This is a genomic window from Deltaproteobacteria bacterium (genome assembly GCA_016875395.1).
Classification (GTDB): Bacteria; Myxococcota_A; UBA9160; order UBA9160; family UBA6930; genus VGRF01.
Genome location: VGRF01000006.1, coordinates 1 through 111,694, shown reverse-complemented (window position 1 = coordinate 111,694; position 111,694 = coordinate 1). Strand labels below are relative to the sequence as shown.

The window sequence follows — 111,694 nt, the reverse complement described above, 5'->3', positions numbered from 1 at the left end:
CCTGATAACTCGGCTCTGCGGGCCGCAGGTGCCGCCCCGAAAACCGGCGATCGACGAGGCTCGGCCACGAGGTGTAGTCGGAGACGTACCCAGGCGGCTTCGGCGCGGAGGGGTTGTCGAGGTCGGTGGGCTTCCAGTTCTCGTGCGGCGCCACGTGTGACCACATGCTGAACGGGCGCGGACGTGGCGGCGTGGTCGTCGCGTAGTCGTTGATCACCCAGCGGCTGACCGTTCCGCCGAGGCCGAGCTTGTTCGCGGCCTTGAGTAGTCCGAGCTTCGACATCGCCTCTCCTCGCGTTTCACGAGGAAGTACTCCTTGCGCGGAGCCGGCGATGTGAAGTGCTTCACCGCGGAGCCGAACACGGGGCGTGCGTCTACTCCGCGGCGGGCGCCACCTTCTTCGCCCCGCTCTTCCTCGCCCACGGCTTCGCGCGCTTCGCCGCCGCCCCCTTGCGCGGGCTCGCGCTCTTTTTCTTCGCGCGCACGACGCGCGTGGTGCCCGGGTCGAAGCTCTTCGCGCCGCGCCGGGCCTTCGGCTTCGCGGCGAGCGTGTCGCCTGCAGCCGCCGCGTCCGTCGTAGCCTCCGCACCCGCGCCGGCTGCGCCCTTCGCGCGCCCGCGCTTCGGCTTCGCCGGCTTGGCGGGCTCAGCTGTTACGGCGTCCGCTCCGGCTTCCGCGCCCTCGCCTTCCGGCTTCGGCCCTTGCTTCCCGCGCGGCGGGAACTCGAAGCCGTGGCGGCCCGTGTCCTTCAGCACGAGCTGCGCGCTGAACGGGCGGCCGTGGCGCGAGGTGAAGTCGGTGAGCAGCTCGGTCTTGCCCTCGCGCAAGTACGTCAGCGCTTCGTCGCGCGTGATCTCGCGCTTGCACACCGTGCGCGGAAACACGAACAGCGCGTGGTCGGGCTTCTCGGGCTTCTCCGGCGGCGGCTGGCCCGCCTCGCGCGCGGCGCGCTTGGCGGCGCGGAAGGCGGCCTGCGCCTCGGCGTCGGCCACCCAGCTCGTGCACGCGAAGTGCGTGGGCGTCTCGATCACCTGACACTCTTCGCCGCCGAACGGGCACTTTGCGAGCGGCTCGGTGTTCACTTCGTACTCGGGCGTCTCGCTCGCGGCCTCTTCGTTCCAGCCCGCGGGCTGCACCTGCACGCGCCACTCGTCGTGATCGACCTCGAGGCTCGCGCGGTAGGTGCGGCCGCTGCGCGCAGTGAAGCCGTCGAGCACGCCCGTCTTGCCCTCGCGCAGCAGCGCGGCGATGGAGCGGCGATCGATGTAGCGACCTGACGTGTCCTTCCAGAAGCGCATCGTGCAGTCCGCCTGGCCCTCGGGCAGCGGATCGACGGGCTTGCAGCGGTAGAACCACGCCATCTCGATCACGGGCCGCCCGCACGACGGGCACGGCCCGAGCTCGGCTTCCTTCGCGTAGAGGTCTTCGTACTGGAAGCCCTTGGTGCGGTCGACGATCTCGCTCGTGTACTCGCGCATCTCGTCGAGGAAGTCCTTCGCGGTGCGGCGCCCGTGCTCCACCTCGCGCAGGTGCTGCTCGATCTCCCCCGTGAGGGCGGCGCTCGCAAGGCGCGTCTCGTCGATGCGGCGCAGCGTGTCGATCAGGCGAATGCCCTTCACGGTGGGCCGCAGGCTCTTGCCCTGGCGCAGCGCGTAGCCCTTGCCGATCAGGTTCTCGATGATCTCGGCGCGCGTCGCCGGCGTGCCGATGCCCTTCTCGTGCATCACCGCGGCGAGGTTCTCGTCGTCGAGATCCTGGCCCGCGTTCTCCATCAGCGAGAGCAGGCGGCCCTCGCTGATGCGCGCGGGCGGCTTCGTCTCTTCTTCCTGCGACAGCACTTCCTGCGTGCGCACCGAGACGTCGCTCGCTTCGTCGCGGCCGGGCGCGAGGCGCGGCAGCGCGCCCGAGCCCTCTTCCTCGTCGCCCGCCGGCAGCACCGCGCGCCAGCCCGGCTCCATCAGCGCGCGCGCACGCGTGCGGAAGCTCTCGCTCGCGAGCACCGTCGTGCGCTCCACGCGCTCCCACAGCGCCGGGCCGTGGAAGGCGCCGAGGAAGCGGCGCGCGACGAGGTCGTAGAGGCGGCGCGCGTCGCCGCGCATGTCGGCGCGCGGCAGCACGCCGGTGGGCACGATCGCGAAGTGGTCCGAGACGCCGGCGTCGTCGAACACGCGCTCGGTGTTGAGCAGGCCGTCCCGCAGCAAGCGCTGCGCGCCGGCGGCGTAGTCGGCGACGCCTTCACCGCGCGCGGCGGCGAGCTTCCCGAGCACCTCGTCGACCGTCGCGCGGTAGTCGTTCGGCAGGCAGCGCGAATCGGTGCGCGGGTAGGTGAGGACCTTGTACGCCTCGTAACAAGCCTGCGCGGCACCGAGCGTCCTGCGCGCGCTCCAGCCGAAGCGGCGGTTGCCCTCGCGCTGCAGGCTCGTGAGATCGAACAGCGGCGGCGCGCTCTCGCGCGAGGGCTTGCGCGTTTCGCCCGCGAGCGCCGTACCCGCGCGCGCGGCCGCCACGATCGCGTCGGCGCGCGCGCGATCGAAGATGCGGTCGTCTTTCTGCTCGCTGTCGTCGCCCTCGCGGAACGCAGGGTCGAACCACTGCGCGGTGTAGGTGTGATCCGCCGCCGCGAAGGTCGCCGTCACGCGCCAGAACGGGCGCGGTACGTGCGCGAGCACCTCGAACTCCTTGTCGACGAGCAGCGCGAGGGTCGGCGTCTGCACGCGGCCCGCCGACCACGCGCGCGTCTCCTTGCGGCTCTTCAGGCGCTTGGTGAGCGCGCGCGTCGCGTTCATGCCGATCAGCCAGTCCGAGTACGCGCGGCACTCGGCGGCCTGTGCGAGGCCCTCGAGCTGCTTGCCGGGCATCAGCTGCGCGAAGCCGCTGCGAATCGCATCCTGCGTCATCGACTGCAGCCAGAGCCGCTCGATCGGCTTGCGCGTCTCGAGGTAGCGCGCGATCTCGCGGAAGATCAGCTCGCCCTCGCGGCCGGCGTCGCAGGCGTTGATGAGGCGGTCCACGTCGTCGCGCTTCGCGAGCTTCTCGATCACGCGGATGCGGTCCGTCTGCCCCTTCTTCTTCTTGAGCTGGAACGTCTCGGGCAGGATCGGGAGCACGTCGAGCGTCCAGCGCTTGTACTTGTCGTCGATCTCTTCCGGCTCGAGCAGCTCGAACAAGTGCCCGACCGCGAAGGTCACGACGAAGCGATCGCTCTCCCAGTAGCCCTCGTGCTCGGTGAATCCGCCCAGCGCCGCCGTGATGTCGCGCGCGACGCTCGGCTTCTCCGTGATCACGAGTCCCTTGGCCACCGTTCCCCCCACCCGTCCGGCTTTCCGCCCCGCCCCCAGGGCTGGAGGCGGCTTCCTATCCTTAAGAGCCCGCCAGCAGGCGGCCCGATTTAGCCGTCGTGTTTTGGCGAGGCAAACCAAGCCCCCCGTTTCGGCCGCTCCGAGGCCCCTCCCGGTCGGGGCAAAACGGCCCGGACTTGAGCCGAAGTTGCCGGTCGAGTGCGTGCGGAAGCTCCCGGCGTTGCCGCGCGCCCTCCCCTGACAGACGCTGCGCGCCACTTCCGAGGAGCCGCCCGTGTCGAACGCCCAGCCCATCACCGGCCTCACGGCCGATCGCGTCGCGCCGCACGTGTTCGTGTGCGGCGACCCGGCGCGCGTCGAGAAGATCAGCGCGAGCTGGCGCGGCGTGCGCGAGACGTGCCGCGTCCGCGAGTACCGAGTTGTTACGGGGGAGCTCGATGGCGTGCCGCTGTGCGCGGCATCGACGGGCATCGGCGCGCCGAGCACGGCGGTGATCGTGGAGGAGCTGATCAAGCTCGGCGCTCACACGTTCATCCGCGTCGGCAACAGCGGCGGCCTCGCGCCCGATCTCGCGCTCGGCGATCTCGTGATCACGACGGGCGCCGTGCGCGACGACGGCACGAGCAAGGCGTACGTGATTCCCGAGTTCCCCGCGGTCGCCGACCACGCGACCGTGGGCGCGCTGCTGGCTGCGGCGAAGAAGCGCGGCGCACGGCATCGGGCTGGCGTCACCTGGTCGCTCGACGCGTTCTACATCCGCAACGCCACGCTCGCGGCGGGCGGCGGCATGAGCTCGATGAGCGTCGGCGGCTACTGGGCGCACGAGCACCGCCAGCGCATCGAGGACATGCGCGCGGCGGGCGTCGTGAACATGGAGATGGAGAGCGGCGTGCTGCTCACGCTCGCGACGCTGTTCGGCGTGCGCGCGGGCTGCATCTGCGTCGTGAGCGATCGCACGCCGTGGCCGGGGCCCGCGGAGATCGACCTCAACCGCAACATGGCGCAGTGCATCGAGGTGGCGACGGAGGCGATGTTGGCGGTGGCGCGGCGGTAGTTGTTACGGAGAGGCGACGGATCGCTTCGCTCCCGTCGCCGCGCTGGTTCGTGGGACCGGCTCCGCGCGGCGGGCGGGCCGCGGCGGCTCGTGCCTCCTCGGGGCCTTTGGGTGGAATCACTTCGGAGACGGGGCGCGCTTCGTCTGAAGGCGGGCGTTCTCTTGGGCCCCTCGTCCGGTCTTACCTCGCCGCCGCGGCCCGCCCGCCGCGCTCCGCCTGCTCGGCCTGCGTCTCCTGCGCGTTCGGTGCCGTGCTCGCGTGATCGAATGTGACGGAATTCGTGCGCGGGTCGGCGCGCCGTTGAGGCGCGCCTCCCGCGCTTCCCGGAGTCGGCGGCCCGTGAGCGTGCGGTCGTTAGCTTCGTGCGATGGAGATACGGACGGCGCGGTTGTTATTGCGGAGCTGGCGGCTCGGCGACGAAGAGGCGCTGGTGCGGAACATCAATCATCGCGCGGTGTGGCGGAACGTCGGCGACTCGATTCCGTTTCCGTACACGCGCGCGGCGGCGGACGCGTTTCTCGCGATGGCGCTGAAGGACGAGCGCTCCTGGCATCTCGCGATCGAGGCGAGCGGCGACGTGGTCGGCAGCATCGGGATGTATCGCTTCGACGGGCGGCAGCGGTACACGGGCACGATCGGGTACATGCTCGGGCCGCACGCCTGGGGGCGCGGCTACGCGAGCGAGGCGCTCGCGGCGCTGAGCGATGCCGCGTTCGCACAGACCGACGTCGCGCGGCTCGATGCGCACGTGTACGCGTGGAACCCGGCCTCCTGCCGCGTGCTCGAGAAGTGCGGCTTCGTGCGCGAGGGCGTGCTGCGCAAGTCCTCGTTCAAGGACGGCGAGCTCGTCGACGAATTCGTCTACGCGCGGCTGCGCGGCGCGTGAGCGAGCGCGCTCACAGCCCGTACTTCTTCAGCTTCGTCCAGAGCGTGCGCTCGCCGATCCCCAACAAGCGCGCCGCCTCGAGCTTGTTGTCGTGCGCAGCGGCGAGCGCGCGCAGGATCGCGCGGCGCTCGGTTTCGGAGACCACGGCGTCGAGCTCGAGCGTCGTGGGCTCGGCCTCGCTCGCGGCGCCAGACGGGCGCGGGAGCAGCTCGCGCACGAGCGCCTCGCCGAGCGCGCCGCGTTCCGCGAGAACGGCCGCGCGCTCCATCAGGTTGCGCAGCTCGCGCACGTTGCCGGGCCAGCGGTGCGCGCGCAGCGCGTCGGCTGCGGCGGGCTCGAGCGCGAGAGCGCCCTTGCCGAGCTCGCGCCCGAACTCGGCGAGGAAGCTCGCGGCGAGCGCGGGCACGTCGCTCGCGCGCTCGCGCAGTGGCGGCAGCTCGATGCGCAGCACGTTGAGGCGGTAGTAGAGGTCCTCGCGGAAGGCGCCCGACTTGATCGCGGCTTCGAGGTCGCGGTTGGTGCTGGAGACGACTCTCACGTCGACGCGCACGCGGCGGTTGCTGCCGACCGGCTCGACCACGCCCTCCTGCAGCGCGCGCAACAACTTCGCCTGCAGGCGCAGGTCCATGTCGCCGATCTCGTCCAGGAAGAGCGTGCCGCCGTCGGCCGCGGCGAACTTGCCCTCGCGATCCGCCGTGGCTCCCGTGAACGCGCCGCGCACGTGGCCGAACAGCTCGCTCTCGAGCAGCTCGCCCGGAATCGCGGCGCAGTTGAGCGGCACGAACAGCTTGTCCGCGCGCGGGCTGCGGCGATGAATCGCGCGCGCCACGAGCTCTTTGCCGGTGCCAGTTTCGCCGGTGATCAGCACCGCGCTCTTCGCGGGCGCGAACTTGTCGATGTGCTCGAACACGCGCTGCATCGCGGGCGCCGCGCCGAGCAGCTCTTCGAAGCCGGGCGCGCGCGCGGCCTGCTCGCGCAGGAAGCGGTGCTCGACGCGCGTGCGCGAGTGCTCGAGCGAGCGCTGGATAAAGAGCTCGAGCGCGTCGACGTCGAACGGCTTCGCCAGAAAATCGACGGCGCCGAGCTTCATCGCCTCGACGGCAGCTTCGACGTTGCCGTAGGCGGTGAGCACGATGACGGGCACCTGCGTGTCGAGCGTGCGCAGCCGGCGCATGAAGCCGAGGCCGTCGAGGCCAGGCATGCGCAGGTCGGTGAGCACCAGCGCCGCCGACTCTTCCGCGAGCGCAGCGAGCGCGCTCTCCGCCTCCTCGAACGCGGCCGAGGCGAGGCCGAGGCGCTCGACGAGAATCTGCAGCACGCGCCGCGTGCGGCGGTCGTCGTCGACGATGATCACGCGCTTCACGGCGTGGCCTCCGCGAGCGGGATCTCGACGCGTACGCGCGTCGCGCCCGGCGCCGAATCGAGCGCGATGCGCCCGCGGTGCTCGTGCACGACGCGCTTCACGAAGGTGAGGCCGAGTCCGACGCCGCCGGCGCGGCCCGTGACGAATGGCTGGAAGATGCGTTCGCGAATCGCGTCGGGAATGCCGGGACCGTCGTCGCGCACTTCGAAGCCTCCGTAACCCTCGCGCGCGGGCAGGATCGAGACTTCGATCGCGCCGCCTTCGCCGAGCGCTTGCACCGCGTTCACGAGCAGGTTCACCGCGGCCTGATGCAGCAGCTCCGGCGCGCGCGACGTGTGCTTCGTGAGCGGGCGCCTCGAACGCGAGCCTCACACCCTTCGCGCTCGCGGGCGCGCGCGCGAACTCCACCGCGCGCGCGAGAATCGGCGCGAGCGGGCCCGGCTCGAGCCGCAGCGTGCGGTCGGGCTTCAGCGTGAGCAGATCGTCCACCACGCCGCCGAGCCGGCCCACCTCGTCGCGAATCATCTGCGCGAGCTCGTGGGATTCTTCGCGCGCGTCCGCAGGCAGCGAGCGGTCCAGCAGCTGCACCGAGCTCTTGAGCACACCGAGCGAAGTGCGGATCTCGTGGGCGACACCCGCGGCGAGCTCGCCCACGAACGAGAACTTCTCGGCCTCGACGAGCTCGCTCTGCGCGCGCGTGAGATCGGCGGACATGCGGTTGAAGGAGTCCGCGAGCACGCCCAGCTCGTCGTCGCCGCGCACGAGCACGCTGTGCGCGCCTCCGCGCGCGAGGCCGCGGATCGCGCGCGTCAGCTCCGCGAGCGGCTGGGCGACGCGGCGCGATGCGAGCCAGGCGAGCGCGAGCGCGGCGAGCAGCAAGGCGCCGAGCGTCAGCGCCATGCGCCGCTGCAGACTCGTTACGGGCGCGAGCGCGTCTTCGCGCGACTGCATCACCACGATTCGCCACGGCGGGAGATCGCTCGCGAGCGCGGCGCGACCCGAGATCGTCTCGCTCTGCGCGAGCCAGCCCGGCGCCCCCGTGAGCTCCGCTGCGGCAGCAAGCTCGGCGCGCGCCGGCCCCGCGCGGTCCTGCATGCGCACGCCGCCGAGGACTTCTCCGCGCGCGTCGCACACGAGCACGTGCACTGCGATGCCCTGCTGCGCGAGATCGCGCTGCACCACGCGCGTCGCAGTTACCAGCGCGTCCCACGCGAACGCGCCCGCGAGCACGCCCAGCACCCGCGCCGGGTCGTCGGGATCGGGCAGCGGCGCAATCATCACGAGCTGCACACCCTCGGGTGCGCGCAGCGGCCCGAGCGTGCGCTCGCCGAGCGCGGCGTCGACGCCGAGCTCGCGCAGCCACGGCGGCGCCTCGCCGAGCGCGCGCGGCTCGCTCGCCGCGACGACGCGGCCGTGCGCGTCGAGGGCGTAGTAGCTGCGCGCTGCGCCCGCGCCCGCGCGCAAGGTCGCGAGCGCGAGCGAGACGCGTTTGTCGACGTCGCCGACGCGCAGGTCTCGCATCAAGTCCTGCCGCGCGAAGCTCGCGAGCGTCTGTCGCTCGCTGCGCAGGCGCGCCGCTAGCTGATCGGCCGTGTGCGCCGCCTCGCGCGCGAGGGCGCGGCCCACTTGCGCCTCGAGCGCGGCGCTGGCGTTGCGTGTCGCCAGCGCGCCGAGCAGAGTGCCGGGAATCACCACCAGGGCGAACGCGAACGCGAGCAGCTTGTTACGGAGCGGGAAGCGCGATACGGATTGCTCCGCTTCGCTCGGCTTCGCATCAGGCGGAAGCATCATGCCCGCACCCACGTCGGCGATCACGCGGCACGCTAGCAGCGGCGCAGGCGCGCTCCTGGCGAGCCTCGCGCTGGCGCTGCTCGCGGCGCTGCCCGCGCACGCTCAGGAGGCTGCGCCGGCAGCGGATGCGCAACAGCCGAGCCGCGCGCCCTATTCGTTCGCGCCGGTCGAGTACGAGCCCGCGCGCGGGCTGCGGTTCGGGAACAGCGGCCTCACGCTCGGGGCCTTCGGCACGTTCTAGATCGAACGCGAGGACGGCGAGCCCGCCGAGCTCGCGCTCGACGGCATCAACTTCCTCGTCGCCTACGAGCCGACGGACCGGCTGCGCTTCTTCGCCGAGCTCGAAGTGGGCGACTTGGCCAGCTGGGAGACGAGTGGCGGCGCCGTCGCTTCCGACCCGCGCGCGAATTTCGAGCGGCTCTGGGTGGAGTACGGACTCAGCGACGCGCTGAACGTGCGCTTCGGAAAGTTCCAGACGCCCGTGGGTCGCTGGAATCTTGCGCCGGCCGAGCCCTTCGTGTGGACGCCGACGCAGCCCGCGAGCGTCGAGCTCGGGCTCGACGAGCACTCGACGGGCGTCGCGATCTTCGGATCGTTCCATCCCGAAGACCGCGTCGTCAGCTATCAGGTCTTCGGCCAAGTCATCGACACCTTCGACGTCGAGAGCGACGAGAGCCCCGCCGAGCGCAGCGTCGGGGTGCGGCTCGAATACGGCGAGGCGCGCGGCGCCTGGTCGTTCGGCGGCGCCGTGCTCGCGAACGAGAAGAACGGCGCCTGGACGACGCAGGGCGCCCTCGACGCGAAGTGGCGCGCGACCGACCGCCTCGAGCTGACGAGCGAGCTGCACGTCTCGAGCGGCGACATCCCCGGCCGCGATTTCTGGGGCGTGTTCGTCGAGGCGGCGTATCCGCTCGATCGCGTCTCGCCGAAGCTCGCGCGCCTCTATCTCGTGGGACGCGCCGAGCACTACGACGCCGCCGACGGGCGCGCCGCGCAGATCTTCGACTTCGGCGTGAACTGGCTGCCGCGCGAGTGGCTGAACCTAAAGGCGGGGTATCGCGCCGTCACGCATGAGAACGCCGAGCTCGCGAGCGGGCTGCACGCGTCGTTCTCGGTGCTGTTCTGATGCGGCGCACGGCGTTCGCCCTCGCGTTCGCGCTCGCGCTCGCGCCGCGCGCAGCCGAGGCAGAGGAGATCGCGGTGATCGTGCATCGCGAGCGCGCGGTGAGCCTCGATGCGGACGAGCTCGCGCAGATCTACTTGAAGCAGCGCCGCTACTGGAAGGACGGCGCGCGCATCGTGCCGCTCAATCACGCCGCGAGCAGCCCGCTGCGCGAGGCCTTCACGCGCGCGGTGCTCGCGCTCACGCCGGCGCAGCTGAGCCGCTACTGGAGCCGCCAGTACTTCGAAGGCGTACAGCCGCCGGCCACGCTGGCGTCGGACGAGGCGGTGCTGCGCTTCGTTGCCAGCGAGAAGCGCGCGATCGGTTACGTGCACGCGAGCGCCGTGAACGCGAGCGTGCGCGTGGTGCTGAGGCTGCAAAGCGAGGCTCCTGCGCAGCGCTGAAGCGCGCGCCTTCGGGTGAAGCGCAGCAAGCGACGTACCGCACGTGGTGCCACGAGGTGGCGTTCCGCGCTCGCGCGCCTGCCGAGTCCGGCAGAGCCGCGCCGAAATCGGCAGAGCGTCTCGGCAACGCCGCCCGCGCAGCGCGCGATGGCCGCGTTCGGAGCGCGGCACCGCGCTTGCACCCCGCCGCGAGCGAACTTCAACGGGAGTCACTCATGTTGCGAGAGCGTTCGGGTCGGGCAGCACGTCGACTGAGTCTTGGAGTTGCCGTGATCGCGGCGGTCGCACTGGCCTTCGGCGCCGCACCGGCGGAAGCGGGCAAGAAGAAAAAGAGAGCGGCGCCGCCGCCGAGCGCGCGGAGTGCCTCGCGGACGCGCACGAGGCGCGCTCCGAGAAGGCGGAGGAGTGCAGCGCACAGCGCGGCGCGCGGCGTGCGCTGTGCGAGAAGATCGGTGAGGCGCCCTACGAGCCCGACATGGATCCCGCGCTGTTCCAGGATCCGCGAAGTCCCTCGCGGACGAATCCTTGGTTCCCGCTCGACGTCGGGAACCGCTGGGTGTTCGACGATGGCGACTCGCGCGTCGAGATCGAGGTGCTGGACGAAACGAAGCGCATCGCGGGGATCGACTGCGTCGTCGTGAACGACAGGGCGTTCGAAGAGGGCGTGCTGGTCGAGGACACGGACGACTGGTTCGGGCTGCGCACGGACGGCAGCGTCGAGTACTGCGGCGAGCTCGCGCGGGACTACGAGGTGTTCGAGGGCGACGACCCGGAACTGCCGCAGCTCGTCGAGATCGAGGGCTCGTTCAAGGCAGGAGTCGACGGCGCGAAGTCGGGCACGCTGATGATGGGAGCGCCCCGTGTCGGCGCGACGTATCGCCAAGAGTGGGCCGCGGGCTCGGCAGAAGACGTCGGCACGGTGCTCAGCACGACCTACCGCTACGGGCAGAACGCGATGCTCGACCAAGCCGTACCGCAGGCACTCGCGGAGCTGTTCTGCGCGAGTGGCGACTGCGTCGTGGTTGCGGACACGACGACACTCGAGCCAGCGGCCTACGAGCACAAGTTCTTCGCGCGCGGAGTCGGGCTCTTCCTCGAGACGAAGCCGCGCTCGGGGCGCTTCGTGCCGCTCGTCGCGTGCAGCCACGACGCGCGCTGCGCGCAGCTGCCGCTGCCGTAGCGGACACGCGCGCGGAAAGAAGCTCCGCTTGTGCGCGGTGCGCGGACGTCCCCTCCGCGCGCCGTGAGCCCGCCGCCTGCGTGGACGTGTCTCCGCGCAGGCGGCGCAGCCTCTACTTCACCAGCTCCACCGGCGCGGGCATCAGGTTCCACGTGAGCACCGCGTTCGGCGACGCGCTCGTGTAGATCGTCTCGCGCTGCGCCTTGCCGTTCGCCCACACGTAGCGGTTCAGCTGCTTCGCCTTGTCGTTCGCGACGTACAGCTCGTCCACGCCGTCGCCGTCGAGGTCGGTGAGCAGCGCGGCGTGCTCGAAGCCCTTCGAGTCCGCGTCGATGTGCTCCGTCGTCCAGGGCGCCTTTGCGTCCGCGCCGGGGCGCGCGAGCCAGAGGCCGGTGTCCTTCGCCGCGACGACCATCTCCTGCTTGCCGTCGCCATCGAGATCACCCGCGGTGAGGAAGCGGCACATCGGGTCGGCGAGAGTCACCACGACCGCGCCCGCGGTGGGATCGGTGCCGGCGTCGTAGCGCTTCACCTCGAGGTTCCCGCCCTCGGCGGCCTCGACCGAGACGTAGAGCTCGTCGCGGCCATCGCCGTCGACGTCGGCGACGAGAATCTCCTTCGCGTGGCGCATGCCGAGGTCGGCCACGACCGCTCGCCCCTCGCCCTTGCCCGGCACGAAGCGCACCACCTCACCGGGCTGCGGCGAGCCGTCGAGCTTGTTGGGCGCGCTCGGCGTGGCGTAGATCTCGCGCACGCCGTCGCCGTCGAGATCGCCGAGCTCGATCTCGTGCACGAAGGTGTCGGGCTTGCGGTCGAGCTCGGTCGCGGCCCAGCCGCCGCCTTCCTGCGCGCGCAGCACGGCGACGACGCCCTGGTCGTGCGTCGCGATCGCGAGCGCCTGCTTGCCATCGCCGAACAGGTCCGCGGCCTCGCCGTCGCGCATGCGGTCGAAGGTGCCGCCGAACTTCGCCTCCCAGAGCGTCTCGGCGGGCGCGAGCCCCGCGTCGCCCTTCTGCCAGCGCTTCACCGCGGCCTTCATCGCGCCGAGCGTGACCAGCGACGGCCCGTGGCCCGGCAGGTCCACGACCATCGCCTTGTGGAACACGTTGCTGTCGGGGTCGCTGACCGAGGCCGCGTTCCAGGCGCCGCCGCTGCGCGTCACGACCACGAGCTCGGATTGCGGGATGGGCTTGCCGTCGTCGCCGTTGCGGAACGTGCTGAGCGCGAGGAGCAGGCCGCGCGGGAGATCGGCGGGCGTCGCGGGCGCGGCTGCGGGGGCGGCGCTCGCTGCGGATTCCGCCGCGCCGGAAGCATCGGCGGGCGCAGCATCGTCACCGCCGCACGCGGCGAGAGCGAACGCAGCGGCAACGGGCACGAGCGAGAGGCGGAGTTGCATCGCGAGGGCTCCTCGGAAGTGTCGCGCGCAGCATCGGCGCGGCGCGGGCGCGGGGTTTAGCAGCGGCGCGCGCGGGCGAGCGAGCATTCCGGCCGGGCCAAAATGACCGCCCCGTACATTTCGGCCCGGCCAGAATGATCGGGGGCCGAGGCGGCCCGGCCGAAATTGCCCCGCGCAGCGCGCGCGCTCTGGTCCGCAGCGCGCGTGGGTGATACATCGCGCGCGTGACCGACCTCGCCCCGCCGCGCGGCACGCGCGACTTCTACCCCGACGACATGCGCCTGCGCGCGTGGCTGTTCGAGCGCTTTCGCAGCACCGCGCTCGCGTTCGGCTTCGAGGAGGTGGACGCGCCCGTCGTCGAGCACGCCGAGCTCTACCTGCGCAAGGCCGGCGAGGAGATCGTCGAGCAGCTCTACCACTTCCAGCTCCACGACCGGCACCTCGCGCTGCGCCCCGAGCTGACGCCCTCGCTCGCGCGCATGGTGATGGCGCGCCAGGGCGCGCTGCGGCTCCCGCTGCGCTGGTTCGCAATCCCACAGTGCTGGCGCTACGAGCGCCTGCAGCGCGGGCGCCGCCGCGAGCACTACCAGTGGAACATGGACGTCTGGGGCGAGGCCGACGTCACCGCCGAGGCCGAGCTGATCGCCGCGATCTTCCACGCGCTCGACGCGATGGGGCTCGCGGCGGGCGACGTGCGCATGCGCGTGAACCACCGCGCGCTGCTGGAGGAGAGCCTGCGCGCGGGCGTGCTGGCGAAGCGGCCCGACGCGTTCGCGCCGCTGTGCGTGATCGTGGACAAGCTCACGAAGATCGGGCGCGACGCCGTGATCGACCAGCTCACGGAGGCGAGCGGCGCGGTGCAGCTCGCGCGCGCCGAAGGCGAGGCGGTCGTGGCGCTGCTCGAAGCGCGCGGCCTCGACGACGCCGCGCGGCTCGCCGGCGCGGCGTCCCCCGCGCTCGCACAGCTGCGGCGCCTGTTCGAGCTGCTCGCGGCGTATGGCGTCGCGGATCGCGTCGCCTTCGACGCCTCGGTCGTGCGCGGGCTCGCGTACTACACGGGCGTCGTGTTCGAGGCCTTCGACACAGCGGGCGAGCTGCGCGCCGTATGCGGCGGCGGCCGCTACGACCGCCTCGTCGAGACGCTCGGCGGCAAGCCCCTGCCGGCGGTCGGCTTCGGCTTCGGCGACGCCGTGATCGCCGAGCTGCTCGCCGAGCGCGGCAAGCTGCCCACCCTGACCCGCGCGCTCGACGCGGTCGTGTTCCCGCTCGGCGACGACGAGCGGCCCGCGGCCGTGCGGCTCGCCCGCGCGCTGCGCGCCCAGGGGAAAACCGTCGAGCTCGTGCTCAGCAACCTGAAGCCGAAGCGGGTGTTCGCCGATGCGAACAAAGCCGGCGCGCGGCACGTTTATCTGATCGGGCCCGAAGAGCGCGCACGCGGTGTCGTGCGTGTGAAAGACTTGGCCACGGAAGAGCAGCGCGACGAAGCGCTGCAAGACGGGGGAATCACCTAACAAGATGCACGCCTGGACCATCCGCGACAGCCTCGAGCTCTACAACGTTCAGAACTGGGGACGCGGATTCTTCAGCGTCAACGACGCGGGCCAGCTCGAAGTGCGGCCGCGCGGCGAGACGGGCCCCGCGATCCCCCTTCCCGCGCTCGTCGAAGACCTGCGCCAGCGCGGTCTGCGCTCGCCGATGCTGCTGCGCTTCCCCGACATCCTGAACGCGCGCGTTAAGCGCATCGCCGACGCGTTCAGCTCGGCGAGTGCCGCCTACAGCTACAACGGCAAGTTCCGCGGCGTCTATCCGATCAAGGTGAACCAGCAGCGGCGCGTGGTGGAGGAGCTCGTCTCGTTCGGCGCCGAGTACGGCATCGGCCTCGAGGCGGGCAGCAAGCCCGAGCTGCTGATCGCGCTCGCGCTGCTCGACACTCCGAACGCGCTGATCATCTGCAACGGCTACAAGGACCGCGCCTACATCGAGACAGCCTTGTTGGCCCAGCGGCTCGGCCGCACGCCGGTGATCGTGATCGACCGCTTCCACGAGATCGAGCTCGTGGTGAAGGTGGCGAGCGAGCTCGGCATCAAGCCGCACATCGGCATCCGCGCGAAGCTGCAGTCCAAGGGCGCGGGCAAGTGGATCGACTCGACGGGCGACAAGTCGAAGTTCGGCCTCACCGCGAGCGAGATCGTCGATGCCGTGGAGCAGCTGCGCGCGAGCGACATGCTCGACTGCCTCGAGCTGCTGCACTTCCACATCGGCTCGCAGATCACCGCGATCCGCGCGCACAAGGACGCGCTGCGCGAAGCGACGCGCATCTTCGTGGGCCTGCACGAGCTCGGCGCGAAGCCGCGCATCCTCGACGTCGGCGGCGGCCTGGGCGTCGACTACGACGGCTCGCAGACCAACTTCCACAGCTCGAAGAACTACACCGTGCAGGAGTACGCGAACGACGTGCTCGCCTCGGTGCAAGAGGCCTGCGACGGCGCGGGCATCCCGCACCCCGACATCGTCACCGAGGCCGGGCGCTGGATGGTCGCGCACCACGCGCTGCTCGTGTTCGACGTGCTCGGGGCGAGCGAGGTGCGCATCGGCCGCAAGCCCGAGCCGATGAAGGACGACGACCCGAAGGTGCTGAAGGACCTGCACGAGGTCTGGTCGGGCGTGAACAAGAAGAACGTGCTCGAGTCGTTCCACGACGCGATGCAGATCAAGGAAGACGCCGCGACCCTGTTCAACGTGGGCCAGCTCGATCTGCGCGCGCGCGCGCGCGTCGAGCGCCTGTTCTGGGATTGCTGCGAGAAGATCCAGAAGATCGCGGCGGATCTGAAGGAAGTGCCGGAGGAGCTCGAGGAGCTCGAGAAGGGCCTGGCCGACACTTATTACGGTAACCTGTCCGTTTTCCAGAGCGCGCCCGACCACTGGGCGGTGAAGCAGCTCTTCCCGGTGATGCCGATCCAGCGCCTGCACGAGAAGCCGACGCGCCGCGCGATCATCGCGGACCTCACCTGCGACAGCGACGGCAAGATCGACCAGTTCATCGACCAGCACGACGTGAAGAACGTGCTCGAGCTGCACCCGCTCGACGGCCGCCGCTACTACATCGCGGTGTTCATGGTCGGCGCCTATCAGGAAATCCTCGGCGACCTCCACAACCTGTTCGGCGACACCGATGCCGTGCACGTCGTCGTCGACGACGAGAGCGGCGGCTACATGGTCGACCACGTCGTCGAGGGCGAGGACGTGAAGGACGTGCTCACCTACGTCGAGTACGACCAGGCCTCGCTCAACGAGAAGGTGCGAAAGCTCGCCGAAGACGCGCGCCGCCGCGGCGCGATCTCGCTCGAAGAAGCGACGCGCCTGCGCGCGCGATACAAGCAGGGGCTGTGGGAGTACACGTATCTGATTCAGGACGCGTGACTTCGCGAGCTCGAACCGAGCGATGACCCTCCACCGCATCCTCAGCTGGAACGTGAACGGCCTGCGCGCGTGCGACGCGAAAGGCTTTCGGCGCTGGCTCGATCGCAGCGACGCCGAGATCGTGGGCGTGCAGGAAGTGCGCGCGCAGCACGCCGACCTGCCGCAGCGGCTCGCGGCGCCGCGCGGCTGGCACACACACTTCGTCGCGGCCGAGCGCGCCGGCTACAGCGGAGTCGGCCTCTACGCGCGGCGCGCGCCGGAGGCGGTGCATACCTCACTCGAGCAGCGCGCCTTCGACGCCGAGGGCCGCGTGCAGCTCGCGCGCTTCGGGCGGCTCGTCGTCGCGAACGTCTACTTCCCCAACGGCAACGGGAAAGAGCGCGACAACTCGCGCGTGCCGTTCAAGCTGCGCTTCTACAAGCGCGTGTTCGAGCGGCTCGAGAAGCTGCGCGCGGACGGCGCGCACGTGCTCGCGATGGGCGACTTCAACACCACGCACACCGATCTCGATCTCGCGCGCCCGAAGGAGAACCGCAAGACGAGCGGCTGCCTTCCGAACGAGCGCCGCGAGCTCGCGCGCTGGCTCGCGGCCGGCTGGGTCGACACGTTCCGCGCGTTCGAGCCGGACGGCGGGCACTACTCGTGGTGGAGCCAGCGCTTCGGCGTGCGCGCAAAGAACATCGGCTGGCGCATCGACTACGTGCTCGCGTCGTCCGAAGCGATGCCGTTCGTGCGCGCCGCGTTCATCCAAGCGAGCGTGCGCGGCAGCGACCACGCGCCCGTCGGCGTGGACGTCGAGGGCGGGATCTTCGGCGCCTGAGTCAGACCTCGCGTTTCGGTCCGCCCCTCACTTCCGCGACGGGGCGTGTCTGCGCGCCGCCAGCTGCTCCGCGCGCTCCTCGGCGTCGACGACGGGCGTGTCCTGCGGCAGCACGCCGCGCAGCTCGGCGAGCTTCACGAGCCGCGCGCTCGGCGCGTACTCGGGGCCGAGGGGCGCCGGCACGCCCTGCCAGCGCATGAACAGGTAGCCGCGCGCGGTGCCTGCGGTGTCGAGCCAGTTCGGGACGCCCGGGTCGCGGCGCGAGATCACGAAGCGGAATCTGCCGTCGGCGTCGGCGCGGGCCTGCGCGTGGTTGAGGCTCACTTGATGGCGCGTCCAGTCGGGCGTGACGAACCAAGCGTCGCCGAGCTGGATTGCCTGATAAGTCGCGCTGCTGCGCGCGACCTCGATCACGAGCGCCTCGTCCTCGGCGAGATCGAAGCGGCCGTTCACGGAGTACTGCCCCGTGAGTCCATCGCGCGTCGCGCGCAGCTCCGTCACGCCGTTGACCGGCACGCTCGACTCCATGCGCTGCAGGAACGCGTCGAGCCACAGCGCCGCCGCGCCGTCGAGAAAGCGCGCAGCGCGCGCGAGCCGGCCCTGCGCTGGATCCTCCGCAGCGGGCGCCGGCTCGTCGAGGCGCTCGATGCGCAGCGTCGACGGCGACTCGGCCGCCCAATCGGCGAAGGTCATGCGCACGAGCATCGAGCTCGCGTCGGGCGCGAGTGCAAACCAGTGGCCCGCGCGCTGCTCGCCGCCGAGCCACAACTCGATCTCCTCGCCGGCCGCGACGCCGAGCTGCTGCACGTCGATCACGCCGCGACTCTGCCCGAGCGCCAGGACGCTCGGGTCGTCGAGCAGCTGAAGGATCAGCTGCGCGTGCGAGCCGCGCCTGCCCGTGATGCGATAGCTCCCTGCCGGATCGAGCAGCGTCGTTAGGTAGATGTTGTCGGGATTGAAGAGGCCGGGCCGCCCGCCGAGCGAGCCGCTGCCGTAGAAGACCGGCTCGAAGCGCAGCGCATCCTCGCCCGCGAGCGACCACGCCTGCTCGATCAGGCCCGCGAGATACGCGCTGGCCGCGCGCCTTCCTTCCGGCGACTGCGCCGGCGCGCTCGCCAGCAGCTTCGCCTCGGTGCGCGCGATCGCGTCGCGAAACGCCGCGCTCGGAAGCGCCTCCTCCGCGCCTGCGCTGGCCGAGATCGCAGCCGCCGCCAACACCGCTCGCATTCGCACGGGCGCCTCCTCGCAGTCCGAAGCGACTCTATGCTGCGCCCATGCCGCTCCGCATCGCGCTCCTCGCGCTCCTCGTCCTGCTCCACGCCGCGTGCACCGATGGCGCACCGCCGGCGCGCGCCGAGCTTCCGGGCGCGCCGACGAAGCCGCCGCTGCGTGGCTCGCTCGCGGACGCGCGGCGCGAAGTGCGCGCGCAGGTCGTGCGCGTTTCCGTGCGCGTCGCGGAGTCCTTCCCGCCGCAGGTCTTCGCCGACGTGACCTCCGCGCTTCCGAACGGCTGCGCGCAGTTCGCGCGCGCGGACGTGCGGCGCGAGGGCGCGACGATCTTCATCGACGTGTTCAACACCGAGCCCGCGCGCGACGACGTCGCCTGCACGATGATCTACGGCGAGAAGGAGACCGCGCTCGCGCTCGGCACGGACTTCGTCTCGGGCACGGCCTACACGGTGGACGCGAACGGCACGCGGGAAACGTTCGTCGCCCAATAGCAAGCGCGCGCGCGAGCGGCGTACCGTGCGCGCATGTCGCTCCCCCTCGCGTCCGAGCTCACGTACGGCTTCATCACCACCGCCGCGAACGTGGAGGAAGCGAAGCGGACCGCCGAGCGCGCGGAGTCGCAGGGCTGGGACTCGCTGTGGGTCGGCGATCACATCGCGTTCACGGTCCCGCTCTACGACCCGCTGATTCAGCTCGCGATGATCGGCGCGTTCTCGCAGAAGCTCCGGCTCGGCACTTCGGTCTACCTGCTGCCACTGCGCCACGCGGTTCCCGTCGCGAAGCAGGTCGCGACGCTCGACCGCATGATCGGAGGGCGCCTCGAATTCGGCGTCGGCGTGGGCGGCGAGTTCGCGAATGAATACAAAGCCTGCGGCGTGCCGCTGAACGAGCGCGGCGCGCGCCTCACGGAAGGCATCGAGCTGTTACGGAAGCTGTGGACGGGCGCGCCGGTCACGCACGACGGGCGCTTCTATCCCGTCGCGAACGTGCAGATGCTGCCGCCGCCCGCGCAGCGCGAGCTGCCGATTCACGCCGGCGGACGCAGTGACGGTGCGCTCGCGCGCATCGGCCGCCTCTGCGACGGCTGGATCTCGTACGTCGTGACGGCGGAGCAGTACCGCGCGGGGCTCGAGAAGATCGAAGCCGCCGCGCTCGCCGCGAAGCGCGAGCTGAAGCGCTTCCACACCGGCCACCTGCTCTTCACGCTCACCAAGAATTCGTACGAGGAAGCGCTCGACGGCGCCACCGAGCATCTGTCGCGCCGGTACGCGATGGACTTTCGCCGCGCGGCGCAGCGCTACGCGGCGCTCGGCAAGCCCGCCGATGTCGCAGCGCGCATCGCGGAGCTGCAGCGCGCGGGCGTGCGCAGCGTGATCGTGGACGTAGTCGGGCGCGCCGAGGAACGCGAGGAGCAGCTCGAGCGCTTCGCAAAGGAAGTGCGGCCCTTGCTAGGGAGAAATGCGTGAAGGCCTCGCTGTTCTACCTGCCCTCAGTCGGCAGCCGCGCCGAAATGGAAGCGGGCTGCTCGGGCCTGCGCCGCGACCTCTACGCGAAGATGCTGCGCGAGCTCTCGGAGCAAGCGCGGCTCGGCGATTGGCTCGGCTACGAGGGCATCTACTTCACCGAGCATCACTTCCACGTCGAAGGCGTGGAGATGTCGCAGAACCCCGTGCTGCTCGATCTCTTCATCGCGATGCAGACGCAGCGCATTCGCGTGGGGCAGCTCGGCATCGTGCTGCCCGCCGACAACCCGATCCGCGTCGCCGAAGACATCGCGATGCTCGACCACATGTCGGGCGGCCGCGCCTGCGCGGGCTTCGCGCGCGGCTACCAGCGGCGCTGGGTGGACGTGCTCGCGCAGCAGACCCACGGCATCCACGGCGCGCAGCCGCATCAGCACGATGCGATCGACGCCGCGAACCGCGAGGCGTTCGAGGAGAGCTTCGCGCTGATCAAGCGCGCGTGGACCGAGGACCTGATCAGTCATCAGGGCAAAACCTGGCGCGTGCCGCCGGGCGAAACGCCCTGGACGCTCGAGGCCACGCAGCGCTTCGGCGCCGGTGTTCGGGACGGCATCGTGCGCGAGGTCGGCGTCGTGCCGAAGCCGCTGCAGCGCCCGCATCCGCCGATCTTCCAGCCCTTCGCGTCTTCGGAGCGCAGCATCCGCTGGTGCGCGGAGCAAGGCATTACGGCGGTGTTGCCTCAGCTGCACCCCGTGCGAGAGCGCGCGCTGTTCGAGCTGTATGCGAGCGTGTCGGGCCGCGCGCCCGGCGACGGCATCGGCGTGCTGCGCGACGTCGTGATCGCCGACACGGACGAAGAGGCGCACGCGCTGTGGCGCGACTCCGGTGCGTTCGTGGGCGCCGCCTGGTTCGCGCCGTTCGGCTTCGACCAGGGCATGTCGCACCCGCAGAGCGGCGCCATGCCAGACATCATGGAAGACAGCCTCGTGCTCGTGGGCACGCCCGACACCGTGTCGCGCCAGCTCGAGCGCCTGCTGAAGCGCCTGCCCGCGAAGTGGCTGTTCGCGTGGACCTACAACGGCCTCATCCCGCACGAGAAGCTGAAGCGCTCGATCGAGCGCTTCGCGACCGAGGTGATGCCGCGCTTCGGCGGTCTCACTTGAGGAGACGCGCGTGAAGAAGCGGGCCGTCGTCGCGGGCGTGGGCGAGTCGACGTACTACGAGCGCGGTCGCGCGAGCGAGAGCGAGTTCCAGCTCGCGTGCATCGCGATCCGGAACGCGGTCGCGGACGCGGGGCTCGCGCTCGCGGACGTGGACGGCTTCGTCTCGTACATGGATCAGCGCAACGACCCGATGCGCCTCGCGCTGGCGCTCGGCTGCAAGCAGCTCACCTACACCGCGCAGCCGTGGGGCGGCGGCGGCAACGGCATGGCGAGCGCGGTGATGCTCGCGGACGCCGCGGTCTCGGGCGGCTTCGCGAAGCACGTCGTCGTGTTCCGCGCGCTCGCGCAGGGGCAGTTCGGCCGCTTCGGGCAAGCCGGCGGCGCGGGCTACGCACGCGGCAACTTCGCCTTCACCGCGACCTACGGCCTGCTCTCGCCCGCGCAGATCTGCGCGCTGCAGACGAGCGCGTTCATGGCGCGTCATGGCATCTCGCAGGAGGCGCTCTGCGACATCGCGCTGGCCTCGTACCACCACGCGCAGTCGAACCCGCGCGCGCTGCGCTACGGCAAGCCCCTAACAAGAGAGAAGTATCACGCCTCGCGCTGGATCGCGGAGCCGTTCCACCTCTACGACTGCTGCCCCGAGAACGACGGCGCCGCCGCGATCGTGGTGACGACGCCCGAGCGCGCGCGCGACTTGCGCAAGAAGCCCGTGCCGATCCTCGCCGCGTCGCAGGGCCTCGGCTTCCGCGACGGCGCGGGCGCGTTCAACGAGCACGTCTTCCCCACCGCGCACAAGCACGTCGTCGGCCGCGCGATCTGGGAGCAGTCGGGCGTCACGCCCGCCGATCTCGACGTGGTGCAGTTCTACGAGAACTTCACCGGGCCGGTGCTGATCGCGATGTGCGAGATGGGCCTCGCGCCTCCCGAGGGCATCGAGGAGTTCGTGTCGGGGGGACGCCTGCTCGCGCCGCACGGTGCGCTGCCGCTCAACACCAGCGGCGGCAACCTCGGCGAGGCCTACATCCACGGCTTCGAGTGCGTGGTCGAGGCCGTGCGCCAAGTCCGCGGCGAGAGCACCGCGCAAGTCCCGGATGTCGAGCTGTCACTCGCCGTCGCCGGCCCCGGCTTCGCGCCGGGCAGCGCCGTGCTGTTCAGCAATTAGGGCGAGGGGAGACGCGCGATGGCCCGCTACCTCGGCGAGAGCTGGATGCTGCCCGGCACCGACGCGCTCACGAAGCGCTTCTTCACGGCCGGCGCGCTCGTGTTCCAGCAGTGCGCGAAGTGCGCGCACGTGCAGCACCCGCCCACCGACGTGTGCGGCGCGTGCCAGTCGTTCGAGTTCACGGAGCGCGCGAGCGCCGGCCGCGGCCGCATCGAGAGCCTCACCGTCGCGCACTACGCGGTGCACCCCGCGCTGCACGACCGCGTCCCCTACGTGGTCGTGCTCGTCTCGGTCGACGACGTGCCCGGCGTGCGCGTGGTCGGCAACGTCGTGAACCGCGCGCCCGACGAAGTGGCCGTGGGTCAGCGCGTGCGCGTGTGCTTCGAGGAAGCGAAGGACCCGGAGAGCGGCGAGGTGCTGAGGATTCCGCAGTGGGAGGTGGTGGCGTAAGGCGCGGGACGTGCAACGGGGACGTACGTGCATCGCGCTTGCACACGTTGAGTTGCACGTACGTCCCCGTTGCACGCCTACGTACGTCGCCGTTGCACGCCTCACCGGGAGGCTGCGCGCCGAACCGACCACTCGGATGAACCGAGTTCTTGGGCGATCTCGCATGCGCTGAAACCTGCCCTCGTTGCGCGTTGCGCGATCTCCCGCCGCGCTGCGCGCGCTTCGACGCGCATCGACCGGCCGCGCACTTCGCGCGCTTCGAGGTTCGCTCGCGCGCACACTTCCGCCGCGATCGCCGCGAACTGCGCCGCGCGCTCGGGGCTCAGCGACGGATGCTTCGCGTCGTGCCGATTCTCCGGCGCCCAGGTCACGCCCTGGACGACGCGCCGGCGCAGCTCCCGGCGGGCACTGGGCACCGTGTCGCCGAACAGTGACAGCGTCGCTCCGACCGCGACGCCGTGATCCGCCGCATCCTCGCCCATCAACGCCGGATAGCTGGACCACACGTACTGCCGCAGCCCTGGCTCGTCCCTCACCACGCCGGCTTCGAGTGGGTTTCTCGCGCCGTACACGACCACGGTCGCGAGCTCGTCGTCGCCGTTCAGGGCGCGCGAGCCGTAGCGGTTCTGGAAGACGTGCCCGTCGCGCTCGTGCCGCTTGTTGAATTCGAGCGCGTAGCCGGTGAGCAGGCGGTGCATGAAGCGCCACATCGCGATCGGGCCGGTTTGCAGCGCGACGTGATAGTGGTTCGACATCAGCACGATGCCGAAGGCGCGCATGCGCTGCTCGACGAGGAGGCGCCTGAAGCGCCTCATGAAGCTGGCGCGATCGGTGTCGTCGATGAAGACGACCATGCGACCTGCGCCGCGCTGCCAGACATGGTGCGCGACGCCCTCGGCGTCGACGCGAGGTCCGCGGGGCATTGGTTCTTTCCGCGGGACCGCGGAGTGAGCGAGTAACGTATCGCGCTCGCGCGATTCTGGGAGGCCGCGACCCAGCGCGCGCGCTTCTGTGCACGTACGTCCCAGGTGCGCGTCTTGGTGCACGTACGTCCCAAGTGCGCGCTTCGGTGCACGTACGTCCCAGGTGCGCGGCCTACACCCGGCGCGCCGCGAGCATCCCCACCGCCATCGCCGCCACGAAGCCCAGCACGTGCACGTCGCCGCGTGCGAGGCTCGCCAGCGCGGGGCCGGGGCAGAGGCCGACGAGCGCCCAGCCGAGGCCGAACAGCGCAGCGCCGCCTAACAAGCGCGCGTCGAGGTCGCTGCGGGTGGGCAGCGCGAAGGCGTCGGCGTAGAGCGGCTTCGCGCGGCGGCGTGTCACCGCGTAGGCGGCGGCGTTCACGGCGAGCGCGCCGCCCATGACGAGCGCGAGGGTCGGGTCCCACGCACCGGCGAGGTCGAGGAACGAGAGCACCTTCGCGGGGTTGGTCATGCCCGCGAGGGCGAGGCCGGCGCCGAACACGAGACCGCTCGCGAGTGCGGCGAGGATCTGCGCCATCACGCGGCTCCGAGCACGTGGCGCAGCACGAAGGTCGCGGCGATCGCGCTCGCCATGAACGTCGCGGTCGCGGCGACGCTGCGCTTCGAGCCGCGCGCGATGCCGCACACGCCGTGGCCGCTCGTGCAGCCGTTGCCGAGCGCGGTGCCGAAGCCGACGAGCAGGCCGCCCGCGATCAACGTGGGCCAGCTCGCCGTGATCGCGAAACCGTGCACGTCGCTCGTGGCGCGCACGACGAGCGCTGCGCCGAGCGGGAGCCCGACGAGGAACGCGAGACGCCACGCGAAGTCGCCGCGCGTGGGCACGAGCGCGCGAGACAGGATGCCGCTGATGCCCGCCACCTTGCCGTCCGTCCATAACAACAGCGCAGAAGCGAGGCCGATCAGCGCGCCGCCGAGCAAGCCTTCGAGCGGAGTGAACGGCGTCGCTTCCATCAGATCCCAGCTCCATCTTCGTAGTCCGGCTCGCCGTGGCGCCCGCCGAGGCTGCGCGAGGCGCGGCCTGCGGCGATGCCGCCAGCGAGCATGATCACCGCGAACACGAGCTGCGGTCCGGTGCGCGGCAGCGCGGCGAGCGCGTCGCTCAGCCACACGTTCACTTCGCGCACGAGGATCAGCCCCGCCATCGCGAGCACGAAGCCGGCGAAGGCGCGGCGCAACTGCGCCGGGTTGATGCGCTTGGCGGCGGCGGAGCCTGCGAAGGAGCCGGCGATCGCCGCGACCGAAACGAACGCGACGAGCTGCCAAGGCACGCTGACGTGGCTCGCGTAGCCCGCGAAGCCCGCGATGCAGTTCATCACGATGATCGCGAGCGAGGTACCGACGGCGCGCTGCATCGGGAGACCGGCCCAGAGCGCGAGCGCAGGCACGATCAGGAAGCCGCCGCCGGCGCCGATCAGGCCGGTGAACGCGCCCACCGCGAGGCCCTGCAGCACGAGCCGCCGCGGCGAGCGCGTGACGGCGTTCTCGGGCGGCGCGCGCCGGCCGCGCCACATCGCGATGGCGGTGATGCCCATCATCACCGCGAACATCAACAACAACAGCGAACCGTCGAAGAGCTGCGAGACGCGGCCGCCGGCGTACGCACCCGTCATGCCCGCGGCGCCGAACAACGCCGCGGTGCGCGCGTCGACGTTGCCGGCGCGCCAGTGCTGCGCGGCGGCCGATGCGCTCGCCGCGCCCACCACGAGCAGCGACGACGCGATCGCGATCTTCGCGTCGAGCGCGAACACGTACGCCATCAGCGGCACGGTGAGGATCGAGCCGCCGCCGCCGAAGAAACCGAGCGAGACGCCGATCAGGATGCTCAGCGCGTAGCCGAGCGCCGCCACGCTAGAGCTGCGCGAGCGCCGCGCGGAACGCGGCGAGCGACAGGTCCGTGTCGGGCGGCGCGCCGGCAGCGCGCGCCTTCTGCTCGATCCAGTCGAGCACGCGCGCGGACTCGGCCTTCGTCCGCCCTTCGCCGGTGCTGCCGATCTCCGCCGTGAGGCTCGCGCGCACGGCGTCGGCCTTCTGCGCACTCACCTGCGCGAGCCACGCGATCGCGTTGTCGAGCAGCGCGGCGGCGTGCGCGTAGCGCGGCTTCTCGATCGCGAGGCCGGCGCGGTTCCACGCGATCATGCCGCCGGTGAGGTTCGTCGCGGGGCCGTAGCCGAGCCCTTCGAGCTGCTCGCACGCCCGCGCCGAACGCGCGCCGGAGCGGCACACCAGTAACAACTGCTTGCCCTTCGGAAGCTCGCGCGCGCGCAGCTCGAGCTCGGGCAGCGGGATCAGCACGGAGCCGGGCACGTGCCCGAGGGGCCCCGCGTACTCGTGAGCGCCGCGCACGTCCACGGCGAGGAACTCGCCGAGCCGCTGCTCGGCCTCGGCGGGACCGATTTCTTTCACCGGCATGATCCCTCCTACGCCGCCGGCCGCGGGTCGCGAATCAGCACCGTGCCCTGCGCGATCGCCGCGAGCCGGCCCTCGTTCTCGACGCGGATCTGCACGACCGCCGTCGCCTTCGTGAGCGACAGGATCTCCGCCGTCGCCGCCACCACGCCAGTTGTTACGGGCGCGAGCAGGTTCAGCTTGAACTCGGTGGTCGCCGCCCACTGGCCGCGCTTCATGTGCGGGTAACACACGCAGCCGAGCACGTGGTCGCACAGCGCCGAGATCACGCCGCCGTGCATGTTCTTGAACGGCGTCAGCAGCTCCGGCCGCACGTCGAGCTCCGCGCGCAGCACGCCGGGCGTGAACGAGGTGAAGCGCGCGCCGAGAAACGCGGGGAGCCCCGTCTGCTTTTCGTTCGCGGCGAGGAAGCCGGCCGCGACTTTCTGGTCGAACACTTCCGCGGCGCGCGGATCGGGCATCAGTTCGCCCTGCCCGTCTCGTCCGCCAGCGTCCCCGTCACGCCGCCGCACGCTTCGAGCTGCGCGCGCAGCGCGGCGACGCGGCGGCGGCGGCGTTCGCGCTTGCCGTCCGTGTCGCACAGGCGCTCCAGCACCTCGTCGGCCCAGGCGATGTGCTTGCGCGTCTTGCGCACCGCGTCCTCCAACAACTCGATCGTGGGCGCGTCGCTGATCTGATCCGTCTCGCGCATCGTGCGCTCGTAGACCGCGATCAGGTGCGGCTTCAGCACGTCGAACACGCCGGCGAGCTTCTCGATCGTCAGATCCGGCGTCTCGGGCTCGGCGAGCGCCTGGATGAACTTCGCGAAGCCGTCGTTCGCGGACTCGCTCGCTTCGGCAGCTTTGCGTCCGCAGCGCAGCTCGGGGAGGCGCTTGCCGAGCGCGTCGGCGGTCACGGCGCAATCCCAGGTGATCTTGCCGAGGCCCGTCTTCACCGGAACTTCGGGGATCGTCGCGATCCAGCCGCCGAGGAGCATCATCGTCCACTCTTCGGCGTAGCGGAAGTTGCGCACGCGCCGCGCGGTGGCTTCGACATCGTAGCGGCCCGAGAGCTCGCGCAGATCGGCGGGCACTTCGAACGCGCCGTAGGGCGCGAAGGTCGTGCGCTCGTTCGGGCCGAAGCCCGGGTACATGCGCTCGCTCACGACTGCGCTCCCGCGGCAGCCTTCTTCGCGTGGTGGCGCTCGCGCAGGATGCGCGCGGCCTCGCGCATCGTCTCGCGCGACGGGCCCTCACCGCACAGCTCGACGAGCTCGTTCAGCTCTTCCTCGGTGAAGCCCGCCTCGCGCCGATCCTCGAACGCGATGCGAATCGCGGCGTCGCTCCGCGCGCTGCGCGCACCGCCGAAGTTGAACTGCTTGTCGACCTGCTTGCGGAACTCGTTCGCGCGCTTCAATCGCTCGGGGTCGTTCTTGCAGAACTCGCGCACCCAATCGCTGCCGAAGCGCACGTGCGTGAGCTCGTCGGCGAGCACGTAGTCGACCGCCTGCTTCATCTTCTCGTCGCCGACTTCGTCCGCGTACTTGATGAGATCGCGGAACACGTCGCACGCGAGGCCTTCGAGGCCGCGGTTCACGCCCGCGACGCGCAGCGCCGGGTCGTCGGAGCACGCGCACTCGAACAGGAACGTGCTCTCCGGGAACATCCCCGGCTTCCCGCCCACGTGCTCGAGCAGCTTCTCGTAGATCTGCACGTGGCGCGCTTCGTCCCAGCACTGGCGCGCCATGTTCATCTTGAACTCCCACGGCGCGTCGGGGAAGTCCCAGAGCGAGCGGCCCGCGCCTTCGAGCGCCTGCAGCTCGCCCACGTAGATGCCGTGCATGCGCAGCTTCATGCGCGTCGGCGTCGCCGGATCGCCGGGACGGATCGCCTGCGTGTTGGTGAGGAGACCGAAGCCAGGGCCGTAGGCGTCGTAGAGCGGCTCGGCTGCGGTGCCGCGCGTCGATTGCTCGATCATCGGCGCGAACTTCTCGAAGACCTCGACGACCGCATTCACGTCGTCGGGCAGCTGCGCGATCAGCGTCGAGAGCGCCGTGGTCTGGCGCGTGAACCGGCTGTCGCGGGCGAGCTCTTCGTGCTGGATGAAGCGCTTCATGCGGGCCTCCGGAGCGGGTGTCGCAGCATAAGTCGCGCCACGCGGGCTCGCGACGGGGTTGCGCGCCACTGGCCCGCTGCGGTCCACTCGCGAGGACTCGGAGCCCGGATGCGCCACCTCGCCGCTTCCCTCGCACTCGCCCTAACAGCTGCCGCACCGACTCTCGCGCAAGAGACGCAGCTGCTCTGGGGCGACACGCACGTGCACAGCGCGTTTTCGGTGGACGCGTACACCGTGGGCAACCGCAGCGCGACGCCCGACGACGCGTACCGCTTCGCGAAGGGCCTGCCGATGGTGCACCCCTACCACCGCGCGCGCATTCAGCTCGAGCGTCCCCTCGACTTCCTCGTCGTCTCCGACCACGCCGAGCTGCTCGGCACGCTCTATCGCCTCAGCGCGGGCGATCCGCTGATCGCCGAGAGCGCGTCGGGCAAGGAAATCCTCGCGACGCTCCGCACGGGCGCGAATCTGTTTCAGAACCCCGTTGGCCAAGCGTTCCTCGCGGCGCTCAGTGGGAACGCGGCGCCACCGGCCGACCTCTCGACGCCCGAGTACCGGCGCTCGATCTGGCAGGAGACGACCGACATCACCGAGCGCCACAACCAGCCAGGCAAGTTCACCGCGTTCGTCGGCTGGGAGTGGACCTCGATGCCGGGCGGCAACAACCTGCACCGCATCGTGATGTCGACCGCGAGCGCCGCGCAGGCGCAGCAGTTCCAGCCCTTCAGCACGATCGACAGCAACAAGCCCGAGGAGCTGTGGAGCTGGCTCGATGCGACTTCGAAGCGCGTCGGCGCGGACTTCCTCTCGATCCCGCACAACTCGAACGTCTCGGACGGCCTCATGTTCGACGAAGTCGACAGCGAGGGGCGACCCCTAACAGCTGACTATGCGCGCACGCGCATGCGCTGGGAGCCGATCGTCGAGGCGACGCAGATCAAGGGCGACAGCGAGGCGCGCCGCGAGCTCTCGCCGACCGACGAGCTCGCGAGCTTCGAGGTGTTCGACTACCTGCTGAAGTCGGGCGCCGACGGCACGTTGATGGCGGCGCCGCCGCCGAAGCCGGGCTCCTACGTGCGCACCGCGCTGATGCGCGGGCTCGAAGTGGCGCAGCGCGCGGGCGTGAACCCGTATCAGTTTGGCGTGATCGGCTCGACCGACTCGCACACCGGCGCGTCCACGCCCGACGAAGACAACTTCGGCGGCAAGATGGCGTACGACTCGACGCCGGAGCATCGCTTCACGCAAACGCTGCTGCCGAACGTGCGCATGAGCGCGTCGGGGCTCGCGGCGGTGTGGGCCACCGAGAACACGCGCGACGCGATCTTTTCCGCGCTGCGCCGCAAGGAGGTGTACGCGACGAGCGGGCCGCGCATCGCGGTGCGCTTCTTCGGCGGCTTCGCGTTCCGCGCGGCGGATGCGCGCGCGAAGGACATCGCGCGCGTCGGCTACGTGAAGGGCGTGCCGATGGGCGGCGACCTGACGAGCGCGCCGAAGGGGCGCGCGCCGAGCTTCCTGGTGCACGCCGCGAAGGATCCGCTCGGCGGCAACCTCGACCGCGCGCAGATCGTGAAGGGCTGGCTCGACGCGGACGGGAAGGCGCGCGAGCGCGTGTTCGACGTCGCGTGGTCGGGCGACCGCGAGCCCGGCGCCGACGGGAAGCTGCCGCCCGTGGGAAACACGGTGGACGTCGCGACGGGGAGGTACGCGAACACGATCGGGGCAGCGCAGCTCGCCGCGGTCTGGACAGACGCCGAGTTCGATCCCGCGCAGCGCGCGTTCTACTACGTGCGCGTGCTGCAGATCCCGACGCCGCGCCACACGCTCTACGACTCGCTTGCACTGAAGAAAGAACACCCCGCGAGCCCACCTTCCGTGATCCAGGATCGCGCCTACACGAGCGCGATCTGGTACACGCCGGCGCAGTAACAACTCGTGGACGCGCGCGAACGCCTGCTTCCCCTTGCGCGCCGCGCGCTCGCGCACCTCGAGGCGGACACGACCGACCTCGCCCCCGCGACGATGCGGATGCCCGCGAGCGCCTACACCGACCGTGCGCGCTACGAGCGCGAGCTCGCGCGCGTGTGGCGGCGCGTGCCGCTCGCGCTCGCGCTGAGCGGCGAGCTCGCGGGCGCCGGCGCCTACAAGGCGCTGCGCGTCGCGGGCGTGCCGGTGCTGCTGACACGCGCGGAAGACGGCGCCGTGCGCGCATTCGTGAACGCGTGCCGGCATCGCGGCGCGCCGCTGCGCGAAGGCTGTGGGCGCGCCGCAAAGCACGCCTGCCCGTATCACGCCTGGGCCTACGACGCGCGCGGCACCCTCGTCGCGATGTACGGCGAGCACACCTTCGGCGCCTCGGATCGCAGCGCGCTGTCCCTGACAGCTCTGCCGTGCGCGGAGCGCGCGGGCCTCGTGTGGGTCGCTCTCACGCCTGGCGGCGCGTTCGACGTCGACGCGTGGCTCGGCTCGTTCGCCGCGCCGCTCGCGACGCTCGCGCTCGAGCGCTGGCACGTGTACTTGCAGCGCGAGATCGAAGGACCCGGCTGGAAGGTCGCGTGGGACGGCTACCTCGAGGGCTACCACCAGGGCACGCTGCATCCCCAGACGGTCGGCAAGAACACGCTCTCGAACTTGATGGTCACCGACACGTTCGGTCCGCATCAGCGCATCGTGTTCGGGCGCAAGAGCCTCGGTCAGCTGCGCGGCGTGCCCGAGCGCGAGTGGAACCCCGGCGAGCACATTCGCCTGATCCACTCCGCGTTCCCGAATCTCTCGATCAGCGGAATCCTCGGCGACCACGTGCTCGTGTCGCAGCTCTATCCCGCGAGCGAGCCGAATCGCAGCGTGACGGTGCAGACGATCCTCACCGAGCGCGCGCCCGAAACGCCGGAGCAGAAGCAAGCGGCCGAGGCGTTCGCGGCGCTCACGCTGCAAGCCGTGCGCGACGAGGACTACGCGATGGGCCTCGCGATCCAGCGCGGCGTCGACGGCGGCGCCGTGGACTCGTTCGTGTTCGGGCGCAACGAGCCCACGCTGCAGCACTACCACCGCTGGGTGGATAAGCTCAGCGAGGGCGACGTGTACGGAGAGAAGTGGTGAGCAGCAGGTTCGACGAGCTCGCATCGCCTGCGCTCAGAAGCGGCGAGATCGCGGCGGTCTCGGCGAAGTTCGCGGAGGGCTTCGCGCGCGTTCGCGACGTGACGGACCGCGACGGCGCGTGCCCGGCCTGGGCGAAGGCGCTGTACATTGCCGCAGCAGCCGCGGTGAAGAAGCAGCCCGAGGTGCTCGCGCGCGAGATCGCGCGCGCCAAGCAGCTCGGCCTCGCGCTGCGCGACGCCGAGGGCGCCGCGCTCGCCGTGATGATCTCGCGCGGTGAGAGCGCCTACGCGGCGTTCAGCGCCGCGGTCCGCGCTTGTTATGGCGCGGAGCCCCGCAGCGGCGCCCTCGAGCGGCCGGACTTCCCCGTCACGCGCGACTCCGCCCTCGCCTACTTCCAGGGCTACTTCGGCTTCGTGCCGAGCTACGTCACGCTGATGGCCGACGAGGCGCCGCGCGCGCTCGAGGGCTACGTGCTGATGCGCGAGTGGTCGCTCGCCGAGAACGTGCTCGCAGCCAAGCACGTCGAGCTGCTGCTCTGCTGCGTCAACGCGGCCGAGTTCTCCTCGCGCTTCGTGAACGTGCACGCGAACGGCGCGCGCCGCGCGGGCGCGAGCGAGGCCGAGATCGTCGAGGCCGTGCTGTGCGCGATCCCGATCGCGGGCGTCGCGTCGTGGCTGCCCGGCGCGGACGGGATTCTCGAGGGGCGCAAGCCGGCCTAATCGCTCGCAGACTCTTCGTAGCGCGGCGCGAACGCGAGCCAAGACGCGCCGAGCGCGAGCATCGCGGCGGCGACGAGCGCGATCGTCGCGCGAGGGCCGAGCACGCTTCCCAGTGCGCCGCCGAGCGCCGCGCCCGCGAGCGCCGCCCAGCCGCCGAAGAACGTGAAGGCGCCGTGCACGCGGCTCTGCACGTCCAGCGCAGCCGCTCGCTGGCGCGCGCTCAGCGCGTGGATCTCGAACACGGCGAGGCCCGCGTCGCCGAGTTGTTGGGCGAAGATGCACGCGGCGCCGATCCAGCTCGGCCCCGGCGCGAGCGCGAGCACCGCGGTCGCGAGCGCGCCGCCCGCGAGGCCGCAGCCCATCGTGCCGCGTGCGCCGAAGCGCGCGCCGAGCCACGCGGCCGCGAGGCTGCTCGCCAGCGCCGCGACCGAGCCGGCGGCGAAGAGCGTGCCGAGCGCGCCCGGCGAGAAGCCGAGCTGCTCGCGCACGAACAGGAAGTAGACGACCCCGAGCACCTCGCTCAGCAGCTCGACCGCCACGCTTACGAGCGCGAGCGCGCCGAGCCGCGCGTCGGCGCGAATCACGCGCAGCCCTCCGAGCGCGCGAGCGAGCCCGCGTTCGCGCGGCGGCTTCGCTTCGGCCTCGCGCTCGGGAATGCCCGCGAGCAGCGCGGCGGAGGCGAGATAGCTGACGGCGTCCACCACGAGCGCGAGCGGCGCGCTGAGCAGCTGCACGAGCCAGCCGCCGCCGCCGAACGCCAGCGCTTCCGCCGCGTTGCTCCCGGCCGCGATGCGCGCGTTCGCGGCGACGATCTGCTCGCGCGAGGCGAGCGCGGGCACGAACGAGGCGCGCGCGACGCCGAAGGCGTACGAGAGCGCGCCCGAGAGCGCCGCGAAGGCGAGCAGCGCCGGGATCGAGAGCGCGCCGAGCGCAGCCGCGAGCGGCACCGCGAGCAACAACATCGCGTGCGCGAGATCGGCGCCGATCATCACGCCGCGTTTCCGGCGCCGCTCGATCCACGCCGCGATCGCGATGCCGAACACGAGCCCGGGCACGAGGCGCGCGGCGCTGAGCGCCGACATGTCCCACGCGCTCGCGCCGAGCACATCGATCGCGACGAACGGCAGCGCGATGCGCGTCAGCATCGAGCCGAAGTTGGAGATCGTCGCCGCGGCGACGACGCGGGCGATCTCGCGCGGGCGCGCTTCGCTCACGCCTCAGACTTCGTTCCGCGCGAACGCGCGCGCCACAGGCGAGAGATCGCGCGCGCGATCCGCGATCGCGTTCAGCTTCGGCGCCTCGCTGCGCCACCACGCCGCGCCGGGACGCCAGAGGCGCAGCACCGGCAGGTAGAGATCGAGCGCGCTGAAGCGCTTGCCGAGGAACCACGGCGCGCTCGCGACCTCGCGCTCGAGGAAGCGCAGCAGCCGCTCGCGGTGCGCGTCGGTGCTCGCGCGCAGCCTGGACCCGGCCGCGTCGCCGACCCAGCGCGCGGGATCGTCGCCGTACGTGAACGTCGGGTAGAGCGCGGCCACGAAGAACGCGAGCCAGCGCAAGAACGCCGCGCGCTGCGGATCGCGCACCGGCGGAGCGAGCTTCGCGCGCGGCGCGCGCTCGGCGAGATGCAGCAGGATCGCGGCGCTCTCGGTCATCACGGCGCCGCTCGCGAGCACGAGCGTCGGCACTTGCCCTAATGGATTCAGCTTGGCGAGCCGCCGACTGCCGGGGCCGACGTCGTCCCACGCGATGTCCTCGATCTCGAGCGGAACGCGCGCGATCGCGTAGGCCGCTTCGATGATCAAGCCGCCCCCGCCATTCGCCGTGACGAGCAGGTCCCGCTTCGCGCCCTTGGCATCGCGCTTGCGACGCGCGCTCACGAAGCGCCGGCCTTCTGCGCGGCGATGCGCTCCCGCAGCGCGCGCCGCCGCGCGAGGCTCTCGGCGGGCCACGTCGCCTCGCTGTCGTAGTACTCGGGCACGGCGAGCGCGCCGGGCGGGAGCACGACCCACGGCTGTTTCGACGCGGTGAAGATGTGGATGTCGGGCGGCAGCGCGTCGGGAGCGTCGAGCGTGCCGACGCGAACGAACGCCACGGCGCGGCCCGCGCCGGCGTAATGACTCCAGAGCGCGAGGTGGCAGTTCGGGCAGCGCACGAACTCCTGGCCGAAGCCGCTGTCGGATGGCGTCATCACGTAGAGCGGCTGGCCCGCGCGCAGCTGCACGCGCTCCGTCTCGATCATCGCGTTGAGCGCGAACGCGGCGCCGCTCTCGCGCTGGCACCAGCGGCAGTGGCAGCAGTGCACGAACAGCGGCTTCGAGGTGAGCCGGTAGCGCACGTGCTTGCAGTCGCAGCCGCCTTCGAACGTGTCGCTCACGCTTCCCCTAACCCCTCACGGATTCGGGTCGACTCCGTACACGCGCGCGGCGTTGCCGTAGAAGATCTTGCGCTGGTCGGCTTCGCTCAGGCTGGCGACCGCCTCTTCGAGCTTCTTGCGCGGACCGGGGTAGAGACACGTCGGATGCGGGAAGTCCGTCTCGACCATCACGTTGTCGGTGCCGAGCCGCTTGGCGCAGGCCGCCAGATCGCGCTGCTCGAACCAGAACGAGGCGTAAATCTGCCGCCGGAAGTACTCGCTCGGGCGAAGTGCGAGGTCGACGCCGTTCTCGTCCACCTGATACTCGGCGGCCTCGATCGCGAATGGCAGCCAGCCCACACCGCTCTCGACGGAGACGAAGTTGAGCGAGGGGAAGCGATCGAGCAGTCCGCTGAAGATGAGGTTCACGATGCAGCGGGCGTTCGCGATGAACATGACCGTCGAGCCCGCGGCGAGCTGGCGCGGCATCTCGATGCCGGGCCAGACCGCCGTCGCGCTCACACCGCTCGAGCCGATGTGGAAGTTCACCGGGAGCCTGCGCTCCTGCGCGGTGGACCAGAGCGGATCCCACGCGCTGTCTGCGAGCGAAGGCATGCCCCAAGCTTCGGGCGCGTCCATCATCGTGAAGCCTGTTAGGCCGAGCTGCTCGTGGCAGCGCTCGAGCTCGCGCGCGGAGGCGCGCACGTCCCAGAACGGCAGCATCGCCTGCGGCAGAAGGCGCCCGCCGGACGCGCGCTGCACGTCGGCCACGCCGTCGTTGTAGGCGGTGATGCAGAAGTCTCGCAGCGCGGCGTCCTCGATGCGCATCAGCGCGGCGCCCGCGAAGCCGAGCACGTTCGGGTAGAGCACCTGCCGCGAGATGCCCAACTCCTGCATCACGCGCACGCGCGCAGCCGGGTCGCTCGCGGCCGCGATCATCTCGTCGAAGCGGTGTACCGAGAACGAGCCGATTGCCTTCGAGCCATCGGTGCGGATCACGCAGAAACCGGGCGGCGAGAGCGGCGTGTCGCGGCCCACGATCCACGTGTCGTTGCCTTCCGGCGTCTTCACCACGCGCGGCGCAACGTCGCGCAGCGCAGCCGGCGCACGCGACAGCCAAAGATCCGGCGGCTCCGTGTAGTGCGCGTCGACGTCGATCAGGGGGAAGTCGTGGATGCCCATACGTCTCTCCTCGCGCGCTTGCGCGCGGTCAGGGTTCTCCGATTTCTCTCAACACTTCGTCCGTGTGCTCTCCGAGCCGCGGCGCGCGGCGCGAGATGCGCCACTTGCCGCGCTGCATCGCGTACGGCGCGCCGGGGTAGCGGAAGCTCTTCCCCAGCTCGGGGTGATGCACCTCGACTTGGAAGCCGCGCGCCTTGAAGTGCGGGTCCTCGTAGGCCTCGTCGGGCGAGAAGATCGCGCCGACGGCTAATCCTGCGCGCTGTGCGCCGGTGAAGAACTCGTACGCGCTGACTCTCGAGGCGATGAAGTTCATCGCCTCGCGGCCCGCACCGAAGATCGCGGTGATCTCGGCGTCTTGGCCGATCTTGCTGAGATCGATCGAGTCGCGCTCCGCGCCCATCTTCAGGAACACCACCTCGGGCAGCTGCTCGTCGAACCCCAATGACTGGAGCCAGCGCACGAGGTTCGCGAACTCCGCGGGCTTCCTCGGTGGCATGCCGGTGTTCACGTAGCGGCCGTCGGCGCACTTCATCTGCGACGGCATCGTGATCGTCGGGCCCGCGTGGCGGCCGGTCTGCCGCTGCGCGGTTTGCTTCGCGACGAGCCAGCCGTAGGAGCCGACTTCCGTCGTCACGTTCGCCGCCGCGTGCAAGCTCACGTCGATGAACTGCCCCTCGCCCGAAACGGCGCGGTAGACGATCGCCGTGAGGATCGACAACACGCCGTAATGACAGCCCATCGCCCAGCCTTGGTTGCCGAGCCCGCGCACGGGCGGCAGCGAGTGGTCGTCGTAGCCGTTCATCCAGGCGGGGCCGCCCGCCGCGATCACGGTGAGATCCGTCGCGATCTCGTCCTTGCGCGGCCCGCTGCGGCCGAAGGGCGTGATCGCGCAGTGGATCAGGCGCGGATTCGCGGGCGCGAGGTCGGCGTAGTCGAGGCGCTGCGCCGCGAGCGCGCCTGGCGCTTCGGCTTCGAGCAGCACGTCGGCGCGCGCGACGAGCTCGCGCAGCGTGGCGCGGCCCGGCTCGGTTGTTAGGTCGAGCACGATGCCGCGCTTGCTCGTGTGGTGGTGCCACCAGTACAGGCTGCGGTCGTCGCCGGGCTCGTCCTCGTAGAACGGGCCGTAGCTGCGCGTGGCGTCTCCGCCCGGCGGCTCGACGAGGATCACGTCCGCGCCCATGTCCGCGAGCAGCTTGCCCGCCCAAGCGCACTTCTCGTTCGCGAGCTCGACGACGCGAACGCCGTGCAGAGCACCATGCTGTTCGGGGGCGCTCATACGACGCCCTCCGCGCGCAGCTTCGCCACGTCGTCCGCGCTCATGCCGAGCACGCGGTTCAGGACGAGCTCGGTGTGCTCGCCGAGGCACGGCGCGCCGTGCTCGATCTTCCAGTCGGTCTTCGAGAGGTGCACCGGCAGCCCGTCGACGCGCACGCGGCCCATCTTCGCATGCGTGCTCGTCGGCCAAAGGCCCCACGCGGCGGTGTTCGCGTCGTGGTCGATGCGCTCCTCGGGCTTCGCGACTGCAGCAGCAGCGATCCCCAATGCCTGAAGCTCGCGCGCGAGTGCGAACTTCGCGTGGGCGCGCGTCGCGGCGCCGACCGCGGCGTCGAGCGCGTCCTGTGCGGCGAGGCGAGCCGGCGCCGTTGCGAAGCGCGCGTCCGCGATGCCGAGCTTGGCGGCGAGCGCGCGCCACTCGGCGTCGCTGCGGCAAGCGATCGCGATCCACTCGTCCTCGCCCGCGGCGGGATAGATGCCGTGCGGAGCCCACGGCGCGTGCGCGCTGCGGTTCGCGTCCGGCCAGCCCTCGCGCCGGGAAGGGCGCCCGTTCACCGTCCAGTCGAGCACGGCGGTGCCTGTCAGGGAGAGGCCCGCGTCGGTGCACGACATGTCCACCCACTGCCCCTCGCCCGTGCGCTGCCGGTGCACGAGCGCGAGCAGGATCGCGAGGGCCATGTACATGCCGCCGGTGTGGTCCATGTAAGAGTAGCCCCAGCCGGCTGGCTCGCGGCCGGGCAAGCCTGATAAGTGCGTGAGGCCCGAGATCGCCTGCACGATCGGGCCCCACGTCTTCCAGTCCGAGTACGGGCCCACGTGCCCGAAGCCGCAGTTCGAGACGTAGATGATGTCGGGCTTCAGCTGCTTCAGGCGCTCGTAGCCGAAGCCCCAGCGCGCGAGCACGCCCTTCGCGAAGTTCTCGCTCACCACGTCCGAGCGCTTCACGATCTCGGCGAGGATCTCCCGCGCCTTCTCGGTGCGCAGGTTCAGCGTGATGCCGAGCTTCTCGACGTTGTGATTATTGAAGCCGCCGCCGAAGTCCGGCCCGCGTCGCTCGTCCACGAACGGCGGCATCGGCCGCAGGATGTCCCACAGCCCCATCGTGACGGGGTCTTCGATGCGGATCACCTCGGCGCCGAACGCCGCGAGCCATTTGGTCGCGCCGGCCCCGGCTAGTTGACCGGTGAAGTCACAGATCCGAAGGTGGGAGAGCGCTGCAGGCATGCGCCGAGGCTATCGCGCCGCTCGGCGCCCGCGCCTCACTCCACGCCGCCGAGCAGCGGCAGCACGACGTTCGGGATGAAGTCGATCGAGAAGTGCGCGGTCATGTTCGCCCACAGATTTCGCTTCCTCAGGAAGAACACGCTCATCACGAGGGCTGCCACGAACGCGATGAGGATTCCCGAGACGCCTTGCGGGTAGTGCAGCACGCCGAAGAGAACGGCGGGAAGGAGCCACCCCAGCGTCTTGCTGCGCGTGAGCAGCGATACGCGATCGATCGCCACCGCGCGGTACGTGAGCTCCTCGAGCGTGCCGGCGCGGAAGCACATCACCGCGAGCAGCCAGAGGGGGCGATCGTGGCTGTCGCCCTGAAGCGATGGAATGTCGAGGAGCGACAACACGAGGATCACCGCGGCGATCGAAGCGACTGCGGCGGCGATGATGCCGAGCGTCAGCAAGGGCGTGCCGCGCGGCGGCGGACCGAGGCCTAACGACTCCCAGCTCTTGCCTTCCTTCACGCGCACGATCCAGAGCATCAGCCCAGCGAGCGCGAACATCGCGAGCTCGGCGACGAGCGCGCCTTCGTTACCTCCCGGCCGGCCGAGCCAGCGGTTTCCGAGCGCGACGCCAGGCACGAGCACGAGCGCAAGAACGAGCGAGAGCCAGCTCCACGGAGTCATCGACCCATCTCCAATCGCGCGCGCCGCCGCCCCTACGGCCTCCGCCACGTCGGGTTCACATCCTTCTACACGGCGCAACAACGTCTCCGCTCATCGAACACCCAATCACGCGCCAGCGCACCGCCGGAACAACCTCGAAGTCGAACTCTCCGCCCAAGCACGTCGGCCGAGACCGCAAGCGAAGCGCGCAGCATCGGCGGAGTCCTCGACGCCGATGCGGAGTAAACGCGGAAAAAAGCGGCCGTCTCGATGCCCTGGACCTGTGCGATGGTCGCTCGCCTCAACCGCCCCAAGAGGTCCCACATGCCCGCCGGCCGCATCGCTGAGATCTGGCGTCACCCCGTGAAGTCGATGGAGGGCGAGCGCATCGAGCGCGCGCTGCTCGGGGAGAACGGGATTCCGGGAGATCGCGCGTGGGCCGTGCGCGACGAGGAGCGCGGCGGCATCCGCGGCGCGAAGAAGATCCCGCGCCTAATGACTTGCCGCGCACGCTACGCGAGCGAGCCGGCCGTTGGCGCGCCCGCGCCGGCGCCCGAGATCACGCTGCCCGGCGGCGCGGTCGTGCGCGCGAGCGACGCGAACGCCGCGGAGCGCATCAGCGCCGCGCTCGAGCAGCGCGTCACGCTGTGGCCGCTGCTGCCCGCGAGCGCGCTCGAGCACTACAAGCGCGGCGCGCCCGATTCGCCCGACGTGCTCACCGAGATGCGCGCAATCTTCGGCCGCAACGCCGACGAGCCGTTGCCGAACTTCGCGCAGTTCCCGCCCGAGCTGGTTCAGTACGAGTCGCCGCCCGGCACCTACTTCGACGCGTATCCGCTGCTGGTCGTTACGGAGGCGACACTTCGCAAGCTCCGCGCGATCGCACCCAGATCGGTGATCGACGTGCGGCGCTTCCGCCCGAACCTCGTGATCGCGACGGAAGACGAGGGCTTCGTCGAAGCCGCGTGGACGGGGAAGCAGCTGCGCATCGGCGGCGCGACGCTCGACGTGCTCGGTCCCTGCCCGCGCTGCGTGATGATCACCCACGGCTTCGGCGACGTGCCGCAGGACACGGGCCTGATGCGGACCGTGGTGAAGGAAGCGGACCAGAACGTCGGCGCGTACGCGAAGATCGCGAGCGCCGGCGAGGTGCGCGTCGGCGACGCCGTCACGCTGGTTTGAGCCTGCGCTGCGCGTATCTTCGCGCGCCTTCCGAGGAGCGCGCGTGAGCACCATTCTCCAGTCCCTTCCCGTCGGCGAAAAAGTCGGCCTCGCGTTTTCGGGCGGACTCGACACGAGCGCGGCGCTGCACTGGATGCGCGCGAAAGGCGCCGTGCCGTACGCGTACACCGCGAACCTCGGGCAGCCCGACGAGAAGGACTACGACGACATCCCGAAGAAGGCCCTCGCCTACGGCGCGGAGAAAGCGCGCCTCGTCGAGTGCCGGCACCAGCTCGTCGCCGAAGGCATCGCCGCGATCCAGACCGGCGCGTTCCACATCTCGACGGGCGGCAACACCTACTTCAACACCACGCCGCTCGGCCGCGCGGTCACGGGCACGATGCTCGTCGTCGCGATGCGCGAGGACGACGTGCACGTGTGGGGCGACGGCAGCACTTTCAAGGGCAACGACATCGAGCGCTTCTACCGCTACGGGCTGCTCGCGAACCCGAACCTGCGCATCTACAAGCCGTGGCTCGACCAGCGCTTCATCGACGAGCTCGGCGGGCGCAAAGAGATGTCGGAGTACCTAGTCGCGAACGGCTTCGAGTACAAGATGAGCGTCGAGAAGGCGTACTCGACCGACTCGAACCTGTTAGGGGCGACGCACGAGGCGAAGGACCTCGAGTCGCTGAGTGCGGGCATCGCAATCGTGCAGCCGATCATGGGCGTAGCGTTCTGGAAGCCCGAGGTCGCGGTGAAGCCCGAAATCGTGAGCGTGCGCTTCGAGGAAGGCGCACCCGTCGCGCTGAACGGGCAGACTTTCGCGGACGCGCTCTCGCTCTTCAGCGAGGCGAACGCGATCGGCGGGCGGCACGGGCTCGGCATGAGCGATCAGATCGAGAACCGCATCATCGAGGCGAAGAGCCGCGGCATCTACGAGGCGCCCGGCATGGCGCTGCTGCACATCGCGTACGAGCGCCTCGTGAGCGGCATCCACAACGAGGACACGATCGAGCAGTACCGCACGAACGGCCGCCGCCTCGGCAAGCTGCTCTACCACGGTCGCTGGTTCGACCCGCAGGCGCTGATGCTGCGCGAGACCGCGCAGCGCTGGGTGGCGCGCGCGATCACGGGCGAAGTCACGCTCGAGCTGCGGCGGGGCAACGACTACTCGCTGCTCGACACGACGAGCCCGAATCTCACCTACAACCCCTCGCGGCTCACGATGGAGAAGGGCGAAGAGGTTTTCTTCACGCCGCAGGACCGCATCGGGCAGCTCACGATGCGCAACCTCGACATCGTCGACACGCGCGAGAAGCTCGGCATCTACTCGCGCGCGGGCTTGTTATGGACGGGTGCGCGCGACGGCATGCCACTGCTCGAGCCGAAGGCGCCGAAGCGCAAGGACTGAGCGCGGCCGCGCGCCGCGTGCGCCTCAGCGCGCGTGCTCTCGCACGAACGCGCACATCTCCTCGACCGCGCTGATCGCCTCCGGCGGCTCGCTGGCGCTGGCGACGAACGCGACCGTGTCGTTCGGATAGCTCGCGCCGTAGTGCATGCGGCAGGGGCCGTTCAGGATCCAGATGTGCTCCGCGTCGGCGTACTCGCTGATCTTCACGGTCACGCCCGCCGCGCGCGCGTTCGCGGCGAGCCGAATGCTGTCGTCGTGGCACACGTCGCGGCCCGCGGCCTGAATCAGCAGCGGATTCAGCCCGCGCAGATCGCGGTAGACGGGCGAGTGGCGTGGATCGCGCGGATCGACGCCGCCCGTGGAGAGCAGCGTGCGCGAGAGCACCTCGACCAGCTCGCGGCGGATGTCGAACTCGTTACGGGCGGGGTCGTCGAGCGAGGGAGTGTTCAGCGCGATGTCGGCCCAGAGCGAGTTCAGCATTCCGCACGCGGGCTGCGGGATGCCGCGATCGCGCGCGTCGGCCATCAGCGACACCGTGAGCGCGCCGCCAGCGGAGTCACCGGCGACGGCGACGCGGCCCGGCGCGAAGCCGCCGGCTCCGATCAGGTGGCGATAGACCGCGAGCACGTCCTCGTGCGCGGCCGGAAACGGGAAGCGCGGCGCGAGGCGGTACTCGGCAGCGGCGACGCGCACGCCGAGACCGAGCGCGAGCCGCGCCGTCGCGCGCCGGGCCCACGCCGCGAGCCCGCTCGAGTAGCCGCCGCCGTGCAGGTAGAGCACCACCCGCGATGCGTCGGTCACGCCGCTCGCGGGCGTGGTCCACTCCACGGGCACGCCGCCGAGCTCGTCGCGCGAGAACGTCACGCCCGCTGGCGTACACAACACCGGCGCGAAGAAGCGCTCTTGCGCTGCGATCTGGGCGGCAAGCTCGGGGGTCATCTCGAATCTCCGCTTGTTAGGCGCCGCGCAGCCTGTAGATCGCGCGGTGCTTGGCGCTCATCAGCGCGTGCTCGTCCGAGAAGGCGGCGATGTCGAGGTCCACGAACTCGTGGCCCCCCTTCTCGAAGAGGTCCGTCACGTGCGCCTCGACCGTGATCTCGCTGCCGAGCGGTACGGAGGCGAAGAGCTGCGCCTCGCTCTGCGCGTGAATCCACGCGTCGAGCCTCACGTTGCGCGCGAGCACCCAGTTCGCGAGGCCGAGCACGAATGCGGGGTTCGCGAGCGCCTCGCGATCGGGGCGCACGAGTGCGGGCATGTCCGCGAGATCGCGCGAGGTGCGCCCCATCTCGCCGTCCGCGTTCCAGCGCAGCCGCAGCGCGCCCATGCCGATCTCCCGCAGCCGCTCCAGCGCCGCGCGCGTCGCGGGCAGACGCGCATCGAGCGCGGGCACGGGCCGCGCGCCGCTTCGCCGCGGCGCAGGCGGAAGCTCGCGCGGGAGCCACACGCGCCCGTCGGCGCAAAGCACGCCCGCGTCGTCCACCACCCGGCCCGCGTAGCCACGTTCGTCCGCCTCGGTTGTTACGGACACCTCGAACTGCGCGCCGTCGTAGAGCGGCTTCTTGCAAGTGATCGTCGCCCCGCCGCGCGACAGCCAGTCGAGCCCCCACGCCTCGATCGCGGGCTGCACGAGGTACGCGAACACCGTCACGCCCGGCACGAGCCCGCCGCGAAAGCCGAAGCGCTGCGCCACGTCGTCGGCGTGGATGCGGTTCTCGGATTCGGTGGCGGCGTTGTAGGCGGTGCCGCGCCAGGCCGTGGGCGTGCTCACTCGAACTCCGGCGAGAACCGGATGTTGTCCTTCGCGAGCCCGTCGAGCACGACCTGAAGCCCGCCGCTCTTGATCATCCACTCGAGCCGGTGGTCGCGGTACTCGCGCTTGAAGAGGCCCTTCTCGATCAGGTCGCTCACGCCGCTCATCCCCGCGATCGAGGCGGTCGCCTCCGCTGCGGTCTGCGCGACCGACGGCCTCGCGTTCGCGCGCGCGGCCCACGCCGCGAGCTTCGAGCCGGCGACAGGTGTCAGGCCGAAGCCCGCGGAGCCGTTGATGTACGGGATCACCGAGAGGTCGGCCCAGCCGAAGCTCGCGCCGCCGAACCAGTCCGCGTTCCCTAACTGCTTCTCGAGCCAGCGTTGCCAAGCCGCCACCTGCTGCGCGGCCCTCGCCTCGATCTTCGCCGCGAGCTCGCCCTTCGCGCGGCCCATGAAGCGGATCTCGCCGAGGCCCCAGTTGATCGCCTCGTAGTGTGTGTCCATCGCGTCTTCGATCATGCGCGCGCGGGCGCGCAGCGCCGGATCGCGCGGCAACAGCGGCGGCGTCGGCCACTTCTCCTCGATGTACTCGAGGATGATCGTGGAATCGAAGATGCGCGTGTCGCCGTCGACGAGCGCCGGCACCTCACCGCGCGGCGACGCGCTCGTGAAGTCGGACGCCATTCCCGCACCGGCACCGATGCCCATCGGCAGCTTCAGCTCGAACGGCACGTTTTTTTCGCGCAGCGCGATCTTGTTCTTCTGCGCGTAGGGCGAGAGGGGATGTTCGAAGAGGATCATCGTCGTGGTTCTCCTAGAGGATCGGCGGCAGATCCGGTGCGCGATCGAGCACTCCCTCGCGCGGCGTGCCTTCGTCGCCGATGTGCACCCGAAGGCGGTACCGCAACGGGAAGAATTGCTCCTCCGTCAACCCGAGGCGCGCCGCGGCGTGAATTCGCGCTCTTCCTCGTGTGGGCCACGCGGGCACGTACATGCCGTTGGCGAGCAGGACGGCGACGGCGACTTCGAGTTCGTCCGGAGCGGACACCGCCACGCGGAGTCCGACAAACCCGCCGAGCGTCTTCCCAGACGCCGTCGTGAATCCGCTTGCGACACTCAAACTCGCCAGCCTCTGCGGATCAACGATTCGCGCGGCGACCGGTCGCACCCAGGTCTCATCGCGGCCCTCGAGCGCCTCCTCGTCGTCGGCGAATTCCCAGATCGGGAAGACCTCCAAGTCTGCGAGTGTGAGCTCGTCGATCGGCTTTCGCGCCCCGAGCCCGATCACGCCCGCCGCCAGCGCACGGGCTTCTTCCCATCGCGCACGACGACGCCCTTCGCTTCGAGATCGAGCTGCACGCACTTCGTCCACCAGCCCGCTTTCTCCGCGAGCTCGCCGCGCAGGCGCGATCTTACGCCCGCGATCATCTCGGCCTGCGTGAGCCCGCCCGTCTTCGGCAGCGCCGCGAGCAGCGCGGCCTTCGCCTCGCGGTACTTCGTGCCGTCCACCGTGCTCGTCTTGCCGGGGTGGTTCACGTTTTCGACGACGACGCGGTCGCCGCTCGCAGACTTCGCAGGGGGTTTCTTCGCGGCCATGGCTCTCAGCCCTGCGCTCGCCGCCACTCGGCGTACTCGCACATCGCGGCGAGCGCGGCGATGGCGCGGTGCGCGCTCGGGTAGCAGACGCGGCCTTCTTCCTTCACGCCGACCGGCCCGCTGTTTCCATAATGCCTGTCGGTGTTCACGAGCTCGCTGCACGTCAGCACGGGCTTGCCGTACTTCTCGCTCACCTCGCGCGCGATCGCGGCGTAGCGGCGGTCTTGGCGAACGTGGTAGTCGACGATGCGGTCGATGCCGTGGCCCGGGTAGTAAGGGCCCGACCTGAAGGCGTTGGCCTGGCCGGCTTGGATGCCGATGCCGAGGTGGATCATCGCGTCGACGTCGGGATGCGCGACGATCCAGTCCATCACCTGCGCCACGGTGTCGCGCGTCTCGCCGCCGGCGAGATCGATCGGGTTGTTACGGGACCAGCGCGGCGGAACGACGGTGTCGATCTTCGCCTTCAGGTCGTCGGGCAGAGGCATGAGCGTGAGCCCGCTCGCGGCGCAGGCGTCGGCCGCGAGCACGCCCCAGCCGCCGGCGGTGGTGAACACGATCGTGCGGCGGCCGCGCGGCAGCGGCTGCGTCGCGAAGCTCGCGGCCCACTCGAACGCGTGCTCGACGCTCGGCGCGCGGATCACCCCCGCTTGCTTCGCGACGCCGTCGAACACGCGGTCGTCGCTCGCGAGCGCTCCCGTGTGGCTCGCAGCAGCGCGCTGGCCCTCGGCCGCGGCGCCGCCCTTCACGAGCACGATCGGCTTTCGCCGCGAGGTCGCGCGCATCACGTCCGCGAAGCGGCGCCCGTCGCCCACGCTCTCGAGGTAAGCGAGCACGACCGCGGTGTCGGGGTCGACGCCGAAATACTCGACGTAGTCGGCGAGCGTGGTCTGCGCAGAGTTGCCGGCGCTGATCGCCTTCGAGACGCCGATGCCGGACTCGACGGAGTAGTTGAGGAAGCTCGAAACGAGGTTGCCGCTCTGGCTCGCGACGCTGATGTGCCCGCGCGGTGGATGCGGCGCCACAATCTGCGCGCACATCGAGACCTCGGTGGAGATCACGCCCTGCCCGTTCGGGCCCGCAACGACCATGCCGAGGTCGTTCGCGAGCTTCACGAGATCCGCCTCGGCCTTCTTTCCCTCCTCGCCCGCCTCGCCGTAGCCCGCACTCGCGATGAACGCGGCGCGCACGCCGCGCGCGCGGCAGGCCTTCAATAACTCGGGGTTCGTCTGCGCCTGGGTGCACACGAACACGAGGTCCGCCGCGTTCTCGGGCACCTGCGAGACGTCGCTCAGCGTGGGCATGCCGAGCACGTCCACGCCCTCGCGGTTCACGGGGAACAGTTGCCCCTGATAACCGAAGCGCAGCAGGTTGTGATACGCGACGAAGCCGAACTTGCCCGGATGCGACGACACGCCCGCGACCACGACACCGCGCGGGTTGAAGAGCCGCGCAAATTTCTCGCGGATCGCGGACTCGTCGAGAGCGCGCGCCGGCTTCGCCGCGGCCGGCTGTACGTCCGCGATCTCCACCAGCGCGTCCACGGCGACGGGCTTGCCGTGTGCGATCAGCACGGGATTCAGGTCGACGCTCGCGATGTCGGGGCGCTCGGCGCCGAGCTTGCCGAGCCCCACGAGCACGTCCGCGAGCGCGTCGAGGTCGACCGCGGGCTCGCCGCGCCACGGTTTCACGTAGAGGTTCGCGCTGCGCAGCTTCGTCACGAGCGCTCTCGCCTCGGCGCGGGTGAGCGGCGCCGCGGCGAACACGACGTCGCTGAGCGCCTCGGCCGCGATGCCGCCGAGCCCCAACAACACGCACGGCCCGAACTGTGGGTCGCGCACCAGGCCCGCGATCAGCTCGCGCTTGCCGCGCACCATCTCCGCGACGAGCAGCTCGACCTTTCCGTCATCAGGCCGCGCCTTCGCGAGCAGCTCGCTCGCGGCCGCGCGCACCGCATCCGCGTTCGCGAGGCCGAGGCGCACGAGGTCGCGCTCGGTCTTGTGCGCGATCGCGTCGCCGCACAGCTTCACGACGACGGGAAACCCTAATCGCTCCGCCGCAGCGGCAGCGCCCGCGGCGTCCTGCGCGAGCGCCTCGCGCGAGACGGGCACGCCGTAGCGCGCGAGCAGCTCCTTCGATGCGTGCTCCGAGAGCGTGCGACCCGTCACGAAAAGCCTCCGGCGCGCATCGTGCGAGCGCGCGAAAGGCGCTAAGCGTACGCGACCCCCTCGCCGATTTCATTGAACGGACGCGCACTTCCGCGCGCACAGGGGGCTCTCGTGGGCGACATCCTCGGCCAGCTCGATGCGCTCTTTCAGCGCTTCATCGTGAGCCCGATCGATGCAGTGATCTTCTTCGACGTCGCGTTCTGGGACAACGGCACGCCCGGCGAGATCGTCGCTCCCGCCGTCGTCGTCTGGCTCGCAATCGCCGCCCTCTTCTTCACGCTGCGCTTCCGCTTCATCAGTCTGCGCGGCTTCAAGCACGGCACCGAGGTCGTACGCGGTCACTACGCGCGCGCCGAGGACAAGGGCGAGATCTCCCCGTTCCAAGCGCTCTCCGCCGCGCTCTCCGCCACCGTCGGCCTCGGCAACATCGCGGGCGTGGCGACCGCGGTGGGACTCGGCGGCCCCGGCGCGGTGTTCTGGATGGTCATCGCCGGCATGCTCGGCATGTCGTCGAAGTTCGCCGAGGTGACCCTCGCGCAGATGTATCGCGTGACGCGCGCCGACGGGCACATCTCCGGCGGCGGCATGCACTACCTGCGCGCAGGCCTCGCGGAGATCGGCTGGCCGCGGCTCGGCGCCGTGCTCGCGAGCGTGTTCGCGGTGATGTGCATCGGCGCGAGCTTCGGCGGCGGCAACATGTATCAGGCGAACCAGTCGTTCGCTCAGTTCGCGAACGTCGTGCCCGCCTTCGCCGGAACCGGCGGCGCGGTCGCGTTCGGGCTCTTTCTCGCGGTGCTCGTCGGCCTCGTGATCATCGGCGGCATCAAGCGCATCGGCGACGTCGCCTCGGTGCTCGTGCCCGTGATGTGCGGCATCTACCTCGTCGCGGGCTTCGCGATTCTCGTGCTGCACGCGAGCGAGATCCCTGCCGCGTTCGGAACGATCGTGCGCGGCGCGTTCTCACCCGAGGCGGCGTTCGGCGGCGTCGTGGGCGTGATGATCATCGGCTTCCGCCGTGCGGGTTTCTCGAACGAGGCGGGCTGCGGCTCCGCGCCGATCGCGCACAGCGCCGCGACGCAGAGCGAGCCCGTGCGACAAGGCCTCGTCGCACTGCTCGAGCCGTTCATCGACACGGTGATCGTGTGCCACATGACCGGGCTCGTGGTCGTAGTGACCGGCGCCTACACGCATCCGGAAGCGGGCTCGGGCATCGCGATGACCTCGTGGGCGTTCAACAGCATCTTCCCAGGCTTCGAGTACGTGCTCTCGCTCACCGCGTTCCTGTTCGCGTTCAGCACGATGATCTCGTGGAGCTATTACGGCGAACAGTGCTGGGCGCACCTGTTCGGCGTGCGCTCGCTCCTCGTCTACAAGCTCGTCTTCCTGCTCTTCACCTGGGCCGGCGCCGTGTTCGCAGCACAGGCGGTGCTCGACTTCGGCGACCTGATGATCCTCGGCATGGCGTTCCCGAACCTCGTCGGTGTCGTGATGCTCTCCGGCAAGATCGACGCCGCCGCGCGCGACTACTTCGCGCGGCTGAAGGCGGGGGCGTTCGCGCGCGCGAAGTCGTCATGACGCGCAGCTGAGCTCGTCGCCGTCTGCGACGACGCGCCGCAGATCACCCGCGCCATTCACGCGCAGCGCGCCGCGCGCCGCCTCGCGCTCCACTCGCGAGCGGGGCCAGCCGAGCTCCCGCGCGACGAAGCGATCCCAGCGCGCCGCGCACGGCTCGGGCTGTTCGATGCGCGCGACGAAGCCGCCGCACGCGGGCAGCGGCACTCGAGCCACGCGGTAGCCGCGCTCGCGACGCGCGAGCGCGCGGCCGCGCAGCCCGCGCTCGCGCTGGTCGCAAGCTCGCGACTCGAAGATGCCCGCATCCAGGCGCTCGCCGCGCGCGCGAAGGAGCTGCGATGAAGCCGATCCTCCGCGTCCTCGCGCTGCTCCTCGTCGCCGCGAGCGCACATGCGCACAAGGCGAGCGACGCATACCTCTCGCTCACGGTCGACGGCGCCCGCGTGTCGGGCCGCTGGGACATCGCGCTGCGCGACCTCGAGCTCGCGGTCGGCCTCGACGCGAATGCGGACGGCGCGATCAGCTGGGGCGAGCTGCGCGAGCAGCGCGCTGCGATCGACGCGTACGCGCTCTCGCACCTGCGCATCAGCGCGAGCGACTCGCCGTGCCGTGCGCGCATCGCCTCGCACCAGGTCGACCGGCACACGGATGGCGCCTACGCCGTGCTCGCGCTCGACGCGACGTGCGCGAGCGCGCGCGACATCGCGCTCGAGTACGACCTGCTCTTCGCGCTGGATCCGCAGCACCGCGGGCTGCTGCGCACCTCCCATGGCGGCTCCGCGAGCAGCGCCGTGCTCTCACCCGCGGCGCCGCGCTTCGCGCTGACGGAGCCCGCGAGCACGTGGCGCACGCTCAACGACTTCCTGCGCGAGGGCGTGTGGCACATCTGGATCGGCATCGATCACGTGCTGTTCTTGCTGTGCCTGCTGCTGCCCGCGGTCGTGCGCCGCGAGGCCGGCCGTTGGCGCGCGGTCGAGAGCGCACGCGCGGCGGCGCTCGACGTGCTGCGCGTCGTCACCGCGTTCACCCTCGCGCACTCGATCACGCTCGCGCTCGCAGCGCTCGACGTGGTCGCACTCCCGTCGCGCTGGGTCGAGTCCGCGATCGCTGCGTCGATCGTGCTCGCCGCGCTCGACAACCTGCGCCCGTTCCTGCGCGCGCCGCGCTGGGCGATCGCGTTCGGCTTCGGCCTCGTGCACGGGCTCGGCTTCGCGAGCGTGCTGATCGACCTCGGCCTCCCGGCCGGCGCGCGGACCCTCGCGCTGGTCGCGTTCAACGCCGGCGTCGAGCTCGGCCAGCTCGCGATCGTCGCCGCATTCCTGCCGCTCGCTCTCGCGCTGCGGCGGAGCGCGCTCTACCCGCGCTTCGCGCTCGCGGGCGGCTCGCTCGCGGTCGCCGCGCTCGCGAGCGTGTGGCTCTGGGAGCGCGCGGTAGGCGCGTAGCGCAGCAGCAGTGCCTCGACTCGCTCGGCTTCGCCGCGCTGCGTGCTTCGCGTGCTCAGTGCCTCGCAGCCCGCTTCGCGTGGTCCGCGTCGGGATCGGTGCGCGTCGCGTGCAGCACACTCAGCGGCGCGCGTTCCTTGAACGCGGCGCCGCGCACGCGGCAGGCCGGCACCTCGCAGCTCGCGCAGTGCACGGGCCCGCACGGGTCGAAGTGAACGACCGCCTCGCCCGGCTCGGCGAGGCCGGCCAGCAGCCGTTCCTCTACCTCTTCGCTGACTTCGTGCAGGCGCTCCGCGTCGTAGTAACGCGGGACGACGAGGTGAAGGTCCGCGTGCACGAGCGCACCCGAGCGCCACGCGCGCAGGCCGTGCACGTCGATCTCGTGAGGCGCGCGCTCGCGCGCGAGCGTCGCGACGAGGCGGTTCAGCAGCTCGGGATCCGCCTCGTCCATCAGCCCGCGCACCGCGCTGCGCGCGAGCCGGAAGCCCTCGCGCACGATGTTCGCCGCCACCGCGAGCGCAACCGCGGGGTCGAGCCACACGATCCCGGTGAGCTTCACGGCCGCGAGTCCCACCAGGACGCCGGCGCTCGTCCAGACGTCGGCGAGCACGTGCTTGCCGTCCGCGATCAAGGCGAGCGACTGCGCGGCGCGGCCCGTCCGTAACAAGTAGAAGCCGAGCAGCGCGTTGCCGGCAGACAGCGCGGCCAGCATGACGAGCGCGAGGTTCAAGTCGTGCGGCGCGCCGCCGCGGATCAGCTGCCCGATCGCCTCGACGGCGATCAACACCGCGGCGACCACGATCAGCGCGCCCTCGATGCCGGCCGAGAGGAACTCGACCTTGCCGTGGCCGTAGGGGTGGTCGCGGTCCGCGGGCCGCGCCGCGACGAACATGCTGAACACGAGCAGCGCGGCGGCGGCGATGTTCACGGTGGACTCGAGCGCGTCCGAGAGCACCGCGACCGAGCCGGTCAGCTGCCACGTGACGATCTTGCCCACGAAGATCGCGGCGCCGACCACGAGCGAGATCCAGGCTGCGCGGCGGCGGGCGGCGTGGTCGATCCCCATGGCGCGCAACGTAGCCGTGGAAGAACGGTGCAGTTGGAAACGACTTTCGATTCCAGGCGAGTTCAAGCTCGCCGCGACGCGCGCCGATGCCAGCAGCCGACCTGGGGGCGACATGGCGGCGTCAGTGAAGGGTTCGGCGTTCGTCTCGGTACAGGCGGACGTGCTTCGATTGATCGACGAAGGGCGAATCGACGTCGAGGAAGTCGACGCGGGCCTCACCGAAAAGGACCGCGGCCTGCTCGACACGCTGATCACGCCCGTGAGCTGGGTCCCGATCGCGAGCTACGCGCGCTGCCTCGAGCTGCTCGCGCGCGCCGAGAGCCCCGAGGATCCCATCGCTTACCTGCGCCATCGCGGCCGCGAGGCGGGCAAGCGCCTGCTCGGCGGAGCTTATCAGGGATTCGCGCAGGCGTCGGGCGGACTCGACCTGAAAGGCGTGCAGATCTTCACGGGCATCGCGCGGATGATCTACGACTTCATGAAGTGGGACACGCGCGCTGGGGCGAGCGGAGTCGTGGAGATCGTGATCAGCGAAGCGCGCGACTACCCCGACGCCGCTCTGCATGCCGCCGAAGGATTCCTCGAGCTCTTCGGCGAGCTCACCAGCGGCCAGCGCCCGCAGATCGAGAGCTCGCGACCGAACCCGCACACGGTGCTGATTCGCGTCACCCCATGCTGACGAGGCACGCCGCCCCGCGCTGAGCCGATTCGCCTCGCGCGCCAGGCTTCCACGCGCAGCTTCGGCGCTCTCGCGCTGGCGCGCGATTTGCGTTCGCGATTCCGAGCGGAGGATTCGCTCGTGACTGACGATCGCGTGCTCGTCAAGAAACACTTCGACGCCCTGATGACGGAGGCGCAAGCGCGCGGCATCCCTGGCGACGTGATCGGCCGCATCGCTTTGCACGAGGTGCTCGCGCTTTGGCAGCAAACGCGCGACTGGCGCGACATCGCGAGCGAGCTCGAGTTCGCTGGCAAGGGCCTCGACCCCGATGCCGACTTCGAGTTCATGCGCCCGTAACCCCCGTCGCGCCTTTTGCCGTCCTGTTGCCTGCGAAATGCAAGCGCGCGGGACGCGGCTCTAGGCCGCGGCCCCGGCGTCCGATGAGTCGCGTCATGAGAGTTCTGCTGTGACCCGCCTCGTCGTCGCGCTCGGTCTCGCGCTCCTGCTCGGCACGCCGCTCTGCGCCGAGGAGGAACGCATCCTCTACGCGTGGACGAGCGACGACGGCAGCGTCCACTACACGGACCAACTCGCCCGCGTGCCGGAGAAATCTCGCAGCAGCGCAAAGACGTTCCTCGCGAAGGAGCTTGGCGCGGTCACACGCGTTCCCGCCGCTCCCGCGAGGGACAAGGCCGCGCCGCCGCAACTCGAGCTCTACGACGGCTGGGGCGAAGGGGAGTGGCGCGGCGAGACGAGCCGGCTCGATGCGCTCGTCGCGTCGCTCAGTCCCATCGTCGCTGCATGCGCAACCGATCACGTGAATCTCTCGCCGGGCGACGGCAGCCGAAAACGGCGCGAGGAGCGAGAGGAAGCGCAGAAATGCGCGGAGGCGCGCACGGCCCTCGCGAGCGCGCAGGCGGAACGCGAGGCGCTGAGCGAGCGCGCGCATCGTGCCGGAGCTCCACCCGGCTGGCTGCGCGGCGAGTAGTTAGGCGCCGTCAGCGCCGGGGCGGGCAGTCCGCGTGCGCGGGGCTGCATCCCCAAGCGCGCTGCGCCTGCTCCGCGTAGGCGCGCTCCGCCGCGAGCATGCGCTCCTTCTGCGCGGTGCACGCGCGCTCGCCTTCGGCGGCGACGCAGCGCTCGTACGCGTCGCGCGCGAGCTGCATGTCGTCGCGCGCGCCGCTGACGCACGCGCTCGCGAGCAGTGCGGACGCGAGCGCGAGCGCCCTCACTGCGCGGCCTCCGGCTTCGCGCGGAAGCGCTCGAACCACGCGACGATGTTGTCGGTCTTCGCGATCAAGAGGGACGGTCGCGCCGCGAAGTCGTGCGACGCCTCGGGCACGCGCACGAGCAGCGTCTCGACTCCGCGCAGCTTCAGCGCGGCGTAGTACTGCTCGCTCTCGCCGATCGGCGTGCGCCAATCCTCCTCGCCGGTGATCAGCATGGTCGGCGTCGTGACGTTCCCGACCAGCGAGAGCGGCGAGCGGCGCCAGTACTCGTCGGGCGCCTCCCACGGCGGCTTCGAGAACCAGTAGCGGTAGAAGAACGGAGCGCCGTCGGACGTGAGCACCATGCTCGACCAGTTGATCACAGGCTTGGCGACGACCGCGGCGCGAAAGCGCGAGGTCTTGCCCACGATCCACGCCGTGAGCACACCGCCGCCCGAGCCGCCCGTGACGAACAGGTTGTCAGGGTCGACGAAGCCGAGCGCGACCGCGGCGTCGACGCCGCTCATCAGGTCCTCGTAGTCGTTGCCCGGATAGGCGTGATGGATGAGGTTCGCGAAGGCTTCGCCGTAGCTCGTGCTGCCGCGCGGGTTCGCGTAGAGCACGACGTAGCCCGCCGCGGCGTAGCGCTGAATCTCGGTCGCGAACGTCGGACCGTATGCCGTCACCGGTCCGCCGTGGATCTCCAGAATCAGCGGGTACTTCTGCGTCGCGTCGAAGCTCGGAGGCGTGACGAGCCAGCCTTGGATCTCGCGGCCATCGTGCGACGACTTCCAGGTGAGCTCGCGCAGCTCGCCGAGGCGCTTGTGCGCGAGCAGGTCCTCGTTCAGCGCGGTGACGCTGCTGCGCGCGCCGCCCGTAACGACCGCGACGTCTGCGGGCCGCTGCGGCGTCGACGCGGTGAACGCCAGCGCGCCGCTGCGCGCGACGCTGAAGCTGCCCGTCGTGTACGGGCGCCCGAGGTCGTTGCCGCCGAGCCCGCTCGCAATCTCGCGCATTCGGCCGTCGAGCGTGACCGACGACAGCTTCCGAATGCCGCGCGCGTCGTGCATGAAGAGGATGCTGCGACCGTCGGGCGACCAGCGCGGGTCGAACACGTCCTCGTCGAAGCGCGCGTTCAGCTCGCGCCCATTCGCGCCGTTCGCGTCCATCACGTAGAGGCGCGTCGCCTGATGAAACTGGAGGCGATCGTCGTAGCCGAGGTACGCGATGCGTTTTCCGTCCGGTGCGAACACGGGGTTGAAGTCGGGGCCGTCGCGGTCGGTGAGCTGCGTCAGTGCGCCGCTCGCGACGTCGAGCGCGAAGATCTCGCTCTCGTTCGCGTCGATCTCCCAGTCCGCCTTGCGGTTCGCCGCGACCAGCAGCGTGCGGCCGTCGGGGCTCCAAGAGAGCGGGCCGCCGTGATCGAAATCGCCGCTCGTGAGCTGACGCGCGGCGCCGCCGTCCGCCGGCGCGACGAAGACGTGCGTGAAGCCGCGCTCGAGAAAGCCCGAGCCGTCCGCGCGAAACACGAGTCGGTCGATCGTCGTCACGGGCGGCGACCAGGTCGCTCCCTCCGGCGCCTGCGGCGGCGGCGCGAGCGGCTCCAGCGGCGCGCGCACGAGCATCGTGAACGCGAGCCAGTGCCCGTCGGGCGACCACGCGAGATCGGCGGGCGACTCGACCAGGTCCGTAACAACTGCGGTGTCGCCCGTGTCGAGCCAACGCACGTGCAGCTGCGCGCTTCCGCCCGACTCCGACACGTATGCGAGGCGCGTGCCGTCCGGCGACCAGCGCGGCGAACCGTGGCTGTCGGCGCCGGAGAGCAGCGGGCGATGGTTCGCGCCGTTCGCGTCGACGATCCACAGGTTCGCCCGCGGCGCGTCCTTGCGGACGTCGAAGCTCATGCGCACGTAGGCGACGCGCCGGCCGTGGGGAGAGATCTGCGGGTCGACCGCGTGCTCGAGATCGAATACGTCGCGCGCCTGAAGCCGCGCGGGATCGGGTGGCGGCGCGGCCGGCTCCGCCGCGAAGGCAGCATGAGAAGCGAGAACGAGAGCGGCGACTCGGCGGAACATGAAGACTCCTAATGACTGCGGGCTCGGAGCCGCGCGACGAGATCGGCAGCCGCGCGCGGCCAATCGGGATGCGCGAACGCGAAGCCGGCTTGTAGCAAGCGTCCTGGCACGACGCGGCGGCTCTTCAGCACGAGCTCGGACTCGGTGCGCAGCGCGAACGCCGCCATCTCGAGCATCCAGCGCGTCGCCGGCAGGCCGATCGGCATGCCCCACGCGCTGCGCAGCGCGCGCATGAACTCCGCGTACGGCAGCGGATTCGGCGACGCGACGTTCACCGCGCCGGAGATCTCGCCGTGCGCGATCAAGAAGCGCAGCGCGCTCACGAAGTCTTCGCCGTGCACCCAGCTCACGAACTGCCGTCCGCCGGCGACCGCGCCGCCGAGCCCGAAACGCGCGAGGCGGGAGAGCACGGCGAACACGCTTCCGCGCGTGGGCGACATCGTCATCGCGGTGCGCAGCGCGAGCTTGCGCGTGTGCGGCGTCGGCGCCGCCTCGAACGCCGCCTCCCAACGCTTCGCGACGTCGATGCTGAAGCGCCACGTGTCGGGAGCGCCGGGCTCGCCTCCCCCTAACACACCGGACTCGTCCCAAGCGGCGCCGAGCGTGTGCGCGTAGATCGTCGCGGTGCTCGCTTGCAGCCACACGCGCGGCGGCTGCGCGCAGCGCGCGACCGCCTCGCCGAGCGCGCGCGTCGAGGCGACGCGCGAGCTCAGGATGCGTGCGCGATTCGCGGGCGTGTAGCGGCAGTCGACCGTGTGCCCCGCGAGATTCAGCAGCGCGTCCGCACCCTCGAGCTCGCGCGCCCAAGGCCCCACCGTCTCGCCGTCCCACGCGACGACTCGCACCGGCCCGGTCGCGCCCACTGCGTTCGGCGAACGCGACAGCACGACGACCTCGTGCCCTTCGCCCGCGAACGCCTTCGCGACGACCTGGCCGACGTGTCCGGCGCCGCCGGGAATCACGAGCTTCATCGCGCGTCCGTCATGCGCTCGCTCCGGGCGTCAGCGAAAGATCGCGAGGCTGTTCGTCTCGATCAGGTTCACGCACAGCGCGAGCGCCCACAGCGGGAACACGAACCAGAGCACGTTCGTGCAGACCACCACCGCGAAGATCGATGCGACCGAGTGGCCGACGTGCCGCTTGTTGTTGAAGAACTGGAAGAAGTAGACGCACGTCCCATAGAACATCTGCCAGAACACGGCGACGCCGAGCGCGCCGAGCAGGCGCGGCGACAGCAGGTCGAACGTCATGCCCCACGCGAAGATGCCCGCCGGGATCACGGTCGACCACGCGTTCCCGACGTCGATGTTCCAGCCGAACGAGCGCCGGTCCGCATAGCCGGGGTCGTAGAGCGCGTAGCTCGACCACACGCCCGTCCACGTGCGCGGCAGGAACAGCTTCGAGAGCGGCACGCTCGACGTGAAGTACTCCGCGGCGCGCACGGCTTCGCGGCCCTTGTACGGCTGCCGCGTCGCCTCGTACTCGCGGGTGATCTGGTCCGCCTCGCCGTGCAGCACGAGCTCCCACAGGTTGATCATGAAGTTCACGACGAGAAAACACGCGAGTACCGCGTGGTTCCAGTTGAACACGCCGTGCTGCGCGAAGTGCGCCCACAGGTGAAGAGCCGTCAAGGCGACGACGAAGCCTGGAATCGCGACGTGCAGCGGGACCACGCGAGCCTCCGGCAGGGGCGGGCGAGAGTCGGCGGCGGCGCGGTGGCTGTAAAGGCCGGCTCCTCTCACCCCTCGCGCGCGATTCCGAGCTTCTTCATGCGGCTGCGCAGCGTGCTCGCGTTGATGCCGAGGCGCGCGGCGGCGCCGCTTGCGCCCTCGACGCGCCAGACCGTCGCTTCGAGCGCTTCGAGGATGTGGCGGCGCTGGCTCGCCTCGAGCGTCTCGCCTTCGATCGCGATCGGCTCGTGCGCCTCGCGTCGCGCGGGCGCCGGCGCGCGCTTCGGCAGGAACTCGGCGTCGATCGCGAGCGTCGCGCCGCGCATCAGCACGACCGCGCGTTCGATCACGTTCGAGAGCTCGCGCACGTTGCCGGGCCAGTCATACGCGCGCAGACGCGCGAGCGACTCGGGCTCGATCGAGTCCACGCGCTTGCCGAGCTCGCGCGCGAAGCGCTCCGCGAAGAAGAGCGCGAGCAGCTCGGCGTCGCCCTCGCGCTCGCGCAGCGGCGGCACTTCGATGGGCACGACGTTGAGGCGGAAGTAGAGATCCTTTCGGAAGCGCCCTGCCTCCACCTCCGCGGCGAGATCGCGATTCGTCGCGGCGATCACGCGCACGTCCACCTTGCGCGACTGGTTGCTGCCGACCGGCTCGATCTCGCGCTCCTGCAGCACCCGTAACAACTTCACCTGCGTCTCGAGCGGTAGCTCGCCCACTTCGTCGAGGAAGATCGTGCCGCCGCTCGCTACCTCGAAGCGGCCGACGCGGCTCGCGGTCGCGCCCGTGAACGCGCCGCGCACGTGGCCGAACAGCTCGCTCTCGACGAGCCCCGCCGAGATCGCCGAGCAGTTCACCTTCACGAGCGGCCGCTCGCGCCGCGGACTGCGCTCGTGCAGCGCGCGCGCGATCAGCTCCTTGCCCGTGCCGGTTTCGCCGAGGATCAGCACCGTCGCCTGCGTCGGCGCCACGGTGTCGATCAGCGCGAGCACCTTCTCGATCGCGGGCGAACGGCCGACGAAGCCGCTCGCGTCGTGAGCCTGCTTGATCTCTTCCTGCAGGTACGCGTTCTCGCTCTCGAGCTTGTCGCGCAGCGCGGCGACCTGCTCGTACGCGAAGCAGTTGTCCACCGCGACCGCGACCGCGCTCGCCACGCGATCGAGCAGCTCCGCGGGAATCTCGGCGTAGGCGTTGACGTGCGTCGACATGAAGAAGAGCGCGCCGAAGCTGCGGTCCTCGCGAATCAGCGGCAGCGCCACGAGCGACTCCATGCCCTCGCGCTCCATCACGACGTGGGTCATCGGGAAGCGCGCGCGCAGCTCGTCGCGCGAGGCAGCCACGTACCGCTGACGCTGCTCCTGCGCCCAGCGACAAGCCGTTCCCGCGGACGGGAACTCCTCGATCATCGGCCCGCGCGCGGGCTGATCCAGCGCGAGCACGTGCACGCGCAGGCTCTCGGGCCCCGTCGGCACCTCGATGCCGAAGCGCTCGCACGCGAGCAGCGGCTTCACCGAGCGCGCGAGCTCGGCGAAGAGATCCGCGCGGCGCAGATGCTTCGTGCTCGACTGGTTGATCGCGAGCAGCGCCTGCAGCTCGCCGTAGGCGAGATCGAGACTCTGCTGCGCGCCGAGCAGGTCGCGCCGCGTGGTCTCGAGCCGCACCTCGAGCTCGCGCAGCGCGTGCTGCATCACCGCCTCGGCGTGCAGGCGCTCCATCTCGACGCGCGCGCGATTCGCGAACACCTCGAACAGCGCGAGGTCGCGCGGCGATTCCGCCATCGGCTCGCTGTCGAGCACCGCGAGGTGGCCGAACGTCTGGCCTTGCGCACCCTTCAGCGGCACGCCGAGATAGCTGCGCGCGCCGAGCGTCACGAGGTCGGCGTCGTACGGGAAGCGTTGCTGCACGCCGTCGGGGTAGAGGCAGAACTTGCCGGCGATCACGTTTTCGCAGGGCGTGCCCGAGAGGCGGTACTCCACGTTCGCGCGCCAGTCGCCGCCGCTCCAGAACGCGAGCGTGCGCACGCGGTCTTCGGCGCCCGCGAACTCCGCCACGAAGGCGTGTTGCACCCCCAACGACTGCGCGAGGTTCTTCACGAGCTGACGCATGAAGTCGAGGCCAGCGCGGTCGGCGGTGGCTTCGACGATCGAGCGATAGGCGAGCTCCGCGTTCCACTTTCGCAGAGCACGGGCGCCGGAATCGGACGCGACGGCTTCGCTCATGGCGGACTCCAAACCGAGAGGCTCCGGCCCCCACGACACCAGGCTGTGTCGGCGCGCAGCGCCCAAGATGACACACGGTTGACGCGAAGATTGGCCTCTCGGTTACGCGGAAGTGACGTGACCACCCGCCGGAGCAGCATGGCAGAGCGAGCCGACCGGCACCGAGTTTCTGCGGCCCGAACCCTCGGAGATCGACCACGCCGGGTGCGGCGCCGCCAGGAACGACCCCTCCTCGGCGACGGCCGGCACCGACTCCGCGCGGTCACCGGGCTCGCTCCTGCGCGCCGCTCCGATCCGGACGCGCGAGGGATTGCGCTGGGTGGGACCCGCGGGCCGGGGCGCGCGCCTCGCCGAGGGGCAAGCGGAGTTACGCATGCTGCTCGCTCGCGCTGAACTGCCGCGCTCAGCCGCGCGCGCCGAGCAGGCGCGCGATGAACGGCGTCGCGGCGGTGACGCGCGCGCCCGACGCGATCAGCGCCTCGAGCCACGCGCGCGCGGGATTGTCGAGCGCGCGCAGCTCGCTGAGATCGAGCGCCACGGCGCGCGGCGCGTGCGTAGCGACCGCGCTCGCGAGCGCGGGCAGATCGCTCGCCGCGAGCCGCCCTTCGAGGCGAAGCGACAGCGCGCCGTCCGCGCCGGCGCAGCGCGTGATCCGCAACATGGCCCGCTCCGCTCGAGACTCGCCTACGCCCGCACCATGGCGCCGGGCATGCCGCCAGCGCCTCGCGACGCGCGCCCGAGGCCGAGCTTCGGCGCGACGAGCGCGTCGAGCGAAAGCGCACCGCCGCCGCCGATCGCGAGCTGCGCGAGCAGCGCGATGTAGAGGAACTCGGAGAGACCGAACAGCGCGTTCACGCCGGTGATCTTCGGCGCGAGCGCGGTGGCGAGCGCGACGACCATCGTGCCGATCAGCGGGATCGCCGCGATCCGCGTCGCTAGCCCTAACAACACGAGCAGGCCGCAGCCGAGCTCGACGCCCGCCACGAAGGGCGCCTGCAGCTCGGCGAAGGGAATGCCGAGGCTCGCGAAGAACTGCGCGACCTGATCGAGGTTGTGCAGCTTGCCCCAGCCCGAGTGCGCGAAGACGACGCCGACGACGAGCCGCGCGATCAGCGGCGGCGCGAAGGCGAGGCGATCCGCAAGACCGAGCAGCGCGCGAGAGAGGGCGAGAAGCTTCGACATGGCGACTCCTGGTTGCGCCCGGCGAGGCGCGCGTGAGTTCGCCCCTCGGATGCGCGCGAGCGCGCGGAGTCACGCGCGTTACCGGTGCGGCGCTCACGGCGTCCATGCGCGCGAACCGCGCGGCGAATCATCCCGCCGGCTACGCGCGCGCCGCGCGCACAGGAGACCCGTCATGAAGCGAACCACGAACAAGCGCATCCGCCTCGCACAGGCGGCCGCGCTCGCCGGCATCGTTGCCGGCGCCGCTCTCGCGCTCGGCTGCAGCGACGGCGCGACGGCCGAGGGCGACACCGCGGAGGCCAACGGCTGCAACGGCGCCAACGGCTGCAACGGCGAAACCGCGAGAGCCGGCGAGCACGCCGAGGCGAATGGCTGCAACGGCGCCAACGGCTGCAATGGTGAAGCCGCGGCGGCCGAGTAGCGCGGAGCCGCGGTGAATCGTTTCGGCTCGCCCGACCTGGGTCTCGGCCTCGGCCTGCGTGCGCAGCATGCGCACGAGATCCTGCGGACGCGCCCACCGCTCGGCTTCCTCGAGCTGCTCACGGAGAATCACTTGGACGTCCCGCCGCGGGCTGCTGCACTCACCGAGCAGCTCGCGGCGGCGTATCCCGCGGTGCTTCACGGCGTCTCGATGAATCTCGGCTCGGTCGACGCGCTCGATCGCACTCATCTGCGCAAAGTTCGCGAGCTCGCTGAGCGCACGCGCGCGCGCTGGATCTCCGATCACCTGTGCTGGACCGGCGTCGCGAGCGTGAACAGCCACGAGCTGCTCCCCCTGCCCTGCACCGACGAAGCGCTGCGCCACGTCGCCGCGCGCGTGCGCGAGGTGCAGCCGGAGGTGCGCATCGACACGCACGGCGCCGAGATTCACGACGACGTATGGGCGCTGTTCAACCAAGTCGTGCGCCGCTTCCCGCACGCGCACGTGATGCTCGAGCGCGACGACGCGATCCCGGAGCTGCCGCAGCTGATTGGCGAGCTCGATCGCGCGCGCGAGATCTGGCACGAGGCGAACACCCCGGAGAGTCGCGTGCAGCCGCGCGCGCGCCGCGCGCACCGTATCCGGCTGGGCTCGCTCGCTGCGCCGACCGGCGCTTGGGCCGCACAGCAGCGCGACTTCTGGCAGCGCGCCGTCGAGAAGCCGCTGCGCTTCGATCACGCGACGCCTGGCCTCACTGCGTTGCTCGACGCGCAGTGCCCCGTCAGCGCCGCGCGCGGTCTGCGCGTCTACAGCGACGCCTACACCACGAACCTGCGAGCCGCGCTCGCCGCGAACTTTCCCACGCTCGCGCGCGTGCTCACGCCGCGAGACTTCACGGCGCTCGCGGATGAGTACGCCGCCGCGCATCCGCCGAGCACGCACGACTACGCTCGTCATGGGCGGGCACTCGCCGGCTTCATCGAGGGGTTCGCGTTGGCCGACTCGTACGCGATTCCGCGCGAGGCTCTCCTATCTCGCGCGACTCGAGCAGGCCCAGCTCGAGGCGCAGGAAGCTCCCGACGAGCCGCCCGGCCTCGAAGCGCGTGCGCTCTGCGAGCTCGCGCCGGAGCACTGGCCCGACGCACGCTTCCGCCTGGCAGCATCGCTGCGCGTCGTGCACTGCAGCCACGATGTGGCGCCTTGCGTGCGTGCGGTCGCTCTCGGCGAGAAGCCGCCGCTGCCGAGGCGCTCGCGCGCTGACTCTCTCGTGGTGCGCGCGGCGGGCCTCGTCGTTACGGACGCGCTCGATCCGCGCGGCGCCGATGCGCTCCGCGCGCTGATACGCGGAGCGAGCTTCGCGGAGGCTTGCGCTGCGGCAGGCGGCGACGAGTCCGCGGAGCCCGCGGTCGTCGCGCTCGTGCAGGCGAGCCGCGCGGGTGCGGTCGTCGCGCTGTCCCGTGCGCCGTGGGCCGACCGCGGCGAGGCTTCAGCGCACGCCGGTGTCTTCTTCCCCGACGCCTAATGCATGCAGCAACTCGAGCAGCTCTGCAGTCACGCCGTCGAAGCGAATCGCGAACTCGCGCTCGTCGAAGCGCGCGACGACTCCGCTGACGCTCACGCGGTGGTCGTCGCCTACCACGACCTCGGCGCGCACCGCGGCGCCGATCGCGCGCACGACCTGCTTCGTCTCGATGAGCGCGCCGGTGCGTGAGACGTTCTTGAGGAGGCCCGTGCCCTCCCGGCACTGCGAGGAGTAGGTCGCGACGAAGCGAGTCGGAATGCGCGCTGCGCGGCGGCGGTCGTAACGCTGATCCATATGTGCGAATCCACGGCACCAGGGGCTGCGCGCGGCATGATGCCGAGCGATTCGGAATGGTCCATGCCCTGCTGCTGGTTTTCCCGACTTGGGGATGTCAACCACCCCACGCCGTCCGCGCGCGCAGCGTGCCCGGCAGCGCGATCAGCGGCAGATCGAGCGGCGACACGATGCCCGGCGGCGCGGCGCACACCGAGGGGATCGCGTTGATCGCGCGCATACCCGTCGCGAGGCAGCCGCCCGCGTTGCTGCTCGCGCTGTCCGCGCTCTCGATCAGCGCTTCGAGCTCGATGTTCGGTTGGCCGCGAATCACGACGCGGTTCGCGTGCGCGGGGTGCAGGTGCGGCTTCGGCCACTCGGGCGCGGCGCCTTCGACCATGCGGTGCACGTGATCGATCACGATGCGCGGCTCGCCGAGGACGATGCCCTCGAGGCGGATGCGATGCGCCGCGCACTGCCCCGGCTCCACGCGCCCGAGCGGGAACTCGAGCGCCACGTCCGTGCCCCAGCGCTCGTAGTGCTCGCGCGTCGACTCCACGGCCACGCCCATCGCCTCCGCGATCGTGTAGAGCGGCGCGCCCCAGATCTGCGTCATCAGCCCCGGCATCGCGGTGAGCAGCGGCGGCGCGCTCATGTCCGACATGAGGCCCATCATGCGCAGGCTGGCTTGGTCCGGATAATCGCCGCCCACGATGAACTCGGTCGCGTGGACGCTCTCGGCTTGTCCGCACAGCCCTAACAACGTGAGGGGCAGGAGGTCGTTGCCGAAGCCGGGGTCGATGCCCGTCGAGAAGAACGAGACGCCGCCTTCGCGGCACGCCGCCTCGATCGCCTCGCGCAGCGGCGCCGGCGCGCGCTCCGGGTTCTGCAGCGCGCCGGTCGTCGTGTCCACCACGTTCTTCCCCGCACGCAGCGCCGCGGTGACGTTGCGCAGGTTCGCCTCGGCGTGCATCCCGTTCGGCCCGAAGTACGCGACCGCGTCCGCCTCGATCGCGAGCGCCCGCGCCGCGTCACGCGTCGCCACGATGCCCGTCCGCCCCGTGCCTAACAGCTCCCCGATGTCGCGCCGGTCCTTCGCGGGATCGTTCACGATCACCGCGACGACCTCGAACCCGGAGTGCCCCGCGAGCGCGCGCAGCACCGCCCCGCCGACGAAGCCGGTGCCCCAGAGGATGATGCGGTAGGGGTGGGTTCGCACTTACGCCGTTGGCTCATTGAGTAGTCGGTGGATCGCCGCCGTGAACAGACCCATGTCGGGGATCGCGATCGCCGAGACCACGGAAAGTTCTCGCACAGCGAGTAGGACGTTCGCGATCTCGGCGGTAACCGTGATGATCAAGACGCGACTCTCTTCGCTGGTAAAGCTGGTCGGCAGCTCCCAACCGTCCCGCGCGGCGTTCAACTCCACGTACTGGGATCTCAAGCAGCGGCGATGGAGTTCTCGTGGAGCGCGTTCCTTGGTCTTCTCGACATGGGCGCGAACTACCGCTTGCGCCGCTCGGATCCGGCCCTGATCCCCGGAGGCCAACGCCGCCGTACGTTCCTCCATTTGACTGGCCGGTATCTCGAGCTCGAACGTTGCGATTCCGGCAGCGAGCTTTTGCTCGTGGTGGCGGAGCTTCTTGGCCAACTCGGCCAGATCGACTTCGCCTCCGCGTTCGCGAACATCCGCCGCCTGCGCTTCGAGTAGATGGCTTCTCCCAAGTTCCTCTCGCGCCATCACGGCCAGGTGGAACGCGCTGGAGTAGCGAGCGGCGGAGTGCAGTAGCGCCGCGTCCTCTAGAAGCCTCGCGGCATGCGCAAGCGCATGCATTGCCCCTTCCTCTAGAAGGCGGAGCGTCGGACTCGCCTCCGTCGCGATTTTCAACTCGCCCGCTTCCCCCACGCGCACTTCATCCGCTTGATCCCATGGATGAAGTTGCTCCGCAGCATCTCCGGCTCGCTCTTGATTTGGAGGTCGGGCAGGCGGCGGAAGATCTCGCGGAACATCACGCGCATTTCGCGGCGGGCGAGCTGGGCGCCGAGGCAGAAGTGCGGGCCGGGGCCGCCGAAGCCGACGTGCTCGTTGGGCGTGCGCGCGATGTCGAAGTCGTAGGGGCGCGCGAACGCGTCTTCGTCGCGGTTGCCGCTGGCGTACCACATCACGACTTTGTCGCCGGCCTTGATCGGCTGCCCTGATAACTCGGTGTCGCACGTCGCGGTGCGGCGGAAGTGGATCACGGGCGAGGCCCAGCGCACGATCTCTTCCACGGCGGTGTCGACGTGGCGATCGAAGTCGGCGGCCCACTTGCGGCGCTGGTCGGGGTTGTCGAAGAGCGCCTTCATGCCGTGACTGATCGCGTTGCGCGTGGTTTCGTTGCCGGCGACGACGAGCAGCACGAAGAAGGAGGCGAGCTCCTGGTGCGTGAGCGTCTCGCCGTCGACCTCGGCGTCGAGCAGCGCGGTCGTCAGGTCGTCGGCGCCCTTGCCAGCTTTGTGCTGCGCCAGCTCGTTCATCAGATCCGCGAGCGCTTTGCCCGAGGTGAGCGCCGCGACGATCGGGCTCGTGCCCGGCTTCACGTACTCCGGGTCGCCGAGACCGAGGATCACGTTGGTGTGCGCGAAGACGCTCGCCGTCTCGCTCTCGGGGATGCCCATCAAGTCGCACACGAGCTCGAGCGGGAGCGGCGCGGCGATGTCGGTGACGAAGTCGCACTCGCCGCGGTCGATCACGCGGTCGATCGTCTGCTGCGCGCGCTTCTGCACGAGCGGCTCGAGGCGACCGAGCGCGCGCGGAGTGAAGCCGCGCGAGACGATGCGCCGCAGCCGGCCGTGCCGCGGGTCGTCCATGTTGATCATCGAGCCGAAGAACTCGTTGAACTGCGGCGGCAGGTCCATGATGTTCGTGCCCTTGCCGGAGCAGAACACCTCGGGCGTACGGCTCACTTCGAGAATGTCGCGGTGCTTCGTGATCGCCCAATAACCCGGCCCGCGCGGGAACGGCGCGCCCGGAGGCGGCTCGAACTCCTGGTGGAACGAAACCGGCTTGTGCTTGCGGAGCGACGCGAAGGCGGCTTCGCGCTCCGCGACCGGGCGCAGCCAGAAATCGATCCCTGATAAGTCGACGGACTCGACCGGCGGGAGCGCGGGCAGCTTCATCTCGTTATCGGCCTCCGGCCGCAGCGGGCGCCGCGTCTGTGCTCGGCGCAGGCGCTGCGCCGCCCGCCTGCTTCGCGGCGAGCTCGTTGCGCTTCGCGGTGATGTAGATGCGGATCAGCTCGAGATCCTCCTTCGTCACCCACGCCGACAAGTTCGGCATGCCCTTCGCGGCCAGCGAGCCTTCGAACACGATCGGCTCCAGCGCGTCGGAGAAGAAGAGAGTGGAGGTGCGCAGATCCGGCAGCACGCCGCCCGCGACGCCGCCGATGCCGTGACACTCCCAGCACCACGTGTGATACGCGTAGGTCCCGAGCTTCACCTTCTCGGGGTCGAGATCGCCCGCGATCGCCGCGACCTCGCGCGCGATCGCCGCGGTGACCGGGATCTGCGCCGTGCCGCCGAGCTTGAAGACGAGCAGGCGGCCATCGTTCTGATTCTTGCCCGCGAGCTCGTGCGCCGACGCCGCCGCATCGCCGCCGGCGAGCCCGAACGCGCCGCCCCAGCCCGCCATCACGGCGACGTACTGCTCGCCGTCGAGCTCGTAGCTGGTCGGGCCGGCCATCACGCCGGTGCCCGCGGCCATCTCCCACAGCTTCTTCCCGCTCGCCGCGTCGTACGCCGCAAAGGTTCCGTGCGCGGTGCCTTGGAACACGAGGCCGCCCGCGGTCGCGAGCGTTCCGCCGTTCCACGCCTCCGGATACGGCACTTCCCACACCTTCTTCTGACCCACGGGATCCCACGCGATCAGGCGGCCAGACACGATGTCGCGCGGCATCTCCGAGGCGATCTTCGCGGAGACGCCGAGGTTCCACTGACCGGGCTTGTGACGGAAATCCTCGTCGACGCCGAACGCCCAGGGAATGTCGTTGGCCGGGATGTAGACGAGGCCAAGCTCCGGGTTGAACGACATCGGCTGCCAGTTGTGACCGCCGAGCGTCGACGGGCGCACGACCACCGAGTTCTCGCGGTAGTCCGCGCCGGGGGCCTCGATCGGGCGTCCCGTCGCCTTGTCGATGCCCGTCGCCCACGTCACCTCGACGTAGTCCTCGGCGGAGATCAGCTCGCCCGTCGCGCGGTCGAGCACGTAGAAGAAGCCGTTCTTCGGCGCTTGCATCAGCACCTTGCGCGCGGCGCCGCCGATCTCGAGGTCCGCGAGCATGATGTGCTGCGTGGACGTGTAGTCCCACGTATCGGCCGGCGTGGTCTGGTAGTGCCACACGAGCTCGCCCGTGTCCGGCCGCAGCGCGAGGATCGAGCACACGTAGAGGTTGTCGCCGCCCTGCGGGCTGCGGATGTGGCGGCTCCACGGCGAGCCGTTGCCCGTGCCGACGTACAGCAGGTCGAGCTCGGGATCGAACGCGATCGCGTCCCACACCGTTCCGCCGCCGCCGACCTGATGCCACACGTCGCCCGTCCACGTCGGCAGCGCCTTGTCGAGCGCGGGGTTCTCCTGCGGCTGCTTCGGATCGCCCGGCACGGTGTAGAAGCGCCAGACGAGCTCGCCGCTCTCGGCGTCGTAGGCCGAGACGTAGCCGCGCACGCCGAGCTCGGCGCCGCCGTTGCCGATGATCACCTTCCCCTTAACAACTCGCGGCGCCATCGTGACCGTGTAGGGCTTGCTCTGGTCGACCGTGAGTTTCTCCCACGCGGGAATGCCGGTCTTCGCGTCGAGCGCGATCAGGCGGCCGTCGAGCGCGCCCACGTAGACCTTGCCCTTGTAGACCGCGACGCCGCGGTTCACGACGTCGCAGCACGCCTTCGGGCCGAACTCGCCCGGCACCTGCGGGTCGTAGCGCCAGATCTCTTTGCCCGTCTTCGCGTCGACCGCGTACACGATCGACCACGAGCCGGTCGTGTAGATCACGCCCCCCACCACGATCGGCGTCGCCTCGAGGCCGCGCGTCGTGTGCGTGTCGTACGAGAACGCGAGGCCGAGCTGCGCGACGTTCTCGGCGTCGATCTGCGCGAGCGGCGAGTAGCGCTGCTCGTCGTACGTGCGGCCGTAGGTCAGCCAGCTTTCCTTCTCGCCGCCGGCGGCCACGAGGCGCGCATCGTCGACGGCCTCGACGCCGGGCGGCGGCGGAGGCGCCTGCCTCTCGCGCGCGACCGGAGGCGGCGTCTCGTCGTCGCCACCGCAAGCGGTGAGCGAGGCGACGATCACGAACGAGAGCAAAGTCGCGAGTGTGGCGCGCATTACTTGACCGTGACCTCGATGCTGAGCGGAGTGCTGAACAAGATTCGGCCCGAGTGCCCCGCGACGCCGCCGCGCAGCATGCGCCCGCGAATCGGATCGGTGACCACGCCGAGCGGCGAAGCCTTCTCGGTGCCGTACCAGAGCGCCGCGGCGAGCGGATACTTCCCTGGCCGGCTCGGCGCGCGCAGCGTCCACACCACCTGCGCGCGCGCCCAGTCCGCTTTCACCGCGTCCGAGCGCAGGCCGGTGACGTTCACGTAAGCGAGATTTCGCATCAGCGAGAGCGGCCGTTTCGCGAGCCAGTCCGTTTGCTGCTGGAAGTCTTGGCCGAGGATCTGCGGCTCCTGCGACACGAACCAACCCACCGCCGTCGCCGGGCGCGCGAGCCAGCGCTGCGGCGTGTCGACGAGCGCGACGCCGACCACGGGGCCTGCGCCGCCCGTCACGCCCACCGAGACGCGCAGCTCGCCGTTGATCGCGACCTTCGGTGGCGACTCGATCCTCACGCTCGTGTTCGCGTCGACCGCGCGCACGTGCTCGGCGAGCAGCGCGCGCTCGGCCGCGCTCAGCGCCTGATAGCCGCCCTCGCCGGCCTGGATCAACGCGATGTGCTTGTTCGCCGCGAGCTCCTTCTGCGCGCGCTCGGGCGGCGCGCCGTTCATCATGTCGGCGTTCGCGGAGGAGTGACAGCTCGCGCAGTAGGGCGCGGCGTCGGTCTGCCAGTCGGGCGTGCCGCCCGGATACGCGTACGCGCTCGTGGCGAGCGCGAGGCCTGCGGTGAATGCAGAGAATCTCATGAGCCTGTCTCCTCCTCGAACTCAGGATGACATCGCGCGCACTGCGCGCGCACCGGTTCGGGGTGCAAGAAGTTGCGATCTGCGAGCCCGCCGCGCTCGTGCGCGACGTGACACTCCACACAGTCCACGCCGAGCTCGCGGTTGTGCACCGCGAGCGAGTGAAATGGCGCCGCCTCCCAGCTCTCGGACGCAGCGCCCTCGCTCGCGAATTCGGCGTGGCAGCTGCGGCAGTCCTCGTCGCGCAGCGGCCACGTCATGCCGTGCGGCTCGTCGAAGCGGCCCGTGAGGTAGATCGCGGCGTCGCGCAGCGAGAGCAGCTTCACGCGCGCGCGGCCCGCGAAGCCCGTGCCGCCGTGGCAGTCGATGCAGCGGAACGCGCCGTCTGCGCGCGCCTCGTTTCCGGCTATGGCGTGCGCGACCGCGAGCGAGACCGCGGGCCGCGCCGCGAAGTCGCGCGCGTTCTCCTCGTGCAGCGGCGCGCCCGTCGGGAGATGGCACGCGGTGCAGAACGCGTCGTTCTGTTCGACGCGATCGCTCGCGTGCCACCCGAGCGGCGCCGCGACGGCGGCGAGAGCGATGACGAGGAGAGCGCGGCGCACCGCGCGATCTTGCACGACGACCGCGCGCGCTGCACTTCGCAATGCGCCCGCAGTAGAGTCGCGCGCCTCACATCTCATGCACGAAGGAACGCTCATGGTCGCGCGCAACGCGGAGATTCTCGGAAAGCTCGGTGTCTGGACCTCGATCGACTCGTATCCGGCTGCGAAGGCCGCGGAGTTCGCCGCCGAGATCGAGAGCCTCGGCTACAGCGCGCTGTGGACGCCCGAGGCCGTCGCGCGCGATCCCTTCGCGCTGATCTGCCATCTCGCGAACCACACGAAGAAGCTCGTGTTCGCGACGGGCATCGCGAACATCTACGCGCGCGACCCGATGGCGATGAACGCGATCCAACACTCCGTCGCGGAGCTGACGGGCGGCCGGCTCGTGCTCGGCCTCGGCGTCTCGCACAAGCCGATGGTCGCGGGCATGCGCGGCCACGACTACGGCAAGCCCGTGACGACGATGCGGAGCTACCTCGATGCGATGGCGAAGGCGCTCTACCTCGGGCCGCGGCCCGCCGCCGAGGCGCCGATCGTGCTGGCCGCGCTGCGCGAGAACATGCTGAAGCTCGCCGCCGAGCGAACCGCAGGCGCCCATCCTTACAACGTCACGCCGGAACACACGCGGCGCGCGCGCGCGATCATGGGCGCCGGCCCGACGCTCGCGCCCGAGCAGATGGTGCTGCGCGAGACGAACCCGGTGAAGGCTCGCGCCGTCGCGCGCAAGAACCTCGGCATCTACCTCTCGCTGCCGAATTATTATGAGAACTGGCGCACGCTCGGCTTCGAAGACGCGGACTGGCAAGGCGGCGGCAGCGATCGCCTGATCGACGCGATCGTGTGCTGGGGCAGCGAGGACGCGATTCGCGCCCACATCCAGGCGCACTTCGACGCCGGCGCCGACCACGTGTGCATCCAGCCCTTCCGCCCCGACGGCGAGCCCGGCCCCGATCTCGCGCTGCTGCGCGCCCTCGCGCCGGGCGGCGCGCCGGCGCCCAAGCAGGCGCGCACCCCGAACGTGCGCAGCGGCGGCGGGAAGAAGCGGGCCGCGGCGATGAAGAAGGCGCCCGCGAAGAAGCCGAAGGCGGGGGCGAAGAAGAAGAGCGGGAAGAAGAAGGCGGCGGGGAAGAAGTAGCGGGCGGCCCGAAGCCGCGAGTCGCGAAACCGTAGGAGGCGCCACATGCCGCGCAGCTTCTGGGGCTGGGGGATCGAGGAGGCGCGGCCGACACCCGAGCAGGGCGCGGCGATGGCGAAGTCGCTCGCGGCGCGCTTCGGGCGCGCCCTCGATGGCCCGCGGCCGTTTCCCACGCGGGAGGCGCTCCGGCTGCGCGCGCCCCGCGTCGCGGCGCCGAGTGCGCTGCGCGCGCTGCTGAGCGATGTGCCCGCGGAGCGCGCGGGGCACCACTACGGCAAGTCGTTCCGCGACATCGTGCGCGGCTTCCGCGGCGAGTTCCCCGAGCCGCCGGATTTCGTGGCGTTCCCTAACAACGAGGCCGACGTCGCCGCGCTGCTCGATTGGTGCGGCAGCGCTGGCATCGCGGCGATCCCGTACGGCGGCGGCTCCTCGGTCGTCGGCGGCGTCGAGACGAATCTGCCCGCGTACCGCGGCGTCCTCTCGCTCGATCTCTCGCGCATGGGCCGCGTGCTCGAGGTCGACCGCACCTCGCGCGCCGCGCGCATCCAGGCGGGCGCCTACGGCCCGGCGCTCGAAGACCAGCTGCGGCCTCATCGGCTGACGCTTCGCCACTTCCCGCAGTCGTTCGAGTTCTCGACGCTCGGCGGCTGGATCGCGACGCGCGGCGGCGGCCACTACGCCTCGCTCTACACGCACATCGACGACTTCGTGGAGTCGCTCCGAGTCGTGACGCCGCGCGGCGTGCTCGAGTCGCGCCGCCTGCCCGGCTCGGGCGCGGGCCCGAGCCCCGACCGCATGTTCATCGGCTCCGAGGGAATTCTCGGAGTGATTACGGAAGCGTGGATGCGCGTACAGGATCGGCCCACGTTCCGCGCGGGCGCGTCCGTGCTGTTCCGCGGCGACGACGGCTTCTTCCGCGCGGCCGAAGCCGTGCGCGCGATCTCGCAGGCGGGCCTCTATCCCGCGAACTGCCGCCTGCTCGATGCGCAGGAAGCGCTCGGCTCCGGCGCGGGCGACGGCACTCACTCCGTGCTCGTGCTCGGCTTCGAGTCGGCGGACCATGCCCTCGAGCCGTGGATGAAGCGCGCGCTCGAGCTGTGCCGCGCGCACGGCGGCGAGTTCGACGAGAGCAAGGCGACGACGCGCGAGACCGCGGGCGACAGCGGCGGCGGCGATCGCGACGGCGCCGCGGGCGCGTGGCGCAATGCGTTCCTGCGCGCGCCGTACGCGCGCGACGCGATGGCGCCGTATGCGGTGATCATGGAGACGTTCGAGACGGCGATTCCGTGGAACCGCTTCCGCGACTTCCACGCGCGCGTGATGACGGCGACGCGCGACGCGGTCGCGCGCGTGTGCGGCGCGGGCACCGTCTCGTGCCGCTTCACGCACGTCTACCCCGACGGACCCGCGCCCTACTACTCGATCAGCGCGCCGTCGCGACACGGCAGCGAGCTCGCGCAGTGGGGCGAGATCAAGGCCGCGGCCAGCGAGGCTCTGATCGCTGCGGGCGGCACCATCACGCACCACCACGCCGTCGGCCGCGATCACCGCCCGTGGTACGACCAGCAGCGCCCCGAGCTGTTCGCCAGCGCGCTGCGCGCGGCGAAGAAGGCGCTCGACCCGCACGCGGTGCTGAACCCAGGCGTGCTGATCGATCCGGCCTAACAACTCCCGCCGGAGGGGGGCGTGTGACGCCGGCCAGGTTGCCCTGGCCGGCGTGACGCCTCGGCGTAGGGTGCCTCTCCGCCGCTGCGCCCGTCTCCGTGAGGAGACGCGGGCAGAGTCAAGCGTGGCTCGGAGTCACTCGCGTCACCCAAATTGGGGAGGTGTCGGAAAAAGCGAGCCGAGCTCTGCACAGCTGCGACGAAAAAGACGCCTCCGTATGTTCCGCGCATGACGCGCATCAATGAGAACTACCGAAAGCTCCAGGCTGGTTATCTCTTCCCCGAGATCGGGCGACGCGTGCGAGCCTTCCAGGCGGCCAACCCCGACGCGAAGGTGATTCGCCTCGGCATCGGCGACGTCACCGAGCCGCTCGTGCCCGCGGTGACCGAGGCGATGCACAAGGCCGTGACCGAGATGGGCACGCGCGAGGGCTTCCGCGGCTATCCGCCGGATCATGGCGAGGCGTTCTTGCTCGAGGCGATCCGCAAGCACGACTTCGCCTCGCGCGGCGTCGAGGTCGCGGCGGACGAGATCTTCGTGTCGGATGGCGCAAAACAGGACAGCGGCAACATCCAGGAGATCTTCGGCGTCGACTGCCGGATCGCCGTGAGCGATCCGGTGTACCCGGTGTACGTCGACAGCAACGTGATGGCCGGGCGCACGGGCGCCGCGGACGGCACGGGCCGCTTCGCGGGCGTAACCTACATCCCGTGCACCGAAGCGAGCGGTTTCGCGCCCGAGCCGCCGAGCGAACGCGCCGATCTCGTCTACCTGTGCTCACCTAACAACCCGACCGGCGCCGTGATGAGCCGCGCGCTGCTGGAGCGCTGGGTGCGCTGGGCACAGGCGAACGACGCCGTGATCATCTTCGACGCGGCTTACGAGGCCTACGTCACCGACGACGCGCTGCCGCGCTCGATCTACGAGATCCCGGGCGCGCGCAGCGTCGCGATCGAGATGCGGAGCTTCAGCAAGCGCGCGGGCTTCACGGGTGTGCGCTGCGCGTTCACGGTGGTGCCGAAGGAAGTGACGGGCACGACCGCGAGCGGCGAGCGCGTGCCGCTGCACGGGCTGTGGGCGCGGCGGCACTCGACCAAGTTCAACGGCGTGCCGTACGTGACGCAGCGCGCCGCCGAAGCGGTGTACTCGCCCGAGGGGTTGAAGCAGACGCTCGAGCAGGTGGCGTTCTACCTCGAGAACGCGCGCACGCTGCGCGAAGGGCTCGGCGCCGCGGGCTTCAGCGTGTTCGGCGGCGTGCACGCGCCCTACCTGTGGATGCGCACGCCCGATGGGCTGAGCTCGTGGGACCTCTTCGATCGCCTGCTCAGGCAAGCGCACGTCGTCGGCACGCCGGGCTCGGGCTTCGGCCCGCACGGCGAGGGCTACTTCCGCCTCAGCGCGTTCAACTCGCGCGCGAACGTGAACGAGGCGATCGCGCGCATCACGAGGGCGTTCGGGCGCGCGTAGCCGGCACCCATCGATGAGACATTTCGGCCCGGCCGGAATGTCTCACGCGAAGCGCTCATTCCGGCCGGGGCGAAATGACCGGCACTCTGGAGACTCGATGATCGACCTCTCGCGCGACGGCGCCGTTTTCGTGCTGCGCATGAACGACGCGGAGAATCGCTTTCGCGACGACAGCGTCGCGGCCTGGAACGCTGCGCTCGACGAGGTGGAACGCGCTGAGGGACCAAAGGCGCTCGTCACGACCGGCACGGGCAAGTTCTACTCGAACGGGCTCGATCTCGACTGGGCGTTTCGCGAGCGCAAGGACTCGTTCCCCGACTACATCGCCTCGGTGCTCGCAGTGCTCGCGCGCGTGCTGACGCTGCCGTGCACGACGGTGAGCGCCTGCAACGGGCACGCGTTCGGCGCGGGCGCCCAGCTGCTCGTCGCGCACGACTACCGCCTCATGCGCGCCGACCGCGGCTTCTTCTGCATGCCCGAGATCGACATGCGCGCGCCGCTGCACCCCGGCATGACCGCGCTGCTCGCCGCGCGCCTCCCCGGCCAGACCGTGCACGAGGTGCTCGCGACGGGCCGGCGTTACGGCGGCGCCGACGCGCAGGCCGCGGGCATCGTCGAAGAGGCGCTGCCCGAGAGCGAGCTCTTGCCGCGCGCGCTCGCGATCGCCGCGCCGCTCGCCGCGAAGGCGCACCCGGTGATGAAGCGCATCAAGAGCGACCTCTATCCCCACGTGCTCGCGGCGCTGCGGCAGAAGCCAGCGCTCGGTTGAGGCAAGCTCCGCCCGCCCCCCGCGACGAACGGGCGGGAAGCGGAGGAAGCGCCTTGGCCGAGTTATCAGGGAGAGTCGCGCTGATCACCGGCGGCGCGAGCGGCATCGGCGCCGCGACGGCGCGCGTGATGGCGCGCGAGGGCGCGAGCATCGCGGTCGCGGACTTCGACGCGAAGCGCGCGGGCGACGTCGCCGAGCAGCTGCGCGCGAGCGGCGCGCGCGCCATCGCGATCGCGTGCGACGTGGCGCAGCCCGCGCAGGTGGAGGCGATGGTGCAGCGTGCGGTCGCGGAGCTCGGGCGCCTCGACGCGCTCGTGAACAGCGCGGGCATCTCGCCGCCGATGGTCGCGACGCACGAGTACCCGCTCGACGAGTGGCAGCGCTGCCTCGCGATCAACCTGTCCGGGACGTTCTACGCGATTCGCTACGCCGTGCCGGCGATGCTCGCGAGCGGCGGCGGCGCGATCGTGAACCTCAGCTCGATGATGGGTCAGATCGCGAACGCGGGGATTCCGGCGTACGTCGCGAGCAAGCACGGCGTCGTCGGGCTCACGAAAGTGGTCGCGCTCGACTACGCGAAGCAGGGCATCCGCTGCAATGCCGTCGGCCCCGGCAACACCGACACCGCGATGACGCGGGGCGCGATGCCGCCCGAGATCTTCGAGCGCGTCGGCCGCGTCGCGCCGGTCGGGCGCTACGGCACGCCCGACGAGATCGCCGAGCTGATCTCGTTCCTGTGCTCGCCGCGCGCGAGCTTCATCACCGGCGCGTACGTCGTCGCCGACGGAGGCTTCGTCATCCAATGAGCATTTCGAAGATCGGCGTGATCGGTGCGGGCGTGATGGGCGGTGGCATCGCCCAGAGCTGTGCGGTCGCCGGTTATCAGGTCGTGTGCAGCGACATCGCCGCCGACGCGCTCGAGCGCGGCAAGCAGGACGCCGCGAGCGGGCGCTTCGGCATCGGCGGCGCCGTCGCGATCGGGAAGCTCAGCGCAGCGGACGCAGACTCCGCGCGCGCGCGCATCACGTGGACCACGGATTTCGCGGCGGCGGCGAGCTGCGATCTCGTGATCGAGTGCGTGCCCGAGCGCCTCGATCTGAAGATGCGCGTCTTCCGCGACCTCGACGCCGCGGCGCCGGAGCACGCGATCCTCGCGAGCAACACCTCGGGCTTCCCGCTCGCCGCGATCGCGGGCGCCACCGGGCGCCCGGGGCGGGCGATCGTGTGGCACTGGGCGTCGCCCGCGTACGTGATGAAGTTCGCGGAGATCGTCACCTTCGCGCAGACCGACCCGGTTGTTACGGAGACGGTGGTCGAAGTGGCGAAGCGCTGCGGCAAGAACCCCATCGTCGTGAAGGACCAGCCACTCGCGTGGGGCTTCGTCGCGAACCGCATCTACGGCGCGATGCTGCGCGAGGCGGCGCGCGTCGTGGAGGAAGGCGTCGCCACGCACGAGCAGGTGAACGCGCTGATGGTCGACTGCTTTCGCTGGCCCGTCGGCCCGTTCGCGATGGTGAAGGGCGCCACGACGGGCTGGAAGAAGTAGCCGTGGCGAGCAACACCTCGCGCTTCGACTTCGGCGCTGCGCGCGTGCTCGTGACGGGCGGCTCGAACGGCATCGGCCTCGGCATCGCGCGTGCGTTCGCGGACGCCGGCGCGCAGGTCGCGATTACCGGCACCAAGGCGAGCGCGCGCGAGTACCCGCACGACCTCGCGCGCTTCTCGTACTCACAGCTCGACGTGCGCGACAAGGCGGGCATCGCGCGCGTGGCCGGCTCGCTCGGCGCGCTCGACGTGCTCGTGAACAACGCCGGCGCGAACTTCCCGTTCCAGCCGAGCGAGTGGGACGTGGACGTGTTCGAGGACTCGGTGCGCGTGAACCTGTTCAGCGCGTGGCGCTTCTCGCTCGCGTGCAAGCCGCTGCTCAGCGCGAGCGCGCTCGCCGGCGGCGGCTCGATCATCAACCTCGCGAGCATGGCCTCGTTCCGCGCGGTGCCGATCGTGCCGGGCTACGGCTCCGCGAAGGCCGGCGTGGTCGCGCTCACACGCAATCTCGCCGTGCAGTGGGCGAAGCAGAACGTGCGCGTGAACGCGGTGGCGCCGGGCCTGACAGACTCGAACATGACGACGCCGATGAAGTCGTTCCCGGAGATCGAGGCCGCCGAGATGGCGAAGATCCCGATGGGGCGCCGCGGCGTGCCCGAGGAAATCGCGCCCGCCGTGCTGTTCCTCGCGAGCGCGCAGGCGAGCTACGTGACGGGCGCGACGCTCGCGGTGTGCGGCGGCTTCGCAGCGAGCTGAGGCAAGCCCTCACGCACCCCACGCGTCATCGATACGGCTCCTCGAGCGGGTGCAGCGAGAACTTCGCGAGCGCCGCGAGCGCGTCGTCCGCGCTCCAGCCTGCGCGCCGTGGCTCGTGTTGCGTGACGGCGAGCGGGGCGAACAGGCCGAGCTCGCCCTTCGCGACGAAGAACACCTGCCCCGTGACGTGCGCCGCCTCGTCCGCGCACAGCGCCGCGATCGCGCACGCGATGTCGCGCGGATCCTGCAGCGCAGCGCGCAGTGCATCCGCGCGCGCGGTGTCGGCGCCGCCGCGGGCGCCGAGCGCGTCGAGCGCGCCAGTGACCATGCGCGTGTGGGTGGCGGCGGGATTGAGCGCGTTCACCGTGACGCCGGTGCCAGCGAGGTCGCGCGCCGCCACGTTCGTGAACGCGAACACGCCGCCCTTCCCCGCCGCGTAAGCCGCGGTGTTCGGCGAGCCCACGAGGCCCGCGCGCGAGACGAGGTTCACGATGCGGCCGCGCTTCTGCGCCAGCATGCGCGGCAGCACGGCGCGCGTGCACAGGAACGTCCCTAACAGGTGCGAATCGACCACGCGCTCGAAGTGATCGGCGTCGAGCTGCGCGAGCGGCATGAACGACGAGAGGCCCGCGTTGTTGACGAGGATGTCGACGCCGCCGAGCGCCTCCGCCGCCGCGAGGATGCGCGCGGCACCCGAGCGATCCGTGACCGACTCGATGCACGCGACCGCGCGACCGCCCGCGGCCGCGATCTCGCCCGCGACGCGCTCCGCTTCCGGTGCATCGAGGTCGTTCACCACGACCGCGGCGCCGAGCCGCGCGAGCTCGCGTGCGGTCGCGGCGCCGATGCCGCGGCCCGCGCCCGTCACGATCGCTACGCGTCCGTCGAGCCGCATCGAGCACTCCGTGCGAGCACGCTAACGCGCCCAGCGAAGGGCTCGCGCCGCGGCGCCAGCCGCGCTTTCGTTGCGTGCCACGGAGGAATTCACCAGTGAAGTCGCTGCAAGAGCTTTCGGACCGCCTCGAGATCGACGACCTGCAGGCTGCCTACAGCCACGCCATCGACACGCGCGATTTCGACGCGCTCGACAAGGTGTTCACGAGGGACGCGTTCATCGACTACACCGCGTTCGGCGGCAGCGCGGGCGGGCTCGAAGAGACCAAGGCGTTCCTCCGCCAAGCCCTCGCGATGTTCGGCGGCTTACAGCACATGGTCGCGACGAGCCGCGTCCAGTTATCAGGCAACCGCGCGACGGCGAAGACGATCTGCTGGAACCCGATGGTGTTGCGAGGCGGCAACCAAGACCGCGTGTTCTTCTGCGGGCTCTGGTACCACGACGAGTATCTGCGCACGCTCGATGGCTGGCGCATCACGAAGCGCGCCGAGGAAAAGTGCTTCACGCACAACATGCCGGCGGAGTTCACGAACCCGGAGGCGGCGATGCAGAAGCGCGCTGCGAGCGCGAAGCCGGCGGCGAAGAAGGCCGCGGCGAAGAAGGCGCCCGCGAGAAAGGTCGCGAAGGCCAAGAAGAAGTGAGCGCTCCGCACGCCGACGACGAGTTTCACGCGCCGACGTCGGCGGACCCGTACTGGACCGAGACCTGCTGGTTCACCTTCACGGTGCCGGAACGGCGCTTATCAGGGCAGCTGTATCCGTTCTTCCAGCGCAACCAGAACGTCGCCGCGGGCGGCGCTTACTTCTGGGATGCGCGTGGCGACCAGCTCTGGAACTGCGTCTACGCGAAGAACTTCTGGCACCTGCCGCTCGCGCAGGACGCGAAGCTCTCCGATCTCGCGCTGCCGAACGGCATCCGCATCCGCTGCGAGGAGCCGCTCGCGAAGTACGCGATCGGCTACGACGACCCCGACGGCGGCGACGAGGTCCACCTCGATCTGACGTTCACCGCCGTCGCGCGCCCTAACTACTTGGGCCACGGCCACCTCGACCAGCCTGGCCGTTATCAGGGCACGCTCGTGCTGCGCGGCGAGACGATTCGCGTCGACGCGTTCGGCTTCCGCGACCGCTCCTGGGGCGTGCGCTCGCAGTTCGGCCCCGGCCTGACCGGCACGCCTGCGAAGCGCGGCGGCTACAGCTACGCAACCGCGAGCGAGCGCGACGCCTTCCACACCATCACGATGGACTTCGGCCAGGGCTGCAACTCGATCCACGGGTACTTGTTACGGGATGGCGTGTGGTCGAAGCTCGCCAGCGGCAAACGCGAAGTCGTGGAGCGCGACGCGGTGACGGGGTTCCCACTGCGCGTCGTGATCGACGGCGCGGACGAGCTCGGCCGCTCGCTTCACGCCGAGGGGCGCTGCCTCAACAAGCTCGGGCTGCACCTCAATCCGAACCTGTTCACGGTGAACTGCCTCACCGAGTGGCGGTTCGACGGCGTCACGGCATACGGCGAAGACCACGACAACTGGAGCGCTCCGGCAGCGCGCGCGTTCTTCCGTAACAGTCTCTTCGGAAACGGGGCCGGATGAACCTGCTCTCGCTCGAGTTCGTGGCGCTCGCCGTGGCGCTGATCTTCTGGGTGCGCTTCGTGCGGGGCCCAGGGCGCATCGCTGGCTTCCTGGCCGGCTCCGCGTACTACGCGAGCACGTTCGTCTCGCCGCTCGGCGCCGCCGTCGTACTGGGCTTCACGCTGCTCGGCTACGCGTTCGCGCTGCTCGCACGCGCGCGGGCGCGGCTCACCGCCGCTTGCGTCGCCGCACTCGTCGCGCTGTTCGCCTATCTGCGCGGCTACGACCTCGTCCTGTACGCGCTTCCGGAGGGAGCTTGGAGCCCGCTGCTCGCGGTCGCCGGCCTCAGCTACTTGCTGTTCAAGATCCTCCACGTCGTCGTGGACTCGGCGGGTGGGCGGCTCGATGGCCTCACGCTGCCGGCTTATCTCGCGTATTGCTTCAACTTCACCACGTTCTTGTTGGGTCCGATCCAGCGCTTCCAAGACTTCGCAGCGCAGTGGAATGGCGAGCGCGATCCGCTTTCCGCCGATCTCGGCGCCCACGTCGATGCCGTGAATCGCGTGCTGCGCGGTTACCTCAAGAAGTGGGTGCTCGCGGACTTCGTCGCGAGATGGGCGTTGCTCCCGGGCGAAGGCATCGAGGGACTGGGGCCGTTCGAGGTGCTGAGCGGCGCGTGGATCTTCTACGTCTACCTCTACCTGGACTTCTCCGGATACTGCGACATCGTGATCGGGATCGGCCGCTTGATGGGCGTCGCTCCGCCCGAGAATTTCCGGTTCCCGTTCCTTTCGCCGAACATCGCGCAGTACTGGCTGCGCGTTCATCGCTCGCTCACCGAGTGGCTCACGGACTATGTGTTTCACCCCCTCTACACCGCCCTACTCCGCATGCGCAGGTTGCGCGGCCATCGGCTCGCCGCGCGCAACTTGGCGATCGCCGGCACCATGCTCGTCGCCGGCGTTTGGCACGGGACGACGCTCTCGTTCGTGCTGTTCGGTGGAGTGCACGCCTTGATTCAGGTCGCCTACCGCACGCTCGAGTCGATCCTCGAGAGTCGCCTGGGTGCGGCGGGCCTGCGGAGCTTGCGCGCGCGTCGCTGGTGGAGCGTCGTCGGCACCGCCTGCACGCTCCTGCTCACGGCAAGCGCGTACGTCTTCTTCGTGCTGACGCCGGATGACCTGGCCTCATTGTGGACTCGGATCGGAGGGTGACATGAGCCTCGCATGGCGTATCGGTTTGCTCCTCGCGCAGCTCGCGCTCCTGACCGTCTTCGCGCGAGGCGACGTTGACTTCGTCTACCGCGCGTTCTAGAAGCCATCGCAGAATTCCGGACCGAGCCCGGCGCGCGGATTTGGCCGGCTGGCGAGGCGCGCGAGCGAAGGCGTATCCGTCGATACTTCGAGCGAAGCGCAAGCGGAGCGCGCAGCGAGCCGCAGGCGAGCGGAGACGAACGCGCGAGCAAGCCAGGCGGACAAAGACGCGCGCCCGGCGAAGGGAGGACTGAGATGGCTTCTAGCCAGCGCGCGCGTTCGCTCGCGCTCGTGCTCGCGCTGTGCGCTGCGAGCTGGGTGGGTGTGTGCGCGCTGGCCGATCGGGCCGCGGACTGGGCAGAGGCCGACCTCGGCGCGCATCTGTGGCGCGAAGAGGAGTGGATGCTGCTCTTCGAGCCGTCGCGTTACCGGACCTCCGCGCGGCGCACGCTGCACGTCCTCGGTCCCTCGGAGTCGCGCGAGGCATTCTGGCCGGAAGCCTTCCGCACCCGGGCGAAGTTCGACGGGTTCCTGAACGACTCTCTCAGCTTCTCGACCCTCGACGACGCGGTGACACAGCTCGAGTACGTCGAGCGCGCCTACGGCGAGGATGCGATCGGCGACGTTCTCGTGCTCGCACTCGCACCTCGCTTCACGCTCGGGCACGCACCGGGCGAGCGCCCGCTTCCCATCGCGATCGACCGCTACAGCTCGCTGTTCTCGTTGGACGAGACGTCCCGGCCCCAGCAACTCGTGCGCAAGTCGCGACCCGAGGCTGCGCTCGCGCGGCTCCGCCTTGCGGCGCATTCGAGCGCACGCTTCCGCGCCACGGTCGCGTCCGTGCGAGCCTGGCTGGGCGCGCACGGTTCGCGGCAGCAGCTCGAGAAGAAGCTCCTCGTATCCGGCCTCGTCGATGCGCGGTACGCGATGCGCGCCCCGCACGACAAGGCCCAGTACTACGAGTGGTCTCGAAGCGGGAGCGGTCTCTACGCGGCGATGCGCACCCTCGATCCAAGCACTCGACGCGACGGGGTGTTGCGCGCTTTTCTGCGCATCCGCGAAATCGCGAAGCGCACGGGCGCGCGGATCCTGGTCGTGAGGATGCCGGAGGGCGGCTGGCTGCGGTCGGGGTTCTACGCCCCAGGCCACGAGGACACGTACCGGAACTTGTTATGTGAGGCCGCGGCAGATCTGCCCTTCATCGACCTTCGCGAGTTCCTCGGCGACGAGGAGTTCTTCGACTGGTCGCATCCGACGCACTCTGCGAGCCTCCGCCTCTCTGCGTACGTCGCCGACGAGATCGCGAGGCTAGATGCAGGAAGAGAGCTGGAAAGCGCTGCAGACTGCAGCGAACGGGGCGACCGAAGCGACTGAGTTCCGGCGCTTGGCGCGGCAACTCGCGCGTCTTCGCGCAGGCGGAGCGCCGCAGATCCCCGTGCAGGAGATCACGCTCTCGATCATCGGGCGGGCGACTCGCGACTTCCTGGCCCAGCAGCTCGATCTCGCGCTGATCGCTCGAGGCATTTCGGCCGCGATCGAGCTGCCGCCCTACTCGTCGGCCCTTCAGCAGCTGCTCGACGCAGACAGCTAGGTAGCGCGGTCGCGGCCGCGCTTCGTGCTCGCGGTGCTCACGGCGCAGGATGTCCCCGAGTGGCCGGACGCGCTCGCCAGCGCTTCGGAAGCGAGCGCGGTGGCCGAGCGCGCGGCGCGCCTGTTGTTAGGGGCGGCGGAGTCCTTTCGCGCTCGCAGTGGATCGGAGGTCTTGCTCGACAACTTCCCCGCCCTGCGCGAGCGGCCGCTCGGAAATCTCGCGGCGCGCACCCCGGGCGATCCGGGGAATTTCCTGCAGCGACTGAACCTCGCGCTCGGGGATCTCGCACCGCCCGGCGTTCACATCGTCGACAGCGCCGCGCTCGCGGCGTTGCACGGCGCGACTCGCTGGCGCGACGCACGGCTGTGGTACGAAGCGAAGCAACCGATCGCTCACGCCTGGGTGCCGGAGTACGTGCGGAGTGTCGCAGCGGTGATTGCCGCCCGTCTGGGTGGAGCGAGGAAGTGCCTCGTGCTCGACCTCGATGAGACCCTGTGGGGAGGCGTGGTAGGCGACGCGGGCGTCGCGGGCATCGAGCTGGGAGAGGGAACGCCGCGGGGCGAGGCTTTCAAGTCGTTTCAGCAACACGTGCGTGCGTTGCGCGAGCGCGGCGTCCTGCTCGCGGTGTGCAGCAAGAACGAATTGGAGAACGCGCGCGCACCGTTCGAGCGTCACCCGGAGTGCGTTCTCAAGCTGAGCGACTTCGCCGCCTTCCGAGCCTCGTGGGATCCGAAGAGTGACTCCCTACGCGCCATCGCCGAAGACCTATCGCTGCATCCGAGCGCGCTGGTTTTCGTGGACGACAACCCGGCCGAGCGCGAGCAGGTTCGACGGGCGCTGCCCGAGGTCGCCGTGCTCGACATGCCCGCCGATCCCGCGGACTACGCGGCGGCGCTGGACGCGAGCCGCTGGTTCGAAGCGGCGGAGGTCACGGCGGACGATCGCGCGCGCGCCGGCCAGTACGAGCGGCGGTCCGCGGCGCGCGCACTTTCGCAGACGATGGACCTCTCGGAGTTCCTCGCGTCGCTCGAGATGCGCGCGCAGCTTGCCCCGATCGACGACACCTCGTTCGCGCGCGTGCTCCAGCTCGCGAACAAGACGAATCAGTTCAATCTCACGACGCGGCGCTTCACGGAGGCCGAGTTGCGCGCGTGGATCGAGCGACCGGAGGGTATGTCGCTGACGGTTCGGCTCGCGGACCGCTTCGGCGATCACGGGCTCGTCGGCGTCGTCACGGCGACCAGCCTCGGAGACACCCTCCGCATCGACGATTGGCTGATGAGTTGTCGCGTTCTCAAGCGCGGCGTCGAGCACTTGGTCGTGACCGAGCTGGCGGCTCTCGCGTCCGCACGCGGGCACGCGCGGCTGCGCGGCCGGTTCGTTCCGACGGGGCGCAACGAGCTCGTGCGCACGTTGTTCGACGACCTCGGCTTCGTGCGCGCGGCCGCGTCGGACCACGAGATCGCTTACGAGCTCGAGCTCGCCTCCTTCCGGCCGCCGAGCCACTTCATCGCGATCGACCGACGAGGAGTTCCCGGATGAACGAGGCGGAGATCCTGCACGTGCTGCTCGAGACGATCGTGCGCTTCTTCGGCGACGCATCGCTCACGATCGGCGCCGAGACCGTGGCTGCCGACGTCCCGGGCTGGGACTCGCTGGCGAACGTCGAGCTGATGGTCGAGATCGAGGACGCGTTCGGCGTGCGGTTTCGGACCGGAGAGGTCGCCTCACTCGCGAGCGTCGGGGATCTCGCGGCGCTGATCGGTCGCCGTGTCGCTCGCTGATCCGCGCCTGCGGCGCGTCTTCGCGCTGCTCTTGTTAGGCGGAACCGCAGCGCTGTGGATCGCCTCGCAGCGGCGGGGAGGCGTGCTGCTCGGGCGCTGGAGCCTCGACGCGTTCCTCGCCTGCAGCATCGCTTCGTGGTGCGCGCTCGGCGCGAGCTCGATCCTCGTTGCGACCGAACGCGTTCGCGAGCGCGCACTCGGATTCCTGGCCGCGACGCTCGTCGTCGTCGCTTGCCTCGGCCTCGCAGAGGCGACGGCGCTCGCCGGGCACAACTGGAGCGCCACGTTCCGACTGGACCCGCAGACCACGCTCCAGCAACTCACGGACCGTGTGAACCGCCGGGATCCCGAGCTGATCCACGTGCACTGGCCGAACTCGACGTTCTCAGGCGAAGTGCCGGGGAACCTCGCGCACTTCGGTCCCGCGAATCTGCCCGGTTACCACGTGGAGATGCGTTACGACGCGAACGGCTTTCGCAACGACACGACGCTGGCGCGCGCCGATGTCGTGGCGATTGGCGACTCGTTCGTCGAGGGCGTGCTCGTCGCACGCGAGCACACCGTGAGCGAACAAGTCGCGCGGCGGATCGGGGCGACCGTCGCCAACCTGGGGCAGAGCGCATACGGCTTCCGCCAAGAGCTGATCGTGCTGGAGCGCTTCGGGCTCCCGTTGCGGCCGCGCGTCGTGTTGTGGTTTTTGTTCGGGGGCAACGACTTCCGGGACGTCGAGGAATTCGAGCGCATGCTCGAGCGCGTGGACGAGGCCCCGCCGAAGCCTCCGTTCCGCCAGCGCTCGTTCGTCCGCAGCGGGCTGCTGGCACTCTCGCGCGCGCTGGGAGCCCGCCGATCCGCGAGCGTGCTTCACACCGCCCACTTCCGGCGCGCGAGCGGGGAGCGCGAGCTCGTGATCTTTGGGCACGCCACGCAATCTCCGAGCGAGCACCAATGGCGCACGGGGACCGAGACCCTGCTCGCGGCGCAGGGCAGAGCGCGGGAGATCGGTGCGCGCTTCCTCGTGGTCTACATCCCGCGCAAGTTCGAGGTCTATCAGGGTCTCCTCGAGATCCCGGAAGGAAGCCTCGTGGCACGCTGGAAGGACGCGCGGCTCAACGAGCGCGTGGCCGCTTGGGCGGAGAGCCAGGGGATCGACTTCCTCGACACCACGCCCGTGCTGAGACGCGAGGTCGAGGCGGGCTCGCATCCGTACCTTCTCGACGACGTGCACTGGAACGAGCGCGGGCACGAGCTCGCTGCAGAGCTGATTTCACGCCGGCTGCGAGAGGGAGCGGCGACCTCGCGCTGACGCGGAACCGAGCGTCAGGTTTCGATCGGCTGCGCGTACACCCACACGTTCCCGTCGGGATCGCTGAAGCGGAAGTTCCGCTCGCCCCACGGCTGATCCTGCACGGGGCCAACCGCGACGCCGCGCTGCGCGAGGCGCGAATGCTCGGCGTCCACGTCGTCGACGCGCACCGCGACGTGCGTGCCACCGGATCCGGTGGCGGGCGCCATCGCGCCGATGACGAGATATCCGCTCCCGAACCAGAACCCGCCGACGTAAGGCTCGTCCGTGTTCAGGCGAAAGCCGAGCGTCTCGCCGTAGAACTTCTTCGCGCGCGCGAGGTCCGACACCGCGGCGTAGACGTAGAAGACTCCCTGAATCGCCATCGCTCGCCCCTTCCCTAACACCTCGCAGGCGCGATGCGCCCGCGCACTTCGCCAAGGCCGATGCGCTCGCCGTGCAGACCCGGCGCGCTCGCCGTGATCGTGAGCTCGTCGCCGTCTTCGAGGAACGTGCGCGAGGCGCCGCTCGGCAGCAGCACGGGTTGTGTGCCGCCCCAGCTGAGCTCGATCAGCGAACCGCGCTGGCGCTTGTCGGGCCCGCTGACGGTGCCCGAAGCGAACAGGTCGCCGGTGCGCAGGCTCGCTCCGTTCGACGTCGTGTGCGCGAGCATCTGCGGCGCCGTCCAGTACATGCTCGCGAACGGCGGGCGCGCGATCAGATGGCCGTTCAGGCGCACCTCGAGCTCGAGGTCGAGCGCGAACGGGAGCTCGGCGTCGTCGAGATGCGGCAGCAACGCCTGCGTGCGAGGAGGCGGCGAAGTGCGCGCGGCTGCGAGCGCTTCGAGCGGCACGATCCACGGCGAAATCGACGTCGCGAACGACTTGCCGAGGAACGGCCCGAGCGGCACGTACTCGAAGGCCTGGATGTCGCGCGCGCTCCAGTCGTTCACCAGGCAGACGCCGAACACGTGCTCGCGAAAGCGTGCCAGCGGAACTGGCTCGCCCTGCGCACTCGGCACGCCCACCACGAACCCCACTTCCGCCTCGAAGTCGAGCCGCTCGCTCGGGCCGTACGTGGGCGCCGCCGCATCCGGCGCCTTGCGCTGGCCGCACGGCCTAACAATCTCGCTGCCCGACACGACCACGGTTCCCGCGCGGCCGTGGTAGCCGACCGGCAGGTGCTTCCAGTTCGGCAGCAGTGGCTCCTGCCCAGGGCGAAGGATGCGCCCGAGATTCGCGGCGTGGTGCTCGCTCGCGTAGAAGTCCACGAAGTCCGCAACCTCGAACGGCAGGTGCATGCGCGCGCGCTGTTGGGGAACGAGCAGCGGCTCGACCACGGCGCGCAGCGCCTCGCCGCCGAGGCGCTGCGTAAGCCACGCGCGCACATCGCTCCATGCGCTGCGGCCGAGCGCGAGGAACGCGTTCAGCGTGGGCGCGGCGAGCGCGCTCGCGAAGGGCGCGTTCTCGCGCGCCGCGAGCGCACCGGCGTCGAGGATCTGAGACCCGATCGCGACGCCGATGCGCGGCCTCGAATCGTCGGGCGTCGAGAACACTCCGAACGGCAGATTCGCGAGCGGGAACGCGGAACGCGGTGGGATCGAAACCCACGCCTCGACCGCGCTCACGCCGCCGGCCCTCGCCCGCTCCACGACCACGCGTAGAGCGCGTCTTCGCACGCGCGCGCGCCCTCGCCGAGCGCGAGCGGCGCGAAGGTGTCGACCATGACGGCGAGCTCGTCGGCGCGCTCGCGGCCGATGCTGCCCTCGTACGCGCCGGGCTGCGGGCCGTGCGTGTGGCCATTCGGGTGCAACGAGACGGAGCCCGCCGCGATGCCGGAGCCACGCCGCGCGTCGTAATTTCCCGCGACGTAGAACAGCACCTCGTCGCTATCGACGTTCGCGTGGTAGTACGGCGCGGGAATCGCGAGCGGGTGGTAGTCGAGCTTGCGCGGCACGAAGTTGCAGACGACGAAGCCGCGGCCCTCGAACACTTGATGCACGGGGGGCGGTTGATGCACGCGGCCCGTGAGCGGCTCGAAGTCGTGGACGTTGAAGACGTAGGGATAGAGGCAGCCGTCCCAGCCGACGACGTCGAAGGGATGCTCCGCCATCGTGACGATGCTCCCTAACAGCTCACCGCGCGCGCCGCGGTGCTTCACGTAGACCTGTACGTCGCGCCCTTCGGCGAGCAGCGGCGCCGCGGGCGCGCGGAGATCGCGCTCGCAGTACGGCGCGTGCTCGAGCAGCTGGCCCATCTCGCTGCGATAGCGGCGCGGCGGCGCGATGTGCGATTCCGCCTCGATCGCGAACGCGCGCAGCGGCTCTTCGCCGCGCGGCAGCCAGCGCTGCAGCGTGCCGCGCGGCAGCACGACGTAGTCGCCCGCACCGACCGCGAGCGCCCCGAAGCTCGTCTCGACCTCGGCCTCGCCCGACTGCACGAACACGCACTCGTCGCCGCACGCGTTGCGATAGAGCGGCGACGGCGCCGCCGCGACGACGTACGCGATGCGCACGTCGCCGTTGCCGAGAATCGTGCGGCGACCCGTGACCGCATCGGTCGCGCTCCACAGCGGCGGCGGGAACAGATCCGGCAGCCGGAAATGCCGCGGCCGCAGCGGGTGGTTCGCGGCGAGCGCGGGATCGCGCAGCGCCCATGGCTGCGAATCCACGATCGCGCTCGGGAGTCTGCGGTGATAGAGCAGCGCCGAGTCCGCAGAGAATCCTTGCTCGCCCACGAGTTCCTCGTAGAGCAGCGCGCCCTCTGCAGTGCGGAACTGCGTGTGACGCTTGCGCGAGATCTCGCCGACGGCGCGGTAGTGCGGCATGCGCGCATCTTAGAGCGGCCTGCCCGTGCGCAGCGCGCTGCCCTAGCGTGCGCGCCCTCCCCCGCGCGCAGGAGCTCCCATGCCCGAACCGCTCTGGCGCTCGCGCCCCGACGCGTTCTCCATGTTGCCGGCGACGACCGTGCGCAACCGGCGCATGAACGACTTCATCGCGCTCTCCGAGGGCTACTCGAACGCGTTCCTCGTCGTGACGCCCGCGGGCCGCGTCGTGATCAACACCGGCATGGGTTTCGAGGCGCCCATCCACAAGCGCTACTTCGACTCGATCGACAGCGGGCCGGTGAAGTACATCGTGCTCACGCAAGGGCACGTCGATCACGTCGGCGGCGTCGACCACTTCCGCGAGGCGGGCACGCTCGTCGTCGCGCAGGCGAACAACACCGAGCACCAGAGCTACGACGCGCGCCTCGCGCCCTTCCGCCAGCGCCGCTCGTTCTTCGCGTTCGCGCAGGCGTTTCGCGGGATGCAGGGCGCGGGCGGCGCGCCGCCGCCGCGGCAGTCGCAGCCGCGGCCTGACGTGCTGTTCCGCGAGCGCTTCCACTTCGAGCTCGGCGGCGTCGCGTTCGAGTGCATCGCATGCAACGGCGCCGAGACGCGCGATTCGCTCGTGGTGTGGCTGCCGCAACACAAGGTGCTCTTCGCCGGCAACGTGTTCGGCGCGCTCTTCGGCCACTTCCCGAACCTCGTGACGATCCGCGGCGACCGCTATCGCGATGCGCTCGAGTACGTCGCGACGCTCGAGTTGTTACTGAGCTTCGACGCCGAGCTGCTGTGCGTCGGCCACCACGGCCCGGTCGAGGGTAAGGACACGATCCGCGCCGAGATCACGCGCATGCGCGACGCGACGCTGTACGTGCACGACGAGATCGTGCGGCGCATGAACTCCGGCGGCGACGTGTGGAGCGCGATGCGCGAGATCCGCCTGCCCGCACACCTCGAAGCCGGCGAGGGCTACGGGAAGGTGCCGTGGTCCGCGCGCGCGATCTGGGAGCAGTACCAAGGCTGGTTCCACGGACGATCGACGACCGAGCTCTACGACACGCCCTACTGGAGCGTGTCGCCGGAGCTCGTCGCGCTCGCGGGGGGAGCGAGCGCGGTGGCGGAGGCGGCGCTGAAGAAGGCGGAGAGCGCGCCCGTCGAGGCGCTGCATCTCGCCGAAGCCGCGCTCGCGGCGGACGCGCAGCACGAGGGCGCGCTGCGCGCGAGCCTCGCGGCGCACCGCACGCTGCTCTCGCGAACCACCAACTTCTGGGAGACGCGCTGGCTCGAGCATCAGATCGCGCAGCTCGCCGCCGCGCTCGGGGAGAAGCCGTGAGCGCGAGCGACATCCGCATCAGCGACCTCGCGAATCCGGTGCTGACGCCCGTGCAGCGCGCGGCTGTCGAGCTCGCGGAGAAGCAGCGCGTGCGCTTCGACGTGGAGACGATCCTCGGCGCTGCGCGCGCGAAGACAGGGCTCGCCGACTTCGGCGCGCCGGATTTCCGCGAGCGGCTCGCGATTCAGTGCGCGTCGATCGAGGAGGACACGGGCCTGAACGCGCTCGGCCGCCTCGGCGTGTTCGCGAACGTGCTGCGCTACGCCGAGAACCGGCTGCGCTTCGAGGACTTGTTACGGCGCCACCCGGAGATTCTCGAAACCAAGATCGAGCGCCCGCTGATCGTGGCCGGCATGCCGCGCACCGGCACGACGCACCTGCTCAACCTGATCGGCGCCGACACGCGGCTGCGCTCGCTGCCGTACTGGGAGTCGATGGAGCCGGTGCCGATTCGCGGCGAGGCGCCCGGTCGCGATGGACGCGATCCGCGCTGGGCGCGCTGCAACGAGTCGTACCAGCAGATGGTCGCGAACATGCCGCTGATCGTGGCCATGCACGACATGCCGCCCGAGCACATCCACGAAGAGATCGAGCTCGAAGAGCTCGACTTCGCGTCGTACCTCCTCGAGTGGCTGTGCCGCCCCCCGCGCTGGCGCGACCACTACCTCACGCTCGATCAGCGCCCGCACTACGCCTACATGAAGCGCGTGCTGCAGGCGCTCACGTGGCTGCGCGGCCCGAACCGCTGGGTGCTGAAGTCGCCGCAGCACCTCGAGCAGCTCCCCGCGCTGCTCGACGTGTTCCCCGACGCCACGATCGTGATCACGCACCGCGATCCGGTGAGCGTGATCCGCAGTGCGATCACGATGCTCTGCTATGGCGACCGCATGCGGCGCAAGCAGGTCGACCTCGCGGGCCTCGCCGACTACTGGATCGACCGCGTCGCGAAGCTGTTAGGGGCGTGCCTGCGCGACCGCGACGCGCTGCCCGCCGCGCAGGTGATCGACGTGCGCTTCCACGAGTTCATGGCCGACGACGTCGGCACGGTGGCGCGCATCTACGAGAAGGCAGCGCTGCCGATGACACCCGCCGCGCGCGGCCAGCTCGACGCGTTCATGGCCGCGAACCCGCGCGGGAAGCACGGGCAAGTGATCTACGACCTGAAGGGCGACTTCGGGGTCGAGCCCGCCGAGGTGCGCAAGCGGTTCGCGGAGTACACCCTGCGCTTCGGCGTGCGCGTCGAGAACTGAGGAGCTGCCATGGCCACCGTCGACCTCGCCAAGGGACCGCGCCGCATCGGCAACGTGGAGCTGCCGCCGATCGACCAGGTCGGCTTCGTGGTGCGCGACCTCGACGAGACGATGCAGCGCTATGGCGCGCTGTTCGGCCCGTTCTCGGTGATGGAATCGGCCCTAACAGGTGTGCTGTATCGCGGCGTCCCGACCGACGTGAGCATGCGCATCGCCTACGGCAGCGCGGGTGAGCTCGAGATGGAGTTCATCGAGATCACGTCGGGCGAGTCCGCCCACACCGAGTTCTTGAAGGCGGGCCGCGAGGGCATCCACCACGTGCGCTACCGCGTGCCCGATTGCGCCGCCGCGGTCGCCGCGCTGGCGGGCGAGGGCTTCGCGCCGATCTGGCAGCACGACATGGGCTTCGCGAAGTGGGCCTACCTCGAGCACGCGAGCCGCGACGGCGTGCTGATCGAGGTGTTGGAGATGGCGAGCGCGCCGCAGACGCAGGAGACGTGATGGACCTCGGTCTCGCGGGCAAGACGGTCGTGGTTACGGGCGGCAGCGGCGGCATCGGGCGCGGGCTCGTGCTCGAGTTCGCGCGCGAGGGCGCGAACGTCGCGATCGCGACGCGCGACGCCGCCAAGGGGCAAGAGGTCGCCGACGCGTGCGCGGGCCTCGCAGGCAAAGCCGCGCTCGTGCAGACCGACGTGACGAGCAAAGCCTCGGTGGAGGCGATGGCGGCCGAGACCGAGCGCCGCTTCGGGCCGATCGACGTGCTGGTCAACAACGCCGGCGGAGTCGCCTACCCGCGCGCGTTTCTCGAGAAGCCGATGGACGAGGCCGAGTGGGAGGTGAATCTCAACGTGTGGGGCGTGTTCCACTGCACGCGCGTCGTCGGCGCGGGCATGGTCGCGCGGGGGCGCGGCTCGATCGTGAACATCACCTCGAACTCCGCGCTGATCGGCGGCGCGGGCAACATGGTCGCGACGTACGCGGGCACCAAGGGTTTCGTGATGTCGTTCTCGAAGGCCGTCGCGTTCGAATGGGGCGCCTCGAACGTTCGCGTGAACTGCGTCGCGCCGGGCTGGATCGTGCCGCACGAGAAGGAGCACGTCGGCGCGGGCAGCTTCTGGAACAAATTCGGCTTCGAAGTCTTCGGAACCCCCGAGCGCATGGCCGCGGCTGCAGAGAGAGGCGAGCTCTTCAACGTCGACAATCAGCCGATCCGCCGTATCGGGCGCCCCGAAGACATCGCCTGGCTCACGATGTTCCTCGCGAGCGAGCGAGCCGCGCACCTAACAGGTCAGCTCGTGAGCGTGAGCGGCGGCGCATACATGCCGTGAGACGCACGCACTCGCGCTACCCAGTCGCTCCGCGAAGGAGTTCCCATGAGCACAAGCCAGCCCGCTGAAACCCTCGACGCCGTGATCGTGGGCGCGGGCCTCGCCGGCCTCTACATGCTGCACAAGCTGCGCGCGCTCGGCCTCTCCGCGCGCGTGTTCGAGGCGGGCAGCGGCATCGGCGGCACGTGGTTCTGGAATCGCTATCCCGGCGCGCGCGTCGACATCGAGAGCGTGCAGTACTCGTACGCGTTCGACGAGAAGCTGCAGGACGAGTGGCGCTGGAGCGAGCGCTACGCGACGCAGGCCGAGCTGCTGCGCTACGTCGATCACGTCGCGGACCGCTTCGACCTGCGCCGCGACATCGTGCTGAACACGCGCGTCGAGAGTGCGCACTACGACGAGGCGCGCGACGAGTACGCCGTGCGCACGAGCCGCGGCGACGCGCTGCGCGCGCGCTTCTTCATCATGGCGGTGGGGTGCCTCTCGTCGACGAACACACCGAAGTTCCCGGGCCTCGAGTCGTTCCGCGGCGCGAAGTACCACACGGGCAACTGGCCGCAGACGCCGCCCGACTTCACGGGCAAGCGCGTCGCCGTGATCGGCACGGGTTCCTCCGCCATTCAGTCCATCCCGCTGATCGCAGAGCAAGCCGCACACCTCACGGTGTTCCAGCGCACGCCCAATTACTCGGTGCCCGCGCATAACGGGCCGATGCCGCGCGAAGTCGAGGAGCGTGTGCGCGCGAACTACGCGGCGTTCCGCGCGGAGGCGGCGCAGCGCGGCTTCGGCGCCGACTTCCGCGACAACCCCGCGACCGCGTTCTCGGTGAGCGACGCCGAGCGCGAGGCGGAGTACGAGGCACGCTGGGCGTACGGCGGCCTCGGCTTTCTCGGCGCCTACGCGGACCTGATGTTCGACGCGAAGGCGAACGAGACGGCAGCCGAGTTCCTCCGCAGCAAGATCCGCAGCATCGTGAAGGATCCCGCGACGGCGGAGTTGTTATGCCCGAAGACGCCCGTGGGCTGCAAGCGGCTGTGCGTCGATACGGGTTACTACGCCACCTACAACCGGCCCAACGTCACGTTGGTCTCGGTCAAGGACGCCCCGATCGAGCGCATCACGCTGAACGGCCTCGTCACGGGCGGCCGCGAGTACGAGGTCGACTGCATCGTGTTCGCGACGGGCTTCGACGCGATGACGGGCTCGCTCGTGCGCGTCGACATCCGAGGGCGCGGCGGGCGCAGCCTGCGCGAGAAGTGGGAGGCGGGTCCGACGACGTATCTCGGCGTCGCGACTGAGGGCTTCCCGAACTACTTCATGATCACCGGACCCGGCAGCCCCTCCGTGCTCAGCAACATGCTTCCGTCGATCGAGCATCACGTGAACTGGATCGCGCGCTGCATCGACGATCTCCGAAAGCGCGGAGCGAAGCGCATCGACGCGCGCAAGGACGCCGAGGACGCGTGGGTCGTGCACGTGAACGAAGTCGCGCACACCTCGCTCTACCCGAACTGCAACTCCTGGTATCTCGGCAGCAACGTGCCGGGGAAGCCGCGCGTGTTCATGCCCTATCTCGGCGTGCCGCCGTATCGCGCGAAGTGTGAGGAAGTCCGCCGCAACGGGTACGAGGGGTTCGCGATTACCTGAGAGGACCCACGCACAGTCCGGTGCGCCGCGCGCGCACGCTGTGGTAGGAAGCCGCTTGGATTCTTTGCGGCGCTCGGCGCCGCTCGGCAGGGGGACCACGATGCTCGACGTTCGCCGTTCGCTCGCGCGGCGCGTGAGCGTGTCATTCATCGCACTTGCCTCGGCTGCGCTCGCGCAAGAAGCCGCACCAGCTCCCGAAGACGAAGGCCTCGAAGAGATCGTCGTGACGGCGACGAAGCGCGCGCAGGACGTCCAGGACGTGCCAATCGCGATCTCCGCGCTGACAGGCGACGACCTCGTCGACCGCAACATCACGAACACGATGGACCTGATGGGCGCGCTGCCGAATCTTCAGGTCACGACGGCCTACGGGAAGACGCAGCCGAACTTCTCGCTGCGCGGCATCTCGGTAGCCAACGAGTTCAACTCGACGACGGCCTCGCCGGTCGGCGTGTACGTCGACGAGGTCTACCAGAGCCTGCGCGCGAGCCACGGCGGGCAGCTCTTCGACCTCGAGCGCATCGAGGTCGTGCGCGGCCCGCAGGGCACGCTGTTCGGCCGCAACACCACGGGCGGCGCGGTGAACTTCTTCACGAAGAAGCCGAGCCTCGGCGAAGCGACGGGCGAAGTGAGCGCGGGCTACGCGAACTAAAGCACGTGGCGACTCGCGGGCGCCGCCGAATACACGCTGATCGAGGGGCAGCTCGGCGTGCGCGTCGCCGGCCAGATCACGCAGGGCGACGGCTACACGAAGGATCCCTTCGATGGCCGCGACTACGGCACCACCGACTCGTTCGGCGCTCGCCTCACCTTGTTGTGGGCGCCCAGCGAGGACTTCGAAGCGACGTTCAAGCTCTACACCTCGCAGGACGACCCGCGCGGCGACGCGCCCGTCGGCATCGGCCAGAACCCCGACGGCACGATGCTGCTCGGGTACAACCGCTTCAATCCCGCGCGACCGAAGGGCGCGACACCGGGACGCGCGCTGCGCAAGAACGAGGTCGAGGCCGACACGCAGGGCGAGTACTACACGTCGACGAGCGGTGGCGTTCTGACGCTGAACTACTCGCTCAACGACACGATCGACTTCACGTCCATCACGGGCTTCGACGTCGCGCACTACGACCTCTTGCCCTTCGACTGCGACGGCTCGCCGTACAACATGTGCGCGATCCGTTACGACACGCGCAGCAAGAGCTGGAACCAAGATCTGCGCGTGAACTACACGGGTGATCGCCTGAGGGTCGTGGGCGGCTTCTATGCCGGCCGCGATCGCACGAAGACCCATAATCAGCCCGACTTCTTCAACTTCCTCGTCGAAGACTTCGGCGTGCCCGTGGGCTTCTTCAATGCGCCACTCGCGGTCGGTATCGCGTCCATTCCGGACGGCACTGCGGCCTGCGGCTCGGTGCCGGTCGGCGGCGCGCTGTTCTCGGTGCTGGCACCGGCCTTCGGCATCGCCGCGAGCGATCGCCCGTTCGCCGCGACGGGATGGTGGGACGGCCGGGGCTTCATCGATCCGGTGAACTGCATTCCCGGTGTGAACGCGCTGCCGCTCTCGCCCGTGCAGCTCGACCAGTTCTACAAGCTCTCGCGCCCGTCCTTCGCGCTCTACACCGAGGCGGAATACGACCTCACCGAGTGGTTCACCCTGATCGCCGGCATCCGGTACACGTGGGACACGCTCGAGTACTACGACGGCAAGACCTACGTGATGAGCTCGGATCGCAGCGCGATCGTGGCGACGACGGTGCCGTACAGCTTCCCGTACGACCCGAGCCTGCCGGCCGTGGAGCAGAGCGAGCAGACGCGCCGCGTGACGGGGCGCGTGATCGGGCGCTTCCAAATCACTGACTCGATCTCGACCTACGTGAGCTACAGCCGCGGCTACCGCGCCGGTGCATACAACGCGCTCGCTTATCAGGGCACGAGCCAGGTGTACCTCGCGGACCCGGAGCAAGTGGACGCCTACGAGGTCGGACTCAAGTCGCGCCTGTTCGGCGATCGCGTGCAGCTGAACGGCGCCTTCTTCTACTACGACTACAAGAACCAGCAGATCCAGGAAGTCATCCAGGTCACGTCGTACCTGCGCAACGTCGACGGCCGGCTCTACGGCATCGAGGCGGAGCTGCTCGGCCAACTCGCCGATTGGTGGCGTGTCGACTCCTCGTTTGGTTGGCTCGACACGCTGTATGACGACGGCCAGATCTTGAACCAGGTCACGAACGTCGACATCTGCGGCAACGAGTTCCAGAACGCGCCGGACTTCACGTTCACGATCGGCAACGACTTCACGCTGCTGCAGCGCGAAGCCGGCTCGCTGATCGCCCGCTTCGACGCGAACTACATGGGCAACTGGCAGTACGACATGTACTAGGGCCGCATTCCGGCTTCGCCGCAGCTCGACGCAGGCAGCAAGCCCTACTGGCTGCTCAACATGCGACTCGCGTGGGACTCGGAGCACTACACGATCGCGGGCTGGGTGAAGAACCTGACCGACGAGTACTACAACGTGTACGGACTCAACATCAATCCTTTCCTGCTCGACTACTTCCAGCGCGGCGCGCCCCGCACGTACGGCATCGACTTCACCTACAAGTTCTGAAGGCGGCGCAAGAGTGGCTCGAACTGGCTTCGTCTTTCACGAGCGATATCTCTGGCACGACACTCGCTCGGCGGCGGGCTTCATTCCTGCCGGCGGGATGGTCGAGCCGGATCGCCACGCCGAGAACCCCGACACCAAGCGCAGGCTGAAGGGCCTGCTCGAAGTGTCGGGGCTGCTCGCGCGACTCGAACGCATCGAGCCGCGCATGGCGAGCGAGCACGAGATCCTGCGCGTCCACACGCGCGAGTACGTGGAGCGCGTGAAGAAGCTCAGCGCCGAGAACGGCGGCGACGCGGGCGCGCTCACACCGTTCGGGCCTGGCAGCTACGAGATCGCCCTGCTCTCCGCAGGCGGGACGCTCGCGGCGACGGACGCGGTGCTCGACGGCCGCGTGCGCAACGTCTACGCGCTCGTGCGCCCGCCCGGCCACCACGCCGAGTCCGATCTCGGGATGGGCTTCTGCATCTTCTCCAACGTCGCGATCGCGGTGAAGCACGCGCGCGAACAGCGCGGGCTCTCGCGCGTCGCCGTGGTCGACTGGGACGTGCACCACGGCAACGGCACCGAGAGCGCGTTCCTGCGCGACCCGAGCGTGCTCACGATCTCGCTGCACCAGGACAATTACTTCCCCGCCGGCCGCGGCTTCTTCGAGCACGACGGCGAAGGCGCAGGCAAGGGCTTCAACCTGAACCTGCCGCTCCCGCCCGGCTCCGGGCACGGCGCTTACGTCGCCGCTTTCGAGCGCGTGGTGGTGCCCGCGCTGCGCCGCTTCCGCCCCGAAGCGATCTTCGTCGCGTCGGGCTTCGACGGCGGCGCGATGGATCCGCTCGGCCGCATGCTCGCGACGAGCGCGACCTTCCGCGCGCTCGCGCAGTCGCTGCTGGCCGCGGCCGACGAGCTTTGCGGCGGGCGCCTGATCCTCTCGCACGAAGGCGGCTACTCGACCGCGCACGTTCCGTTCTGCTGGCTCGCCGTGATCGAGGAGCTGTCGGGCATCCGGACCGGCGTCGCAGATCCGTTCCTCGAGTTCTTCGCCGGCATGGGCGGGCAGGACTTGCAGCCGCATCAGGACGCGGCGATTCGACGCGCGGAGGGGCTGCTCAGCGCCATCCGCTGAGCTTGCGTCGTGCGGCTCCTACCCCTGCTGCGCCCTCTGAATCGCCCGCTCGATCGTCCTCGCCGCGAACACCCCTAACAGGTGCCGCCGATACTCCGCCGAGGCGTGCATGTCCTCGAGCGGGTCCGCCTCCGCGATCTCCGCGCAGAACGCGCGCAGCGCCGGGCCGCTGACGGCCTTGCCGCGCAGCTTCGCTTCGAGCGACTTCGAGCGGAACGGCACGCCGTTCACGCCCGTGACGCCGATGCGCGCGTCGTCGATCACGCCGGTGCGCTCTGCGGTGATGCACGCGGCGACGCCCACGATCGCGAAGCCCGACGCGGGCTGGCGCAGCTTCGTGTAGGCCGTGCCGGTCTTGTGGTTGGGAACGGGGAAGCTCACTTCGCTCAGGATCTCGCCTTCCTGCACGGCGCTCGTCATCAGGCTCTGGAAGAACGCATCCGCGGCGACCGTGCGCGTGCCTGTCGCGGACACGAGCGTCGCTTCGCCGCCGAGGGCGATGAAGACCGCCGGCCAGTCGGCTGCGGGGTCGGCGTGCACGAGCGAGCCGCCGAGCGTGCCGCGGTTGCGCACCTGCGGGTCGGCGAGCACGGCGCCGGCTTCGGCGAAGGCGTGCACGCGCGCGAGCTCGGGGTGCGTCATCACGGCGGCGTGCGTCGCGCGTCCGCCGATGCGGATGCGGCCCCCGCTCACCGCGATCGCGTCGAGCCCCGCGACGCGGCCGAGATCCACGAGCAGCGGCGCCTCGGCGAGGCGGTGTTTCAGCGCGGGAATCAGGCTCATGCCGCCGCCGAGCACCTTCGCGCCCTCGGTCCCTGACAACAGCCGCACCGCTTCGTCGAGCGTGCGCGGCGCGGCGTAGTCGAATTCCGCCGGGATCATCGTGCGGCTCCAATCTGGTGAGCTTCGCTCGCCTTCGGCTCGCTGCGCGCCGCGCTACGCACGGCTTGCGCCCGCCTGCTGAATCAGCCGCCACAGCTTCTCGGGCTTGAGCGGCATGTCCACGTGCGAGACGCCGAGCGGCGCGAGCGCGTCGAGCACCGCGGACACGAGGCACGGCGTTGACCCGATCGTGCCGAGCTCGCCGATGCCCTTTGCGCCGAGCGGGTTGAGCGGGCTCGGCGTGCAGGTCGAGTCGAGCTCGATGCGCGGGAACATCGCGGCGCGCGGCATCGCGTAGTCCATGAACGTCGCGGTCATCAGCTGGCCGCTCTCGTCGTACCGGACCTCTTCGCAGAGCGCCTGACCGAGACCTTGGATGATTCCGCCGAGGCGCTGTCCGTCCGCGAGCAGCGGGTTGATGATGTTGCCCACGTCGTCGACGGAGACGAAGCGCTCGATCGCGAGCTGGCCCGTCTCTCTGTCGATCGTCACGGTGCAGAAGTGCACGCCGAACGGGAACGTGGTGCCGCTCGGCTCGAAGCGCGCGACGGCTTCGAGGCCCGGCTCCTCGCCCGGCACCGCCACGCCCCAGGTGTGCGCCGCGCTCGCGACGTCGGCGAACGTGAGCTTGCGCGCCCCGCCGACCACGCTGAAGACGCCGCCGTCCACGTTCACTCGCTCTTCGGTGGTGTCGAGCAGGTGCGCGGCGATGCGCTTCGCCTTCGCGAGGATCTTCTGCGCCGCCATGTGCACCGCGGTGCCGCCGACCACGAGGCCGCGGCTGCCGAAGGTGCCGACGCCGTGGGTCACGACGTCGGTGTCGCCGTGGATCACGTTCACCGAGTCGATGTCGATGCCGAAGTAGTCCGCGACCATCTGCGCGAACGCCGTCTCCTGGCCCTGCCCGTGCGGCGAGGCGCCAGTCATTACGGTGACCGCGCCGGTGGGCTCGACGCGCAGCTCGGCGCTCTCCCAGAAGCCCGCGCGTGCGGGCGCCGCGGTGCCGGTGCTGGGCCCGAGCCCGCACACCTCGGTGAACGTCGCGACACCGATACCGGCGAGCTTGCCCTCGCTGCGCGCGCGATCGCGCGCGGCGATCGCGCCCGTGTAGTCGAAGCGCGCGACTGCTTTCTCGAGGCACGCCTGATAATTCCCGCTGTCGTACACGGCGCCGGTCGGCGCGTGATACGGGAACGCGTCCGGCGCGATGAGATTGCGCCGGCGCACTTCGACGCGATCGAGGCCGAGCTTGGCCGCGATCGCGTCCATCGCGCGCTCGACGTAATAGGCGGCCTCGGGCCGGCCCGCGCCGCGGTAGGCGTCCGTCGCCATCGTGTTCGTGTAGACGCAACTCGTCTCCCACGACACGGCGCGAATCGTGTACGGACCCGCGGCGAGCAGATGCGTGAAGGTGGGGATCAGCGCACCGAGCATCGAAACGAAGGCGCCCATCTCGGCGATCGTCTTGCCGCGCAGCGCGAGCACGCGCCCGTCGCGGTCGTAGGCGACGTCGAGCGTCGTCACCTGGCCGCGCCCGTGCGCGGCGTTCGCGAGGTTCTCGGTGCGCGTCTCCGCCCACTTCACGGGGCGGCGCAGCTTCTTCGAGATCCACGGCAAGAGGCACTCCTCGCCGTAGGTCGGAATCTTCTGCCCGAAGCCGCCGCCGACTTCCGGCGCGATCACGCGCACGCGCAGCTCGGGGATGCCGAGACAGATCGCGACGTTCTGCTTCGCGGCGTGCGGCGTCTGCGTCGAGGTCCACAGCGTGAGCTTCTGCGGGCCCTCTTCCCAATGCGCGACGACCGCTCGCCCTTCCATCGGCACCGGCGCAACGCGCTGATTGAGCAGCTTCAGCGTGAGCGTGCCGTGCGCTTCGGCGAAGAGGCGCTCCGTGTCGGCGTGCGGATTCGAGATCGTCGCGGCGAGGTTCGTTCCGAACTCCGGATACACGAGCGGCGCGCCAGGCTGCAGCGCCGCTTCGGGATCGACGGCCGCATCGCGCGAGTCGATCTCGACCTCGACCGCCAGCGCCGCATCGCGCGCCGCGTACTTGTCCTTCGCCACGACCACCGCGACGGGCTGGCCGACGTAGCGCACCTCGCCGTCCGCGAGCAGCGGATGCGGCGCGTGCTTCATGCCGGGCAGCACGACCCACGCCGGGGTTTGCCCGACGTTTCCGCGCAGGTCGTCCGCGGTGTAGATCGCGGCCACGCCGGGCAGTGCGCGTGCGCGCGTCGCATCGATCTTCACGATGCGCCCCGCCGCATAATCACTGCGCACGAACGCCGCGTGCAGCATGCCGTGCAGCTTCACGTCATCGGTGTAGGTGGCCATGCCGCGGATCAGGCGCGGGTCCTCGCGCCGCTTGATGCGCTCGCCCACGTGGATCGGCTTCACGGGCATCACTTGCCCTCCCGCGCGAGCCGCGCCGCGTGCTGCACCGCGTTCACGATCTGCTGATAGCCGGTGCAGCGGCAGATGTTGCCTTCGAGCGCGTGGCGAATCTGCGCCTCGCTCGGATCCGCGTTCTGCGCGAGCAGCGCGGAGGCGGCCATGATCATGCCGGGCGTGCAGTAGCCGCACTGGAGCCCGTGCTCTTCCCAGAAGCCGCGCTGCACGGGATGCAGCGCGTCGAGCTCGCCCATGCCCTCGATCGTGCGCACGTCGCAGCCGTCGGCCTGCACCGCGAGCATCGTGCAGCTCTTCACCGCCATGCCGTCTACGTGCACGGTGCACGCGCCGCACAGCGTCGTCTCGCAGCCGATGTGCGTACCGGTCAGGGCGAGGTTCTCGCGCAGCCAATGCACGAGCAGCGTGCGCGGAGCGACGTCGTCCTCCTGCGCTTCGCCATTCACGTTCACACGGATCTTCACGCCCACTCCTTTGCGAGCTCCGCTCGGCTTCGCCTCGCTGCGCGCGGTCTGCGGCGCTGGGCACCGCTCGGCCGCTTGCGGCTTCACGAGCTGCGATCGGTCGTTGCTCGGTGTGGTACTCCCCTTCGGGCGGTGCAGCCTAGTGCGACTCACGCGACCCGCGCGATCACTTCCTCGATCTTCTCGTGCGCTTCTTCCGGCACGCGAAAGGTGGTCATCCAGCGCAGCACCGCGAGGTCGTCGCTCGCAACTTCGCTGCGGCCCGCGAGCCAAGCGCTGCCGCGCAGCAGCTTCACCGCTTTCACGAGGAACGTGCGGTCCGTGAGCAGCGAGTTCGTCTCGTCGCAGCCGTACTCGGCGCGCAGGATGCGCAGCGCTTCGAGCAGGGCATCGCGCGCGCGCGGCGGGACCGCGATTCGCGCGATGGCGGCGAATGCGGCGTCGAGCGCGCCGCGATCGCAGACCGCGCTCGCGCGCGGGTCTTCCGCGAGCGCGCCGGACGCCGCGCGCTCGACCAGCTCGCGCGCGGGCGCGAGGTCTTCTGCGCCGAGCAGGCCCGGCACGCGCAGCTGCAGCGCGAAGCGGTCGAGGTTCGCGGGGTCCAGGGGCTCGTTGTAGTACTCGTCGCGCTGCGGGTTGCTCGTGGCGATCGCCGTCAGCAGCGGGATCGAGACGTCGCCGAGCTTGCGCTCCTGCAGCAGCCGTAACAACACGTTGAGCGCCTCGCCGGGCGCGCGCGAGATGTCGTCGAGCACGCACACCTCGGCGGTCGCGATGCCACCGGGCAGAACGCGCTGCGCGATGCGCTCGCCCCCGCTCGGCAGCGGCGCGCGCTCGAGCACCGTGTCGCCCACGAGCTCGGCGAGCCGCGTGTCGCGGTGCAGCTGATAGAAGAAGAAGCCGAGCCCCGCGGCGCGCGCGGCGACTTCGGCCATGCGCGTCTTCGCCGCGCCGGGCGGACCTTCGAGATAGATGTGCTCGCGGCACACGAGCGCGAGCACGAGCGCGCGTTTCGCCTCGTCGTGGCCCACGACGAACGCGTCGAGCTGTGCGGCTACGGCGCGGATGCGTTCGCGTGCGAGGGCGGCGTCCATCGCGCGCGTCTCTATCGCACGGCGCGCAGCGGCGCGACGGCGCGCGGCGGCTGCGCCGGAACGAGGGTGACCCGCGAGCGCTCGCGAACGGCGCGGAAGCAGATGCCACCCGTCTCGCCCGCAAGCTCGGGCAAGAGCGCGGGCATCTCTTCGGTGCCGAGGAACACGGTATGAATGCGAGCGCCGAGCTCTTGCGCGAGCGCGCGCTCGCGCGTGACGCGCGCGTCGCCGACGACCGGCATGCCGTCGGTCAGCAGCACGATGTGCCCGCCGCGCTGGCCGAGCGCGCGTAGGGCGGCGAGCGCGACCCGCAGCGGCGCCTCGTAGCTCGTGCGCCCCTCGGCGCGAGCGAGCCGCGCGCGTTCCAGCAGCGCGCGCGTGCGGCGATGAAAGAGCGCGCCGTCCACGAGCAGCGGCTCCGCGTCGTGATGAAACTCGACGTAGCCGATGCGCATGCGCCGCTTCCCTGCGGCGCGCACGATGCCGGCAATCACGTCCGCCGCGAGCCGCGTGCGCGCGCCTTCCATCGAGGCGGAGATGTCGCGCAGCAGCGCGAGTGCGCCGCCCTCGCTGCGGCGCTCGCGGCGCAGCAGCGCCGGGCCACTCGGCCACGCGCCGTCGGCCCACAGCAGCAGCTCGGCTGCGTCCGCGTCGAGCGCGTCGTCGAGCCGGCGCAGCGGCGCACGCCGGCGCGGCGAGCCGCCCGGGTCCGCGGCGCGCTCCGCCTTCGCGCGATCGATCCGGCCTGCGAGCGCGCGCACCAGGCGCGACACGTCCGCCGGCTCGGGGCGATGCCGCAGCGGCGCGAGCGGCGAGAGCAGCGCGCTCCGCTCGGCCTCGCGCCGCTCCGTGGGCGGTATGCGCGCGCGGCCGCCCGCGTCACCCGCCACGGCGCGACCCGCGCGCGGCGTCGTGGAAGGCGGCGCGAGCTCGCCGGCCGCCGCGCGCTCCACGAGCTGCTCGGCCGCGCGCAGTAACGACTCAGGCACGCGCGCGGCGAGCATGAAGCGCGCCGCGCGCAGATCCGCGCGCGCGGCTTCGCTGCGCGCGTGCAGCAGCGCGTGGGCTCGCAGCACCGCGAGGCCGATCGCCGCGACGACGCGATCGCTGGGAAGCTGCGCGCCCGCGCTCGCGCACAGCTGCGCGATGCGGCGCCAAAGCGCGTGCCAATCGGCGAGGACGGCGGCGGGCAGCGCGACGCGAGCAGCGGCGGCCGGGGAAGCGGCGATCGCGAAGTGCCACGTCGTGGGGTCGGGATCTTTCCCCCTCGCATCCGCTTGCAGCTCACTCGCACGCGCGAGCAGCGCGCTCGCCTGCGTCGGGTCGCTCGCGAGCGCGAGGCCGTGCATGCGCACCTGCAGCGCGAAGCGGTCGAGCTGGGCGGGCTCGGGCGGGTCGGCGTGGCGCGACTGCCAGCGCGGTAGCAGCGTCGCGACGGCGCTCGCGAGCGGCAGTGCGCCGTGCGGGCCCTCGCGCTCGGCGAGCATGCGCAGCAGCGGCGCGAGCGCCTCGCCGGGCGCGCGCTCGAGGTCGTCGAGATGCCACAGCTCGGCGCGCGCGAGCGCACTCGGCAGCGTGCGCAATGCGATGCGCTCGCCGCGCGCGTGCGGCTCGCGCACGAGCGCGACATCCCCGAGCAGCGCCGCCGCGCGCGTGTCGCGATGAAACGCGATGCGCGCGGCGCTCCCGCCCGCGGCGCCGAGCCACGCCTCCGCGAGCGCGCTCTTGCCGCAGCCGCTCGGGCCGATCAACAACGCGTGCTGGCGCGCGAGCCGCGCGAGCACGAGCGCCGTCTTCGCGTCGTCGTGGCCGACGATCGCCGCGTCGAGCGCGGCGCGAAGCCGTGCGATGGCGTCAGCGGGAGTCATGCGCGCGCGTGCGCGATCTGCCCGTCGATGCCGCGGATCGCGAGGTTCATCTTCGCGAGCCGCCAGGTCGTGTAGTTGCTCTCCTGCCCGTAGATCGAGACGTCCGCCTTCTTCTTGCTGCCGTTGCCATTGCCGTTCGCGTGCGCGCGAATGAACTCGAGCGACTGCACGAACATCCCCGACGATCCGCAGCACGGGTCGTACACGCGGCCGCGGTAGGGCTCGATCATCTCGACGAGCAGCTTCACCACGCAGCGCGGCGTGTAGAACTCGCCGCCCTTCTTGCCCTCGGCGCCCGCGAACTGGGAGAGGAAGTACTCGTAGACGCGGCCGAGCACGTCCTTCGCGCGGCTGGCCTCGTCGCCCACCTTGATGTTGCTGAGCAGGTCGATGAGCTGGCCGAGTCGCTCCTTGTCGAGCGCGGGGCGCGCGTACTCCTTCGGCAGGACGTTCTTCAGCACCGGGTTGTCGCGCTCGATGCCGCCCATCGCGTCGTCGACGAGCCGGCCGATCGTCGGCTGCCGAGCCTGCGCCTTCAGGTGCGTCCAGCGCGCCTCGGGGGGAACCCAGAAGATGTTCTGGGCGCGGTACTCGTCGGGATCCTCGGGATCGGCGCCGCTCGCCTTCTCCGCGATGAGCTTCGCGTGCTGCTCCTCGAAGGCGTCGGAGATGTACTTCAGGAAGATCAGGCCCAGCACGACGTGCTTGTACTCGGCCGCGTCCATGTTGTTACGGAGCGCGTCGGCGGAGGCCCAGAGCTTGGCGCGGAAGTCGAGGTCGGAGGTATTGGCGTTGGCGGGCTTTGGCTGCTTCGGGCGCGCCATGGGCGACCTCAAGGACGACGACTCTACGATGCTTGTTCGTCGATCCGCTCCGTGTGAACTGCTTCACAGGGACAGATCGCACCTCGCGCTCGCGGAGCACGAGCCGATCAGACACTCGCTCGCGGCCCAGCGTACTCGGGGCACCCGAGCACCTCAGCGATGCAAGCTCTTGAAGCGCACGCGGTGCGGCTGGTCCGCCTCGGCGCCCTTGCGGCGCTTGTAGTCGGCCTCGTACTCCTGATAGTTGCCCTCGAACCACTCGGCGTGCGAGTCGCCCTCGAACGCCAGCATGTGCGTCGCGATGCGGTCGAGGAACCAGCGGTCGTGGGAGATCACCACGACGCAGCCCGCGAAGCCGACCAGCGCGTCTTCGAGCGCGCGCAGCGTGTCGACGTCGAGGTCGTTGGTCGGCTCGTCCAGTAACAATACGTTGCCGCCGCTCTTCAGCAGCTTCGCGAGGTGAACGCGGTTGCGTTCGCCGCCCGACAGCTCGCCCACGCGCTTCTGCTGGTCCGCGCCCTTGAATCCGAACGACGAGACATAGGCGCGCGATGCGATCTCGCGCTTGCCGAGCGGGATGCGCTCGGCGCCGCCGCTGATCTCCTCCCACACGGACTTGTTAGGCGCGAGCGCGTCGCGGCTCTGGTCCACGTAGGCGAGCTTCACCGTCTCGCCGAGGCGGATCGATCCCGTGTCGGGCTTCTCCTCGCCGACGAGCATGCGAAACAGCGTGCTCTTGCCCACGCCGTTCGCGCCAATCACGCCCACGATGCCGCCGGCGGGCAGGTTGAACGTGAGGTCATCGATCAGCAGGCGGTCGCCGTAGCCCTTCATCAGGTTCTTCGACTCGATCACGACGTCGCCGAGGCGCGGACCGGCGGGGATGTTGATCTCGACCGTCTCGGGCAGGCGCGCTTCCTCTTGCTGGCGCAGCGCCTCGAACTCGCGGATGCGCGCCTTGCTCTTCGACTGCCGCGCGCGCGGCGACATCTTGATCCACTCCATCTCGCGATCGAGCGTGCGCTGGCGCGCGCCGGCCTGCTTCTCCTCCACTGCGAGGCGCGCCTTCTTCTGCTCGAGCCAGCCGGTGTAGTTGCCCTGATACGGGATGCCGCGCCCGCGATCGAGCTCGAGGATCCAGCCCGCGACGTTGTCGAGGAAGTAGCGGTCGTGCGTGACGGCCACGACGGTGCCCGGGTACTCCTGCAGGAAGTGCTCGAGCCACGCCACCGACTCGGCGTCGAGGTGGTTCGTGGGCTCGTCCAATAACAACATGTCCGGCTTCGACAGCAGCAGGCGGCACAGCGCGACGCGGCGGCGCTCGCCGCCCGAGAGCTTCGTCACGTCGGCGTCACCCGGCGGGAGGCGCAGCGCGTCCATCGCGATCTCGAGCGTGTGATCGAGCTCCCAGCCGTTCACCGCGTCGATCTGATCCTGAAGACGGCCCTGCTCTTCCAGCAGCTTGTTCATCTCGTCATCTTCGAGCGGCTCGGCGAACTTCGCGCTGATCTCTTCGAAGCGCACCAACAAGTTCTTGACCGACGCGACGCCGTCTTCGACGTTGCCCTTCACGTCCTTCGTGGGATCGAGCTGCGGCTCCTGCGCGAGGTATCCGATCTTCAGCGCCGGGTGCGGGCGCGCCTCGCCGAGGAAGTCCTTGTCGACGCCCGCCATGATGCGCAGCAGCGAGCTCTTGCCCGAGCCGTTGGGCCCGAGCACGCCGATCTTCGCGCCGGGCAAGAACGCGAGCGTGATGCCGTCGAGGATCACGCGATCCGGCGGAACGACCTTGCGCAGGTCGTGCATGGTGAAGACGAAGTCGGCCATGGCGCGCAGCTCCCGGTGCGGAAAGGGCGCGCAACGTAGCCGCCGCGCTGTCCGAGCGCGTCAGCTCAGCCGGAGCCGACTCCGCTCGGCGCCGCCTCGCGGCGCCTACCGCACCGCCTCGATCAAGCTCGACGTGTCACGCCGCCCGCCGCCGCCGCGCTGGAGCTGCGCGTAGAGCGCGTCGACCGCGCGCGCGGCGTCGACGCTCGCGCCGATCCGCGCGGCCTCGGCGAAGGCGATGCCGAGGTCTTTGCGCATCCAGTCCACCGCGAAGCCGAAGTCGTAGCGGCGCTCGGCCATCGTGCGCGCGCGGTTGTCGAGCTGCCATGACTGTGCCGCGCCTTTCGAGACCGCCTCGATCACGCGCGTGAGATCGAGGCCGGACTTCTCCGCGAACGCGAGGCCTTCGGAGAGGCCCGCCAGCACGCCGGCGATGCAGAGCTGGTTCACCGCCTTGGTGAGCTGGCCCGCGCCGCTCGGCCCGATCAGGAGCGCAGCCTTGGCATAACAAGCGAACACTTCGCGCGCGCGCTCGAAGGCCGCGGCGTCGCCGCCGGCCATGATGCTCAGCTGCCCGCGCTTCGCGCCCTCTTCCCCGCCCGAGACCGGCGCGTCGACGAAGTGCGCGCCGCGCTTCTCGGCTTCGGCCGCGAGCTCGCGCGCGAGGGCTGGCGATGCAGTCGTGTGATCCACGAACACCGCGCCGGGCGCGAGCGCGGCGAAGGCGCCCTGCGCGCCGAGCGTGATCTCGCGCAGGTCGGCGTCGTTGCCCGTGCAAGCGAACACGAACTCTGCGCCGCTCACGGCGTCCCGCGGCGTCGAAGCGACGCGCCCGCCGTACTCGGCGGCCCACGCCTCCGCCTTCCCGCGCGTGCGGTTGTAGGCGACGACTGCGTGCCCCGCGCGCGCGAGGTGGCCCGCCATCGGGCGGCCCATCGCGCCGAGACACAGGAACGCCACGCTGCTCATCGATCCTCCTCTGCGGCGCGCACCGCCTCGGCTGACGCCGCCCAGCTCGCCACGCGCGCCGGCTCGATCCGTAACAACTGCGCAGCGCCCACGTGGAGCGGTGTCGCCGCGTACTGCGAGTACTTCGCGCGCAGCGCCGCCTCCGCAGGCGCGATGCTGGCGCTGGTGGCCCGCGCCACGCCTTCGACGCGCAGCCACCAGAGCCGCGACCAATCCTCGGCGTAGGCGTCGAGCAGCACGCTCACGCGGGAGTCCCGCGCCAGGTTCGCGACCCGCGCGAGCGCGGCGCCGCGCTTGGGCTTGCCATCGATCGGCGACCAGAGCGCGCCGCTCACCCACGCGAACACGATCGGCACGAGCGCTGCGCTGCCGTCGGCGCGCAGCGTCGCGAGCACCGCGCGCGGCTCTCGCGCGAGGCGCAGCTCGATCGCGCGCGGCGACAGCTCCATCCCTAGGAAGCGGAGGCGATCTCGACGAGCGCCTGCTTCACGTCCTTCACGCTGTCCTCGACACCGAACAGGCGCTTCACCACGCGCCCCTTGCCGTCGACGAGCAGCGTCACCACGACGTGGTCGACCTCGCCGGGGTTCTTGCTCTTCTGCGCGAACACGCCGTAGCGCGCGAGCACATCGCGCACGCGCTCGGGCTCGCCCGTGAGGAACGACCAGCTCGCGAGGTCCGCGCCGCGAACGCGCGCGTAGCTCGCCATCGCCTCGGGCGTGTCGCGCTCCGGATCGAGGCTGATCGAGACGAAGTGCGTGCGCGCGCGAATCTCGGGCGCGAGCTCGCGCTGGATCTGCGCGTGGCGGCCGGTCAGCACGGGGCACGGGCCGGGGCAGTGCGTGTAGATGAAGTCGATCAGCAGCGTCTTCCCGCGCAGGCTCGCCAGCGTGACTTCCGCGCCGGCTTGATCAGTGAGCGCGAAGTCGGGCGCGAGGTCCTCGACGACGCCCGCGATCGCGCCGGGGCGGCCGGGCGCCGCCTTCTCTTCGAGCACCTCGGCGTCGATGATGCGGAACACGCGGTCGCGAATCTCGAGCGTGAACGCGATGCGCTGGCCCGGCGCGAGCTTCTCGAACACGGCCGCGTCGGGCACGTCGAAGCTCATCGTCATCGCCGGCATCACGCCGGGCACTTCTTCGTGGTCGATCAGCGCTTGTTTGTGCGCGTCGTCGACGTCCTGCACGACGCCCTCGACCTCGTAGCGGTGCAGCTTCTCCGCGGGATTGCCCGCGTCGCAGGCGCCGAGTGTTGCCGCAACGACCAGAGCGAGTGCGAGCCGCAGCGAGCCACGCAAGGACATCCCCAGCGCAATCTTTCCGTGGACCACGCGCGCCCCCCTGCGTCGAAGCGAGATACGCGAGAATCGCGTCATGACGAGGCCTCCTGCGCACAACGCGAGACGACGCGCACACGTTACCGCCGCGATCGCGCTCCTTGCGCTCGCCGCGCTGCTCTTCGCCTCGCTCGCGAGCGCGCAATCGCGCGAGCTGCGGGCACCCGCGCAGTGGACGCCCGCACTCGAGGCGGAGGCAGCGCAGCTCGAGGCCGCGCTCGCCGAGGCGCCGCTCCCCAGTGGCGGCGCGCTGCGCATCCGCCTCGCGTTCGGCGCGCAGGCAGACCTCGATCTGTACGTGACCGATCCGCTCGCCGAGACGATCTACTTCGCGAACGAGCGCGCCGCCGCGGGCGGGCGGCTGGTCGCCGACGTGCGCTGCGACTCGAAGACGCCGCGCATCGAGTAGGTCGTGTTCGCGGCGCCGCAAGCCGGCGCCTACCGCGTGGGCGTGGACTACATGGTCTACCGCGAGCAGTGCGGCGCGCAGCCCGAGGTGATGGCCTACGTGATCGCGATCGAAGACGCCGCCGGACGCCGCCTCGAACGCGGCCTCGCGCGCAAGGGCATCTTCGACCCGCGCCGGCTCGAGCTCACGCGCGAGTAGCTACCGCGTCACGCCTTTGCGCTGGGGCGCGCGCTCATCTCGGCGAGCCAGCGCAGCACGTTCGTGTGCTCGGGCGCGGGCCGGATCTTCACGACGCGAGCGAAGTCGACGCCGACGAACGCGGTGATGTCGGCGATCGAGTAGCGCTCGCCCGCGATGAAGCGCCGATCCGCGAGCATGCCGTCGAGCATCCCGAGCGCCCGCTCGGCGCGCTGCTTCGAGACCGCGCCGAACTCGGGCACCTGCGGCATGCGGCTCTTCATGAACTCGTGCGTGTTCTGGAAGCACTGGAAGATCGGCATCGAGAGCTCGAGCTCCATGCGCCGGTTCCACATCTCGACCAGCGCGCGCTCCTTTGCGCCGATGCCGAACAGCGGCGGCTCGGGCTGCACTTCCTCGAAGTAGCGGCAGATCGCGACGCTCTCGGAGATGCAGGTGCCGTCGTCGAGCTCGAGCACGGGCACCTGCCCGAACGGATTCTTCGCGCGGAACTCGCCGCTGCGATTCTCCGACTTCGAGATGTCGACCTGCGCGACGGGGACGCTGATCCCCTTTTCCGCCAGGAAGATCCGCACGCGCCGCGGGTTCGGAGCCGTTGCGTTGTCGTGCAGCTTCATCCCGCGACTCCGCGCGCTACTTCAGCTTGGCTTCCTTGTAGACGACGTGCTTGCGCGCCACCGGGTCGTACTTCTTGAACTCCATCTTGTCCGGCGTGTTGATGCGGTTCTTGCTCGTCGTGTAGAAGTGGCCGGTTCCGGCCGTCGACTCGAGCTTGATCTTCTCGCGCTTGCTCTTCTTGGCCACGGTTCACTCCCTAATCACTTGCGCGCCGGCTCGGCGAGCACTTCGCCGCTCTTCTTGAACACGCGCACCTTCTTGCCGTCTCGAACTTCGAAGCCCACGCGGCCGGGCTTGCCCGTCTTCGGGTCGACCAGCATCACGTTCGAGACGTGGATGAAGCCCTCGCGCTCGATGATGCCGCCCGCGGGGTTCTTCTTGCTGCGCTGCGGCTTCAGGTGCTTCTTCTGAATGCGAACGCCCTCGATGCGCACGCGCCCGGCGACGGGGTCGACCTCGAGCACGCGGCCTTGCTTCTTGTCGCGGCGTTCCTTGCCGGCGATCACCTGAACGAGGTCGCCTTTGCGAATGCGCTGAGCCATGACGATTCCTTCGCGAACGTGGGCCGGCGGAGCGGCCCCGGGTGCCGGGCGAGCCCAGGCAGGGCCCGCCGAAAGGAGGCGCAGTTTTTCGTTCGAGGCGGCAGGTGTCAACCGCCAACCCCTCGGATTTGCGCCGGTATGCTGCGCGGCCTATGCGAACCCGCTGGCTCCTCGTGATCTCTCTCGTGTCGGTCCTCGGCGGCTGCGGCGACAGGTTCGCCGTGAATGCCCCGATCATGAACTCGCTGTTCGGCTGGGGCGGCGAGCCGCCCAGCGCGGAGGGCGCCCGGCGACTGAAGGTCGCGAGCGGATACGAGGTTTCGCTGTACTCCGTGGTCCCGGGCGTGCGGATGCTGGTGGCCACGCCGCGCGGCGACCTGATCGGCTCGATTCCCCGCGAGGGGCGCGTGGTGCTGCTGTCGCGCGACAAGAACGAGGACGGCGCGCCGGACTCCGTCCGGGACTTGCTGACCGGCCTCTCGCGCCCCCACGGCCTCGCGCTGTCGCCGGACGGCTGGCTCTACGTCGGCGAGGCGGCTTCCGTGGGCCGGGTGCGCTTCGACGTCGCGACGGGCGCGATCGACGGCGCCCTGGAGACCGTGGTGTCCGGACTGCCGGAGGGTGGCAATCACTGGTCGCGCAACGTGGGCATCGGGCCCGACGGGATGCTCTACGTGACGGTCGGGTCGAGCTGCAACGTGTGCTTCGAGGACGACGAGCGCCGCGCCGCGATGCTGCGGTACGCGCCGGACGGCAGCGGCTACGAGCTTTATGCGCGTGGGCTGCGCAACGCCGTGGACTTCGCCTGGCGGCCGGTGACGAACGAGCTGTTCGCGACCGACAACGGCCGCGACCTGCTCGGCGACGACTTCCCGCCCTGCGAGCTGAACCGCGTCGTGCGCGGCGGGGATTACGGCTGGCCGGTCGCGAACGGGGACCGGATCGCGGACCCAGATCTCGGCGCCGGCCAGGAGGCGCGCATCGCCGCCTCGATCCCGCCGGCATTTGCGTTCAACGCGCACAACGCGCCGCTCGGGATCACGTTCCTGGCGCACCCGGCGCAGCCGGCGAGCCACCGCGGCGTCGCACTCGCTGCGCTGCACGGCTCCTGGAACCGCACGCGCAAGGACGGATACCGCGTCGTCGCGCTGCGCTGGGACGCTGCCGGCGCGGTTACGCAAGAGGACTTCCTCAGCGGCTTTCTCGTCGACGACGAAGTCTTCGGGCGGCCGGTGGATGTCGTGGAAGCGCCGAACAGCGGCACGATCTACGTGTCGGACGACTACGGCGGCGCGATCTATGCGATTCGCCCGAAGGGGACCGGACCCGCAGGCGGCGCTGCGCCCGCCCCTCAGGCAGCCGCCGCAGCCGGGCGCGATTCCCTCGCCGCGCTCGACCCGAGTGAGCGCGCGGCGCTCATCGCGCAGGGCGAAGCTGCGTGGGGTGCGAACGCATGCGCCACTTGCCACGACGTCGCCGTCGCCGCGCCGGGCATGGTCACCAAGCCGCTGACGGCGCTCCACGCGCGCTTCGACCTCGACTCCCTCACGACGTTCTTCGCCGCGCCCACGCCGCCGATGCCCGCGCCGCCGCTCGATGAAGCCGGGCGCCGCGCGCTCGCGGCCTATGTGCTGGGTCGCTTCGGAGACTGAGCGCGCCGTCTCACCCGCCGCATTCGCACCGCCGAAGAGGAACCGTGCGCCACCAACGACTCATGCGAGAGCTCGCGATCGCCGCCGGTGTCGGCGCGCTCGTCACCGCGAGCCCGCTCACCGGCGACGATTTCGGGCCCGCCGCGATCGCAGGGGCGGCCGTCGGCGGCGCGCTCTTCGGCTGGCGCAATCGTCGCGGGCTCCCGCAAGACACCGCGGACGACGCCGCGCACGAGCCGACGTTCGGCGCGCTGCCGCTCCTCGCGTGGGCGCTGCTCGTGTGACCTGCTGGCATTTCTCGGACCAACGGTCTCTAGAGAACGGCCCCTGGTTGCTCTGTTGATCGACCTCGCGCGGCAAACTCTGCCGGCGTGAGATTGCCGAGGCTCGAGTGCGGACGG

The 111,694-nt window shown here is 70.5% G+C and carries 113 protein-coding genes and 1 pseudogene (1 of these 114 cut by a window edge); 55 read left to right on the top strand and 59 right to left on the bottom strand.

Translation table 11 applies throughout. The features are described 5' to 3' along the window. Nucleotides 1-283, bottom strand: the beginning of a protein-coding gene (locus tag FJ091_07145) for a hypothetical protein (protein MBM4383133.1). 1,301 nt of this gene lie to the left of the window's left edge; the window shows 283 of its 1,584 coding nt (coding positions 1-283); the start codon lies at nt 281-283; the stop codon falls past the left edge of the window. 91 nt (nt 284-374) lie between these two features. Next, nucleotides 375-3,299, bottom strand: a complete 2,925-nt coding sequence (locus tag FJ091_07140; protein MBM4383132.1) for a topoisomerase C-terminal repeat-containing protein — start codon at nt 3,297-3,299, stop codon at nt 375-377. Nucleotides 3,300-3,573: 274 nt separating this feature from the next. Here FJ091_07140 and FJ091_07135 point away from each other — a divergent pair, with 274 nt between their 5' ends. Continuing rightward, entirely contained in the window at nt 3,574-4,353 is a 780-nt protein-coding gene (locus FJ091_07135; GenBank protein MBM4383131.1) for a nucleoside phosphorylase, read from the top strand. A gap of 368 nt (nt 4,354-4,721) precedes the next feature. Next, on the top strand, nt 4,722-5,240 hold the full coding sequence (locus FJ091_07130; protein MBM4383130.1) for a GNAT family N-acetyltransferase: 519 nt from the start codon (nt 4,722-4,724) through the stop codon (nt 5,238-5,240). A 10-nt stretch (nt 5,241-5,250) separates the two neighbouring features. On the opposite strand, the gene FJ091_07125 is transcribed toward FJ091_07130, so the two are convergent. Continuing rightward, nucleotides 5,251-8,394, bottom strand: coding sequence for a sigma 54-interacting transcriptional regulator (locus FJ091_07125; protein MBM4383129.1), 3,144 nt, complete (start codon nt 8,392-8,394; stop codon nt 5,251-5,253). Here FJ091_07125 and FJ091_07120 point away from each other — a divergent pair. The 4 genes from FJ091_07120 to FJ091_07105 all read left to right on the top strand — a co-directional run bounded on the left by FJ091_07120 (nt 8,393) and on the right by FJ091_07105 (nt 11,140). Next, entirely contained in the window at nt 8,393-8,635 is a 243-nt protein-coding gene (locus tag FJ091_07120; GenBank protein MBM4383128.1) for a hypothetical protein, read from the top strand. The two genes, FJ091_07125 and FJ091_07120, sit on opposite strands and share 2 nt — an antisense overlap. A 105-nt stretch (nt 8,636-8,740) precedes the next feature. Then, the gene (locus FJ091_07115) at nt 8,741-9,520 is read left to right on the top strand and encodes a hypothetical protein (protein MBM4383127.1); all 780 of its coding nucleotides are present in this window, start codon (nt 8,741-8,743) and stop codon (nt 9,518-9,520) included. Then, nucleotides 9,520-9,960 carry a substrate-binding domain-containing protein gene (locus FJ091_07110; protein MBM4383126.1) on the top strand — a complete coding sequence of 147 codons (441 nt, stop codon included), beginning with the start codon at nt 9,520-9,522 and terminating at the stop codon, nt 9,958-9,960. Before FJ091_07115 ends, FJ091_07110 begins: the two co-directional genes overlap by 1 nt. A 475-nt stretch (nt 9,961-10,435) precedes the next feature. Next, nucleotides 10,436-11,140 carry a hypothetical protein gene (locus tag FJ091_07105; protein MBM4383125.1) on the top strand — a complete coding sequence of 235 codons (705 nt, stop codon included), beginning with the start codon at nt 10,436-10,438 and terminating at the stop codon, nt 11,138-11,140. A gap of 112 nt (nt 11,141-11,252) precedes the next feature. On the opposite strand, the gene FJ091_07100 is transcribed toward FJ091_07105, so the two are convergent. Continuing rightward, complete coding sequence (locus FJ091_07100) at nt 11,253-12,536, bottom strand: VCBS repeat-containing protein (GenBank protein MBM4383124.1); 1,284 nt, start codon at nt 12,534-12,536, stop codon at nt 11,253-11,255. A gap of 224 nt (nt 12,537-12,760) precedes the next feature. Here FJ091_07100 and FJ091_07095 point away from each other — a divergent pair, with 224 nt between their 5' ends. The 3 genes from FJ091_07095 to xth are packed head-to-tail and all read left to right on the top strand — an operon-like array spanning nt 12,761 to nt 16,776. After that, a complete protein-coding gene (locus FJ091_07095) occupies nt 12,761-14,047 on the top strand; it encodes a histidine--tRNA ligase (GenBank protein MBM4383123.1) in 1,287 nt (428 codons plus the stop codon). A gap of 4 nt (nt 14,048-14,051) precedes the next feature. Next, nucleotides 14,052-15,956 (top strand): biosynthetic arginine decarboxylase, encoded by a 1,905-nt coding sequence (speA, locus tag FJ091_07090; GenBank protein ID MBM4383122.1) that lies wholly within the window; start codon nt 14,052-14,054, stop codon nt 15,954-15,956. 22 nt (nt 15,957-15,978) lie between these two features. Further along, nucleotides 15,979-16,776 carry an exodeoxyribonuclease III gene (gene xth, locus FJ091_07085; protein MBM4383121.1) on the top strand — a complete coding sequence of 266 codons (798 nt, stop codon included), beginning with the start codon at nt 15,979-15,981 and terminating at the stop codon, nt 16,774-16,776. Between the two features lie 27 nt (nt 16,777-16,803). Here the strand turns inward: xth and FJ091_07080 are convergent, their stop codons facing one another. Further along, the gene (locus tag FJ091_07080; GenBank protein MBM4383120.1) at nt 16,804-18,009 is read right to left on the bottom strand and encodes a hypothetical protein; all 1,206 of its coding nucleotides are present in this window, start codon (nt 18,007-18,009) and stop codon (nt 16,804-16,806) included. A gap of 41 nt (nt 18,010-18,050) precedes the next feature. On the opposite strand from FJ091_07080, the gene FJ091_07075 reads away from it, so the two are divergent. The 5 genes from FJ091_07075 to FJ091_07055 are packed head-to-tail and all read left to right on the top strand — an operon-like array spanning nt 18,051 to nt 22,247. Next, nucleotides 18,051-18,497, top strand: a complete 447-nt coding sequence (locus tag FJ091_07075; GenBank protein ID MBM4383119.1) for a hypothetical protein — start codon at nt 18,051-18,053, stop codon at nt 18,495-18,497. A gap of 33 nt (nt 18,498-18,530) precedes the next feature. After that, a complete protein-coding gene (locus tag FJ091_07070) occupies nt 18,531-19,472 on the top strand; it encodes an LLM class flavin-dependent oxidoreductase (protein ID MBM4383118.1) in 942 nt (313 codons plus the stop codon). After that, nucleotides 19,469-20,632 (top strand): LLM class flavin-dependent oxidoreductase, encoded by a 1,164-nt coding sequence (locus FJ091_07065; GenBank protein ID MBM4383117.1) that lies wholly within the window; start codon nt 19,469-19,471, stop codon nt 20,630-20,632. Before FJ091_07070 ends, FJ091_07065 begins: the two co-directional genes overlap by 4 nt. Before the next feature lie 10 nt (nt 20,633-20,642). Then, on the top strand, nt 20,643-21,797 hold the full coding sequence (locus tag FJ091_07060; protein MBM4383116.1) for an acetyl-CoA acetyltransferase: 1,155 nt from the start codon (nt 20,643-20,645) through the stop codon (nt 21,795-21,797). Between the two features lie 18 nt (nt 21,798-21,815). Beyond that, a complete protein-coding gene (locus tag FJ091_07055; GenBank protein ID MBM4383115.1) occupies nt 21,816-22,247 on the top strand; it encodes an OB-fold domain-containing protein in 432 nt (143 codons plus the stop codon). A gap of 101 nt (nt 22,248-22,348) precedes the next feature. Here the strand turns inward: FJ091_07055 and FJ091_07050 are convergent, their stop codons facing one another. The 8 genes from FJ091_07050 to FJ091_07015 form a co-directional block, all read right to left on the bottom strand. Then, on the bottom strand, nt 22,349-23,170 hold the full coding sequence (locus tag FJ091_07050; protein ID MBM4383114.1) for a transposase: 822 nt from the start codon (nt 23,168-23,170) through the stop codon (nt 22,349-22,351). A 172-nt stretch (nt 23,171-23,342) separates the two neighbouring features. Continuing rightward, nucleotides 23,343-23,747 carry a YeeE/YedE family protein gene (locus FJ091_07045; protein ID MBM4383113.1) on the bottom strand — a complete coding sequence of 135 codons (405 nt, stop codon included), beginning with the start codon at nt 23,745-23,747 and terminating at the stop codon, nt 23,343-23,345. After that, the gene (locus FJ091_07040) at nt 23,747-24,181 is read right to left on the bottom strand and encodes a YeeE/YedE family protein (protein ID MBM4383112.1); all 435 of its coding nucleotides are present in this window, start codon (nt 24,179-24,181) and stop codon (nt 23,747-23,749) included. Before FJ091_07040 ends, FJ091_07045 begins: the two co-directional genes overlap by 1 nt. Further along, on the bottom strand, nt 24,181-25,077 hold the full coding sequence (locus FJ091_07035) for a sulfite exporter TauE/SafE family protein (protein MBM4383111.1): 897 nt from the start codon (nt 25,075-25,077) through the stop codon (nt 24,181-24,183). Before FJ091_07035 ends, FJ091_07040 begins: the two co-directional genes overlap by 1 nt. Before the next feature lies 1 nt (nt 25,078). After that, a complete protein-coding gene (locus FJ091_07030) occupies nt 25,079-25,639 on the bottom strand; it encodes a rhodanese-like domain-containing protein (protein ID MBM4383110.1) in 561 nt (186 codons plus the stop codon). 8 nt (nt 25,640-25,647) lie between these two features. Further along, nucleotides 25,648-26,097 carry a PaaI family thioesterase gene (locus FJ091_07025; protein ID MBM4383109.1) on the bottom strand — a complete coding sequence of 150 codons (450 nt, stop codon included), beginning with the start codon at nt 26,095-26,097 and terminating at the stop codon, nt 25,648-25,650. Beyond that, on the bottom strand, nt 26,097-26,780 hold the full coding sequence (locus FJ091_07020) for a hypothetical protein (GenBank protein ID MBM4383108.1): 684 nt from the start codon (nt 26,778-26,780) through the stop codon (nt 26,097-26,099). The genes FJ091_07025 and FJ091_07020 overlap by 1 nt, the downstream gene beginning before the upstream one ends. Beyond that, nucleotides 26,777-27,730, bottom strand: a complete 954-nt coding sequence (locus tag FJ091_07015) for a DUF455 family protein (protein ID MBM4383107.1) — start codon at nt 27,728-27,730, stop codon at nt 26,777-26,779. The genes FJ091_07020 and FJ091_07015 overlap by 4 nt, the downstream gene beginning before the upstream one ends. A gap of 108 nt (nt 27,731-27,838) precedes the next feature. On the opposite strand from FJ091_07015, the gene FJ091_07010 reads away from it, so the two are divergent. Genes FJ091_07010 through FJ091_07000 form a run of 3 tightly spaced genes read left to right on the top strand, consistent with a single transcriptional unit; the run spans nt 27,839 to nt 31,548 of the window. Continuing rightward, complete coding sequence (locus FJ091_07010) at nt 27,839-29,659, top strand: DUF3604 domain-containing protein (protein MBM4383106.1); 1,821 nt, start codon at nt 27,839-27,841, stop codon at nt 29,657-29,659. A gap of 6 nt (nt 29,660-29,665) precedes the next feature. Then, on the top strand, nt 29,666-30,829 hold the full coding sequence (locus FJ091_07005) for an aromatic ring-hydroxylating dioxygenase subunit alpha (protein MBM4383105.1): 1,164 nt from the start codon (nt 29,666-29,668) through the stop codon (nt 30,827-30,829). After that, nucleotides 30,826-31,548: a carboxymuconolactone decarboxylase family protein gene (locus tag FJ091_07000; protein MBM4383104.1), complete on the top strand. Its 723-nt coding sequence runs from the start codon at nt 30,826-30,828 to the stop codon at nt 31,546-31,548. Before FJ091_07005 ends, FJ091_07000 begins: the two co-directional genes overlap by 4 nt. Here FJ091_07000 and FJ091_06995 read toward each other — a convergent pair. From FJ091_06995 to FJ091_06965, 7 genes are read right to left on the bottom strand one after another with little or no spacing between them, the layout of a single operon-like run. Then, nucleotides 31,545-32,762, bottom strand: a complete 1,218-nt coding sequence (locus tag FJ091_06995; GenBank protein MBM4383103.1) for an MFS transporter — start codon at nt 32,760-32,762, stop codon at nt 31,545-31,547. The genes FJ091_07000 and FJ091_06995 overlap by 4 nt on opposite strands. A 3-nt stretch (nt 32,763-32,765) precedes the next feature. Next, a complete protein-coding gene (locus FJ091_06990) occupies nt 32,766-33,380 on the bottom strand; it encodes a glutathione S-transferase family protein (protein ID MBM4383102.1) in 615 nt (204 codons plus the stop codon). 41 nt (nt 33,381-33,421) lie between these two features. Then, complete coding sequence (locus FJ091_06985; protein ID MBM4383101.1) at nt 33,422-33,922, bottom strand: GFA family protein; 501 nt, start codon at nt 33,920-33,922, stop codon at nt 33,422-33,424. A 15-nt stretch (nt 33,923-33,937) separates the two neighbouring features. Beyond that, nucleotides 33,938-35,083 carry an amidohydrolase gene (locus FJ091_06980; GenBank protein ID MBM4383100.1) on the bottom strand — a complete coding sequence of 382 codons (1,146 nt, stop codon included), beginning with the start codon at nt 35,081-35,083 and terminating at the stop codon, nt 33,938-33,940. A 28-nt stretch (nt 35,084-35,111) separates the two neighbouring features. Further along, nucleotides 35,112-36,359 (bottom strand): CoA transferase, encoded by a 1,248-nt coding sequence (locus FJ091_06975; GenBank protein MBM4383099.1) that lies wholly within the window; start codon nt 36,357-36,359, stop codon nt 35,112-35,114. Further along, nucleotides 36,356-37,582 (bottom strand): CoA transferase, encoded by a 1,227-nt coding sequence (locus tag FJ091_06970; protein ID MBM4383098.1) that lies wholly within the window; start codon nt 37,580-37,582, stop codon nt 36,356-36,358. Before FJ091_06970 ends, FJ091_06975 begins: the two co-directional genes overlap by 4 nt. Before the next feature lie 35 nt (nt 37,583-37,617). After that, on the bottom strand, nt 37,618-38,259 hold the full coding sequence (locus FJ091_06965) for a CPBP family intramembrane metalloprotease (protein MBM4383097.1): 642 nt from the start codon (nt 38,257-38,259) through the stop codon (nt 37,618-37,620). Nucleotides 38,260-38,562: 303 nt separating this feature from the next. Between FJ091_06965 and FJ091_06960 the strand changes: the two genes are divergently transcribed. Next, nucleotides 38,563-39,420, top strand: a complete 858-nt coding sequence (locus tag FJ091_06960; protein MBM4383096.1) for an MOSC domain-containing protein — start codon at nt 38,563-38,565, stop codon at nt 39,418-39,420. A 43-nt stretch (nt 39,421-39,463) separates the two neighbouring features. After that, on the top strand, nt 39,464-40,813 hold the full coding sequence (gene argG, locus FJ091_06955) for an argininosuccinate synthase (protein ID MBM4383095.1): 1,350 nt from the start codon (nt 39,464-39,466) through the stop codon (nt 40,811-40,813). Nucleotides 40,814-40,837: 24 nt separating this feature from the next. On the opposite strand, the gene FJ091_06950 is transcribed toward argG, so the two are convergent. From FJ091_06950 to FJ091_06925, 6 genes are read right to left on the bottom strand one after another with little or no spacing between them, the layout of a single operon-like run. Then, nucleotides 40,838-41,752 (bottom strand): alpha/beta hydrolase fold domain-containing protein, encoded by a 915-nt coding sequence (locus FJ091_06950; GenBank protein MBM4383094.1) that lies wholly within the window; start codon nt 41,750-41,752, stop codon nt 40,838-40,840. A gap of 16 nt (nt 41,753-41,768) precedes the next feature. Next, the gene (locus tag FJ091_06945) at nt 41,769-42,581 is read right to left on the bottom strand and encodes a hypothetical protein (GenBank protein ID MBM4383093.1); all 813 of its coding nucleotides are present in this window, start codon (nt 42,579-42,581) and stop codon (nt 41,769-41,771) included. Next, nucleotides 42,578-43,363: a glutathione S-transferase family protein gene (locus FJ091_06940; GenBank protein ID MBM4383092.1), complete on the bottom strand. Its 786-nt coding sequence runs from the start codon at nt 43,361-43,363 to the stop codon at nt 42,578-42,580. The genes FJ091_06945 and FJ091_06940 overlap by 4 nt, the downstream gene beginning before the upstream one ends. A 13-nt stretch (nt 43,364-43,376) precedes the next feature. Beyond that, nucleotides 43,377-43,850, bottom strand: a complete 474-nt coding sequence (locus FJ091_06935; GenBank protein ID MBM4383091.1) for a hypothetical protein — start codon at nt 43,848-43,850, stop codon at nt 43,377-43,379. Then, nucleotides 43,847-44,158: a hypothetical protein gene (locus FJ091_06930; GenBank protein MBM4383090.1), complete on the bottom strand. Its 312-nt coding sequence runs from the start codon at nt 44,156-44,158 to the stop codon at nt 43,847-43,849. Before FJ091_06930 ends, FJ091_06935 begins: the two co-directional genes overlap by 4 nt. Before the next feature lie 5 nt (nt 44,159-44,163). After that, the gene (locus FJ091_06925) at nt 44,164-46,326 is read right to left on the bottom strand and encodes an acetate--CoA ligase family protein (protein MBM4383089.1); all 2,163 of its coding nucleotides are present in this window, start codon (nt 46,324-46,326) and stop codon (nt 44,164-44,166) included. 111 nt (nt 46,327-46,437) lie between these two features. Here FJ091_06925 and FJ091_06920 point away from each other — a divergent pair, with 111 nt between their 5' ends. Beyond that, nucleotides 46,438-47,901, top strand: a complete 1,464-nt coding sequence (locus FJ091_06920; GenBank protein MBM4383088.1) for an alanine:cation symporter family protein — start codon at nt 46,438-46,440, stop codon at nt 47,899-47,901. On the opposite strand, the gene FJ091_06915 is transcribed toward FJ091_06920, so the two are convergent. Further along, nucleotides 47,896-48,114, bottom strand: a complete 219-nt coding sequence (locus FJ091_06915; GenBank protein MBM4383087.1) for a hypothetical protein — start codon at nt 48,112-48,114, stop codon at nt 47,896-47,898. The genes FJ091_06920 and FJ091_06915 overlap by 6 nt on opposite strands. Nucleotides 48,115-48,236: 122 nt before the next feature. On the opposite strand from FJ091_06915, the gene FJ091_06910 reads away from it, so the two are divergent. Continuing rightward, the gene (locus FJ091_06910; protein ID MBM4383086.1) at nt 48,237-49,340 is read left to right on the top strand and encodes a HupE/UreJ family protein; all 1,104 of its coding nucleotides are present in this window, start codon (nt 48,237-48,239) and stop codon (nt 49,338-49,340) included. A 55-nt stretch (nt 49,341-49,395) separates the two neighbouring features. Here the strand turns inward: FJ091_06910 and FJ091_06905 are convergent, their stop codons facing one another. Next, nucleotides 49,396-50,406: a cation transporter gene (locus tag FJ091_06905; protein MBM4383085.1), complete on the bottom strand. Its 1,011-nt coding sequence runs from the start codon at nt 50,404-50,406 to the stop codon at nt 49,396-49,398. A gap of 112 nt (nt 50,407-50,518) precedes the next feature. On the opposite strand from FJ091_06905, the gene FJ091_06900 reads away from it, so the two are divergent. The 3 genes from FJ091_06900 (at nt 50,519) to FJ091_06890 (ending at nt 52,055) form a co-directional block, all read left to right on the top strand. Further along, on the top strand, nt 50,519-51,085 hold the full coding sequence (locus FJ091_06900) for a hypothetical protein (GenBank protein ID MBM4383084.1): 567 nt from the start codon (nt 50,519-50,521) through the stop codon (nt 51,083-51,085). Between the two features lie 120 nt (nt 51,086-51,205). Beyond that, nucleotides 51,206-51,424, top strand: a complete 219-nt coding sequence (locus FJ091_06895) for a hypothetical protein (protein ID MBM4383083.1) — start codon at nt 51,206-51,208, stop codon at nt 51,422-51,424. A gap of 109 nt (nt 51,425-51,533) precedes the next feature. Beyond that, nucleotides 51,534-52,055 carry a hypothetical protein gene (locus FJ091_06890; GenBank protein MBM4383082.1) on the top strand — a complete coding sequence of 174 codons (522 nt, stop codon included), beginning with the start codon at nt 51,534-51,536 and terminating at the stop codon, nt 52,053-52,055. A 10-nt stretch (nt 52,056-52,065) separates the two neighbouring features. Here FJ091_06890 and FJ091_06885 read toward each other — a convergent pair whose 3' ends face one another. The 7 genes from FJ091_06885 to FJ091_06855 all read right to left on the bottom strand — a co-directional run bounded on the left by FJ091_06885 (nt 52,066) and on the right by FJ091_06855 (nt 59,418). Continuing rightward, a complete protein-coding gene (locus tag FJ091_06885) occupies nt 52,066-52,299 on the bottom strand; it encodes a hypothetical protein (protein ID MBM4383081.1) in 234 nt (77 codons plus the stop codon). Beyond that, entirely contained in the window at nt 52,296-54,350 is a 2,055-nt protein-coding gene (locus tag FJ091_06880) for a S9 family peptidase (protein ID MBM4383080.1), read from the bottom strand. The genes FJ091_06885 and FJ091_06880 overlap by 4 nt, the downstream gene beginning before the upstream one ends. Before the next feature lie 8 nt (nt 54,351-54,358). Next, the gene (locus FJ091_06875; protein ID MBM4383079.1) at nt 54,359-55,321 is read right to left on the bottom strand and encodes a DUF1731 domain-containing protein; all 963 of its coding nucleotides are present in this window, start codon (nt 55,319-55,321) and stop codon (nt 54,359-54,361) included. 30 nt (nt 55,322-55,351) lie between these two features. Further along, nucleotides 55,352-56,023, bottom strand: a complete 672-nt coding sequence (locus FJ091_06870) for a hypothetical protein (protein ID MBM4383078.1) — start codon at nt 56,021-56,023, stop codon at nt 55,352-55,354. Nucleotides 56,024-56,088: 65 nt separating this feature from the next. After that, on the bottom strand, nt 56,089-57,795 hold the full coding sequence (locus FJ091_06865; protein ID MBM4383077.1) for a sigma 54-interacting transcriptional regulator: 1,707 nt from the start codon (nt 57,793-57,795) through the stop codon (nt 56,089-56,091). Nucleotides 57,796-58,639: 844 nt separating this feature from the next. Next, nucleotides 58,640-58,897, bottom strand: a complete 258-nt coding sequence (locus FJ091_06860; protein ID MBM4383076.1) for a hypothetical protein — start codon at nt 58,895-58,897, stop codon at nt 58,640-58,642. A 23-nt stretch (nt 58,898-58,920) separates the two neighbouring features. Further along, complete coding sequence (locus FJ091_06855; protein MBM4383075.1) at nt 58,921-59,418, bottom strand: DoxX family protein; 498 nt, start codon at nt 59,416-59,418, stop codon at nt 58,921-58,923. A 172-nt stretch (nt 59,419-59,590) separates the two neighbouring features. Between FJ091_06855 and FJ091_06850 the strand changes: the two genes are divergently transcribed. The 3 genes from FJ091_06850 to FJ091_06840 are packed head-to-tail and all read left to right on the top strand — an operon-like array spanning nt 59,591 to nt 61,361. After that, nucleotides 59,591-59,839 carry a hypothetical protein gene (locus FJ091_06850; protein ID MBM4383074.1) on the top strand — a complete coding sequence of 83 codons (249 nt, stop codon included), beginning with the start codon at nt 59,591-59,593 and terminating at the stop codon, nt 59,837-59,839. Nucleotides 59,840-59,851: 12 nt separating this feature from the next. Continuing rightward, on the top strand, nt 59,852-61,099 hold the full coding sequence (locus FJ091_06845) for a DUF692 family protein (protein ID MBM4383073.1): 1,248 nt from the start codon (nt 59,852-59,854) through the stop codon (nt 61,097-61,099). Nucleotides 61,100-61,109: 10 nt separating this feature from the next. After that, nucleotides 61,110-61,361, top strand: a complete 252-nt coding sequence (locus FJ091_06840; protein MBM4383072.1) for a hypothetical protein — start codon at nt 61,110-61,112, stop codon at nt 61,359-61,361. On the opposite strand, the gene FJ091_06835 is transcribed toward FJ091_06840, so the two are convergent. From FJ091_06835 to FJ091_06805, 7 genes are all read right to left on the bottom strand, one after another. Continuing rightward, nucleotides 61,326-61,655 (bottom strand): PilZ domain-containing protein, encoded by a 330-nt coding sequence (locus FJ091_06835; protein MBM4383071.1) that lies wholly within the window; start codon nt 61,653-61,655, stop codon nt 61,326-61,328. The genes FJ091_06840 and FJ091_06835 overlap by 36 nt on opposite strands. 97 nt (nt 61,656-61,752) lie before the next feature. Then, entirely contained in the window at nt 61,753-62,853 is a 1,101-nt protein-coding gene (locus FJ091_06830) for a dihydrodipicolinate reductase (protein ID MBM4383070.1), read from the bottom strand. Further along, the gene (locus FJ091_06825) at nt 62,854-63,468 is read right to left on the bottom strand and encodes an AbiV family abortive infection protein (GenBank protein ID MBM4383069.1); all 615 of its coding nucleotides are present in this window, start codon (nt 63,466-63,468) and stop codon (nt 62,854-62,856) included. It abuts the gene before it with no gap. Nucleotides 63,469-63,518: 50 nt separating this feature from the next. Continuing rightward, complete coding sequence (locus FJ091_06820; GenBank protein MBM4383068.1) at nt 63,519-64,793, bottom strand: cytochrome P450; 1,275 nt, start codon at nt 64,791-64,793, stop codon at nt 63,519-63,521. 4 nt (nt 64,794-64,797) lie between these two features. Next, nucleotides 64,798-66,987 carry a PQQ-dependent dehydrogenase, methanol/ethanol family gene (locus FJ091_06815; GenBank protein ID MBM4383067.1) on the bottom strand — a complete coding sequence of 730 codons (2,190 nt, stop codon included), beginning with the start codon at nt 66,985-66,987 and terminating at the stop codon, nt 64,798-64,800. Next, nucleotides 66,987-67,784 (bottom strand): hypothetical protein, encoded by a 798-nt coding sequence (locus tag FJ091_06810; protein ID MBM4383066.1) that lies wholly within the window; start codon nt 67,782-67,784, stop codon nt 66,987-66,989. The genes FJ091_06815 and FJ091_06810 overlap by 1 nt, the downstream gene beginning before the upstream one ends. After that, nucleotides 67,781-68,383 (bottom strand): hypothetical protein, encoded by a 603-nt coding sequence (locus FJ091_06805; GenBank protein MBM4383065.1) that lies wholly within the window; start codon nt 68,381-68,383, stop codon nt 67,781-67,783. The genes FJ091_06810 and FJ091_06805 overlap by 4 nt, the downstream gene beginning before the upstream one ends. A 94-nt stretch (nt 68,384-68,477) precedes the next feature. Here FJ091_06805 and FJ091_06800 point away from each other — a divergent pair, with 94 nt between their 5' ends. The 7 genes from FJ091_06800 to FJ091_06770 all read left to right on the top strand — a co-directional run bounded on the left by FJ091_06800 (nt 68,478) and on the right by FJ091_06770 (nt 75,720). Further along, on the top strand, nt 68,478-69,518 hold the full coding sequence (locus tag FJ091_06800; GenBank protein ID MBM4383064.1) for a TIGR03620 family F420-dependent LLM class oxidoreductase: 1,041 nt from the start codon (nt 68,478-68,480) through the stop codon (nt 69,516-69,518). Nucleotides 69,519-69,563: 45 nt separating this feature from the next. After that, nucleotides 69,564-71,183, top strand: coding sequence for an FAD-binding oxidoreductase (locus tag FJ091_06795; GenBank protein MBM4383063.1), 1,620 nt, complete (start codon nt 69,564-69,566; stop codon nt 71,181-71,183). Between the two features lie 228 nt (nt 71,184-71,411). After that, nucleotides 71,412-72,650, top strand: a complete 1,239-nt coding sequence (locus FJ091_06790) for an LL-diaminopimelate aminotransferase (protein MBM4383062.1) — start codon at nt 71,412-71,414, stop codon at nt 72,648-72,650. 97 nt (nt 72,651-72,747) lie between these two features. Then, nucleotides 72,748-73,419, top strand: coding sequence for an enoyl-CoA hydratase/isomerase family protein (locus FJ091_06785; protein MBM4383061.1), 672 nt, complete (start codon nt 72,748-72,750; stop codon nt 73,417-73,419). Beyond that, the gene (locus FJ091_06780) at nt 73,416-74,225 is read left to right on the top strand and encodes an SDR family oxidoreductase (protein MBM4383060.1); all 810 of its coding nucleotides are present in this window, start codon (nt 73,416-73,418) and stop codon (nt 74,223-74,225) included. The genes FJ091_06785 and FJ091_06780 overlap by 4 nt, the downstream gene beginning before the upstream one ends. After that, entirely contained in the window at nt 74,222-74,965 is a 744-nt protein-coding gene (locus tag FJ091_06775) for a 3-hydroxyacyl-CoA dehydrogenase family protein (GenBank protein MBM4383059.1), read from the top strand. The genes FJ091_06780 and FJ091_06775 overlap by 4 nt, the downstream gene beginning before the upstream one ends. Nucleotides 74,966-74,967: 2 nt before the next feature. Further along, entirely contained in the window at nt 74,968-75,720 is a 753-nt protein-coding gene (locus FJ091_06770) for an SDR family oxidoreductase (protein ID MBM4383058.1), read from the top strand. Between the two features lie 25 nt (nt 75,721-75,745). Here FJ091_06770 and FJ091_06765 read toward each other — a convergent pair whose 3' ends face one another. Then, nucleotides 75,746-76,615 (bottom strand): SDR family oxidoreductase, encoded by an 870-nt coding sequence (locus FJ091_06765; protein ID MBM4383057.1) that lies wholly within the window; start codon nt 76,613-76,615, stop codon nt 75,746-75,748. A gap of 95 nt (nt 76,616-76,710) precedes the next feature. Between FJ091_06765 and FJ091_06760 the strand changes: the two genes are divergently transcribed. The 8 genes from FJ091_06760 (at nt 76,711) to FJ091_06725 (ending at nt 84,116) form a co-directional block, all read left to right on the top strand. Then, the gene (locus FJ091_06760; GenBank protein ID MBM4383056.1) at nt 76,711-77,256 is read left to right on the top strand and encodes a nuclear transport factor 2 family protein; all 546 of its coding nucleotides are present in this window, start codon (nt 76,711-76,713) and stop codon (nt 77,254-77,256) included. Further along, nucleotides 77,253-78,206, top strand: a complete 954-nt coding sequence (locus FJ091_06755) for a hypothetical protein (GenBank protein ID MBM4383055.1) — start codon at nt 77,253-77,255, stop codon at nt 78,204-78,206. The genes FJ091_06760 and FJ091_06755 overlap by 4 nt, the downstream gene beginning before the upstream one ends. Next, a complete protein-coding gene (locus FJ091_06750) occupies nt 78,203-79,399 on the top strand; it encodes an MBOAT family protein (GenBank protein ID MBM4383054.1) in 1,197 nt (398 codons plus the stop codon). Before FJ091_06755 ends, FJ091_06750 begins: the two co-directional genes overlap by 4 nt. 294 nt (nt 79,400-79,693) lie before the next feature. Continuing rightward, the gene (locus tag FJ091_06745; GenBank protein MBM4383053.1) at nt 79,694-80,812 is read left to right on the top strand and encodes a hypothetical protein; all 1,119 of its coding nucleotides are present in this window, start codon (nt 79,694-79,696) and stop codon (nt 80,810-80,812) included. A 61-nt stretch (nt 80,813-80,873) separates the two neighbouring features. Then, the gene (locus FJ091_06740) at nt 80,874-81,029 is read left to right on the top strand and encodes a hypothetical protein (GenBank protein MBM4383052.1); all 156 of its coding nucleotides are present in this window, start codon (nt 80,874-80,876) and stop codon (nt 81,027-81,029) included. A 24-nt stretch (nt 81,030-81,053) separates the two neighbouring features. Beyond that, nucleotides 81,054-82,571 carry an HAD-IIIC family phosphatase gene (locus FJ091_06735; GenBank protein MBM4383051.1) on the top strand — a complete coding sequence of 506 codons (1,518 nt, stop codon included), beginning with the start codon at nt 81,054-81,056 and terminating at the stop codon, nt 82,569-82,571. Next, a complete protein-coding gene (locus tag FJ091_06730) occupies nt 82,568-82,813 on the top strand; it encodes an acyl carrier protein (GenBank protein ID MBM4383050.1) in 246 nt (81 codons plus the stop codon). Before FJ091_06735 ends, FJ091_06730 begins: the two co-directional genes overlap by 4 nt. Next, complete coding sequence (locus tag FJ091_06725; protein MBM4383049.1) at nt 82,800-84,116, top strand: SGNH/GDSL hydrolase family protein; 1,317 nt, start codon at nt 82,800-82,802, stop codon at nt 84,114-84,116. The genes FJ091_06730 and FJ091_06725 overlap by 14 nt, the downstream gene beginning before the upstream one ends. A gap of 14 nt (nt 84,117-84,130) precedes the next feature. Here FJ091_06725 and FJ091_06720 read toward each other — a convergent pair whose 3' ends face one another. From FJ091_06720 to FJ091_06710, 3 genes are read right to left on the bottom strand one after another with little or no spacing between them, the layout of a single operon-like run. Continuing rightward, nucleotides 84,131-84,481, bottom strand: a complete 351-nt coding sequence (locus FJ091_06720) for a VOC family protein (protein ID MBM4383048.1) — start codon at nt 84,479-84,481, stop codon at nt 84,131-84,133. 14 nt (nt 84,482-84,495) lie between these two features. Beyond that, nucleotides 84,496-85,722: a fumarylacetoacetase gene (gene fahA / locus FJ091_06715; protein MBM4383047.1), complete on the bottom strand. Its 1,227-nt coding sequence runs from the start codon at nt 85,720-85,722 to the stop codon at nt 84,496-84,498. Beyond that, nucleotides 85,719-86,921, bottom strand: coding sequence for a homogentisate 1,2-dioxygenase (locus FJ091_06710; protein MBM4383046.1), 1,203 nt, complete (start codon nt 86,919-86,921; stop codon nt 85,719-85,721). Before FJ091_06710 ends, fahA begins: the two co-directional genes overlap by 4 nt. Before the next feature lie 79 nt (nt 86,922-87,000). Between FJ091_06710 and FJ091_06705 the strand changes: the two genes are divergently transcribed. The 9 genes from FJ091_06705 to FJ091_06665 all read left to right on the top strand — a co-directional run bounded on the left by FJ091_06705 (nt 87,001) and on the right by FJ091_06665 (nt 96,201). Beyond that, nucleotides 87,001-88,254: an MBL fold metallo-hydrolase gene (locus tag FJ091_06705; GenBank protein MBM4383045.1), complete on the top strand. Its 1,254-nt coding sequence runs from the start codon at nt 87,001-87,003 to the stop codon at nt 88,252-88,254. Further along, nucleotides 88,251-89,504: a sulfotransferase gene (locus FJ091_06700; GenBank protein ID MBM4383044.1), complete on the top strand. Its 1,254-nt coding sequence runs from the start codon at nt 88,251-88,253 to the stop codon at nt 89,502-89,504. The genes FJ091_06705 and FJ091_06700 overlap by 4 nt, the downstream gene beginning before the upstream one ends. A gap of 9 nt (nt 89,505-89,513) precedes the next feature. Then, nucleotides 89,514-90,005 carry a VOC family protein gene (locus FJ091_06695; GenBank protein MBM4383043.1) on the top strand — a complete coding sequence of 164 codons (492 nt, stop codon included), beginning with the start codon at nt 89,514-89,516 and terminating at the stop codon, nt 90,003-90,005. Next, on the top strand, nt 90,005-90,832 hold the full coding sequence (locus FJ091_06690; protein ID MBM4383042.1) for an SDR family oxidoreductase: 828 nt from the start codon (nt 90,005-90,007) through the stop codon (nt 90,830-90,832). The genes FJ091_06695 and FJ091_06690 overlap by 1 nt, the downstream gene beginning before the upstream one ends. Nucleotides 90,833-90,877: 45 nt before the next feature. Then, entirely contained in the window at nt 90,878-92,479 is a 1,602-nt protein-coding gene (locus tag FJ091_06685) for an NAD(P)/FAD-dependent oxidoreductase (protein MBM4383041.1), read from the top strand. Between the two features lie 100 nt (nt 92,480-92,579). Continuing rightward, nucleotides 92,580-93,131 (top strand): TonB-dependent receptor plug domain-containing protein, encoded by a 552-nt coding sequence (locus tag FJ091_06680; protein MBM4383040.1) that lies wholly within the window; start codon nt 92,580-92,582, stop codon nt 93,129-93,131. A gap of 57 nt (nt 93,132-93,188) precedes the next feature. Beyond that, nucleotides 93,189-94,856, top strand: coding sequence for a TonB-dependent receptor (locus FJ091_06675; protein MBM4383039.1), 1,668 nt, complete (start codon nt 93,189-93,191; stop codon nt 94,854-94,856). A 60-nt stretch (nt 94,857-94,916) separates the two neighbouring features. After that, the gene (locus tag FJ091_06670) at nt 94,917-95,084 is read left to right on the top strand and encodes a TonB-dependent receptor (GenBank protein MBM4383038.1); all 168 of its coding nucleotides are present in this window, start codon (nt 94,917-94,919) and stop codon (nt 95,082-95,084) included. A 97-nt stretch (nt 95,085-95,181) separates the two neighbouring features. After that, on the top strand, nt 95,182-96,201 hold the full coding sequence (locus FJ091_06665; protein MBM4383037.1) for a class II histone deacetylase: 1,020 nt from the start codon (nt 95,182-95,184) through the stop codon (nt 96,199-96,201). Nucleotides 96,202-96,219: 18 nt separating this feature from the next. Here FJ091_06665 and FJ091_06660 read toward each other — a convergent pair whose 3' ends face one another. From FJ091_06660 to FJ091_06615, 10 genes and pseudogenes are all read right to left on the bottom strand, one after another. Then, nucleotides 96,220-97,083, bottom strand: a complete 864-nt coding sequence (locus FJ091_06660; protein ID MBM4383036.1) for a xanthine dehydrogenase family protein subunit M — start codon at nt 97,081-97,083, stop codon at nt 96,220-96,222. 54 nt (nt 97,084-97,137) lie between these two features. Next, nucleotides 97,138-99,486, bottom strand: a complete 2,349-nt coding sequence (locus tag FJ091_06655) for a molybdopterin-dependent oxidoreductase (protein MBM4383035.1) — start codon at nt 99,484-99,486, stop codon at nt 97,138-97,140. Beyond that, entirely contained in the window at nt 99,486-99,962 is a 477-nt protein-coding gene (locus FJ091_06650; GenBank protein ID MBM4383034.1) for a (2Fe-2S)-binding protein, read from the bottom strand. Before FJ091_06650 ends, FJ091_06655 begins: the two co-directional genes overlap by 1 nt. A gap of 143 nt (nt 99,963-100,105) precedes the next feature. Continuing rightward, on the bottom strand, nt 100,106-101,050 hold the full coding sequence (locus FJ091_06645) for a MoxR family ATPase (GenBank protein MBM4383033.1): 945 nt from the start codon (nt 101,048-101,050) through the stop codon (nt 100,106-100,108). A gap of 11 nt (nt 101,051-101,061) precedes the next feature. Then, nucleotides 101,062-102,918, bottom strand: a complete 1,857-nt coding sequence (locus tag FJ091_06640; protein ID MBM4383032.1) for an AAA family ATPase — start codon at nt 102,916-102,918, stop codon at nt 101,062-101,064. Nucleotides 102,919-102,926: 8 nt separating this feature from the next. After that, nucleotides 102,927-103,742 (bottom strand): annotated as a pseudogene (locus FJ091_06635) (SAM-dependent DNA methyltransferase). A 153-nt stretch (nt 103,743-103,895) separates the two neighbouring features. Then, entirely contained in the window at nt 103,896-105,569 is a 1,674-nt protein-coding gene (gene ettA / locus FJ091_06630) for an energy-dependent translational throttle protein EttA (GenBank protein MBM4383031.1), read from the bottom strand. 105 nt (nt 105,570-105,674) lie between these two features. After that, on the bottom strand, nt 105,675-106,538 hold the full coding sequence (locus FJ091_06625; GenBank protein ID MBM4383030.1) for an NAD(P)-dependent oxidoreductase: 864 nt from the start codon (nt 106,536-106,538) through the stop codon (nt 105,675-105,677). After that, nucleotides 106,535-106,987: a pyridoxamine 5'-phosphate oxidase family protein gene (locus tag FJ091_06620; protein MBM4383029.1), complete on the bottom strand. Its 453-nt coding sequence runs from the start codon at nt 106,985-106,987 to the stop codon at nt 106,535-106,537. Before FJ091_06620 ends, FJ091_06625 begins: the two co-directional genes overlap by 4 nt. Before the next feature lie 2 nt (nt 106,988-106,989). Further along, complete coding sequence (locus tag FJ091_06615; GenBank protein MBM4383028.1) at nt 106,990-107,841, bottom strand: SCO family protein; 852 nt, start codon at nt 107,839-107,841, stop codon at nt 106,990-106,992. Nucleotides 107,842-107,911: 70 nt separating this feature from the next. Here FJ091_06615 and FJ091_06610 point away from each other — a divergent pair, with 70 nt between their 5' ends. Both FJ091_06610 and FJ091_06605 read left to right on the top strand, forming a co-directional pair. Then, nucleotides 107,912-108,283: a hypothetical protein gene (locus FJ091_06610; GenBank protein MBM4383027.1), complete on the top strand. Its 372-nt coding sequence runs from the start codon at nt 107,912-107,914 to the stop codon at nt 108,281-108,283. A 3-nt stretch (nt 108,284-108,286) separates the two neighbouring features. Then, nucleotides 108,287-108,481: a hypothetical protein gene (locus tag FJ091_06605; GenBank protein ID MBM4383026.1), complete on the top strand. Its 195-nt coding sequence runs from the start codon at nt 108,287-108,289 to the stop codon at nt 108,479-108,481. Nucleotides 108,482-108,489: 8 nt separating this feature from the next. On the opposite strand, the gene FJ091_06600 is transcribed toward FJ091_06605, so the two are convergent. From FJ091_06600 to rplX, 3 genes are read right to left on the bottom strand one after another with little or no spacing between them, the layout of a single operon-like run. Then, nucleotides 108,490-109,098 (bottom strand): glutathione S-transferase family protein, encoded by a 609-nt coding sequence (locus FJ091_06600; protein MBM4383025.1) that lies wholly within the window; start codon nt 109,096-109,098, stop codon nt 108,490-108,492. 16 nt (nt 109,099-109,114) lie between these two features. Beyond that, nucleotides 109,115-109,285 (bottom strand): 50S ribosomal protein L33, encoded by a 171-nt coding sequence (gene rpmG, locus FJ091_06595; GenBank protein MBM4383024.1) that lies wholly within the window; start codon nt 109,283-109,285, stop codon nt 109,115-109,117. 14 nt (nt 109,286-109,299) lie between these two features. After that, a complete protein-coding gene (gene rplX / locus FJ091_06590) occupies nt 109,300-109,641 on the bottom strand; it encodes a 50S ribosomal protein L24 (protein ID MBM4383023.1) in 342 nt (113 codons plus the stop codon). Nucleotides 109,642-109,793: 152 nt separating this feature from the next. Here rplX and FJ091_06585 point away from each other — a divergent pair, with 152 nt between their 5' ends. Then, nucleotides 109,794-111,293, top strand: coding sequence for a PQQ-dependent sugar dehydrogenase (locus tag FJ091_06585; GenBank protein ID MBM4383022.1), 1,500 nt, complete (start codon nt 109,794-109,796; stop codon nt 111,291-111,293). Nucleotides 111,294-111,355: 62 nt separating this feature from the next. Then, nucleotides 111,356-111,577 carry a hypothetical protein gene (locus FJ091_06580; protein ID MBM4383021.1) on the top strand — a complete coding sequence of 74 codons (222 nt, stop codon included), beginning with the start codon at nt 111,356-111,358 and terminating at the stop codon, nt 111,575-111,577. The last annotated feature ends 117 nt before the right edge of the window (nt 111,578-111,694 follow it).

What these genes read in the sequence shown, in the direction of transcription:
- FJ091_06625 (MBM4383030.1), bottom strand. Translation starts at nt 106,538, where the DNA reads ATGAGCAGCGTGGCGTTCCTGTGTCTCGGCGCGATGGGCCGCCCGATG.
- FJ091_06970 (MBM4383098.1), bottom strand. Translation starts at nt 37,582, where the DNA reads ATGCCTGCAGCGCTCTCCCACCTTCGGATCTGTGACTTCACCGGTCAA.
- FJ091_06910 (MBM4383086.1), top strand. Translation starts at nt 48,237, where the DNA reads ATGAAGCCGATCCTCCGCGTCCTCGCGCTGCTCCTCGTCGCCGCGAGC.
- FJ091_07120 (MBM4383128.1), top strand. Translation starts at nt 8,393, where the DNA reads ATGCCCGCACCCACGTCGGCGATCACGCGGCACGCTAGCAGCGGCGCA.
- FJ091_06720 (MBM4383048.1), bottom strand. Translation starts at nt 84,481, where the DNA reads ATGGCGATTCAGGGAGTCTTCTACGTCTACGCCGCGGTGTCGGACCTC.
- FJ091_06835 (MBM4383071.1), bottom strand. Translation starts at nt 61,655, where the DNA reads ATGGATCAGCGTTACGACCGCCGCCGCGCAGCGCGCATTCCGACTCGC.
- FJ091_06620 (MBM4383029.1), bottom strand. Translation starts at nt 106,987, where the DNA reads ATGGAGCTGTCGCCGCGCGCGATCGAGCTGCGCCTCGCGCGAGAGCCG.
- FJ091_06680 (MBM4383040.1), top strand. Translation starts at nt 92,580, where the DNA reads ATGCTCGACGTTCGCCGTTCGCTCGCGCGGCGCGTGAGCGTGTCATTC.
- FJ091_07010 (MBM4383106.1), top strand. Translation starts at nt 27,839, where the DNA reads ATGCGCCACCTCGCCGCTTCCCTCGCACTCGCCCTAACAGCTGCCGCA.
- FJ091_06670 (MBM4383038.1), top strand. Translation starts at nt 94,917, where the DNA reads ATGCGACTCGCGTGGGACTCGGAGCACTACACGATCGCGGGCTGGGTG.
- FJ091_06855 (MBM4383075.1), bottom strand. Translation starts at nt 59,418, where the DNA reads ATGTCGAAGCTTCTCGCCCTCTCTCGCGCGCTGCTCGGTCTTGCGGAT.
- FJ091_06850 (MBM4383074.1), top strand. Translation starts at nt 59,591, where the DNA reads ATGAAGCGAACCACGAACAAGCGCATCCGCCTCGCACAGGCGGCCGCG.
- FJ091_06965 (MBM4383097.1), bottom strand. Translation starts at nt 38,259, where the DNA reads ATGACTCCGTGGAGCTGGCTCTCGCTCGTTCTTGCGCTCGTGCTCGTG.
- FJ091_06820 (MBM4383068.1), bottom strand. Translation starts at nt 64,793, where the DNA reads ATGAAGCTGCCCGCGCTCCCGCCGGTCGAGTCCGTCGACTTATCAGGG.
- FJ091_06865 (MBM4383077.1), bottom strand. Translation starts at nt 57,795, where the DNA reads ATGGCGGAATCGCCGCGCGACCTCGCGCTGTTCGAGGTGTTCGCGAAT.
- FJ091_07045 (MBM4383113.1), bottom strand. Translation starts at nt 23,747, where the DNA reads ATGGCGCAGATCCTCGCCGCACTCGCGAGCGGTCTCGTGTTCGGCGCC.
- FJ091_07130 (MBM4383130.1), top strand. Translation starts at nt 4,722, where the DNA reads ATGGAGATACGGACGGCGCGGTTGTTATTGCGGAGCTGGCGGCTCGGC.
- FJ091_06685 (MBM4383041.1), top strand. Translation starts at nt 90,878, where the DNA reads ATGAGCACAAGCCAGCCCGCTGAAACCCTCGACGCCGTGATCGTGGGC.
- FJ091_06615 (MBM4383028.1), bottom strand. Translation starts at nt 107,841, where the DNA reads ATGTCCTTGCGTGGCTCGCTGCGGCTCGCACTCGCTCTGGTCGTTGCG.
- FJ091_07100 (MBM4383124.1), bottom strand. Translation starts at nt 12,536, where the DNA reads ATGCAACTCCGCCTCTCGCTCGTGCCCGTTGCCGCTGCGTTCGCTCTC.
- speA (MBM4383122.1), top strand. Translation starts at nt 14,052, where the DNA reads ATGCACGCCTGGACCATCCGCGACAGCCTCGAGCTCTACAACGTTCAG.
- FJ091_07070 (MBM4383118.1), top strand. Translation starts at nt 18,531, where the DNA reads ATGTCGCTCCCCCTCGCGTCCGAGCTCACGTACGGCTTCATCACCACC.
- rplX (MBM4383023.1), bottom strand. Translation starts at nt 109,641, where the DNA reads ATGGCTCAGCGCATTCGCAAAGGCGACCTCGTTCAGGTGATCGCCGGC.
- FJ091_06940 (MBM4383092.1), bottom strand. Translation starts at nt 43,363, where the DNA reads ATGATCCTCTTCGAACATCCCCTCTCGCCCTACGCGCAGAAGAACAAG.
- FJ091_06790 (MBM4383062.1), top strand. Translation starts at nt 71,412, where the DNA reads ATGACGCGCATCAATGAGAACTACCGAAAGCTCCAGGCTGGTTATCTC.
- FJ091_07105 (MBM4383125.1), top strand. Translation starts at nt 10,436, where the DNA reads ATGGATCCCGCGCTGTTCCAGGATCCGCGAAGTCCCTCGCGGACGAAT.
- FJ091_06660 (MBM4383036.1), bottom strand. Translation starts at nt 97,083, where the DNA reads ATGATCCCGGCGGAATTCGACTACGCCGCGCCGCGCACGCTCGACGAA.
- FJ091_06765 (MBM4383057.1), bottom strand. Translation starts at nt 76,615, where the DNA reads ATGCGGCTCGACGGACGCGTAGCGATCGTGACGGGCGCGGGCCGCGGC.
- FJ091_06795 (MBM4383063.1), top strand. Translation starts at nt 69,564, where the DNA reads ATGCCGCGCAGCTTCTGGGGCTGGGGGATCGAGGAGGCGCGGCCGACA.
- FJ091_06980 (MBM4383100.1), bottom strand. Translation starts at nt 35,083, where the DNA reads ATGGGCATCCACGACTTCCCCCTGATCGACGTCGACGCGCACTACACG.
- FJ091_06665 (MBM4383037.1), top strand. Translation starts at nt 95,182, where the DNA reads ATGGTCGAGCCGGATCGCCACGCCGAGAACCCCGACACCAAGCGCAGG.
- FJ091_07075 (MBM4383119.1), top strand. Translation starts at nt 18,051, where the DNA reads ATGCCGCTCCGCATCGCGCTCCTCGCGCTCCTCGTCCTGCTCCACGCC.
- ettA (MBM4383031.1), bottom strand. Translation starts at nt 105,569, where the DNA reads ATGGCCGACTTCGTCTTCACCATGCACGACCTGCGCAAGGTCGTTCCG.
- FJ091_06815 (MBM4383067.1), bottom strand. Translation starts at nt 66,987, where the DNA reads ATGCGCGCCACACTCGCGACTTTGCTCTCGTTCGTGATCGTCGCCTCG.
- FJ091_07125 (MBM4383129.1), bottom strand. Translation starts at nt 8,394, where the DNA reads ATGATGCTTCCGCCTGATGCGAAGCCGAGCGAAGCGGAGCAATCCGTA.
- FJ091_06640 (MBM4383032.1), bottom strand. Translation starts at nt 102,918, where the DNA reads ATGACTCCCGCTGACGCCATCGCACGGCTTCGCGCCGCGCTCGACGCG.
- FJ091_07030 (MBM4383110.1), bottom strand. Translation starts at nt 25,639, where the DNA reads ATGCCGGTGAAAGAAATCGGTCCCGCCGAGGCCGAGCAGCGGCTCGGC.
- FJ091_07110 (MBM4383126.1), top strand. Translation starts at nt 9,520, where the DNA reads ATGCGGCGCACGGCGTTCGCCCTCGCGTTCGCGCTCGCGCTCGCGCCG.
- FJ091_06880 (MBM4383080.1), bottom strand. Translation starts at nt 54,350, where the DNA reads ATGTTCCGCCGAGTCGCCGCTCTCGTTCTCGCTTCTCATGCTGCCTTC.
- FJ091_06745 (MBM4383053.1), top strand. Translation starts at nt 79,694, where the DNA reads ATGGCTTCTAGCCAGCGCGCGCGTTCGCTCGCGCTCGTGCTCGCGCTG.
- FJ091_06930 (MBM4383090.1), bottom strand. Translation starts at nt 44,158, where the DNA reads ATGGCCGCGAAGAAACCCCCTGCGAAGTCTGCGAGCGGCGACCGCGTC.
- FJ091_06860 (MBM4383076.1), bottom strand. Translation starts at nt 58,897, where the DNA reads ATGTTGCGGATCACGCGCTGCGCCGGCGCGGACGGCGCGCTGTCGCTT.
- FJ091_06750 (MBM4383054.1), top strand. Translation starts at nt 78,203, where the DNA reads ATGAACCTGCTCTCGCTCGAGTTCGTGGCGCTCGCCGTGGCGCTGATC.
- FJ091_06785 (MBM4383061.1), top strand. Translation starts at nt 72,748, where the DNA reads ATGATCGACCTCTCGCGCGACGGCGCCGTTTTCGTGCTGCGCATGAAC.
- FJ091_06950 (MBM4383094.1), bottom strand. Translation starts at nt 41,752, where the DNA reads ATGACCCCCGAGCTTGCCGCCCAGATCGCAGCGCAAGAGCGCTTCTTC.
- FJ091_06800 (MBM4383064.1), top strand. Translation starts at nt 68,478, where the DNA reads ATGGTCGCGCGCAACGCGGAGATTCTCGGAAAGCTCGGTGTCTGGACC.
- FJ091_06900 (MBM4383084.1), top strand. Translation starts at nt 50,519, where the DNA reads ATGGCGGCGTCAGTGAAGGGTTCGGCGTTCGTCTCGGTACAGGCGGAC.
- FJ091_07055 (MBM4383115.1), top strand. Translation starts at nt 21,816, where the DNA reads ATGGCCCGCTACCTCGGCGAGAGCTGGATGCTGCCCGGCACCGACGCG.
- FJ091_06600 (MBM4383025.1), bottom strand. Translation starts at nt 109,098, where the DNA reads ATGAAGCTGCACGACAACGCAACGGCTCCGAACCCGCGGCGCGTGCGG.
- FJ091_06655 (MBM4383035.1), bottom strand. Translation starts at nt 99,486, where the DNA reads ATGCCCGTGAAGCCGATCCACGTGGGCGAGCGCATCAAGCGGCGCGAG.
- FJ091_06705 (MBM4383045.1), top strand. Translation starts at nt 87,001, where the DNA reads ATGCCCGAACCGCTCTGGCGCTCGCGCCCCGACGCGTTCTCCATGTTG.
- FJ091_06730 (MBM4383050.1), top strand. Translation starts at nt 82,568, where the DNA reads ATGAACGAGGCGGAGATCCTGCACGTGCTGCTCGAGACGATCGTGCGC.
- FJ091_07040 (MBM4383112.1), bottom strand. Translation starts at nt 24,181, where the DNA reads ATGGAAGCGACGCCGTTCACTCCGCTCGAAGGCTTGCTCGGCGGCGCG.
- FJ091_06710 (MBM4383046.1), bottom strand. Translation starts at nt 86,921, where the DNA reads ATGCCGCACTACCGCGCCGTCGGCGAGATCTCGCGCAAGCGTCACACG.
- xth (MBM4383121.1), top strand. Translation starts at nt 15,979, where the DNA reads ATGACCCTCCACCGCATCCTCAGCTGGAACGTGAACGGCCTGCGCGCG.
- FJ091_06645 (MBM4383033.1), bottom strand. Translation starts at nt 101,050, where the DNA reads ATGGACGCCGCCCTCGCACGCGAACGCATCCGCGCCGTAGCCGCACAG.
- FJ091_06695 (MBM4383043.1), top strand. Translation starts at nt 89,514, where the DNA reads ATGGCCACCGTCGACCTCGCCAAGGGACCGCGCCGCATCGGCAACGTG.
- FJ091_06960 (MBM4383096.1), top strand. Translation starts at nt 38,563, where the DNA reads ATGCCCGCCGGCCGCATCGCTGAGATCTGGCGTCACCCCGTGAAGTCG.
- FJ091_06810 (MBM4383066.1), bottom strand. Translation starts at nt 67,784, where the DNA reads ATGAGATTCTCTGCATTCACCGCAGGCCTCGCGCTCGCCACGAGCGCG.
- FJ091_07025 (MBM4383109.1), bottom strand. Translation starts at nt 26,097, where the DNA reads ATGCCCGATCCGCGCGCCGCGGAAGTGTTCGACCAGAAAGTCGCGGCC.
- FJ091_06585 (MBM4383022.1), top strand. Translation starts at nt 109,794, where the DNA reads ATGCGAACCCGCTGGCTCCTCGTGATCTCTCTCGTGTCGGTCCTCGGC.
- FJ091_06875 (MBM4383079.1), bottom strand. Translation starts at nt 55,321, where the DNA reads ATGAAGCTCGTGATTCCCGGCGGCGCCGGACACGTCGGCCAGGTCGTC.
- FJ091_06580 (MBM4383021.1), top strand. Translation starts at nt 111,356, where the DNA reads ATGCGAGAGCTCGCGATCGCCGCCGGTGTCGGCGCGCTCGTCACCGCG.
- FJ091_07015 (MBM4383107.1), bottom strand. Translation starts at nt 27,730, where the DNA reads ATGAAGCGCTTCATCCAGCACGAAGAGCTCGCCCGCGACAGCCGGTTC.
- FJ091_07050 (MBM4383114.1), bottom strand. Translation starts at nt 23,170, where the DNA reads ATGCCCCGCGGACCTCGCGTCGACGCCGAGGGCGTCGCGCACCATGTC.
- FJ091_06690 (MBM4383042.1), top strand. Translation starts at nt 90,005, where the DNA reads ATGGACCTCGGTCTCGCGGGCAAGACGGTCGTGGTTACGGGCGGCAGC.
- FJ091_06825 (MBM4383069.1), bottom strand. Translation starts at nt 63,468, where the DNA reads ATGCATGCGCTTGCGCATGCCGCGAGGCTTCTAGAGGACGCGGCGCTA.
- FJ091_06610 (MBM4383027.1), top strand. Translation starts at nt 107,912, where the DNA reads ATGACGAGGCCTCCTGCGCACAACGCGAGACGACGCGCACACGTTACC.
- FJ091_06975 (MBM4383099.1), bottom strand. Translation starts at nt 36,359, where the DNA reads ATGAGCGCCCCCGAACAGCATGGTGCTCTGCACGGCGTTCGCGTCGTC.
- FJ091_06905 (MBM4383085.1), bottom strand. Translation starts at nt 50,406, where the DNA reads ATGGGGATCGACCACGCCGCCCGCCGCCGCGCAGCCTGGATCTCGCTC.
- FJ091_06775 (MBM4383059.1), top strand. Translation starts at nt 74,222, where the DNA reads ATGAGCATTTCGAAGATCGGCGTGATCGGTGCGGGCGTGATGGGCGGT.